At 33.8% G+C, this 115343-nt stretch carries 95 protein-coding genes and 2 other annotated features (2 of these 97 running past the window's edge); of the genes, 18 read left to right on the forward strand and 77 right to left on the reverse strand.

The genetic code is table 11. The features are described 5' to 3' along the window. The 10 genes from ABEY15_RS03295 to ABEY15_RS03340 all read right to left on the reverse strand — a co-directional run. Window positions 1-1483, reverse strand: the 5' portion of a protein-coding gene (locus tag ABEY15_RS03295) for an LTA synthase family protein (RefSeq protein WP_429888426.1). It extends 284 nt beyond the left edge of the window; only the first 1483 of its 1767 coding nucleotides appear in the window; it begins with the start codon at window positions 1481-1483; its stop codon lies beyond the left edge, outside the window. Window positions 1484-1535: 52 nt separating this feature from the next. Further along, window positions 1536-3788, reverse strand: coding sequence for a glycosyltransferase (locus tag ABEY15_RS03300; RefSeq protein WP_429888427.1), 2253 nt, complete (start codon window positions 3786-3788; stop codon window positions 1536-1538). Window positions 3789-3795: 7 nt separating this feature from the next. Continuing rightward, complete coding sequence (locus ABEY15_RS03305) at window positions 3796-4134, reverse strand: hypothetical protein (RefSeq protein ID WP_429888428.1); 339 nt, start codon at window positions 4132-4134, stop codon at window positions 3796-3798. 158 nt (window positions 4135-4292) lie between these two features. Next, window positions 4293-5213, reverse strand: a complete 921-nt coding sequence (locus ABEY15_RS03310; protein WP_429888430.1) for a DMT family transporter — start codon at window positions 5211-5213, stop codon at window positions 4293-4295. Window positions 5214-5619: 406 nt separating this feature from the next. Continuing rightward, window positions 5620-7098, reverse strand: coding sequence for a protein adenylyltransferase SelO (locus tag ABEY15_RS03315; protein ID WP_429888431.1), 1479 nt, complete (start codon window positions 7096-7098; stop codon window positions 5620-5622). Between the two features lie 258 nt (window positions 7099-7356). Beyond that, entirely contained in the window at window positions 7357-7908 is a 552-nt protein-coding gene (locus ABEY15_RS03320) for a VanZ family protein (RefSeq protein WP_429888432.1), read from the reverse strand. Beyond that, window positions 7905-8819: a VanY-A/VanY-F/VanY-M family D-Ala-D-Ala carboxypeptidase gene (vanY, locus tag ABEY15_RS03325; protein WP_429888433.1), complete on the reverse strand. Its 915-nt coding sequence runs from the start codon at window positions 8817-8819 to the stop codon at window positions 7905-7907. The genes ABEY15_RS03320 and vanY overlap by 4 nt, the downstream gene beginning before the upstream one ends. Before the next feature lie 102 nt (window positions 8820-8921). Further along, complete coding sequence (locus ABEY15_RS03330; RefSeq protein ID WP_429888434.1) at window positions 8922-10034, reverse strand: ATP-binding protein; 1113 nt, start codon at window positions 10032-10034, stop codon at window positions 8922-8924. After that, entirely contained in the window at window positions 10027-10725 is a 699-nt protein-coding gene (gene vanR, locus ABEY15_RS03335) for a vancomycin resistance response regulator transcription factor, VanR-F/VanR-M family (protein WP_429888436.1), read from the reverse strand. The genes ABEY15_RS03330 and vanR overlap by 8 nt, the downstream gene beginning before the upstream one ends. Window positions 10726-10966: 241 nt before the next feature. After that, window positions 10967-13495: a vitamin B12-dependent ribonucleotide reductase gene (locus ABEY15_RS03340; protein WP_429888826.1), complete on the reverse strand. Its 2529-nt coding sequence runs from the start codon at window positions 13493-13495 to the stop codon at window positions 10967-10969. Window positions 13496-13863: 368 nt separating this feature from the next. On the opposite strand from ABEY15_RS03340, the gene ABEY15_RS03345 reads away from it, so the two are divergent. Continuing rightward, window positions 13864-14358, forward strand: a complete 495-nt coding sequence (locus tag ABEY15_RS03345; RefSeq protein WP_429888438.1) for an acyl-CoA thioesterase — start codon at window positions 13864-13866, stop codon at window positions 14356-14358. 34 nt (window positions 14359-14392) lie between these two features. Here ABEY15_RS03345 and ABEY15_RS03350 read toward each other — a convergent pair whose 3' ends face one another. The 5 genes from ABEY15_RS03350 to ABEY15_RS03370 form a co-directional block, all read right to left on the reverse strand. After that, window positions 14393-15100 (reverse strand): M48 family metallopeptidase, encoded by a 708-nt coding sequence (locus tag ABEY15_RS03350; protein WP_069035330.1) that lies wholly within the window; start codon window positions 15098-15100, stop codon window positions 14393-14395. A 129-nt stretch (window positions 15101-15229) separates the two neighbouring features. Beyond that, window positions 15230-16411, reverse strand: coding sequence for a cytochrome P450 (locus ABEY15_RS03355; RefSeq protein ID WP_429888439.1), 1182 nt, complete (start codon window positions 16409-16411; stop codon window positions 15230-15232). 154 nt (window positions 16412-16565) lie between these two features. Beyond that, window positions 16566-17378: a DUF5995 family protein gene (locus tag ABEY15_RS03360; RefSeq protein WP_429888441.1), complete on the reverse strand. Its 813-nt coding sequence runs from the start codon at window positions 17376-17378 to the stop codon at window positions 16566-16568. Window positions 17379-17670: 292 nt separating this feature from the next. After that, window positions 17671-19398: an AAA family ATPase gene (locus ABEY15_RS03365; protein ID WP_429888442.1), complete on the reverse strand. Its 1728-nt coding sequence runs from the start codon at window positions 19396-19398 to the stop codon at window positions 17671-17673. Between the two features lie 212 nt (window positions 19399-19610). Next, the gene (locus ABEY15_RS03370) at window positions 19611-19907 is read right to left on the reverse strand and encodes a hypothetical protein (protein ID WP_069035332.1); all 297 of its coding nucleotides are present in this window, start codon (window positions 19905-19907) and stop codon (window positions 19611-19613) included. A 368-nt stretch (window positions 19908-20275) separates the two neighbouring features. Here ABEY15_RS03370 and ABEY15_RS03375 point away from each other — a divergent pair, with 368 nt between their 5' ends. Further along, a complete protein-coding gene (locus ABEY15_RS03375; RefSeq protein ID WP_429888443.1) occupies window positions 20276-21007 on the forward strand; it encodes a hypothetical protein in 732 nt (243 codons plus the stop codon). A gap of 112 nt (window positions 21008-21119) precedes the next feature. On the opposite strand, the gene ABEY15_RS03380 is transcribed toward ABEY15_RS03375, so the two are convergent. The 6 genes from ABEY15_RS03380 to ABEY15_RS03405 all read right to left on the reverse strand — a co-directional run bounded on the left by ABEY15_RS03380 (window position 21120) and on the right by ABEY15_RS03405 (window position 27399). Then, window positions 21120-21791 carry a GNAT family N-acetyltransferase gene (locus tag ABEY15_RS03380; RefSeq protein ID WP_429888444.1) on the reverse strand — a complete coding sequence of 224 codons (672 nt, stop codon included), beginning with the start codon at window positions 21789-21791 and terminating at the stop codon, window positions 21120-21122. 15 nt (window positions 21792-21806) lie between these two features. Next, on the reverse strand, window positions 21807-22478 hold the full coding sequence (locus ABEY15_RS03385) for a GNAT family N-acetyltransferase (RefSeq protein ID WP_429888445.1): 672 nt from the start codon (window positions 22476-22478) through the stop codon (window positions 21807-21809). A gap of 34 nt (window positions 22479-22512) precedes the next feature. Beyond that, a complete protein-coding gene (locus tag ABEY15_RS03390) occupies window positions 22513-23367 on the reverse strand; it encodes a carbon-nitrogen hydrolase family protein (protein WP_429888447.1) in 855 nt (284 codons plus the stop codon). Between the two features lie 113 nt (window positions 23368-23480). Beyond that, window positions 23481-24155 (reverse strand): ribose-5-phosphate isomerase RpiA, encoded by a 675-nt coding sequence (rpiA, locus tag ABEY15_RS03395; protein WP_429888449.1) that lies wholly within the window; start codon window positions 24153-24155, stop codon window positions 23481-23483. Window positions 24156-24618: 463 nt separating this feature from the next. Continuing rightward, complete coding sequence (locus tag ABEY15_RS03400; RefSeq protein WP_429888450.1) at window positions 24619-25968, reverse strand: FAD-binding oxidoreductase; 1350 nt, start codon at window positions 25966-25968, stop codon at window positions 24619-24621. A 102-nt stretch (window positions 25969-26070) separates the two neighbouring features. Beyond that, window positions 26071-27399: a cytochrome P450 gene (locus tag ABEY15_RS03405; RefSeq protein ID WP_429888452.1), complete on the reverse strand. Its 1329-nt coding sequence runs from the start codon at window positions 27397-27399 to the stop codon at window positions 26071-26073. Window positions 27400-27874: 475 nt separating this feature from the next. On the opposite strand from ABEY15_RS03405, the gene ABEY15_RS03410 reads away from it, so the two are divergent. Continuing rightward, window positions 27875-28063: a hypothetical protein gene (locus ABEY15_RS03410; RefSeq protein ID WP_429888828.1), complete on the forward strand. Its 189-nt coding sequence runs from the start codon at window positions 27875-27877 to the stop codon at window positions 28061-28063. A gap of 132 nt (window positions 28064-28195) precedes the next feature. Here ABEY15_RS03410 and ABEY15_RS03415 read toward each other — a convergent pair whose 3' ends face one another. The 21 genes from ABEY15_RS03415 to ABEY15_RS03515 all read right to left on the reverse strand — a co-directional run bounded on the left by ABEY15_RS03415 (window position 28196) and on the right by ABEY15_RS03515 (window position 51973). Beyond that, the gene (locus tag ABEY15_RS03415) at window positions 28196-29983 is read right to left on the reverse strand and encodes a response regulator (protein WP_429888453.1); all 1788 of its coding nucleotides are present in this window, start codon (window positions 29981-29983) and stop codon (window positions 28196-28198) included. Window positions 29984-30078: 95 nt separating this feature from the next. Beyond that, window positions 30079-30657 carry a sensor domain-containing protein gene (locus ABEY15_RS03420; protein ID WP_429888454.1) on the reverse strand — a complete coding sequence of 193 codons (579 nt, stop codon included), beginning with the start codon at window positions 30655-30657 and terminating at the stop codon, window positions 30079-30081. Between the two features lie 194 nt (window positions 30658-30851). Continuing rightward, window positions 30852-32192, reverse strand: a complete 1341-nt coding sequence (locus tag ABEY15_RS03425; protein ID WP_429888456.1) for an erythromycin esterase family protein — start codon at window positions 32190-32192, stop codon at window positions 30852-30854. A 461-nt stretch (window positions 32193-32653) separates the two neighbouring features. Next, entirely contained in the window at window positions 32654-33637 is a 984-nt protein-coding gene (gene asnA / locus ABEY15_RS03430; protein ID WP_429888457.1) for an aspartate--ammonia ligase, read from the reverse strand. Window positions 33638-33706: 69 nt separating this feature from the next. Then, window positions 33707-33966: a binding site (T-box leader), on the reverse strand. Window positions 33967-34214: 248 nt separating this feature from the next. After that, complete coding sequence (locus tag ABEY15_RS03435) at window positions 34215-34409, reverse strand: DUF3916 domain-containing protein (protein ID WP_429888830.1); 195 nt, start codon at window positions 34407-34409, stop codon at window positions 34215-34217. Between the two features lie 188 nt (window positions 34410-34597). After that, window positions 34598-35122 (reverse strand): DinB family protein, encoded by a 525-nt coding sequence (locus tag ABEY15_RS03440; RefSeq protein WP_429888458.1) that lies wholly within the window; start codon window positions 35120-35122, stop codon window positions 34598-34600. A gap of 185 nt (window positions 35123-35307) precedes the next feature. Next, window positions 35308-35877, reverse strand: a complete 570-nt coding sequence (locus tag ABEY15_RS03445) for a histidine phosphatase family protein (RefSeq protein ID WP_429888460.1) — start codon at window positions 35875-35877, stop codon at window positions 35308-35310. Window positions 35878-36085: 208 nt separating this feature from the next. Further along, a complete protein-coding gene (locus ABEY15_RS03450) occupies window positions 36086-36835 on the reverse strand; it encodes a class I SAM-dependent methyltransferase (RefSeq protein WP_429888461.1) in 750 nt (249 codons plus the stop codon). Between the two features lie 127 nt (window positions 36836-36962). Then, window positions 36963-37196, reverse strand: coding sequence for a hypothetical protein (locus ABEY15_RS03455; RefSeq protein ID WP_429888462.1), 234 nt, complete (start codon window positions 37194-37196; stop codon window positions 36963-36965). A 180-nt stretch (window positions 37197-37376) separates the two neighbouring features. Then, window positions 37377-37652, reverse strand: coding sequence for a hypothetical protein (locus tag ABEY15_RS03460; protein ID WP_098231969.1), 276 nt, complete (start codon window positions 37650-37652; stop codon window positions 37377-37379). A 201-nt stretch (window positions 37653-37853) separates the two neighbouring features. Then, entirely contained in the window at window positions 37854-39026 is a 1173-nt protein-coding gene (locus ABEY15_RS03465; protein ID WP_429888463.1) for a sugar ABC transporter permease, read from the reverse strand. Between the two features lie 15 nt (window positions 39027-39041). Then, the gene (locus ABEY15_RS03470) at window positions 39042-40556 is read right to left on the reverse strand and encodes an ATP-binding cassette domain-containing protein (protein WP_429888464.1); all 1515 of its coding nucleotides are present in this window, start codon (window positions 40554-40556) and stop codon (window positions 39042-39044) included. A gap of 108 nt (window positions 40557-40664) precedes the next feature. Beyond that, window positions 40665-41813 (reverse strand): sugar ABC transporter substrate-binding protein, encoded by a 1149-nt coding sequence (locus ABEY15_RS03475; protein ID WP_429888466.1) that lies wholly within the window; start codon window positions 41811-41813, stop codon window positions 40665-40667. Between the two features lie 365 nt (window positions 41814-42178). Beyond that, complete coding sequence (locus tag ABEY15_RS03480) at window positions 42179-43720, reverse strand: response regulator (RefSeq protein ID WP_429888468.1); 1542 nt, start codon at window positions 43718-43720, stop codon at window positions 42179-42181. Window positions 43721-43737: 17 nt separating this feature from the next. Further along, entirely contained in the window at window positions 43738-45159 is a 1422-nt protein-coding gene (locus tag ABEY15_RS03485) for a sensor histidine kinase (protein WP_429888470.1), read from the reverse strand. Then, window positions 45149-46141: a sugar-binding protein gene (locus ABEY15_RS03490; protein WP_429888472.1), complete on the reverse strand. Its 993-nt coding sequence runs from the start codon at window positions 46139-46141 to the stop codon at window positions 45149-45151. Before ABEY15_RS03490 ends, ABEY15_RS03485 begins: the two co-directional genes overlap by 11 nt. 291 nt (window positions 46142-46432) lie before the next feature. Next, window positions 46433-47422: a UDP-glucose 4-epimerase GalE gene (gene galE / locus ABEY15_RS03495; RefSeq protein WP_429888473.1), complete on the reverse strand. Its 990-nt coding sequence runs from the start codon at window positions 47420-47422 to the stop codon at window positions 46433-46435. 41 nt (window positions 47423-47463) lie between these two features. Beyond that, window positions 47464-48360, reverse strand: coding sequence for a UTP--glucose-1-phosphate uridylyltransferase GalU (galU, locus tag ABEY15_RS03500; RefSeq protein ID WP_429888474.1), 897 nt, complete (start codon window positions 48358-48360; stop codon window positions 47464-47466). Between the two features lie 3 nt (window positions 48361-48363). Further along, the gene (locus ABEY15_RS03505; protein WP_429888475.1) at window positions 48364-48768 is read right to left on the reverse strand and encodes a GtrA family protein; all 405 of its coding nucleotides are present in this window, start codon (window positions 48766-48768) and stop codon (window positions 48364-48366) included. After that, window positions 48765-49736, reverse strand: coding sequence for a glycosyltransferase family 2 protein (locus ABEY15_RS03510; protein WP_429888477.1), 972 nt, complete (start codon window positions 49734-49736; stop codon window positions 48765-48767). The genes ABEY15_RS03505 and ABEY15_RS03510 overlap by 4 nt, the downstream gene beginning before the upstream one ends. Window positions 49737-49753: 17 nt before the next feature. Further along, on the reverse strand, window positions 49754-51973 hold the full coding sequence (locus ABEY15_RS03515) for a glycosyltransferase family 39 protein (RefSeq protein ID WP_429888479.1): 2220 nt from the start codon (window positions 51971-51973) through the stop codon (window positions 49754-49756). Between the two features lie 211 nt (window positions 51974-52184). Between ABEY15_RS03515 and ABEY15_RS03520 the strand changes: the two genes are divergently transcribed. Both ABEY15_RS03520 and ABEY15_RS03525 read left to right on the forward strand, forming a co-directional pair. Continuing rightward, window positions 52185-52871, forward strand: a complete 687-nt coding sequence (locus ABEY15_RS03520; RefSeq protein WP_429888480.1) for a response regulator transcription factor — start codon at window positions 52185-52187, stop codon at window positions 52869-52871. 128 nt (window positions 52872-52999) lie between these two features. Continuing rightward, window positions 53000-54358, forward strand: a complete 1359-nt coding sequence (locus tag ABEY15_RS03525) for a sensor histidine kinase (RefSeq protein ID WP_429888482.1) — start codon at window positions 53000-53002, stop codon at window positions 54356-54358. A gap of 470 nt (window positions 54359-54828) precedes the next feature. Here the strand turns inward: ABEY15_RS03525 and ABEY15_RS03530 are convergent, their stop codons facing one another. Together ABEY15_RS03530 and ABEY15_RS03535 are read right to left on the reverse strand one after the other, a co-directional pair. Beyond that, on the reverse strand, window positions 54829-55314 hold the full coding sequence (locus ABEY15_RS03530; protein WP_429888484.1) for an ABC transporter permease: 486 nt from the start codon (window positions 55312-55314) through the stop codon (window positions 54829-54831). A 277-nt stretch (window positions 55315-55591) separates the two neighbouring features. Further along, window positions 55592-56944, reverse strand: coding sequence for an amino acid permease (locus ABEY15_RS03535; protein WP_429888486.1), 1353 nt, complete (start codon window positions 56942-56944; stop codon window positions 55592-55594). A 60-nt stretch (window positions 56945-57004) separates the two neighbouring features. Further along, window positions 57005-57240: a binding site (T-box leader), on the reverse strand. 301 nt (window positions 57241-57541) lie between these two features. On the opposite strand from ABEY15_RS03535, the gene ABEY15_RS03540 reads away from it, so the two are divergent. Beyond that, window positions 57542-57784, forward strand: a complete 243-nt coding sequence (locus ABEY15_RS03540) for a hypothetical protein (protein ID WP_429888487.1) — start codon at window positions 57542-57544, stop codon at window positions 57782-57784. Between the two features lie 109 nt (window positions 57785-57893). On the opposite strand, the gene pstA is transcribed toward ABEY15_RS03540, so the two are convergent. The 5 genes from pstA to ABEY15_RS03565 form a co-directional block, all read right to left on the reverse strand. Next, window positions 57894-58781 carry a phosphate ABC transporter permease PstA gene (gene pstA, locus ABEY15_RS03545; RefSeq protein ID WP_429888489.1) on the reverse strand — a complete coding sequence of 296 codons (888 nt, stop codon included), beginning with the start codon at window positions 58779-58781 and terminating at the stop codon, window positions 57894-57896. Next, entirely contained in the window at window positions 58778-59674 is an 897-nt protein-coding gene (pstC, locus tag ABEY15_RS03550) for a phosphate ABC transporter permease subunit PstC (protein WP_429888490.1), read from the reverse strand. The genes pstA and pstC overlap by 4 nt, the downstream gene beginning before the upstream one ends. 70 nt (window positions 59675-59744) lie before the next feature. After that, a complete protein-coding gene (locus tag ABEY15_RS03555; RefSeq protein ID WP_429888491.1) occupies window positions 59745-60641 on the reverse strand; it encodes a phosphate ABC transporter substrate-binding protein PstS family protein in 897 nt (298 codons plus the stop codon). 412 nt (window positions 60642-61053) lie between these two features. Then, a complete protein-coding gene (locus ABEY15_RS03560; RefSeq protein ID WP_429888493.1) occupies window positions 61054-61950 on the reverse strand; it encodes a phosphate ABC transporter substrate-binding protein PstS family protein in 897 nt (298 codons plus the stop codon). Between the two features lie 233 nt (window positions 61951-62183). After that, the gene (locus tag ABEY15_RS03565; RefSeq protein ID WP_429888494.1) at window positions 62184-63410 is read right to left on the reverse strand and encodes a Zn-dependent hydrolase; all 1227 of its coding nucleotides are present in this window, start codon (window positions 63408-63410) and stop codon (window positions 62184-62186) included. Between the two features lie 661 nt (window positions 63411-64071). Between ABEY15_RS03565 and ABEY15_RS03570 the strand changes: the two genes are divergently transcribed. Continuing rightward, window positions 64072-68496 carry an alpha-amylase family glycosyl hydrolase gene (locus ABEY15_RS03570; protein WP_429888496.1) on the forward strand — a complete coding sequence of 1475 codons (4425 nt, stop codon included), beginning with the start codon at window positions 64072-64074 and terminating at the stop codon, window positions 68494-68496. An 83-nt stretch (window positions 68497-68579) separates the two neighbouring features. Here the strand turns inward: ABEY15_RS03570 and ABEY15_RS03575 are convergent, their stop codons facing one another. From ABEY15_RS03575 to ABEY15_RS03675, 21 genes are all read right to left on the reverse strand, one after another. Next, window positions 68580-69446, reverse strand: a complete 867-nt coding sequence (locus ABEY15_RS03575) for an amidohydrolase family protein (protein ID WP_429888831.1) — start codon at window positions 69444-69446, stop codon at window positions 68580-68582. 346 nt (window positions 69447-69792) lie between these two features. Continuing rightward, a complete protein-coding gene (locus ABEY15_RS03580) occupies window positions 69793-74073 on the reverse strand; it encodes a S8 family serine peptidase (RefSeq protein ID WP_429888497.1) in 4281 nt (1426 codons plus the stop codon). Between the two features lie 530 nt (window positions 74074-74603). After that, a complete protein-coding gene (locus tag ABEY15_RS03585; protein WP_429888498.1) occupies window positions 74604-78773 on the reverse strand; it encodes a S8 family serine peptidase in 4170 nt (1389 codons plus the stop codon). A gap of 693 nt (window positions 78774-79466) precedes the next feature. Beyond that, a complete protein-coding gene (locus tag ABEY15_RS03590; protein WP_429888500.1) occupies window positions 79467-80336 on the reverse strand; it encodes a COX15/CtaA family protein in 870 nt (289 codons plus the stop codon). 12 nt (window positions 80337-80348) lie between these two features. Next, window positions 80349-81260 (reverse strand): heme o synthase, encoded by a 912-nt coding sequence (locus ABEY15_RS03595; protein ID WP_429888502.1) that lies wholly within the window; start codon window positions 81258-81260, stop codon window positions 80349-80351. A gap of 79 nt (window positions 81261-81339) precedes the next feature. Further along, on the reverse strand, window positions 81340-81645 hold the full coding sequence (gene cyoD / locus ABEY15_RS03600) for a cytochrome o ubiquinol oxidase subunit IV (RefSeq protein WP_429888504.1): 306 nt from the start codon (window positions 81643-81645) through the stop codon (window positions 81340-81342). Then, a complete protein-coding gene (gene cyoC / locus ABEY15_RS03605; RefSeq protein WP_429888506.1) occupies window positions 81646-82248 on the reverse strand; it encodes a cytochrome o ubiquinol oxidase subunit III in 603 nt (200 codons plus the stop codon). It abuts the gene before it with no gap. A gap of 12 nt (window positions 82249-82260) precedes the next feature. After that, window positions 82261-84246, reverse strand: a complete 1986-nt coding sequence (locus tag ABEY15_RS03610; RefSeq protein ID WP_429888507.1) for a cbb3-type cytochrome c oxidase subunit I — start codon at window positions 84244-84246, stop codon at window positions 82261-82263. A gap of 19 nt (window positions 84247-84265) precedes the next feature. Next, window positions 84266-85204, reverse strand: a complete 939-nt coding sequence (locus ABEY15_RS03615) for a ubiquinol oxidase subunit II (protein ID WP_429888508.1) — start codon at window positions 85202-85204, stop codon at window positions 84266-84268. Between the two features lie 701 nt (window positions 85205-85905). Next, on the reverse strand, window positions 85906-86244 hold the full coding sequence (locus tag ABEY15_RS03620) for a hypothetical protein (RefSeq protein WP_429888509.1): 339 nt from the start codon (window positions 86242-86244) through the stop codon (window positions 85906-85908). A gap of 145 nt (window positions 86245-86389) precedes the next feature. Further along, window positions 86390-86758 carry a hypothetical protein gene (locus ABEY15_RS03625; RefSeq protein WP_429888511.1) on the reverse strand — a complete coding sequence of 123 codons (369 nt, stop codon included), beginning with the start codon at window positions 86756-86758 and terminating at the stop codon, window positions 86390-86392. Window positions 86759-87139: 381 nt separating this feature from the next. Continuing rightward, entirely contained in the window at window positions 87140-87640 is a 501-nt protein-coding gene (locus ABEY15_RS03630; protein ID WP_429888513.1) for a hypothetical protein, read from the reverse strand. Window positions 87641-87821: 181 nt separating this feature from the next. Continuing rightward, window positions 87822-88085, reverse strand: coding sequence for a YesK family protein (locus ABEY15_RS03635; RefSeq protein WP_429888515.1), 264 nt, complete (start codon window positions 88083-88085; stop codon window positions 87822-87824). Between the two features lie 119 nt (window positions 88086-88204). Continuing rightward, window positions 88205-89032, reverse strand: a complete 828-nt coding sequence (locus tag ABEY15_RS03640; RefSeq protein WP_429888517.1) for a permease prefix domain 1-containing protein — start codon at window positions 89030-89032, stop codon at window positions 88205-88207. Then, window positions 89029-89370 (reverse strand): PadR family transcriptional regulator, encoded by a 342-nt coding sequence (locus tag ABEY15_RS03645; RefSeq protein WP_429888833.1) that lies wholly within the window; start codon window positions 89368-89370, stop codon window positions 89029-89031. The genes ABEY15_RS03640 and ABEY15_RS03645 overlap by 4 nt, the downstream gene beginning before the upstream one ends. Before the next feature lie 258 nt (window positions 89371-89628). Continuing rightward, complete coding sequence (locus ABEY15_RS03650; protein ID WP_429888519.1) at window positions 89629-90102, reverse strand: GNAT family N-acetyltransferase; 474 nt, start codon at window positions 90100-90102, stop codon at window positions 89629-89631. A 276-nt stretch (window positions 90103-90378) separates the two neighbouring features. Then, complete coding sequence (locus ABEY15_RS03655; protein ID WP_429888521.1) at window positions 90379-91401, reverse strand: DUF1835 domain-containing protein; 1023 nt, start codon at window positions 91399-91401, stop codon at window positions 90379-90381. 101 nt (window positions 91402-91502) lie between these two features. Next, on the reverse strand, window positions 91503-91889 hold the full coding sequence (locus ABEY15_RS03660; RefSeq protein ID WP_429888522.1) for a hypothetical protein: 387 nt from the start codon (window positions 91887-91889) through the stop codon (window positions 91503-91505). A gap of 162 nt (window positions 91890-92051) precedes the next feature. Beyond that, window positions 92052-92363 (reverse strand): hypothetical protein, encoded by a 312-nt coding sequence (locus ABEY15_RS03665; RefSeq protein WP_429888523.1) that lies wholly within the window; start codon window positions 92361-92363, stop codon window positions 92052-92054. 186 nt (window positions 92364-92549) lie between these two features. After that, window positions 92550-92957 carry an NUDIX hydrolase gene (locus tag ABEY15_RS03670; RefSeq protein ID WP_429888835.1) on the reverse strand — a complete coding sequence of 136 codons (408 nt, stop codon included), beginning with the start codon at window positions 92955-92957 and terminating at the stop codon, window positions 92550-92552. A gap of 1206 nt (window positions 92958-94163) precedes the next feature. Beyond that, window positions 94164-94361: a hypothetical protein gene (locus ABEY15_RS03675; protein WP_429888525.1), complete on the reverse strand. Its 198-nt coding sequence runs from the start codon at window positions 94359-94361 to the stop codon at window positions 94164-94166. 829 nt (window positions 94362-95190) lie between these two features. Here ABEY15_RS03675 and ABEY15_RS03680 point away from each other — a divergent pair. The 5 genes from ABEY15_RS03680 to ABEY15_RS03700 all read left to right on the forward strand — a co-directional run bounded on the left by ABEY15_RS03680 (window position 95191) and on the right by ABEY15_RS03700 (window position 97828). After that, window positions 95191-95637, forward strand: a complete 447-nt coding sequence (locus tag ABEY15_RS03680; protein ID WP_429888526.1) for a hypothetical protein — start codon at window positions 95191-95193, stop codon at window positions 95635-95637. A 439-nt stretch (window positions 95638-96076) separates the two neighbouring features. After that, window positions 96077-96496 (forward strand): hypothetical protein, encoded by a 420-nt coding sequence (locus ABEY15_RS03685; RefSeq protein WP_429888527.1) that lies wholly within the window; start codon window positions 96077-96079, stop codon window positions 96494-96496. A 113-nt stretch (window positions 96497-96609) separates the two neighbouring features. Beyond that, the gene (locus ABEY15_RS03690; protein ID WP_429888528.1) at window positions 96610-96921 is read left to right on the forward strand and encodes a hypothetical protein; all 312 of its coding nucleotides are present in this window, start codon (window positions 96610-96612) and stop codon (window positions 96919-96921) included. 193 nt (window positions 96922-97114) lie between these two features. Beyond that, entirely contained in the window at window positions 97115-97279 is a 165-nt protein-coding gene (locus ABEY15_RS03695) for a hypothetical protein (protein WP_429888529.1), read from the forward strand. Window positions 97280-97435: 156 nt separating this feature from the next. Then, complete coding sequence (locus tag ABEY15_RS03700; RefSeq protein ID WP_429888530.1) at window positions 97436-97828, forward strand: hypothetical protein; 393 nt, start codon at window positions 97436-97438, stop codon at window positions 97826-97828. 353 nt (window positions 97829-98181) lie between these two features. Here the strand turns inward: ABEY15_RS03700 and ABEY15_RS03705 are convergent, their stop codons facing one another. From ABEY15_RS03705 to ABEY15_RS03730, 6 genes are all read right to left on the reverse strand, one after another. After that, complete coding sequence (locus ABEY15_RS03705; protein WP_429888531.1) at window positions 98182-99399, reverse strand: translocation protein TolB; 1218 nt, start codon at window positions 99397-99399, stop codon at window positions 98182-98184. Between the two features lie 851 nt (window positions 99400-100250). After that, complete coding sequence (locus tag ABEY15_RS03710; RefSeq protein ID WP_429888533.1) at window positions 100251-100448, reverse strand: hypothetical protein; 198 nt, start codon at window positions 100446-100448, stop codon at window positions 100251-100253. Window positions 100449-100484: 36 nt separating this feature from the next. Then, window positions 100485-101333 carry a hypothetical protein gene (locus ABEY15_RS03715; RefSeq protein ID WP_429888535.1) on the reverse strand — a complete coding sequence of 283 codons (849 nt, stop codon included), beginning with the start codon at window positions 101331-101333 and terminating at the stop codon, window positions 100485-100487. Between the two features lie 484 nt (window positions 101334-101817). Continuing rightward, a complete protein-coding gene (locus ABEY15_RS03720) occupies window positions 101818-104178 on the reverse strand; it encodes a restriction endonuclease (RefSeq protein WP_429888537.1) in 2361 nt (786 codons plus the stop codon). Between the two features lie 369 nt (window positions 104179-104547). Beyond that, complete coding sequence (locus ABEY15_RS03725) at window positions 104548-106230, reverse strand: UvrD-helicase domain-containing protein (RefSeq protein ID WP_429888539.1); 1683 nt, start codon at window positions 106228-106230, stop codon at window positions 104548-104550. Beyond that, window positions 106215-108353 carry an ATP-dependent nuclease gene (locus ABEY15_RS03730; protein WP_429888540.1) on the reverse strand — a complete coding sequence of 713 codons (2139 nt, stop codon included), beginning with the start codon at window positions 108351-108353 and terminating at the stop codon, window positions 106215-106217. Before ABEY15_RS03730 ends, ABEY15_RS03725 begins: the two co-directional genes overlap by 16 nt. 312 nt (window positions 108354-108665) lie before the next feature. Between ABEY15_RS03730 and ABEY15_RS03735 the strand changes: the two genes are divergently transcribed. From ABEY15_RS03735 to ABEY15_RS03760, 6 genes are all read left to right on the forward strand, one after another. Next, the gene (locus ABEY15_RS03735; protein ID WP_429888541.1) at window positions 108666-108827 is read left to right on the forward strand and encodes a hypothetical protein; all 162 of its coding nucleotides are present in this window, start codon (window positions 108666-108668) and stop codon (window positions 108825-108827) included. Between the two features lie 135 nt (window positions 108828-108962). Further along, window positions 108963-109085 carry a hypothetical protein gene (locus ABEY15_RS03740; protein ID WP_280635608.1) on the forward strand — a complete coding sequence of 41 codons (123 nt, stop codon included), beginning with the start codon at window positions 108963-108965 and terminating at the stop codon, window positions 109083-109085. Window positions 109086-109166: 81 nt separating this feature from the next. After that, window positions 109167-109352 (forward strand): hypothetical protein, encoded by a 186-nt coding sequence (locus ABEY15_RS03745; protein WP_429888543.1) that lies wholly within the window; start codon window positions 109167-109169, stop codon window positions 109350-109352. After that, window positions 109330-110742, forward strand: coding sequence for a recombinase family protein (locus tag ABEY15_RS03750; RefSeq protein ID WP_429888544.1), 1413 nt, complete (start codon window positions 109330-109332; stop codon window positions 110740-110742). The genes ABEY15_RS03745 and ABEY15_RS03750 overlap by 23 nt, the downstream gene beginning before the upstream one ends. Further along, window positions 110739-112202: a recombinase family protein gene (locus ABEY15_RS03755; RefSeq protein WP_429888545.1), complete on the forward strand. Its 1464-nt coding sequence runs from the start codon at window positions 110739-110741 to the stop codon at window positions 112200-112202. Before ABEY15_RS03750 ends, ABEY15_RS03755 begins: the two co-directional genes overlap by 4 nt. A 240-nt stretch (window positions 112203-112442) precedes the next feature. Next, window positions 112443-114032: a recombinase family protein gene (locus ABEY15_RS03760; protein ID WP_429888547.1), complete on the forward strand. Its 1590-nt coding sequence runs from the start codon at window positions 112443-112445 to the stop codon at window positions 114030-114032. A 16-nt stretch (window positions 114033-114048) separates the two neighbouring features. Here the strand turns inward: ABEY15_RS03760 and rlmD are convergent, their stop codons facing one another. Beyond that, window positions 114049-115343, reverse strand: the 3' portion of a protein-coding gene (rlmD, locus tag ABEY15_RS03765; RefSeq protein ID WP_429888548.1) for a 23S rRNA (uracil(1939)-C(5))-methyltransferase RlmD. 94 nt of this gene lie beyond the right edge of the window; only the last 1295 of its 1389 coding nucleotides appear in the window; its start codon lies beyond the right edge, outside the window; its stop codon occupies window positions 114049-114051.

Consider the following 115343-nt stretch of genomic DNA (forward strand, 5'->3'; position numbering starts at 1 on the left):
TCTCCACTGGTGCTCCCCAATGCTCGTATGTTGCCTTTTTATCACCAAATGTTGGACGATGGTCACCATAAAAAAGGACGATTGTAGGATTCTTACGTTTTTTTATTTCTTGCCATACTGAAACAAGAGAATTGCCGCTTTTATAAATACCACTTGCATAACTCTCCACTTTTCCTTTTAACTCCACATCCATAGGTACTCCACTAACTTTCATGTTCTCTTCAGGGAAATGGCCTTTACGCCAGTCAAAATGATTTTGCATTGTCACAAAAAATACAAATTGACTCCCTTTTTTATTAATTAATGATAATGCTTTTTTCGAACTACACTCGTCTGATAAATAGGAACCAAATTTTTGGCAAGAAGATAAATCTGCTTCTGACAAGAACTGATTAAATCCTATGTTAGGATAAACTTCTTTTCGTTTGAAAAATGATGTTTTAAATGGATGAAGGGCTATCGTATCCATACCAAATTGTTTAACATCTTGAATGAAACTAGGTGATTGTCTATTCCCCATTTTTCCTTCTTGATATGGTGTCCGTTCTTCGAATTTACGTTTTAATTTTAGACTAGTTAATACTTCAAACTCCTCGTTAGCGGTCCGTCCTCCAAATGTATTACTTATTAGCGTTCCATGAATCCCTTCATTTATAGAGCGAAGAGGTACATTTGGATCAGTGTTCCATTTTAATTTCATGTCATCTAGAATACTGTATGCCTCACTTTGAATCACTAAAATATCTGGTAATTGTTTAGGTTTAGAAAGTGGTTTTAAAGATTTGATTTCTTTAATAACCTCGTTCTTTACTTTGTTAGATACTTTAGGTTCTTCACGTTTGCTATTTACATAAGTTACTAAAAATGCAGGATACATACCATATCTTTCGACACTAGTCTCGTAATTCCAAGGTATATATTCTACTTTTGAGTTTTTTACAAAATAAGCATAGCCTTCTTTTGAACCAAATGTAAAAAAGACCCCAAGTAATACGATTAGTAAAAAACGTAGACTATTTTTCCTTGCAGTAGCATTTCTCCATTTTTTATAGGCAAAGAAAGTCCCTAAAAACAGAAATGTTATGATTCCAATTAGACCTCCCCATTTGAGAAGAAATGGAAGCTTTGAAAATTGTAAAAAAACGATTGGGTCACGCAGGAAAAATAAGTCACTTGGATGAAAAGGCTCACCAGTATATTTTATTTTTTCTGATAGTGCATATGAGAAAATTCCAATTGAACCTATAACCGTAATTAAAATCCACCAAACATTAAAGCCTAGAACAGAAAGTCCAATTACTAGTATTGAAACAACAACTGACACAATCATAAAGTTCCACTTAAAAAAATCCGTAATAATCCAATTCTGATAAAGATTTACATTGTTCTTCCACAAATAATTATGAGACCAAATAACAAGTAAATAGCTACAGACCAATCCGATTAGAATTGGTCCTAGCAAATTAACACTCTTTTTAATCATGAAGAATCTACCCTTTACAAAATTATTAACACTAACTTTGTTTATTTTGTTTTTACATTAATTTCTCATTCGTTAATGCTTCATCAAGTTGGTTGAATTGTTGCATTAATTTCTCCGAAACTAATGATTCAAACACTTTAGTAGCACCTTCAATATCGCCAATCTCAGATTTGTACTTCGTTTCAAATCTGCTGAGAATACTACCTTCTTCAAAAATTCCCCATATATTATTCCCACTACCTTTGTAATCGCTCAACTTAGAAGGTAAATATGGATTAATATTTTTATAATCCTTCGTAAAAGCATCATTAACAATCAGACAATCGAATTTTGTTGTAAAATTTAAAAACTCTAAAAAGTTAACATATGGGTTTACTTTTACATGTTTTTCAATTACTTCTCCTGAAAGTTCATTTGCAAGTGATTTGGGATCTGAAGTGAAAACATGAAGTTTAATTTTATCTCTTAATTCAGGTTTCGTTAATTTAAGCCCTTCAATTATTTCATTTAATTTCCTCGTTTGATAAAACGTTCCAAAGTACCCTAGGTTTACTTTGTTTTCATCAATTCGATATTTACTTGCTTTAACGTGATAATATTGCTTCGGTAATGTCGGTTGATTACAAATTCTAGCTTTATTTAAAATGACTTCTTTCATTTCTTTCATTGGGAACATTTCTGACATGTATTTCAACTGATTTTCATTTGTAAAAACAATTTCATCTGCAAATGCATAAGCAATGTATTCACACCAAAAAAACATATTGTTATTCAATGCTAGTGGGAAGTTTTTTTTCTTTAAAAGTGCATTTACTTTTTTATAAAACCCTAAATCAATAATTGCTGACTTCCGTTCATTTCCATGAATATCTAATAGAATCGGATCAGAGAATTCTGCCACCCATTTTGTCTTTGGATTTTTCATTTTATATTCAAATGCTAAAAAGTGTGAAGCAGGCCATAGTGCTCGGCTATAAATTTTATGGTATGTACCATTTTTTCTTTCTTTCAATTTAATTTCCTTAAGAGATTTTTTAATAAAGTCTTTCATTGATTTCCATTGTTTAAAACTACTTGCAGATGATATTTCCATCCGATTATTAATAAAACCATCCACCATTGCATTTTGTCGATAATCGGTTTCCCTTACCTTCGACATATTATTATAAATTACGTCCACCACTTCATTATTTTCGATAATACGCTTAGCCATTACAGTTCCACTTGTATCAACATATGGTGGAAAACAATAAGAAATAATTAAAGAACGCGTATCTCCATTGTATAGCTTAAAATAAGGGAAATAGACGAAACTGTGTTTATTTACTTCTTCAATTACTTTTTCTCTCAATTCATTGCTATTGTTAATATATCTGTCTATAAATCCATATTGAGCGTGTATTTTTCCTTTAATGAATTGTTGAATTGTAGGACTATTCGTTTCTCCTAGTAAAACATCAAGATTTTTCATGACTTCCAAACGTTCTTGTACATTGAACTCAAATGAATTTTTCCGTCTAGAAACTGAATTGTCTCTTAAAACTCGATAATAAATTGCCTGCTCTTCTAATGGAACAATCTTTAAGTGAAAATGATGCAAAGCAAATAATTTAGTAAAAAACACTACATCTTCTCCACTTTTCAAACCAAGTTCGTAGCGTTGGGTTTTTACTTTCTTTGTTGGTATTAATTTACAAGCATTCATTGTTAAAACACTATTTAAATCAGTATAAGTATAAATTTTAGTATCTAACGCTTTTTTAATTTGGGAGTTAACAGGATTATTAGGATTACTATTACCTTCTAGATCTACGTCCACAACTTGTGAAATGACAACAGATTCTTCATCAGCATGATTGAATAATTTTTCAAGAAAGTTAGTTGATATATAATCATCATCATCCAAGAATGTAATGTATTTTTTTGATGCTTGTTGAATTCCCATATTTCTTGCAGCTGAAACGCTAGCTTCTTCTGAATGAAGAATGTTGAAGTGATTAATATTATGTTCCTTAATGAAATTCAACAATATCTCTTCGGTCAGATCTTTTTCTCCATTGATAATAAAGATTACTTCAAAATATTTTGGTGATAAAGTTTGATTTTTTAATGATTCAATACATTTTTTTATCACTTTTTCACCTTTGTATGTCGGGATGATTACACTAATACCATTTATTAATTTTTTAAAATGATATTTTGAAAATATTAAGTCTTCCGGGATTTCCTTATTCATTCGTTGGTAAATTTCAATTTTTATTCTTTCAATTTCTTCTAATCTTTGCTGGATTTCAAACTTGTTCAAAACTTACTCACCAACCTCTTATCTTTCTAAAAAGCCATCTTTTAGCTTTCCAATAAAACTGAATTAATCTGCCTAGCTTTGAGTGCATTACTTTTCGATAACGTTCTTCCATTATTTGAATTTCATTCTCTAGCTTTTCAATATACTTTATATTTTTATAATGCAGCTCTAACGCTGTTTCTTCATTAATTAATAAGGTTAAGAATTGTTCATAAAACTGAGACTCTATGTCCAAATTATTGAAATTAGATTTAAACTTGTTTAATTTTATAAACCAACTAGGTATTTCTAATTCATTCTCAATTGTTTCTGCATTTAATGAATGAGTTCTTGGGTCGATTGTCATCTTGATGAGTCCTTCCTAATAGCTTGAATACTTAATAATATGCCCTAAAAAAGCAGTTTTTTTTCATGAAATGATGAATTAGAAATCATTTCTTAAGATAAAAAAAAGACAATCACCATATCGGTAAATTGTCTTATGATACATATACTACTTTGAAATTAGATTTGGATTTGATTATCCCTTTTAAATTTGCGAGTTACATCTTCATATACTCCTGAACCAAACAACACACCTATTAAAATTAAAATAAATCCGACTACTTGAGTTAAAACAATTTTTTCACCTAAAAATAATACCGCACCAATAAGTGAAAAGAATGGATTTAAATTTAAAAATATAGCTGCCTCTGTTGTGCCAACCTTACCAAGAGCAAAATTATATAGCATATGCCCCAGAGCTGTTGCAACAACTGCTGATGCAAAAAATACCGCCCAAATTCCTACTGAATGATGCACCATACTAACCATTCCACCTGGTTCAAGTATTTGGCTAATTCCGAATAAAATAATTGAACCCATAACTAGCATATATCCAGTCATTAATCTTGGATCTAATGTTTTCGAAACTTTTTTTATTAAAACAAAGCTAGATGCTTGAGCTAAGATTGCTAAAAACACATAAAAATCTCCATGCGAAACACCATGAAAACCTCCACCGCTCTGGAAAACTATAAAAGCAACACCTGCAAAACCAAATAAAACGCCTAAAATTCTAACAAAATTCATTACACTACCTAAAAAGAAAACCGACAATAAGGCTGTTAAAAGCGGCCCCATTCCGAGAATTAGGCCCCCGTTTGACGCTGAAGTTTGAGAAAGACCGATTGATAAAAAATAATGATGGGCAACTACATTCAATAGCATCGCAAAAAATACATACCCAAACTCTCTCTTAGTAAGCAAACGAACTTTTTTTATTAAAAATAAAATAATAAAAACACTTACTCCAGCAGTGAAAACACGGATAGCTGTCATCGTAACTGGCATAAAGTTCTCTACTAGAACTTTTGTTGCAATTACATTAAATCCCCATACCACCATAATACAAAATAAAATGATATAAATTTGTTGCTTCTTCAACTTCCCCACTTCTTTCTACTGGCCTAAATATAAAAAGAGGGAAAGTTCCCCTCTTCAGACTGTTGTCAAACGCTCGCTTTCTTCGTTACTTCGCCTGTCTGCGGTGCTCATTACCGTCTAAGGTAACTCCGCTCCTCACCAGGCTTCGCGCCTCGAAAGACAAGCGCTTGCAATCAGTCTGATAATCAAGTTTTTAGTACTTTGTCTAAACACTGAAGAGGGAAAGTTCTTCTCTTATTTTAATTCAGAAAACTTTTAAATTACTTTTTCTAATATAGTAAATTTTTGAGATTTATTCAAAGTGTATGCTCAGGTTCACTAAAAATATGTTCCTTGTTTTACTTAAAAATAAAATACTACCCTAGTAACAGGTAGTATTCGTACTATAAAAAATATAAGAATATAATCAAGTACCACAGAAAGTCTGATAAGGACGATTCGGATCAGGAGGTAGTGTACAATAATTTATCTGTTCTTTCGATTCAATAAAAGGATTAGAAAGTGCTTTAAGCAATTTCTCCATCACACTATAATCTCCATTCTCTACAGCTGCTTCTAAAGCTTCTTCTACGCGATGATTTCTAGGGATTACGGTCGGGTTGTTGTCTCGCATCAATTGAAGAGATGCTTCTTTTGATTCTGGTTGTCTACTTAATCTCTCCTGCCACTGCTTCTCCCACTGTTTAAATTCAGATGATGTAAATAAAGGTAGCTCGTCTTGATTACCATATGTTAATGCTCTAAACGTATTCGTATAGTCTGCTTTATACTTTTCCATTATTTCAAGTAACTTATCAATTAATGACTTATCCTGTTCTTCTTCATTAAATATTCCTAATTTTCTCCTCATGCCTGCAATCCAATTATCAACATAAATAATTGGGTATTCTGAAATTGCATTCTGTGCTATTTCTAAGGCTTTTTCCTGATCATCATGCAATAAAGGTAATAATGTTTCAGCAAATCGTGCAAGATTCCATCCAGCCATTTTTGGTTGATTTCCATATGCATAACGACCGCGGAGATCAATTGAGCTAAATACAGTTGCTGGATCGTACGCATCCATGAATGCACAAGGACCATAGTCGATTGTTTCACCACTAATTGTCATATTGTCAGTATTCATTACACCATGTATAAAACCAACTAATTGCCATTTAATAATTAAGGAAGCTTGGCGCTTAATGACCTTTTGCAGTAGTGAAAGATATCGATTTGGATCATTAAGTTCAATTTCCGAATAATGCCTTTGGATTGTATAATCAGCAAGTTCTTGAAGTTCATTCACACTACCCCATCTTGAAACATACTGAAACGTACCAACACGAATATGACTAGCAGCAATTCGGGTCATTACTGCCCCAGGTAATCGAGTTTCACGCTGGATTTGTTCACCTGTCGTTACAACAGCAAGACTTCTTGTAGTTGGTATCTTTAGTGCATGCATCGCCTCACTAATAATGTATTCGCGAAGCATCGGGCCAAGTGCTGCACGACCATCTCCACCTCGTGAATAAGGAGTTCTACCTGAACCTTTCAGTTGTACATCAAATCGCTCGTTTTTTGGAGTGATCTGTTCACCGAGTAATAATGCTCTTCCATCGCCTAGCATATTAAAGTGTGCAAACTGATGCCCTGCATATGCTTGGGCAAGTGGTAATCCACCTTCTGGCACTTGATTCCCGGCAAAAACATTTACACTTTCTTCGCTTTGAAGTGATTGAACATCTAGTCCAAGTGATAAGGCCACTGGTTTATTTAGAACAACCAATTTCGGTGAACTTACCGGATTTAAGTCTTGAGTAGCAAAAAAGAATTCCGGTAATTTTGAATAACTATTATCAAAATTCCATCCTGCATCACTTTTTACATTTCCCTGAGTCATCTTATCCCCCTTTTCCACTTTTTTCTTTTTTTATTATTTACTCTCTACATATAACAAAAAAACCATAGATTTACTATGATTTTGTTTTCACAATCCATTCCTCAGGTTAGTGTCTACTCCACAACTTTAATATATTCTACCATTGAATGAAAAAGGCATAACTTCATTTAGCTGATTTAACGAAAATAACGGCTACTCTACAGCAACCGTTTCTAGTATCGTTTCCTGTTAAAAATACAGTTCAATTTCCTCGAAATTTTAAAATTCTTGTTTATCAATCATTTCTCTGTCTTGGACACTGTTTGATGTATTTACGATAAGTTTATTATAAACCTTATCACAAAGCTTGATCGCACAATAGCCAAGCAATCCTCCAGAGCTATTTAGTATTAGATCATCCACATCAAAAATCCCTAGAGAAAAAACAACCTGTAAGCTTTCTATGCATAAACTAAAACTCAAAGAACTAATGAATACGCTTATGAATGACATCCCTCTATTTTTAGACAAAAGAACAAGAAACATTCCAAATGGGATGAATGCTACGATATTCCCAACCAAATTACTAAAATCAGGCCATGATGAAAGACTATGAATATTAATGAATATAGTTTTAAATGGGATAAGATTTCCCATTTTCAATTCGTTTATGAGATTAACAGGATTCCCGAGATTAGTCTGAAGTTGATACAAAAGAAAGGATAGATCTCTCCAGCGGTATTTAAATAGAATAACTCTAATTAATGCATACATATAAAAGACAAATAGCGCTGAAACAAAAATTTTGTTCATTAATTTTATTATTTTCATTCTGCTAAACTACCCTCCTTAGTATTTGTCGAGTTGTTAAATACCGTCACAATCACACCATCCATATTGTTTCCTGATAATTCATAACGAAGATTGGTAGGTACATGAATGGTCGTATTTTTAGTAACATGGTAATAAGATATTTCGTATTTTTGGCCATTTATTGTAGTAGAAATAGACTTTTGTTTTTTTAAGAAATCCAAATACTCTTCTAAAGAAAAATTCTTTTCCTTCATAATCACACTGTGTGGCAATCCAACATAGCGAATATGCCAAGGTTCATACTGAATGCCTGTAATTGCCGTTTTATCCTTTGGATAGCGTATGATAAAGCCATATTTCCAAGCATTTTTTTCTAGCCACTTACCTTCAGGTGCCTCATTCATTTTCATTTTGGTAGATCCTACATCAAGTGACAAGCCCAAATTATGTTCACTACGGCCCGCAGGCAAGGCATAGTCTGATCCCATTTCATGATAAAGTGCATTTTGCTCATCAAAGTCACGAAAGCCACTATTAATTGTAAAATTACGAACTCCTTCTTTTCTAGCATCAACGATCATCTTCGAAAATTTACGGGCAACATCCTCTGACAATTCAATTTTCGTATCAAGCAATTCGTATCCTTTTTTCAATTCTTTGTGAGTAAATAAGTTTACAACATCTGATTTTATACTTTCCTGGTGTACAGGATATTTTTTGTTTATTAAGAGTAAGTTTCCTTTATAGACCTGTTCTTTTGTAATACCCTTCGTTTGGAAACGATCAGAAGTCTCTTTATTATCTAATCGTTCATTGTTAATTTTTTTAAATGTTTGAATCTCTACTTTATCTTGAAGAGACGTTTCCTTTTTAACGAATGTAAATATCAGGCAAATTACTAAAACAACTAAAAATCCCCACTTCTTCATTTTCACGTTCCTCCTAATTCTGATTGATCCTAGAATAGGAAAAACTTTTTAAATAAAAAGTGGGGTAAACTTTAAATTTTCCTTAAATTTTTTATGAAACTTTTATACTTGGTCAATTGGGATAGTGTCCTGAGGTAATCGCACTTCAAATAAAGTCCGGATTATACTACTTTCAGCCGTAATTGTTCCATTATGTTGCTCCACTATATTCTTTGCAATGAATAAACCAAGACCTGTGCTATCTTCTTGATGAGATCGCGCTTTGTCACCGGTATAATACATATCAAAAAGAAATGGAAGTTCCTCCGGAGGAATACAATCCCCATAATTAACAACCTGAACAATCACTTCTTGCCCATCAACAAACCCATTAATATCTACAAACTGACCATCATGTCCATATCGATTTGCATTGGTTAAAAGATTTTCAAACACACGAGCTAACATCTCTCCATCACCCAAAATAGGTAAATGGGGCAGAAGATTCATTCGAGCGATCAAATTATTTTTCTCAAAAACAGGGTACAATTCTTCTTTTAGTTGAAAAAGTAGATCACTTAAATTAATTTGTCTTTTTTCAAGAGGTAACATGCCATAGTTCATTCTAGTTATTTCGAATAACTCATCAATCAATTTTTCTAAACGCTGAGATTTAGTAAAGGCAATCGTTAAAAAATGTTTGACTTGTTCCTTAGTTAGCTTCTCATCCTTAAGAATTAAATCTAAATATCCTAACACAGAAGTTAGCGGAGTACGCAAATCATGTGCCAAATTTACAACTAATTGCTCTTTACTGTTTTCTGAAAAATCGCCTCTTTGTACCGCTTCTTCTAATTTTTCACTTGCTAGATTAATTGCTTGAGCAATGTCTTCGAACTCATCATTTGACTGGATCGAAACCCGATGTTTAAAGTTACCATGAGCAAGATAATGAATCCCTTTTGATATTTCATTAAAATAAGTAGAATAGGGCTTAGTGAGTAAATAGAAAAATAATATCGAAAGTGGGATAAATAGAAATAAAAAGAAGTTAACGTCTCCAATACTCTGTATGAATCGACGAAGCTGGGCTAAGGGATCACCATAACGAACCATCGTGTGGTAATAAAGCTGTAAACCTTTAAAAATTATGTAAGTTATAATACCAGCCAGAGTCATACTTAAAGCAAATAATACAATGATTTTGGAGCGAAAACTACGTATAATTTTATCCATTAAATGAATACCCCACTCCCCAAACCGTTTTGATTAACTTATTTTTCCGTTTATCTTCTCCGAGTTTTTTCCGCAAGGTGCGAATATGTACCATTACTGTATTACCACCTTCAAAGTATGCATCACCCCAAACCTGCTGAAAAATATTTTCTACGCTAAAAACTTTCTTTGGATGACTGGCTAATAAATACAAAATATCAAACTCTTTCGGTGTTAGCTCGATGTTTTCACCATAATGCAAAACTGTCCGTTGATCGGGGGAAATCATTATTTCACCAAATTCCAAGAGAACTTTATGATCATCTACTTTCGGTTGGTTCAACTTCATAAAGCGTCGCAATTGAGCATTCACGCGTGCAACCAATTCAATGGGGGTAAATGGTTTCGTTATATAATCATCTGCTCCAATAACCAGTCCTTGTACTTTATCGAAATCAGATGTTTTAGCACTCAAAAATATTATTGGCATATTATGCCGCTCGCGAATGAGTCGCGTTACTTCATAACCATCCATTTTCGGCATCATTATATCCAATATCAACAAATCAATCGACCCGGTCTCGACTACACGAACAGCCTCATGTCCATCCGATACTTTAATAACTTGATATCCTTCTTTTTCTAAATGTAAGGCTATCAGGTCAGCAATCTCCTGTTCATCATCCGCTATTAAAATAGATATAGGCTTCATCTATTCTCCTCCTATTTATCGTTACATTCAGTGGATGATTATCCAATTAAATATGCTAGCTTTTTTTCCCAATAAGCTTTAGGCTCTTTATTATTTTCTATTATTTCCTCTTATTCTTCAAGAATATGGTCCATTTTGGAATAAGGTTTAACTTTTTTAGAATCCTTTAAGACATAAAAAAATACCCCTTTAGATCATCACATCTAAAGAGGTTTTTCTTCACGGTATTTAATATCTACTTTTATATTCCACACTTCAACTGAACTTGGCAATTATCACATGTATTACAACCACCATGTTCAACTACAGTACCGGCTAGGCAGATTGGACAAGTGTCTCCGTTTTCTACACCTACGTTACCTGTTTTAACTTGAGCAGTTTCATCAGTATCGTTTGTCATTGCATCTTTACTATTTTCAACTGTTTCTAGTTCTACATTTGTAAAATCATTTTCTTCATTTGTTAGCGATAGTACTTGGGAATCACGTGAACCGTCTACATAAACAGTCCCGCCTTTTGCTCCACCTTTGTGTAATCTTTCATACACTTTTGCTACTTGTTCAACAGAATAACCTTTAGGAGCATTAACTGTTTTACTAATTGAAGAATCAATCCATCTTTGGATAATACATTGAACATCAGCATGCGCCTCTGGAGAAAGGTCCATTGTTCCAACAAATTGTTCTGGTAGATGTTCAATCATCTCATAAACATTTTCTTCAGTTACTTCATATCCATTTGCTTCTAACCATTCTAATGCGATATCAGCTACAACTGGAATGAATTTACCTAAACGTCCTGAACGGAAGTATACGAAGTTAAAATAAGGCTCAAGTCCAGTGCTGACATTCATCATCGTTCCAGTACTTCCTGTAGGAGCAATTGTTAATAAGTGCGAATTACGAATGCCACTTTCTAAAACAGCTGCACGAATTTCTTCAGGCATTTTCCTCATATATCCTGAGTTAATAAAACGTTCGCGTCCATCTTCAAAAGTCGATAAGAATGGGAATTCTCCCTTTTCTTCCGCTAATTCAATTGAAGTTTTATAAGCAGTAGTTGCAATCACTTCAAAAATTTGATCAACCAGTTTGTTGCCAGCTTCCGATCCATATACTAGGCCACAGCGGATTAGTAAATCATGTAACCCCATTACACCTAATCCGATACGGCGTTCACCTTTTGCTTGTTTCGTATTCTCTTCTAAGAAATACGGCGTTGCATCAATTACGTTATCTTGCATTCGCGTTCCGATTTGAACAGTTCGCTTTAATTTTTCCCAGTTAACTTTACCATTTTCCGTCATTTCGGCTAAGTTAACAGCTGCTAAATTACAAACAGAGAATGGAGCAAGTGGTTGCTCACCACAAGGATTTGTTGCAACTACTTTTTGGCCATAAGATACAGCGTTTGTCATTTTGTTTGCATTATCTAAGAAGAAGATTCCTGGCTCAGCAGAATAAGTTGCACAAACATTGATTAAATCCCAAAGTTCTTTTGCTTTTATTGTGTGGTACGTTCGTACACCATATCCACGTGCAGCCCATTCACGTACATCTCCACATTCCTGCCATTCTTGATCATAAATTAAACGCATTTCATCGTCATAGTTTTCTAAATCAGGGAATTGAAGCTTGTATTCTCCATCATTTTCAACTGCTTCCATAAAATCATCAGTTAAACAAACAGATATATTTGCACCTGTTAAAAACTCAGGGTTGTGAACTGAATACTTACCACCGTCATTAAGCAGTTCTTTTGCCTGTTCTATTTCAGGTGTATTTAATTTCCCTTCAATTGTTGCAATATGAATTAAAGCTTCATAAGCTGCTTTTTCAGTTGCACCAATCGGTTCGAACTTTAACTTTCGCTCTACTTCTTCACGAATTAATTTCGATTTTGTAGTTTGTGCAATATAGCGTAAAACCTTTGGATTTTGGTTCTTTGATACGATGAACTCTACAATATCAGGATGATTGACGTTCATCATAATCATTTGAGCACCACGTCTTGACCCACCTTGAATAACTAAATTTGTTAATTCAGATAAATCATGTAACCAAGAAACTGATCCACTTGAGCGACCATTCACACTATAAACAATTGCATCGCGAGGACGTAAAGTTGATCCGTTTGTTCCAACGCCACCACCGCGTGACATAATTTCCATTACCTTCTTACGGTGTTCACCAATCCCATCACGAGAATCGTGAATATGAGGCATTACATAACAGTTAAAGAATGTTGTTGAAGCTCCTGTACCGGCACCAGCCAAAACACGTCCCGCTGGTACAAAAGTTTTGTTAGCTAAAATTTCATAAAACATCTCTTTTACTTCGGAGAATTTTTCTGGAGTTTCTGCAGATGCAAGCCCACGTGCAACACGGTCTGCAATTTGTTCGTAGAAGATTTCAAGTGGTTTGTCTACTTTATTAAATGCAACTGTAATGATTGCTCCGTCTTCAAACTGAGAATCTAATTGAACAGTTACTTCTTCCTGACTATTGTCAATAGCAATTACTTCACCATAACCACGACGAGGAAACTTTGGATCATCCTTATATGTTAGTACAACCAGGTCACCTACACCTAATGTAACAAGCTTAATATCTTTAAATGCGTATCGATCTAACATAACCGTTCTAGATACACCTTTAAATGTTGTTTTATGCATCTTTGGATTAATAGGTGTAATCATTGGAAAATGCATTATGTCTTGATTTAATTTCTTTATATTAGCAGGTAATTCAGCATCAATTATTGTATTTATCATCACCTGTTCCTCCTCGTATAGATTATATCGATTTTACCATATATCGATATATAGGTGTTCTCTTTCTTCCCAACACCCATATGTAGTATTTATCCCGTCTCAACAAGATATAAATATACCGACTTAAGAAGTAAAAGTCAATGTAAACGACCCAAATAAACTTATTTAAATTTGCACATTTCCCCACAAATTTCATTGACAAATTTACTTTTAACTAAGTGCTGATAAATATCCACTTTAAGAATTACGAATTAATCAGTATCCTTCAGTAGTAAGATTATAATTATATTTTTTATATAAAGCTTGATAATTTCTCCAATAAATAGTGTACAATTTATAGAAATTAAAGAAATGGAGAAAAACAAATGGTAACTTGTAAAGAAACAAGAGTCATCAGAACAAATTTGGTTTTACCAAATGATGTAAATAGTCATAATACTTTGTTTGGTGGAAAACTTATGAATGACTTAGATATTATCGGAAGTATTTCTGCAATGAAATTCTGTAGATCTTCAATTGTAACTGCATCAACTGATTCAGTAGATTTTCTACATCCGATTACGATGAAAGATTCGGTCGCATTCGAAAGTTATGTAACTTGGACTGGCACTTCATCATTTGAAGTTTTCGTGAAAGTAACTGCAGAAAACTTAAGAACTGGAGAAGAAAAAATCGCTGCTACTGCTTTTTTAACTTTTGTTGCACTGGACGGGGAAGGTAACTTAATTAAAGTTCCACAAATTGTTCCTGAAACTGAGGAAGAAAAATTCTTATATCAAGGCGGAGAAGAACGCGCTAAAATCCGTAAAAATAGAAGACTCAAAAGTAAGGAATTAGCAGACTTTTTTTACAAAAAATAAAAATGGGACGACTAATGTCGTTCCCATTTTTAAATTATACTGTCATTTTCCAACTAGATAAAGCTAACCAATTTTCTCTTTCCTTATATTCTGGAATAATTTTACCGACAAGTCGCCAAAAGGACCTGTCGTGATTCATATGGACCATATGGCACATTTCATGGACAACTACATAGTCAATTACCTTTTGAGGTGCCATTGCTAGTTTCCAATTAAATGTTAATTGCCTTTTTGAATCACAAGTCCCCCAGTTTGTTTTACTATCAGTAATACGAATTGATGATGGCTTTACTTTAAAATTACTTTGATACTTCTGAATACTCTTTTCAACTATTGCTTTAATTTGTTGGTAATAAAACCTTTTAAGTGCCTGTTTTATTCGTTCATCCTCTAGTTGTTTTACAATAATATTTAGCCTATTTCCTTCAAAAACTACCTGATCTTGCTGAATACTTTCATCGTGTGAAATTTGTATAGGATATGAATTCCCTAAATAAAGAAATGTCTCACCGAATTCATAAGTCCGTTCTTTTGGTCCACGAAGTCGCTCCTTCATTTCATTTGATTTTTGAAGTATTAACTCCCAATTAGCCTCTAAAACTTCAATGACACTTTTATCTGGTGTATCTTTAGGAGCCTGAACCTCAACGTTTCCATAAGCATCTATATAAATACCGATCGATTTTTGCTTTTTATACTTTATATTAAAACTGATTGTTTCATTTAAATATGTATGTATCATTTTATTTATCACCTATCGCTAACCTTCTAATCCTGAATCTTTCCAATTATATAATATACTACAGTAGAAGTTTTAATTTTTAAATAGTAAAAACAACACTCTAATAAACGAGTGTTGCCTGAAAATTTTTTATTCTATTATAACTGGCAGTTCTTTATACCCATACACAAATGTACTAGGTATAATTCTAAGCTCTTTTGTTTTATCCAACTTCATATTTGGTAATACCTTTAGCATCTCAGTAATACATATATTTGCTTCCAACCTAGCCAGCTGTGACCCTAAACAAAAGTGTACTCCCGATCCAAATGCTAGATGATTATTGGGAGAGCGATTAATGTCAAAATCCTCAGGTTCATTAAAAATGGTTTCGTCTCTATTTGCCGAGCCTATCCATGCCATGATTTCTTGACCTTTTTTTAGGTTTATCCCATTCAAATTCATATCTTCTGTTACAAAGCGATTCATGCTATGAACAGGAGAGCGAAAACGTAGTGATTCCTCTATAGCTGCTGATATTAATGATTTATCTTTATATAATTGATCGAGTACATTGGGTTGCTCGAACAATGTAAGCATTGTATTCCCAATAAGATTTGTAGTCGTTTCATTTCCTGCAACAAGTAAAAGAAAGCAGAAGTTTAAAAGCTCTTCAACAGATAATTTCTCACCATCTACGTTTGCAGCAATTAATGTAGATACTAGATCATTTTTAGGATCATTTTGCCTTTTTTCAACGATTTGATAAAAATACGCTTGTAAGTCATATAATGCTTTACCTTGCTTTTCTATTAAATCATTCATCTCATCAGGAGAGAGAGATTGAGTACTTGAGACTACAATATTAGACCATTCTTTAAACTTTTCACGGTCTTTACTTGGTACTCCAAGCATTTCAGAAATTACAATAACAGGTAGTGGAAAAGCAATATCCGCAATGATATCGATTTCAGGTTTGTCCTTTATTGATGCCAATAATTCTTTTGTAAGTGACTCAATTCTTGGTGCAAGTGCTTCAATTGCTTTTGGAGTAAATGCTTGACTTACAATATTACGATATCTTCGGTGGGTAGGTGGATCTAAGTCTAGTAAGGTTGGAAATAATCCATTTCTGTTTGAACTAAATTGCCTAAAGTTTTGTAAGACCATTTGGACATCCTTATAACAAAATACATCCCAACAATTTCTGTCCGGATCAAATGAAATGGGAGAGTTTTTTCGCATTTTTTTAAACCAATCGTGAGGGACGTCCGTTTCAACTAACCCTCTTGGTCGAACTAATAGTCCAAAACTCTTTTTTTGTTCCTCCACCCTTATTCCCCCTTAATATGTAGCTTATTAACCGTTCTTCCAGACAAGTAATGATACATGGTACCGCTATGTAACTATACAATTTATGCAGATTATATTTTTCCTATAACCATCTATATAAATCATTTGTCCAATCTACTTTCTCACTTTGAACTTACATTTGAATACCACCAATTGTTGTTTCAAACCGAGTATGATTTAAAAGGTCTAAGTTTCTTTCAATATTTTTGGATTCGCGAAAACGAATTGCCCATAAACCTGCCTTCAGCATCCAACTACTTGGATTTGCGACCATGTTTCCGATCGATGTGACCTCATTATCATGCACTTTAATCAGCCCTTCCCACTCACTTTCATTAGATGCAGCCAGCTTTTTTGCAAAATCCCATGCATAATTTCGAGACTTCTCTAAACTAAAGTTTATGATTGCCTTTGAAGCTTTTGGGTCAACATGATCTAAAAAACCGATCCAAGGTGATATTCGATCCATGTCATCCCTTACCTCGTCCACCAATGATGCCAAAATACTATTTATTTTCATAAAGTCATTGTAAAGTGATAAAATATCAGAGCCTTGGCATACCGTCGCAGCAGCTACTCCTAGATCCAAATTAATATGTGCATTAATGCCAAGCAACAAATGCTGTAGCAAAATAGATTGTCGGTTTTCTGCGTGACGAAATGCTAAATTCCAACTGAGACTTAAAGGTTCACCATTTAAATAGTTTTTAAGTGCTTTTAAATAGAAATTTGCGAAGTTCACATCCAAACTTTCCATTCTTGCTCCGTCTTCAAACTGATTATTTAAAATTCCAACTTTTACTTTAAACGTTACCAACCGATATAAAGAAGCAAAATATCCTAGTTTATTTTTTGTTTTATTGCTCATTGAAATAATTTCATCTAACTGTTCAATTACTTCATTGATTGTATTTGCGCTACCTATATGATTTGATAGACTATTCATTACTCACTCTCCTAACTTTTGTGACAAGTACGTTGTATTAGATTTGTTAATCAATATGCTATTTGTTTTAAAAAGATACTTTTAATAGTGGGGATATCTTTTGATATTCAGTGCGTCTTTTGAGAATTCCTTCGAATGGCGAACAGTTCTTAAATAACAAAAAAGAGCAAAGTAAATTTAGTCATAAAAATGCACCACCAAATGTTAGACCGTGTCTAACAATTTGGGGTGCACTTCATAATTACCTTATGGATTTTCTTTATATAGAATCGATGAAGTACTAATGTTTCGGCTAATTCTGATCGCTTTCAGGTAATTTATCGAAATCCTTAAGCAATCCTTGAATATTTATCTCATAAATAGAACCAATCTTTACAATAGGTGGTTCAGGACGCGTACGTGCATAAATGCTCTCATAAATATCTTCTATTTCTTCGCCTGTTAAGTCACCTCTTTTTAGCAGCTCTTGTGCGATTGAGTGAACGAAATCGGCGTGTTCAGTAACAAGTTTTTTTACTTGGCTCATTTGGTCCTTTAGAAGAAGGTTAATTTTTGGTCGTAGTGCTCTAAGACCTTCTGCTTGTGAGCCTAATGCATTCCAGCTGAATAACTCATCGCCCATTCCAACTAAACCTAAATATGCACCACCAAGTAGGGTTGCTTGTTGCAGATCAGATGTGACACCGTTTAATTTCTTGTGGAGAAACTCTTCTTCTACTGCTCTAGCCGCCAAGCAAACTTGGATTGCTGCTAGTATTTCGCTGTCGCTTCGATTATATCTTTCTGTTGTTGGCTTAGTAGCAGCCAGACCAAGTGCGTCACCCCTACGAATAATTGTTACCTTCCATACTCGATCATGTGGCTTTAACAAATATTGAGCTACGGCGTGACCTGCTTCATGATACGCTACATTTCTCTTCTCATCTTCACTCATGGATCTAAGTGGCTGCTTAAGTCCCCACTCATATGTTTCCATTGCATCTCGGAAGTCAGTGTAATTTGCACCATCAGCACCACGCTGATGAGCAATTACGACAGATTCATTCACTATATGTTTAATTTGTGCTGGACTATATCCAATCGTATCAAGAGCAGCTCGCTCTGGTGTTAAAGATGAATCGATTTTCACCTTTTTTAGATAATATTGGAAAACATCAATACGTCCATCATAATCAGGAGAATCTACCCAAAGTTTTCGGTCAAAACGCCCTGGTCGTAGTAATGCTTGATCAAGTACATCAGGTAAATTTGTAGCTGCAATCGTCAGAACTGCGGGGCGGTCTGCTTTCTTTTTACGTAACCCGAGTGAGCGAAGAAATTTTGCTATTTTAGAACTATCAATGTTTGGAGGATCCATTTGTAGTAATAGCTCATTCAATAATCCAGAACCCATTCCCATACCGAACAATCCACCACCACCGGCTCCCCCTCCTTGACGAGACATTCCAATTGCGTCGACTTCATCGATAAAAATGATACACGCTCCGTAAATATTAGCTAACTTTCTAGCCTTTTTGTAAATTCCCATTACTTTCAAATTCCCTACACCAAAGAACATGTTTTGAAAACTTGGAGCCGAGGCATAAGCAAAAGGTACTTGGGCCTCATTCGCTATAACTTGTGCTAGATAAGATTTCCCTGTACCAGGAGGACCACAAAGTAGCAATCCACGAATTGCCTCTCCTCCCATTTCCTTAAATTCTTTAACACCTTTTAGTAATGTTACGATTCGTTTTGCATTTTCAACAATCTCAGGGTTTCCACGATAATCATCCCACGTCGATCCAGTCTCACCAGGTAAAATCCAATAAGTACGACCTCTGGCTAGAAACCAGAAAATTGCTACAAACTGAATGATCGCCATGAAAATCATAACAGCGAACTGAAATAAAAGACTAACAATCGATAATGCTACACTCCAGTATGTTGGCCCTCCTTTAATAAGCACAACACCAATAAAAACAATAACAGCTAACCAAATTAATACTCTTCGCCATTTAACCCATTGATATTTTGTCATAAACATTACTTCCTTCTAGGGAATTTTTTGAATATTCTATGATAAAATTAGCCCATTGGTGCCTAGAAATATATGTATGCAAAAACTAAATAAATTTGTGTATTTAAATAAAATAAAAAAACCTCTTTGCCATAAGCTTTTAGCTTGTTTAAAAGGCCCCAAAAATTTGATTTTCAAACTAAAAAGCCCCCATTAGATGAGGGCTTCAATATTTATTGAAATTTACTAAAAATGTCTTTCAAATACTTAATAACGATTGCGATTCCAGCAATGAAATAAAATGTTATTAAAATCCATCCTGTAGGATCAAGTCCAAACATTGTTATTAAAAACTTCAGTGGAAAAATGAAGTATAGAATATCCTTTAAATATCCTAGTATAAAAGATGTATCGAATGAACCTTTCCAGAATGAACGGATAAATGCTATTACAAAATCAAGAATCATTAATCCAGTAACAGCCCAAATAGTATATAGCATCCAATCCGCAAGTCCGAAGCCTAAATCCATAGTTATCACCACCTTACATCATACTATTCAAAGAAAATAGGCTGGTGATATGAATTCACTTAATTTTCAGATAATATTTTTTAAACCTTTTAAAGACCATTGTTCTGTTCTTTATCCTTGTATTTATCATATTAATTTAATAAGAGATTAATTGCTAAAATGAGTCTAAGTTCCCACTTCATATTTACTAAAAATACTCTTTTACTAAAATTTATTATATGGAAAAGACAGAACATTACACACTTCAACTTTCCTAACCAATCATCGTTTTCCAGCTACACAATAGCCCAACTAAACATACCCAAGTTCCCCCATCTGTACTTGAACATAAAATATTAGTAAAAAAATATAGAAAGGGAGAAATAGTAGTGGGATTATTTATTAATAAGAATGAACACCCTGATGTCTTTAAAAATAATGAAACAATACAAACACCGAATCAAGGGCTTGTTCGGCATAATTACTTAGCTGAGCTAATGGAAGAACAACAAAAAAATAACATGAGCCTGGAAAGATCAATCTCTGAATTAAAGCCACGATATGAGCAATTAGAAGAATTGCAAACAAATCAGTGGAATCATGTTAAAAATCAAATAAATAGTCTCATAGGTAGTAACCGTGAGCGCGAACAATTTGAAAGAATCATGATCCAGCGGTTAAATACATCAGACGCAAATGAAAGTTTGGAAAAACAATCGCTAATTACTCAAATGATGAGTTTAAATGAAGCTTATACAGAATTGGCAAAACGATTGGAAAAAAGTGAATCTGATAATCAAGCTCTCTCATTACAACTAGATAAGCTAATTGAAAAACAAAATGAAGTAGCTCATGGATTATTACAGCAAGAGGAATTTCAACATGGGGTTTTAGATCGCCTTGATACTCAAGAAGCAATGATGGATAGAATCTCTCACCAGCTCAACAACTTACGCTCGATTATTTTTGAACGAGCAAGCTATATAACGACAAAACTTGAAGACAGCTATAAACTAACAACAGACTATATTTATAAACTAATAAATGGATCCGATAAGCCAAAATCCTATACTACTACAGTGAGCAATAAAAAAGAGGAAAAACAAAAACAAGCAGACTAAAAATATGGTAAACGCTCAATTAAAGATTGTTCGAAAACTTTTTTAGTTTAATTAGATCGAATATAAAAAAAGCTTCTCGAAGTCTCTATCGAAAAGCTTTTTTTTTGTTCACTTAAAAGTAGACTAATGCGACTTTTTCTTTCTCTTCTAAGTTTTCGATCATTGAATACCAATAGTCGGGTTTATTAGATAACACTGTATAATAACGTTTTAAAAACTTTACGATCAAGTCTGATTGAAGATCATTCATCTCCCCATCCATTGGAAGGAAACAAAGATCTAGACCTGATACAGCTTCACCGTCATTGTTCCATGATGGATGGATATATTCAAAATCCAGACGCTTATAACCTAAGTGAGCTAATACTTCTCTACGAACATATGGATTCATTGGTTTAACGCCGCCAAAATCATGGTGTTCTACTCGATATGGATCGTAAATTTCAGCAAACATACCTGATAACTTTTTATTATTTTCAGTTGCTAATGTCTGTAAATCTACTAATCTATTTTGTGCCAAATATGGGCCGATTCCCAAACCAGCTTGGCCAATTATTGTAAAGTCAGTCATGGCAACATTAAAATCTTCATAATAGCGGTATTCTGTAGCTCCTACTACTCTATCTTCATGAACAGCAACAAAAACACGAATTCCTGGATCCTCCAAAGGCTCTTTCCAAAGATCAAATTCTAATACTTCTTCTGGAGGAAATACATCTTGCATTAATTGATGCATTTGTTTAAATAATGGGTCATTAATATTTGTAATTCTTTTATATTCCATTTTCTTTCTCTCCCTTTAATTAGAATGTTTAAATGGATTTTTCCATTCCATTAGAGTCCCATAATTGCATGATTCATCATCCTCTAAATAATTGGCTACTACCTTAATCGGGGTACGACCACATCGAAGTAGAAAACTAATAACTGAATCCTTTAGCTCCCCTTTTATTACAGCATCTATGTATTGATCAGGTGAAAAGTTATCCGCCTCTTTATGATATCCTGGCATCCTGCCTCCACCAAGCAATCTTTCCAAACCAAGATGTACAACAACATCATACATAGAAAACATTAACCATTTGCCTAAACCTAATTTTCGATAGGTGGGTCTGACGCAAATATCAACGACATAAAGTGTATTTCCGTTTGGGTTGTGGTTACGAATATAACCATGATCAGTAACCTCTTCCCATGAATGGTCAGGATGGCTAGGATCAAAATGCACAAGTAGACCTGTCATAGAACCCGCCATTTGACCATTTACTTCTATACATAACGCTCCCTCTGGAAAAAGAGTTACATGGTTTTTAAGTTGCTCCTCATTCCACCATAGTTCCGATGGGAATGGTGGCGGAAAGCTTTCTTGTTGAATACGGATTAAATCAGTAAAGTCATTCTCAATATAATTACGGATTACCACTGGGACTGGTTTGTCCTGGTCGAAAACAAAAAATTCCTTTCGATACATGTGCTAAAACTCTCTTTTCTATTTAAGAATTAGTTTACCAATCTGGATAAAGGTCTGTACGTCTGTCGCGCCATGTTGTAACGGATCCTTTTTCCCGAACTTTGTATAATAAATCTAAATTAAGATCGGCTGTAACAATCATATCCTGATTCATTTCGCCTTCTACCATAATTCCTTTTGGAGGAAATGGGATATCATTAGGAGTGATTACAACTGCTTGACCGAAATTTGCACGCATAAAATCAACAGTTGGAAGTGAACCAATCGTACCTGTATTTACAACATATACTTGATTTTCAATTGCTCTTGCATGACATGTATAACGAACTCGGTGGAACCCATGGCGATCGTCTGTGCATGATGGACAGAAAATGACATCTGCTCCTTTAGCTTTTGCCATTCGAACGATTTCTGGGAATTCAATGTCATAGCAAGTCAACATCGCAATTGTACCTTTATCTGTCTCAAAAACCTCTAGACCGTCACCTGCACTCATATTCCACTCATTTACCTCTGTTGGTGTAATATGTAGCTTTGCCTGCTCACCAATTCGTCCATCTGGATAGAACAAATGTGCAACATTATATAGTCGATCGCCTTTTTTAATAACATGCGTTCCTCCAATAATGTGCATATTGTATTGTTTTGCCAACTTCAAAAATAAAGAACGATATTGCTCAGTAAAATTAGGTAAATCTTGAATCGTTAATGCCTTACCTTTTTCATTACCAATTGACATAAGCTGAGTTGTAAAAAATTCAGGAAAAATGATAAATTCGGCTTCAAATTCCTCTGCTGTCTTAATATAATGCTCTACTTGTTTTTCAAACTCTTCAAAGGAGTTTATTGTGTGAAGATGATATTGAACGGCTGAAACTCTTAATTGCATAGTATCCCCCTCTTCCCATTAACTCTTTCTCTATTACTATTATTATTGAATAAATAGAAGGAACGGGCAAGTATGTACTCTTCATTACATCTAGTAAATAACTTAACTTTGCACTATTTACTTAATATTGCAACATTTTTATTTTTATCCAACGTGATAACTAGATCAGTCATTCCAACAAATAATCCGTTTTCTACCACTCCTGGAATTAAATTGAGCTCTTTTTCTATTATTTGAGTTTGAATATGATTAGGTATACTGCAGTCAAAAATATAGTTTCCGTTATCCGTAATAAACGGAGTCGCTCCATTTAAACGAAGTTCAGGGCTTAAACCAATTGCTTTAATATGTTTCATCGTCATTTCCATGCCAAATGGAATAACTTCTACAGGAAGTCGGAACTTCCCTAATCTCTCAACCATCTTAGTTGGATCAGCAACTACTATAAATGTTTCAGCTGCTTTCGCAATGATTTTCTCTCTTAATAGTGCGCCTCCCCCACCTTTAATGAGCTCGAAGTTTGGATTAATTTCATCGGCACCATCAATTGCTATATCAATCTGTTCAATTTTACTAAAGTTTACGAGTTGGATACCCACCTCTTTAGCAAGCTTTTCAGTTTGTATGGAGGTTGGGATACCCTTTATATTCAGCCCTTCCTGAACTAATTGCCCAAGCTTTTTTATCGTATATAAAACTGTAGATCCCGTGCCTAATCCAACAACCATACCATCATTTACAAATTCTGCTGCCTTTTCTCCTACAACTTGCTTATCATTCTCATTCATGTTTACACCTTCTATTTTTATGTTCTATTTCTTAACTAGTATAAGTAATTATTCCAAATTTCATTTTTCGATAGGATGATTAATTTAATAGTACTGTATAAAAATAGTTTGAATAAAGAATTTTAACTAAGAAAAACTAAATGAAAAAATACTAAGTAAGGTGAAGAATATATGGATGTCCCTAATTTTGTACTTAAGTTTTGCATCATCTTAATGATTTTACCTGTGACGATCGTGTGTTGTTATTTTGGTTACCTAGATAAAAACTTACAAATAGTTATTTTTGGTTTTGTACTGCTATTATTTTCAATACTCGGTAATTACTTTGTCTTTACAAGAGGCAATAAAAATAGTAAATCGGAGCAATAAGAACCTTTTGTTAGTAACTTCTTTGTTATGGAAAAACCGACCAATTTGGAAATTCAATCGATCGGTTTTTCACTAGTATTTTGAATTTTTCACTTTAAAACCAACTAATAAAAGGCGGAATACTTTGAGGAAATTTAAATAGATTGAATGGGTCATATTCTCGTTTCACAACTCTAAGGCGATTTAAATTCCCACCATAATATGCGGTTGGCCAATTTCTAATAAACCGATCAGGCCAATTTACGTAGTCACCAGTAGTGTATCTTGATAAGGCATTCCTTAACTCTTCGACCCATTGATTGTTTTTTCGTTCTTCTTCTGGGTTACTCCAATTAGCAAGATACTCTTGAGCAATAATGGCATCCCTGTAATAGTAGGCAGTTTCATCTGGTCTAATCCGCTTTACTGCTCCTCCAAGAGATTGGTGCCAAATACTTGATTTTCCATTTGGTGTATTTTCTAGAAAACTTTTCATGATTAAGATTGCTCTCTTTGGAAAAGTTTTATTTAGAAAAGACCCTGATCTCTTTTTATAAGCTGGGACATTACCACTTGGATCATCAAAAAAATGAACAGCTTCTATATAAGGTACTTCCTTTACCATTACTTTTATGGGTGAACCAGTTTCTACTAGTGGCCGTAGCAGTTCGTTTAATTTTGTTACTGGCTCTACAAATTCCCCTTGAGCAATAATTTGATTTACTTCCCTAGATTTTAGTTCAATTTCTGAAGTTAGCTTGATATCCGTGTTAATTGCCCAGTTTTGCCAAGCATCAAAAGCGGCTTCAAAGTCTTCCCACTCCCAAATAATCGAGAAAATCGAAACAGTTGAAATTGGATGTACTTTAAATTTAAGCGACGTGACAATGCCAAAATTTCCGCCGCCACCTCCACAGCAAGCCCAAAAAAGATCACTATTCTTTTTCATATTTGCTTTAATCAGTTTGGATTTCCCATGCACATTCGATACAACTATTTCTACTTCAAGTAGATTATCACATGTAAGACCATACAAGCGCGACAGCATCCCGATACCCCCGCCAAGTGTAAGACCAACGAGGCCAACACTACTTTCAGTACCTGCTGGGATTGTCGTACCATTTTCCCATAGTATATTATATACTTTCCCTAAATCAGCCCCGGCTTGTATTTTTGCATTCATGTTTTTGCAATCTACAATAACTGTATTCATTTCGCTAACATCAATAACAAGACCACCATCTACGAGTGAAAAGTTTTCATAGTTATGCCTGCCACTTCTTACTCTAAATGGCATATTATTTTCCTTTACCCAATTCAAAGCATTTAATACATCTCGCTTCTTTTGACAAAATACAATTATTTTAGGGAATTTTGGATTGTTTAGAGTATTATTTGTTCTAGCCTGTTCATATTCCGCATCACCTAGTGTAACAATCCGTCCAGTAAGTTTTGTCTTTTCCAAAAAATATACCCCCTTTCAAACATACTGTAAAGAGAATGCTATATTCTATGAAAAAACTCCTAGAAAAGACACTTGCCTAAGTGTGTACACTAAATCCGCTCATTATCTCTTTTTTACAATCATACGCAATCCATCTTTCGGCCGAAGTGTGATAAGCGGTTCTGTCTCCACTTTATGATGATTAGGAGCTAGTTCAATCGTATAATGCTGAACGATTGTTGCTAATACTAAAGTAGCCTCCATAATTGCGAAATGATTTCCGATACAAACACGTGGCCCACCACCAAAAGGAAAATACGCATATTCAGGAACCCCTTCTACCCTTCCATTCTTAAAACGCTCTGGAAGAAATTCTTCTGCATGTGAGAAATACCTTTCAGAACGTTGCATGATATAAGAACTCATCATGACTGTCTCACCTTTTTGAATTCTGTAGTCACCAATGCTGACATCTTCTATTGCTTTTCTACTAATTAGCCATGCAGGAGGATATAGACGTATACTTTCCCAAATAATTTGCTGAGTATAGATTAAATCTTTCATAGAATGATAATCTGCTCGTCTTTTACCTAGAACACGATCTACTTCTTCATATAATAATTTAGCTTTGTCGGGATGCTGAGATAAAAGATATAAGGACCAAGATAATGCATTTGCAGTCGTTTCATGGCCTGCCAGGAAAATTGTCATTGCTTCATCCCTTAATTGTTGATTCGTCATACCTTCATTAGACTCTTCATCCCTTGCTTGCATTAGTAGTCCTAATAAATCTTCTTTTGTTTCTGAGCTATTTCTTTTTTCAATAATTTCATATAACACCTTATCGATTGCCTTAATAGCCTCTGTTAAAGATTTATTTTTTGGTGTATTCAGTTTAAGTGGAGCTTTTAAAACAGATCGAATTCGCTTAGTTGCAATATCCATAATAATGTCAAAGTGTTTCCCAACACGATCATGTCCTTGATTCAGATCCATACTAAACATAGTTTTAGCAATAATCGCTAATGTAAGCTCCATCATATCTCTACTAATGAGACGCTCTTCACCATCCATCCATGAACTAATAAACTCTTCCGTGAGCAATGTCATATCCTCTGCATAGGATTGTATATGCTGCTTTGTAAATGATGGCTGAATCAAACGCCTCTGCCTCATATGTACTTCATCTTCACTCGTTAACAATCCCTCACCAAGCAAGGTTTTCATCTCTTGAAATGGCTTTGATTTATGGAAAGAATGCTGCTTAGTTACTAATACCTCTTTTATTAAATCGGGCTCCAATAGCAAGTTCATTTTACGATGAGCAAATCGAAATGAGACAATCGTATCATGATTTCTATAAAGTTCACTTAAAAAAGATATTGGATCTTTCCGAAACTCATTCAAATGCCCTAATGGTGAATAAGAAGCCAGTCCTTTTACTTCAAGCACAAAAATCACTCCATTTCAGGAAATTTTAATCACAGGATACTCTTATTATATTAAGAAGAAGAGAGGGCTAATGCTTTTTATATTTTGATATACGCGTACTTAAATTTAGCAGACTTGTATTTTAAGAGTTATTTTTTAGAACTTAAAAAAGACATCTGTGTCCGAACCATTCTGAAACCATAAAAGAAATAGCATGACCTTTTTATCATTCAATCTCGTGATTCTCGCCATAGTGTTTCTCTTATTTCTAGTCCACATGCCTAATTCTTATCACAGTTTGTCGAAGCTTTTAATTGTTTGTTAATAATATAAACATTCAAAATATTCTGGTTCGTTATATAATAAAATTGTCTTATTTTTCGACAGGATAATGAGGAAAGGCTCAGTTTTTTTAGGGAAATGTCGAAACAAAAAATGAGGAGGAATGGAGTTCTCACAACGGCTCTGATTCAGGTTTAGTAAATGTAATGTTACTATTGGTGATTCATCTTTCTATATGAAAGATAACTTTACGCAAAGTAATGCCCTTTTCGATGATTCTCAAGATTATAGCAACCCTCAAGATCCAGATGTTGGCCGAAATGTTCCTAAATACGGATTGAAAGTTCGTGTAGTGGGTCAAAGTGCTGACGGTTCAGTTGGGAAAATTGTTGTCTTTAAATAAAAATGAAGTGAACTCAAAAAGTTTATAAAGTTGTTAGCGAGGATTGAATCCTGTATTGTACAGGGCTCAATCCTCTTAATTTTGTCTTAAGTCGTCTTCCGCTTAGCTCTATAGAAACAACAAACATTTTTCTCATTCAATAATTCCTATTTCTTGAGCCATCTGAACAGCTTCTTCCTTGTTACGCACTCCTAACTTTGTGTAAGCCGTGGAAGCATAGTTTCTGACCGTACCATTTGACAAATATAACCTTGAAGCTATCGTATTGTATCGTAGTCCCTTTGCTACTAGCTGCAATATTTCTATCTCTCTAGCTGTTAGCTCATAAGCAGTTGCTTTTGATTGTGGTGTCTCATTTTGCGCATCAAACTTCTCAAATATTTTGTGAGACATTCCCTGATCTATCAGGGTCCCACCTCTGTGTATAAGTCGGATCGCATTAGCTAACTCCAACGTTTCAATAGATTTAAGTAAAAAACCATCCGCACCGTTACGAAGGGAATCCAACGCCTGTTCCGTATCCTGAAACGTTGTAAAAATCAATACGCGGATATGTGGCCATTTTTGCTTAATCCTTTTGGTTGCTTCGACTCCATCCATATGATGCATATCTAAATCCATTAGTACAATATCGGGTTGAAGGCGCCCGCACATATCGATGGCTTGATTGCCATCTTCAGCCAAACCGACTACATTTAAATCTTCATATCTTTCTAGTAGTGTACTCAAACTTTCCCGAACAAACGGTTGATCGTCGACAATTAATAAACGAATGAGTCCATCTTTTATTTCAGTTTGTCGCGGTATAGTACATGTAACAAGCATTCCTTCATCTGGTTTTGTATATACAGACAATTGACCTTGCAAATTCATTGCCCGCTCTTTCATCGCTTTAATACCAAAACCTTCCTGCCATTCTACATTTCCCTTACCATTATCTTGCACTTCCAACCTAGTAAATTGTTGTTCAAACTGCAATGAAACTATAATTTCATTCCCCTGACCATGACGTACTGCATTTGTAAGGGACTCTTGTAAGCAACGGATGAAAGCTATTCTCGCTTGCCTAGAAAGTTCGTATTCCTCTCCGAATGCTCGAAAGCTAACATTCACCCGAGCGTACTCTTGAAATTCAGCTCCAAGATTTTGTAGAGATTGCATTAAGGAAAGCGATTGACACGGAGAATCCATTTGATGTAGGTAACCTCTCACGTCCTCAATGCTTTTACGTCCCATTTCAAGCAGAGAATCTAATCTCTGTATACCCTTTTCGGTAACAAGCTCGGTACGTAACGTCTCCATCCCCAATATAATAGATGTATAAGCGTGGCCAACTGTATCATGAAGCTCACTAGACAGCCTGCTTCGTTCCTCTGCAAGTGTAATGCGTTCGATCTGAGACATATATTGCTCAAGTACCGCATTTTGTTTACATATCGCTTCATTTTGCTTATGATTGACGATTAATAAATGAAAAGCGAACCCCATTACATAAGCGAATCCGTAGTAGGTGACCATAATCCAATAGCTATTACTTGGCGCAACCGCATAGAAAATTCCAGTTATTATAAAAATTGTTGTTGGAGCTGTCCAATAATAGGACAAATGCTTACTATTTGCTGCGATAAGAAACACCGATATAAGAAATGTGTTGTAAGCTTCTGGAAATAAAGAAGTTAAATAGATACATAGACCGCCATATAGCAATATTTCTGTGAACAAGTAATATTTGTAATTGAACAGTAAGGCTACCCATGGAATAGAGAAGGCAACAACCTCCCAAGGAATAATAATCCAAAGTGGTAATGTTAAACCATCCTGAAAATTTAATGTAGCTAGGATGATAGACATACTAACAAGTAGACGGATTCCTAACATAATCCAATCATACCAAAACCAATACTTAACCATATTCAACAAGTCATTTACCCCCTAAGTAGCCTTCCTTCTTATTTCCTATATTATAGAATAATCTTTATCGCATTTTTATACTTTTAAGTTTAGACTGCAAACTTCTATCGATTTAGCTGCCGAATCATGCTGCGTGTATAACCTCCAATTTTTTTTGCCAAACCATCTACTAATTTAATACTTATAGCGGTAGACACTATACCCATAGACATTACAAGGAGTGACTTGGCAAAAGTATCTATCTGCATGAAAAAAATGTTCATGTCGATGTATCGATACAGTAGTGGTGCTAATAGAAACATAAGTGGCATTACATATAAAATGACTGCACTTATGAGACTGAAAATTCCAATCACAAATTTCTGCATTAACCAAAAGACAGCAGACCAGGTGCGACGATTCGTAATCCCTAATTTCACTTGAGCCCAGTCCGATGTATCCGTTGTTACACTTCTATTGTAAGAGTCTGTCGAAATATCAGTGTAAATTTTCGTTTGTATACGCTCGTATTGGATAAAGGATGTGGTAGTCTGAAGTACGCGTATAATTAGTGGAATCCCGACTACAGTAAATGAAAGGGTGAAACTCAATAGCAGAGCTACCAGGTAAAAACAAAAATAAAACAGTCCTGTAACGAAAGTTAGTAATAAAAAATAACCATTCTGGATGAATCTTAATCTCATAAGTTTCATCACTCCTCTCTGTTTAATACCAGCATCATACTGCTTTCTTTGTCAAACTCACTAGTGTAAAAATGTCATATGACATTTTTACATAATGCTAAAAAGGGCGAAGTAGCCTACTCCTGTTTAAAAAAAGAGGATTTCCACACAAAACAATCCCGTTCTTGGCTCTGCAAGAAGGGATTGTTGTACTCTTAATTAATATGAGATGGACTTGTTTTTCGGATATGAAAAATTATATCGAACTGCTCAAGTAGTGAAGTATCATAATATAACGAACTGTTTGGGAGGATCTGTCCCCCTATACTCAGTAATGGCTTCTTTTCTCTAACCCATTTCTTTGCTTGACCATTAAGGTGACGGTTATCTAACAAAAACATATTATATGGGACTTTTCCAAGAATATAATTGAAACTATTCACATCTTGTGGTATCGTATCCGTTGCAATCTTACCTCCAGTGGAAGGATTATATTCGCTGTATAAGGTAAATTTCCCCTCAGTAGTTGTACTACCAATTGAGACATAATTATTGTCTAAACGTTCTTTCAAAAACTGTCCCGCAACATTAGGGTATAATTTTTCATCGATAATACCTTTGGCTATGTGGATATTGTGTGCCCATACTATAGTTTTACCGCCAAATGTCTCTTGTGCCCACATTGCATGATCAGCCAAATATTGATCATGCAGCTTCACTATACTTGGATAATCATTAGGAAGCAGCATTGTGGTAAATTTCTCTATTGCATTCGCCGTCTCTTTCACCCAGATAAACTCGGATGAAACTCTCCCTGTGTTTGCTTGTTCATTTTCATCATTTAGCAATTGGACTACTTTCTCAGCATTTGCCTTGAATTTTTCTTTCATTTCAGGAGTAAGCTGCATATATTCCTGTATACTTCTAGTGTAAGAAGAAAGCTCTTTATAGTTTTCTTCCACTTCTGCCCGTATATCTGGTCGATGCTGCTTTACATAATCAGTTACTTTATGAAAGACACTTTGGTCCATTGTTTTTAAGTCAAGTCCGATAAATTGGATCTTCTTTTTATTGGATGGATCAGCATTATAATCTTTCATCCACTCAATCATGGCTATAATTTCATCAGTAGGATATAACAATTTCAAGAATTCTCTAGGATTCCCTTTTCCTGTTTGGATATATTCATTTAGCTTTAAGCCGTTTCCCCAATCTTCTTCCATTCCGAAATTCGTAAAACCCATCTCAGTAACCAAGTATTTCACAAGACGAAACTTCATGGTGAAAATTTCAGAGCTTCCATGAGTATTCTCTCCTAATCCTACATATTGTGCGCTCCCAATCATGTTCTTAAGTGGTTTTAAATCGTCAAATGGTTTTGATGGTTCTATCGTTTTTAATCGCTTTGCCTGTGATTCTATTGAATTAACGATATTATTTTGGATTGGTTGAACTGAATCTTCGACTGCTACCGTTTGAGCTTTTCCTTCTCCACCAAATCCTGCGACTAATATAGCTGTACTAACCATTGCACAATACATTTTTTTCTTATTCATTTTCTCACCCCAATTGAATTATTCAAAAGCAAGATTGATTCATGTACTTACACGGATCAATCAATTGCCCTGAATTCAATTGTTATTTATTCAATATCACATTTTCTAGTTACATATTGTCATAAGATTAATTGACACAGGTCATATGCTGATCATTACACTTTCGTACTTTCGGTTTTATCTGTAATTTTTACAATATTAACTCTAAGCTAACTCTACTTTAACTTCCAATTAACCTTTTCAATATTCGACTAAACTGTTACTGCCATTCAGAGAAAAAAAAAAAATCGAATTTACATTCGATTTTTTTTGTACAACTAATGCATGGTTTATTTTTGTTTTCGATTTGCTTAAGTTCATCAATCATTCATAACCTTATGGCGTATTCTGATTGTTTGACCTCTGGTTTTGTATATTGCATTCTTATAGACTCATGCTTTTATTTAAAGGTCATATTTTTCTTAAAACAAATGAATGTTTTCCTTCTTACATGCTTCTCGCATTTCATCAGGCCATACAGAAGATTGAACTTCACCAATATGCGCTTTACGTAAGAAGAACATGCACATTCTTGATTGCCCAATACCACCACCAATTGTTAGTGGAAGCACTTCTTCTAGAATACCTTTATGGAAATCATAATCGCGTTTGAAATCTTCACCTGTCTTCGTTAACTGATCATCAAGTGATTTACTATCAACACGGATACCCATTGATGATAATTCAAATGAGGATTGCAATACTGGATGCCAGAATAAGATGTCTCCGTTTAATTTCCAATCGTCATAGTCAGCTGCACGTCCATCATGTTTTTCACCAGAACGAAGTACATCGCCAATTCCAATAATAAAAACTGCACCGTGCTCTTTTGCAATCGCATGCTCACGATCTTTCGGTGTTAATTCTGGGTATTTATCTTCTAATTCTTGGGCTGTGATAAATACGATATTTTCTGGTAAATACTTCCCAAGATACGGATATTTTTCAAATAAATAATTTTCTAAATCTTTGAAGATTCCATAAATTGTTTGTACGGTTTCTTGTAAATAATCTATTTTACGCCATTCTTTTTGAATAATTTTTTCCCAATCCCATTGGTCAACATAAATTGAATGAGTTGCATCAAGTTCCTCATCACGGCGAATCGCGTTCATGTTTGTATATAAGCCTTCACCAGCTTCATAACCATATTCATGCAGTGCAAATCGTTTCCATTTTGCCAGTGAGTGAACAATTTCTAACTCTTCTCCTGAATGTAGCATATCAAATTCAATTGGGCGTTCTACACCGTTTAAGTGATCATTTAAACCCGATTTTTTCGTTACGAATAATGGTGCAGATACGCGGAACAATCCAAGACGTTTTGCTAATTGATCCTCAAAAAATGTTTTAACTTCCTTAATTGCGATTTGTGTCTCTCTTACTGTCATTAATGATTGATACATGCCTATTTCCTCCTAAAATGTTTGGATGTAGTAAAAGAAGCCAACAAAAAAAGCCCTTCTTTCCCAAAAAACTGGGACGAAAGGCTTTGGTTCCGCGGTACCACCCAAATTAGCAACAGAGGTTGCTCACTTATTCAGTACGGAGATTAGAGAGATCTCGATACTGTTCTTCTTTAACGGCGAAGTTCACGGCTAAGTCTACTTTCCTCAAAAGGATTTCGGTTAGCGACTCCAGGAGGTTCTTCATAACAGGCTTCGTATCAGGCTCACACCACCCCTGACTCGCTTTGTCTACGTCCTACTACTACTCGTCCTTTCACAGTCGTTTTGTTGTCACATCTCTGAAACATTTTATTAATGATTATTTTATAGATAAAAATGAGAAAGTCAACATTTTTTTCAATTTTTATTTTATTCTAAACAAATAAACATGATAATGATATGTACTTAAACTGTTCTCTTTTTTGTTTTTTCAGCCTGTAATGGTAGGTTTCATTCATTGTTGCGAACTCTTGTTTCATGGATGGCTAAAGATCAACTAACGCACTGCATATGTTCAATATGAATGGTTATAATTTTATTCTAATTCTCCAATAAACCAAAGCTCTCCTTCATGAGTAACTGCAATTTCCTCGGTATCTTCTACATAATCAGAGATAATTTCTTTATATCCAATGATTTTCATGTTATTAGGAACATTGAGATCCCATTCAGACTCTAAATTTCTGTTAAATAATGGAACCCACTTTTGAAATTCATCATCCTTATCAATCTATTAAAATGATTATCACCTGAACAAGAACCACTTCAATTTCGCTTAAGTATTGTATGTAAATCTAGTTTACAAATACCGTCATCGGCAATAAAAAAAGGACCTTCCAGGAAGATCCTTTTTTTGCTGCTTCTTCATCTAACGCACCCTAAATGAGAAATTAGGTTTTTTCATTAATATAAAAAGACTTATAAGTATTTATCACTAATCACTTTCATATGGTGTAACTCGTGCCCGGCAATGCCATATGCAATGGTACCTATCGAAACTGGACTGTTCATTACAGTTCCATTTCGATCCCACGCTGCATCATCAATGGTTGAAATAAGGCTTACCGTGTTGGAGCGTACCGTGTCTAAACCAGCTAGTAGCTGCTCCCAGGATAATTTGTTGAAGTTTGCCGCAGAAACGTATTGATCCTGATCCATTGCTGGGAGTGGTGCACTTTCATTTCGTGCAATGGCAAGCATTCGATACGACATCACACGTTCCGAGTCGGTCATATGCCCAACCACTTCTTTTAAAGTCCATTTCCCTGGTGCGTACGCCTTCCTTGCTGACTCCTCTGATAAGCTGCTTAAGAGGGTAATGGTATTAGTTCTTTGCTTACTAAGTATTTCTATAATATCTCCATCTGGCACAAGACTTACATACCTATAATGCTCTGGATTTTCAATAGATAATGGTCGTGGACGCACAAGAATCCTCCTCATTGGAATAGTTAATTATGGTTCTAGGCAAATATTCGACTGTCAAGAAGATATTTCCTTTATTTTTGATATTTAATTTCATTACCGCAAAATATTTGCAAATTAAAAACTTTTTTGATACATATATTTTGAATTTCATATGCAACTAACGCATGCGTTAGTTGAATAAGAAGTAAATGTATAATCTTTTAATCATCGACTGAAAATGTGTTTATATGCCAATGTTTCGAACTTGTTTTTTTATTTGCTTTCCAACCAGTCTTTTTAAGTTCTTTAGCAATCAACAGATTAAAAAATCCATGTCCGACCAATACAATATCAGTATGTTCTTGGGCATATTTTTTTAATAAATTTGATGCTTTTGCAGCTCTAACTTTCGCTTCATTCAAAGACTCACAGTTACTTGAATAACCACCAAACCACAGACCTCTAAGTATCACAGCCCAAATTCTCGGTTTTAACCTCAATCCAAGCAAATTTGACATAGGTGTAGGTAATTCTGTTTCACGAAACAAAGGATTTGATTTAGAAGTAATATCAGGATTTAAAAACTCTGCTGATTTAATCGTTCTTATCAAATCACTTGTAATAATTACTTTGGTATTCGCTACTATTTTGAGAGTTTCTAATGGATAAGTCTCTTCTTCAAAGACCCCATTATCATCATATTTTTGTATCCAATTTTTAAACTCTCTACATGTTATTGGTTTATCTTCAGTCCACAGAGATTTACCATGTCTTATCAATGAAATTTCCATAGAACACTCCTAAAAGTTAATTACTGTACTGATAAATTTTACCATATTTTGGAATTTTACCGTTATTTTTTGAAACTTCTTATTCAACTAAACTGCCATTTTGTTCAATAAAAAATGACCGACAAAATCGTCGATCACGTTGTTCAACTAAAGCATGCGTTAGTTGAATTATCAATTACAATACTTTATTTAATTGACTCTCACTTTTTTATACATTTCTAAACAAATATAGAGAAAAACCGAGTGTGTCTCTCCCCCACTTCAGATATGTACTTCTCCACATCCTGATTCTTTGTAACATCGCATCGTGGTCTGGATCATCAGGATGTTCGTAGCAATAATTCTCAATGGACATTGCATAAAGCCACTCGTATTCATCCCATTCATCTTCATTTGTAGTATAAGACCAGAGAGGGATTAGCCCTAGTTGTTCGCCTTCTTTCACATTCTCGAAGTGGCTACGCAATTCGGATTCTTCCGCCCCGATCGCCTTCAAATATTCCTCACTCGGCTGCTGTTTCCAGTAGCCTTCTCCTATAAGTATATAACCACCCTTTTTCACACATTTCCTCAGCGTATCCAGCGTTTCAACCAATCCACCTAGAGCATGAGTTGAACCAATGCAAATCCCCATATCGAAAGTATGGTCCGCAAGCTGAAGTATCTCTATTTTTGCATCCCCTTTTATAAATTGAATGCTATCCAATGGAATTCTATCTGCTGCACGCCTTTTTGCTTCGTCAATTGCCCCTTCGTATAGCTCTATAGCCGTCGCCAATACTCCGTAGTACTCAACCATACGAATCAGCAGTTCACACGTACCTGCTCCAATATCGATGATTTTATTACCGGACTGAATAGATGCATATTGCAATATTCTATTAATTTTCTCTACACTCACAGGGTTGTAAAAGGTGTGATTCCTATGAGCAATCTCTGAGAATTTATTTCTATCCATATTGAGCAGTCTCCTTTTGAATTTATTGTATTTTGAACTCATATTAACACCTAAATCCTTTACGATCTTTAACTAATGCTGAGCGTTAGTTTAAGTGTAATTCTTCACAATTTGTATTTTCTTTATTTCACTTTTTTTGTTTAGCACTAAAAATATTAATACCAGATACTACACACAGCAATAACAGTAATAATAATCTTAACCAATCCATTGTAAGCCATAAGACACCGCCATTAACAATATTAGGGCTTAAACCGGACTCATCAACAAAAATACCTAAATTCAAAAATAACTTAAGAGAAATAAGTAATGAAAAAAGGCTTAATAAAAATACTGTAATCGATAATTTCCGTTTTCCCATTGTATAACCCCCTTTTTGAAAAAATTTTTTTACTAAAACTTCTCTAATCTTACCATAAAATACCATAATTTCTTATTCAACTAACCTGCCATTTAGTCAAACAAAAAAATCGACCATAAAGTCGATCCTGTTGGACTACAATTGCACCGCGTTATTTACATAAGCAGTTATTACGTTTTTTTAATTTTTAATCCAAGTTAGCATGCGTAGGATAAGAAAAGGTTCAAACCAAGTAATTAATAAAAATATGATAAAAAACGATGATACTGCAAAAAATTTAGTGTTCCCTCTTTCTCTTTTGGAAATTGCTATAAAGCTACATATTGCCCCAAATAATAACAGTAAAAAACCAATTAATGCAATAAGTTCGTTGAAGCCTGGAACCACATAAATTATTCCAAACAAAACCAATCCAATGATTAATAATATTAGTGAAATTGTACTGAAATTTTTCATAGTTTCACCTCTTTTAATAATTATTATTTTTTATTAACCACTTAATATTTTAACATATATTTCCATTTCCGTTTTCTTTGTTCCACTATTCTGCCTTTTAATCGCATAAGAAAAACTCCAATTCGCTTAAACAAATTCAAATCATAAAAAATAAAAAAACAGAAACAAGCCACCACAATCGACTGTTTCTGTTTTTAAATATTATTTCCCTTTATTACGTGTCATTACGTCAAATACAACTGCAAGAACAAGTACTGCTCCTCGGATGATGTATTGGTATGAAATATCTATACCCATTAAGTTCATCCCACTTGTTAATGAAGCCATTACGAATGCACCGATAATTGTACCTGTTACTTTACCAACACCACCAGCAGCAGAAACACCACCTACATAAGCTGCAGCAATTGCATCTAACTCAAACATTGTACCTGCTTGGGGAGAAGCAGATGCAAGACGAGCTGTAAACAATACGCCTGAAAGGGCTGCAAGCATACTCATTGAACCGAATACAATGTAAGTGATTTTCTTTACGCTAATTCCACTTAACTGAGCTGCTTCAGGGTTTCCACCAACTGCATAGATGTGACGCCCTAAAGGAGTTCTCGTTGTAATGAAATGATAAACTGCTACAACAATAAGCATGATCACAGCAGTCCAAGAAATTCCTTGATAGCCTGCAAGTATATAGCAAATGTAACCAATGATACCAGAAATAAATAATAATTTAATAACTTGCATTGGCATTGAAAGAACTTCAAAACCGTATTTTATGTTTACGCTTCTCTTTTTAAAATCACTCCAGATAAAAAGAATGATAGAGATCGCACCAATTAATAGTGTTGATATGTGTAAACCATTCAAATTTCCTAAACTAGGAATATAGCCATTTCCAATCGCTTTAAAGCTTTCGTTAGCAACAATGATTGTACCAGTTTTAACAAGAGACATTAGTAGTAATCCCTTGAATATTAACATTCCTGCTAATGAAACTACGAATGAAGGGATTCCTAAATTAGCAACAAAGAATCCATTAATTAGACCAATAATAGCGCCAAATACTAGAACTGCAATGATAGAAATCCAGACTGGCAAACCGTGTGTTAGAAATAGAGCAACTACTGCTCCTAGAAAACCAGCAACGAAACCAACTGATAGGTCAATATGTCTAATGACAATTACTAATGTCATCCCAACTGCAAGGACTGCAACATAACCTGTCATATTGATTAAATCACTTAAGTTACGAGATGACATAAATAATCCATCTGTATTTAAAGTAAATACTAACATTATTACTGCAAGAGCTATATACATTCCATATTCACGGATGTTTTTCCTTAATAACATGCCTGCTTCTTGAAAAAAGTTCATTTTATTCAACCTCTCTTAAACGGTAGCTAGAGCCATAACGCTCTCTTGAGTTGCTTCTTCTCTTGATAATTCCCCGGTTATTTTGCCTTCTGCCATTACATAAATTCGATCACTCATACCAAGGACTTCTGGAAGTTCAGAGGAAATCATGATAATACTCATGCCTTGTTCAACCAGTAGATTCATAAAACTATAGATTTCAAATTTTGCACCTACGTCTATTCCACGAGTAGGTTCATCAAGAATAAGTACATTCGGATTCGTAAATAACCATTTACTCAACGATACTTTTTGCTGATTACCCCCACTCAATTTCCCAACAATTGAAGTAATTGAAGGAGCTTTTATGTTTAACTTGTTTAAGTAATCATTTGCAACAACAATTTCTTCATGTTGATTAATCACGCTTGACTTGGAAATTTCAAATAAGTTCGTAATCGAAATATTATTTTTAATATCTTGTTCAAGGATCAGTCCGTCGCCTTTACGGTCCTCTGTTACATATGCTATACCAGCTTTTATTGCATCTTTCGGATGTTTAAAACGTTTTTGCTCACCTTGTACTAAAACGGAACCATCAAGTTTGAAATTTGTTGGATTACCAAAAATACTTTTTGCTAGTTCTGTTCGACCTGATCCCATTAATCCAGCAACACCGATAATTTCGCCTTTTCGAACATTTAAATTGATATTATGAAGAATTTTACGACCTAATTTTGGATCGTACACATCCCAGTCTTTTAACTCTAATGAAACTTCACCAAACTTTTGATTTGGACGCTTCGGATAAATATCATCAATTTCACGCCCAACCATATGTTTGATAATTGTGTTTTCGGTGATTTCTTCTTTATTTAAAGAGCAAATTGTTTTCCCGTCACGAAGTACAGTAACCGTATCTGCAACAGCAATTACTTCTTTAAGTTTGTGCGAAATCATAATACAAGAAATGCCTTGGTTCTTTAATTCTTCCATTAAGAAAAGTAGATTTTCACTATCATCTTCATTTAAAGCAGCTGTAGGCTCATCAAGAATTAACAATTTAACATCTTTACTAAGTGCTTTAGCAATTTCAACAAGCTGCTGTTTACCTACACCTAATTCTTTAATTTGCACTTCCGGATTTACATCCAACTTTACCTTTTTTAACATTTCGATTGCTTTTACAATCGTTTCATTGAAATCAACAGTCATACCCTTTTTAATTTCATGTCCGATAAAAATATTTTCATATACGGACAGTTCAGGAAAAAGCGATAATTCCTGATAGATAATTCCAATCCCCTTTTTTTCACTATCACTAATTTTTGAAAACTTTTGAACTTCATCTCCAAAAACAATATCACCTGTATAGGTTCCAAATGGATAAATACCACTTAAAACTTTCATTAAGGTCGATTTTCCAGCACCATTTTCACCAACTAAGCAATGTATTTCCCCTTTTCTAACTTTGAAGTTAACATCACTTAATGCTTTTACACCTGGAAACTCTTTTGAGATATTTCTCATCTCTAAAATAAATTCACTCATATGATCCGTCTCCCGAATTTGCCATCTACTTGAGTCATTGAAATTGAATAATTAACAAAATAGTGACGGTTAGACCATCACTATTTTGCAAGTTTTTTCTTTTATTAATTACTTCAATCCAGTGAAGTCTGAAGCACTATAGTATCCAGAATCAACTAAGTCTTTCTTCACTGTGCTTTGATCAACAACAATAATATCTGTTTGTTTTGTTTTGATATCAGCTTTACCGTTGTTTGTAACGCCTGAAGCATCAGGTGATTCATTTTTTAAGATTGAAGTTGCAGTAGCGATTGCATCTTTAACTAAAGTACGAACATCTTTGAAAACAGTCATAGATTGTTTGCCATCGATAATGTATTGTACAGAAGCTTTTTCAGCATCTTGACCAGAAATTACATATGAAGATACGTCTTTATCTGATTTAAATGTATCAGCGATTGAACGAGCTGTTCCATCATTTGGAGCAAGAACTAATACATCACCTTTGTCAGCTTTTGAAGCTTTTGTTAAGTTAGATGAAGTTAAGTTTTTAGCTACGTTGAAATCCCAGTTCGTTGTAACTTGACCAATAATTTTTGCTTGCTCATCACGAGTTAAATCAGCCTTAGCTTTTAAGCTATTTGCAGCAGCTGAATTCTCAACTTTGAATGTTCCGTCTGCAATTTTAGGTTGAAGTACTTTCCAAGCACCTTGGAAGAATAAGAATGCATTGTTATCAGATGCAGCACCTGCGTATAGGTATAAAGGTTGACCTGCTTTACCTGAAGCATGGTCTACAAGATATTGTGCTTGTGCAGCACCTACAGCAACGCTATCAAATGATACATAGTAATCAACTGCGTCAGTACCTGTAATTAAACGATCGTAAGAAATTACTTTAACACCAGCAGCTTTTGCAGCTTCAGCTGAAGCAGCAGCAGCAGCACCGTCTTGAGGACAAATAATTAAAACTTTGATGCCTTTTGCAATTAAAGAATCCACGTTTGCTTTTTCTTTAGCAGAGTCACCTTGTGAGAATAAAATTTCAACTGAATAATCTGTATCTTTTAAAGCATTTTTAAAGCGAGTTTCATCTTGAGTCCAACGTGGCTCATCTTTCGTAGGTAAAACGATACCAATATCAACTTTACCATCCTTACTTTTCTTACCAGCAGAAGTGCTATCACTTGATGTTGCTGAAGATCCACATCCAGCTGCAACTAGAGTCATTACTAAAAATACTGAAATTATTGCAAAAATCTTTGATAACTTTTTCAAAGTGTTTCCCCCTTTTTTTCTGGTTACGCTTTCATAAATAAGGTTATCACGATTTTTATTGGAAACGCTTACCCATTTCCTTCACTCTTTTGTCTATTATCTGCACTAATTTACCTCACATCGGAAAACGTTTACATTCAGAATATTAAAACTAGCATTATCTTAACTTTGGGACATATTAGTGCAGTTAATTTCGTTTCAAACAAAAAAAAGAGTCAAACTTAAAACTCAATAAAAGTATGTACAAATTAAAATGCAATTCGTAAATACGATTAATAAGTATGTCGTTAGACTCTTGTAACAATAATTATTCAAATAAAGTAAGTAATCGTTTATCAGTTCAAATTCAAGTATTTAAATTCTCTTTAAATATTCATTAATACCTTTTTTCGATATTCCTTAGGAGATTCATTCGTACATTTTTTAAATACTCGGCTAAAATAATTTGGATCATTATAGCCAACTTGGTAACAAATTTCTTTTAAATTCAATTCTCTTTTTTCCATTAATTGTTTTGCTTTATTGATTCTCAAATTCATTAAATAATCACTGAAAGTCTCACCTGTTTGCTTTTTAAATAGTTTACTAAAGTAGACTGGATTCAATTTTAAATAGTTGGCCACTTGCTCAAGTGAGAGATCCTCTATGAAGTGATGAGCGATATATTCCCTGGCCAATATCATCAGATGATTCGTTTTGATTTCTTTTTCTCGATCGATCTTTGTAACTAAATGAATAATTTGTTGCTCCACAAACATTTTCAATTCACTGATTTCGTTAATGTCTGGAATATGAAATTTCTCAACTTCAATCGATGAACTACGAAGAGATTGGAAAACTTGATTAAATAGTGAATTTAATTCCCTTCTAACTTGCTTAACATTATAATTAACAAATCTTTCATACAAAGTATTAAATTGATTCATAACTTCTTCCAAATCAGCTTTTCTAAAAGTATCAATTAAAACTTGTTTTTCCTCGTCCGGTATACTTAAAGAAAGATTTACTGAATGCAGATTAACACGTGTTAACTCATCACATTCTAAACTTGCATGAAATGCCTCATTATAAGATTGTCGTAACCCTTCAATTCCTTGCTTTAAAGACCCAATACCAATCACTGTTTGATAACCAGTTTGATTTTCTATGTATTCAATGGTCTTTAAAGCATCTTGATAGAGTACAAGCGATTGAAGATCAGCTTCTCGGTTTGGCTGTACTGGAATAAATATCGCTAATTGGCCATCTACAATGGGGCTAATTAAACAATTCCTCGAAGATTTCATAAAATGCCTTACACATTCATAAATTCTCCTCTGCTCCTTGTCATTTTGACTAATTTCTTTAGGCAATTTAATGACGTTCGCATAACCTAACTCGATTTCAAAACCGAGAATACTAGACAGTTGAGACACATTTAGTTCTTGAACAGTATTAAACATTAACATTAACGTATATTCATTTTCAGTGAGAGGACGTATAATCGATAAATTTTCAATAGCCTCTAATTCTTGTAATCTTTTCTTATGATCATCTTCTATTTCATCGATCATCTTTTGAAGTAAGGAGATGATATGATCTCGTTTAGCAGGCTTTAAAATATAATCTTTAACACCTAATGAAATAGCTTCTTGTGCATACGTAAAATAGTCATATGCAGTGACAATGAATATTTTTGTATCAGGTAGTTTTTGCTTTATAACAGAAACAGCTTCAAGCCCTTGAATACCAGGCATTTTTATATCCATAAAAATAATATGAGGCTGGTATTCTATTGATTTTTCAATCGCAACTCGTCCATTTTCAGCCTGTTCAAATTGAAATTGATTAGGCATCGAACGGTTAATCATCAGTTCAAGTCCCTCGCGCTCTAATGGTTCATCATCAACAATTAATAAACGATACATAGGTACCTCCTTCAATTTTAAAATTTTGATGAGACAGGCAGCTTTAAAATAATGGTTGTCCCTTTATTTATTTCACTCTTAATATCAACAATATCTTCTTCTCCGTAAAAGAGGCGCCAGCGTTTAAACACATTTGTTGTTCCTAATCCAGTTGAGCTTTTTTGAGAGATGATCGGCATAGACGATGTTAAAAGAGCCTCTCTAGTCTCTTCTTTCATACCAGCACCATTATCATAAATTTCAATGTAAATATATTTTTCATGATTTTTGATTGTAATTCCTATTACTGCTCCTTGCTCCATCCCCTCGATACCGTGTATAAATGCGTTTTCAAGAAGTGGTTGCAATGTTAAACAAGGAACTTTATTTCCTAAACAAGACTCCTCTATATTTAATTCGAAGCTTACACGATCTCTAAACCTCGCCTTTTGAATCGAAAAATATTCCTCAGCATTTCTAACTTCATCCAAAAGAGTTACAGGCTCGTCTAATTTTCGTAAATTATAACGTAGCAAATTCGAGGTTGATACAGTTAGATCACTCGTTTGCTCAGCCCCTTCAATATAAGCTAACTTAGATATAACATTTAACGTATTGAACAGGAAATGCGGATTTATCTGACTTTGTAAAGCTTTTAACTCAAGCTCCTTTACAAGTCGGTCCTTTTCTACAATTTCGATATTTTTCATCATTAAATTGCTTAAATTTTTGGACATTTCATCGAGGATTTTACCAAGAATACCGATTTCATTATTTCGATACAGTGTAGGGGGATCCACATTGAAATTACCTTTACCAATTTGTTTAGCCATATAAACTAATCGATTGATTGGAATGACAATACTTCTAGACAACCATATTGCAAAAACAATACTAATGATAGTCGTTATAACGAACAACTGGACACCTAATTGATTCATTGACTGAGTATTTGCAATAATCTTTCGAAAAATAGGCTGATAATTACTAAGCTCTAAATCAACTAAGTTTTGACTATCCTCTCTAATAAACCCTGATATTTTCTCTATATCGCGGTATTGATCTGTATAACTTGAAAAATTTTGCGAGACTAAATTATCCGTAATTGACGATTCTAACTGTAGAAAAGAATCGATCATATGGGTAAAGTTTTCTAACACAAGCTGATTATTTTTAGTAGCATTATGTGTTAATAATTCCTTTTTTAATCTTTTTAAATTGCTTTTATGCTGCAAAATCGATCGATAGTTTTTTGGCTGTGGATTAATAATATAACTACTCACCAAGCTTAAATTCTCCTGAGTTTCAGAAGAGATTTGTTTATATAAAAATATTTTATTAATCATTAAATTATAACTCTCTTGAACTTTCTTACCATTTTCAAAAACAAAAAATGAAACTAGATTTAATAAAATAACTAGAATAGGGATAAAAATAAATAACTTTGTCCTAATTTTCAACGTTTCTCCTCCTGATCAACGTTTCTTTCGTCACCACCTCGGTTGGTGTAAAATTTTCTTTATTAATGCCTTTTCCATGTAACCAGTCGATTAATAATCCTACAGATTGAAAGCCCATTTCATATGGCTTCTGAATAACAGTTGCTTTAATCGCATCATCTTGAACTGCTTGGAGTGTACCTTCAATGTTATCAAATCCAAATATCTCAACTTGATTTAGCTTTAAATTTTTTGATGCATTCAAAATGCCAATCGCGTCTAAAGCACTCGTACCAACCATAACTGAAATGTCTTTATTATTACGAAGCATACTTTCAGTTTGAAGCTTCGCTTGAATAATCGATATATTAGAGGACTCGATATCCTTTACTACTAGTTTCGGATGCTTTTTAACAATACTTAAAAAGCCATTTAATCTCGCCTGCTGACTTTCTGATTTTTCACTCCCTATAATAACGCCAATTTTCCCAATACCATTCGTTTCCTCTACAACAACTTTTCCTAACTGCTCTCCCGCGCTAAAATTATTTGTACCAACATAAGCAATACGCTTGCTTTTTGGCGCATCTGTATCAATTGTAATAACAGGAATATGTTGTGTAACCGCTTTATTAATTACGGGCGAAAAAGTATTCTCATCCAGACTTTGTACGATAATACCATCCACCTGAGAAGCAATTGCCTTTTCTAATAACTTAATTTGTTCTTCTGGACTTGTACGTAAAGGACCGATATATTCAACATTTACTCCATACTTTTCTGCAGCAACATCTGCCCCTTCTTGTACTTTCCTCCAATAAGGATTATCAAACTCCTGCGAAATTAGGACAAAATGGAGTTTTTTCTTCGGTTCTACTTCTCGACCCTGTAATTTTTGAACTGAATTTTCAATATTTCTAGCATTTATTTCAAAATGAATAAGTACATAAACAAACAATAAAAAAAGTACGCTTAAAATAATCGACCATTTTTTCTCTTCCATAACGTCCTCCAGTCCTATATTAAAATAGTACATTTTGATTATACAGTTTACAAGACTATTAGACTTTACAATTTTTTCCCTTTAATTTAAATGAACGAATGGTTTCATAAAAAAATCTTCACGAAATCTGTCTTTAAGCTACTTTTAAATCGTTATATTAGAATTTATTTAAAAAAATGATCCCCTTTTTATTAGGAGATCATAATCGTAAAACTTTATAACTTTGCTTTGTGTAATTACGTAATAAATTCTTTTTGTTAATACTAAAAATTTTAGTCAACATGTGGAGATTCAATCTCCATAACCAATTGGGTGACTCTTATGCCAGTTCCATGAATCAGCTATAATTTGACGAATATCGTTCCGCTTTGGATACCAACCTAAAACTTTTTTTGCTTTTTCGGATGAAGCGATTAATATATCAGGATCACCCTGGCGTCTTTCTCCTATTTTTAAAGAGATAGATTTGTTTGTAACTTCGCAAACTGCATCTATAATTTCTTTAACCGAAAAACCTTTATTATTGCCTAAATTGAAAACATTACTTTCTCCACCACTTATTAAATAACTTAGCGCTAAAGTGTGAGCATTAACTAAATCTTCCACATGAATATAATCACGAATGCAAGTACCATCCGGTGTATCATAATCATCTCCAAAAACGGTGATCTGTTCCCGCTGTCCTAAAGCCACCTGTAAAATAGAAGGAATTAAATGTGTCTCAGGTGTATGGTCTTCACCAATCTCACCTGTTTCTCTTGCACCAGCAACATTAAAATAACGAAGTGCAATGAATTTTATACCATATGCTTGATCACACCAATTCATCATTTTTTCCATCATTAGCTTTGTTTCACCGTAAGTATTTGTAGGATTCGTGTGTAAATCTTCGGTAATTGGAATTTGTTTTTGCTTTCCGTACGTTGCAGCTGAAGAAGAAAATACAATGTATTTAACTTGAAACTCATTCATTACATCTAAAAGAACTTGCGTACCATAAACATTATTATCAAAATACTGAATTGGTTTTTCCATTGATTCACCAACTAATGAATTTGCTGCGAAATGAATAACCCCTTCAATCCTTTCAATTCGAAACACTTCTCTTAAAAACGATTTATTCCGAATATCTCCTCTATAAAAAGATGCCTTAGGATGAACAGCTTTTTCATGACCAGTCTGAAGATTGTCAACTACCACAACTTCCATACCTTTTTCAATTAGCTGATAAACCGCATGTGATCCAATATATCCAGCACCACCTACAACTAAGATCCTCATTAAAATTCATCTCCAATCCTATATAGAATAAATAATAATTTTTAACCAAATTTATGATGACTAGTTGAAATCTTCTCTTCAATTAATCCTTTTAAATATGGAAGTAATTGCGGATATAAATCTTCCCTCTGTAGGCCGATTTCCATAATTGCTTTTAAATAACCAAGTTTATCACCTATATCATATCGATTACCTGAAAGTTCAAGAGCGAGCAATCCTTCTAGAATACAACTTTTATGAAGAGCATCTGTTAATTGATATTCACCACCCGCTCCCTTTTCTAATGATTTAAGAATAGGAAAAATAGATGGGTTTAAAACATATCTACCCATAATTGCCATATTTGAAGGGGCCTCCAATGGATCTGGTTTTTCAATTAACCCAAATACATCATGTATATTTTTGTTAATCATTGATGAAGAGATGATTCCGTATTTATTTACTTCTGATGTTGGAACTGGATTGACTCCAATGACTTGTTTACCAGTTTCTTCATATAAATGAATCATTTGCTGAAGGGCTGGAGGATCCGAAATCATAATATCGTCTCCAAGTAATACTGCAAAAGGTTCATCACCAATAAACTGCTCAGCACACAGTATGGCATGCCCTAACCCTAAAGGCTCTCTTTGGCGGATATAATGTATATTAGCCATTTCACTGATATTCTGTACGACTTTTAACGTATCTAGCTTTCCACTCATAAAAAGAGATTGTTCTAGTTCAAAAGATTTATCAAAATGATCCTCAATTGATTTTTTGTTTCTATCAGTTACAATAATGACACTTTCTATCCCTGATTGAACCGCTTCTTCGACAATATATTGAATCGCTGGCTTATCAACGATTGGCATCATTTCTTTTGCTTGTGCTTTTGTAGCAGGTAAAAATCTAGTTCCTAAACCTGCTGCTGGAATAACAGCTTTTCTTATTTTCATTAATTAAACTCCTCCCACTTTAGATTGATTAAATACCCAATAACGACTTCCGGCATAATTCACTAATACGCTGATACAGGTTGCTACTAATTTACTTACTATGACTGATAATCCAACCCATCCACTACATACTTTTAAAATGAAAAGAGTCAAAAGAAGTGTGAGCAAATTAACGATGACAAAGCGTATTTTTTCTTGATTACTATTTTGATTTTTAGATTTAAATGTCCAGCTTTTGTTCAATAGATAGCTATTAAAAATTCCACAAGTGTACGAGATCACTTGTGCGAATACATATGGTAAATTTGTAAAGACATAGATTAGTAAAGTAAACACAATGAAATCTACACCTGTGTTTAACAGTCCAACAATTCCAAACTTCACTAAGCTTTTAAGTTGCTTCATCATGTTTGGTAATCTAGGTTTCTTTTAGATTTTTCTTTCTCTAACCCTTGTAACTCTCGAACAATATATAACGGTCGCCCCTTCGTTTCATCATAAATTCTTCCTACATATTCACCAAGAATTCCTAGGATAATAAGGACAAATCCATTAAATAGAAGCATGATACTAATTAACGACGACCAACCTTTTATAACCGAGTCAGTAAATAACGCTAAATAAATTACGTAAATCATATAAAGAAAACCTAAGCTTGATAGAAGTACGCCTAAATAACCTGCTAGTTTTAAAGGCTTATAAGAGAAAGATGTGATACCATCCAAACAAAGCTTAATCATTTTTTTTAGTGGATACTTTGTTTCCCCAGCCAATCTCTCGTCTCGCTCATATTCAATTGCAGTTTGTCTAAATCCTACCCAGCTTACAAGACCACGTACAAAGCGATTGTTTTCAGATAGTTGCTTCATTTCATCACAGACTTTACGATCCATTAATCTAAAGTCACCAGTATCAACAGGAATTGAGATATCAGTAGATGCCCTTAAAATTCTGTAAAACATAGTAGCTGACCATTTTTTGAATAAAGTCTCACCATTTCGCTTTACTCGTTTTGCATAAACTACTTCATAGCCTTCCTTCCATTTTGCAATCATATCTAGGATCAAGTTGGGCGGATCTTGAAGATCCGCGTCAATGATAATCACTGCCTTTCCTGATGCATAATCCATTCCAGCTGAAATTGCAATTTGATGCCCAAAGTTCCTAGAAAAATCAATTAGTTTCACTGTATGATCCCAACCACAATAATCCTTTATGATGTCTACAGAACGATCTTTACTTCCATCATTAATAAAGATTAATTCGTATGGATCACCTGCACTATTCATAACTTTTTTTAATTGTCTATATGTTTCTTGAATAACTGCTTCTTCGTTATACATTGGAATAATGACCGAATATTTAACTACTGACATATTAAAGTCCCTCCTTTTTATAGTGAAACTTTGTAAAGCTTCTTACTTCCACCTGGGAAGCCCATACCATTGCTACTATCAGATTTAGACTGCCATTTATCAGAAGAAATCTCTTTACCATGCTTTTTAATCCATTCTGTAATTTCAGAACTTCCTCCTCGGCCACCGCCCATTCCGTCAGAAATCATGAAGTATTTCACTTTTCCTTCTTTCACTAGTTTTTCAAGTTTATCAACTGTTAGAATTGGGTCCGACCCTGAGAACCCGCCCATTGCCATTACTGATTTACCAGTTTCAATAATATAAGCTGCGGCAGTACTGTAATCAGCAGTAGCAAATAAGAATTTCTCACCAGAATTACTTTTCGTAAGATATGAGTACGTTTTCTGATCTATTTGCTCATTACCCATGCCACCACCATTTTTATTAGTGCCTTGACCTGACATACCACCTTGCATATTTCCGTCCTGCTGACCTTGTCCTGGTATATCGCCTTGTGTATTTCCATCCTGTTGACCTTGTCCTGGCATATCGCCTTGTGCATTTCCGTCCTGTTGACCTTGACCCGGCATTCCATCTGGCATATTTTCTGGAGGCATATTACCGTTTATTCCACTAGGGGCACCTCCAAAATTACCCATTGTTGACGTAGGAACTGCTGCAGGTAACATACTACTTTGTCCATAAGTAATTGGCGTAAATGCCCAGTAAATAGGTCCGATTAGTAAAACAAAAAACCCTATGATTGCTGCCATAAATTCCATACGGCTTTCACTTGCCTTCATGATTGAAAGCCAAATTGTTACACCAATACCTAATAGTAAAATCGCTAACGACCAACCAATTCCAATAATTGAATCATATGGATGAACGATGTACCATTCGAAAATTGAAGTAATAAAAATAGCCGCTGGTAGCAAGAAAGATTTCCAATTTAACTTGCTACGATAAAGTTCGAAAAGCTTTGACCACCCCGTCCCAGCAAGTGCTGCAACTGGTGGAGCAAGCATGATTAAATAATATTGATGGAAAAAGCCCGCAACACTGAAGAACCCCATAACTGGCACTAACCAAGCCGTCCAAAATAATGCTTCTTTATGTTTTTGTGTAAAATTCTTTTTGCGTAAATCAATGAAAATCCCAACTAAACCAAATAATACAAATGGAATTAACCAACTCGCTTGTCCTGAAAGCTCAGATTGGAACAAACGAAATGGCCCAGCTGTTCCAGTATTAAACATACCGCCACCACTTTTACCATTCGGACCTCCATCTTTATTGAAGCTTGGTGCTCCTTCTGGCATCGCATTTTGTCCTTGAGTTAATGCATTATTTGAAGCTGTATCATTTGAAGTACTAGTACTACCACTATTTTGAGATGTACTATTCTCGGTGCTATTTTGGGAATTGTTATTATTTTGACTAGGTGGTTTTCCTCCACCTCCATCCATACCAACTAAACGTGAGACACCGTTATAACCAAATGCAAGTTCAAGCACTGAATTCGTTTGGCTACTCCCTATATAAGGACGTTTACTTGCTGGGATTGAATCGACAATTACGGCCCATGAAAGTGAAACAGCTAAAAGGACAGATGTCGCTAAAGCCAAAATGCCAAGTTTCTTTTTCCAATTAACTTTTGCCGCAATCCAATACAGTAAATAAAACGCTGGTAAAACCATATACGCTTGTAGCATTTTTTCATTGAAACCAACACCGATCATTGCAAAAGCAACAAGTACATACCATAATTTATTTTTCTTAAGCCCTTTAAATAGGAACCATGATCCGAGTAATAAAGTAAAGACAAGCATGCTATCGATATTATTTGTTCGACTAACTGCTACTAAAACTGGTGTAATCGCAAGTGCTAATGCACTTAATCTAGCGGCCGTTTTACCGAATGTCGGCTTCACCATCACATAAATTAAAAGTACTGAACCTACTCCTGATAAGGCTTGTGGAAGAATAACACTCCAACCATGTAAACCAAATATATAAGCACTAATTGTTTGAATCCAAAATGTAACCGGTGGTTTATCTACCGTTACGTAACCTCCAGGATCAAAAGATGCAAAAAAGAAATTGTGGAAGCTTTGAAGCATACTTGCGACTGCCGACGTGTAATACGAATTTACGTATTTATCCGTCCAAATGTTATACCCATTAAGAATTGCTGAAAGTAGTACGATTAAGATCAATGGGACATCTAATCGTGATTTCCATTTTGAGAACATTGTTAGATCACTCCTATAATTTAAAATTCATTTGAACAATTTTTTGCTGCATGCACATTGTCTTTGTTTACTTAAAACCATTGTGCCTTGTAAAACTGAATTCTCCATGAGTGCTAACTGAAAGTTTGCTGAAAGCTTAACCACATCTACGAAAAGCAATTTTATTTGTGCTAATATATGAGTAAAAATTAGTATTGGAAGGTAAATATAGATGACAACAATAAAGGGGATTAAAATACTGCTTGTAGATGACGAACCACATATATTGCAGTTTTTACAATTAGGCCTTGAAAATGAAGGCTTTATTATAGAGACAGCATCAGATGGAATCAGCGCAATTAATATAGCTCAACAATTTAAACCACATGTCGCGATCTTAGATATTATGATGCCTGGCATGGATGGATTTGAGACTTGCAAAATGTTAAAAAAATTAGGACTAGATCTTGCCATTATTATGTTAACAGCGAAGGACGAAGTAGAAGATCGAGTGAAAGGCCTAAAAATCGGAGCTGATGATTATGTTGCCAAACCATTTAGTTTTGACGAATTACTAGCAAGAATAGAAGCTAGAATCAGAAATCAATTCCCTAGCCTTTTTAGTGAAGTTATTATAGGTCCTTTTCGAATTGATGACAAAAGGAAAGAAATTAATTATCAAAAGAAAGCACTTGAGCTATCACCAACTGAATATGAACTTCTCAAATACTTAGTGTTAAACCATGGAATCGTCTTAAGTAAAGCGATGATTTTAGATAAAGTTTGGGGCTATCAATTTGGGGGCGAAGAGAATATTGTAGAAGTTTATATCCGCTCGTTAAGAGATAAATTAAATGATAAGGAACACCGATTAATCCGAACACTAAGGGGTGCCGGTTATCGAATCGACTTACTATGATAAAACAGTTTAAAAGAATTCTCTCACCAAACTCACTTAAATATCAACTATTCTCTAAGTCATTATTCATATTAGCCAGTCTACTATTGTTAATAGGCGGGCTCCAATACGTCTTAATGAAACAATTTATGTATCGAAATCAAGCTGAGTCTTTAAATGCTCAATTACGATCTATACCATGGGATGTACTCTCAAAACAATATTCACTACCAAATGACTTTATCCAAAAACCAGAAAAACCAATAATAAATGACGATAACCCAAAAAATCGAATATTATTTTTACCTAATATGTCATTAGCTTTCATCGATGCAAATGGTAAATGTCTTAATTTAGCAAAAGAAAGTAACCTAACCACTCAATGTCTCACAAAGAACGAATATAAGAAAATAGTAAATAAATTTAAAAATAGAAAGCCCGTAGGTTACCAAGTAGTAAAAAATGAAAAAGGTGTACAACAGTTAATTGTCTTCCAACCATTTGGAAGACCTGATCATTTTGAAGGAATTGTTCAAATGGGAATTGAAACAAGTCCTATAAAAGATGTTTTACTACAGCAGCTTTTCATCTTTGGAAGTTTATCTTTATTAGCATTAGCCGGCGGACTTGCCCTTTATATTCCCGCACTACGTAGGACACTAGTACCATTAAATAAAATGGTGACAGCAGTAGAACGAACGAATGCCGGAAACTTAACAGAACATTTTCCAGTTAATCAAGGACAAGAAGAGATTGACCGATTAGCTGAATCATTTAACAACATGCTGAAACGACTAGAAACTTCATTTAAATCTGAGCGAGAAGCAAAAGAGCAAATGCGCCGCTTCATCGCAGATGCATCTCATGAACTTCGTACACCTTTAACATCAATACATGGATTTTTAGAAGTACTATTACGTGGAGCTGCTGATAAACCTGAACAACTATATGCCGCACTGAATAGCATGCTTGGAGAATCAACAAGAATTAAAAAACTAGTAGAGGATTTATTACTCCTAGCAAAACTTGACCGTGCACCAGAAATGAATCTAATTGACACTCGACTTGACGAACTAATTTCAGAAATGGAACCACAACTTCGAATATTAGCAGCTAACCGCAATGTACAATTTGATTTAACAGCCAACATTAATGGAATGTACGATCCTGATAAAATTAAACAAATTATCTTAAACATATTTCAAAATGCCGTCCAACACACTGATCCAACAAAAGGAACTATTAAATTATCACTTGTTATCAATAACACACCTACCCCATTTGCAGAAATCATCATTAGTGATAACGGTTCAGGTATCGACGAAGCACACCTACCCCATCTATTTGAAAGATTTTACCGAAGCGACAGCTCCCGCACTAGAAAATATGGTGGCGCTGGCCTAGGTTTATCCATTACCCAATCAATCGCTAATGCTCACGGCGGTAATATAATAGTAGAAAGTGTATTAGGTGAAGGTAGTACATTTATTGTTCAATTGCCGATTTGAATATGTATTTGATTTATCGTAAGCAATAAATTAAAATGTGCTGGCTCATAACTGGTTCATGAGAAGTACAATAGCAAAAGATTATAATATGCTTCCTCATGACTGCTTCATGAGGAAATTAAATTACTAAAAACTGTAATATGCTTCCTCATGACTGCTTCATGAGGAAGTTAAATTACTAAAAATTGTAATATGCTTCCTCATAACTGCTTCATGAGGAAGTTAAATAGCTAAAAATTGTAATATGCTTCCTCATAACTGCTTCATGAGAAAGTTAAATAGCAAGATGTTGAAAAATACGTACTCATAATTCGTTTATGGGTATGAAATTTTGCAGAACGCCAATCGACGAACTCATTTTTCACCAGTTTAAATCCACCTTATAAGGTGGATTCTTTGTTTTTTAAGACCTACAAAAAAAGGCTTGCAATAAGCAAGCCTTCTAAAACACCGTTATTTATTTAATCTAATTATGATGGAGACGGAAATCTCGCAGCTTCAAAATGAGTACTAACTTCACCATTTACATTTGCTCCGATTACACCAGCAATGCTACTTTGTGCAAAAACCTCAACCTTATCCAAAGCATTAAGTTTCTGTATCGTCGAAACATTAACAGCATTTCCGAAGTTAATTGGACCAAAGAAATCATTATCAATCGCGATTGCGGGTCTTCCATTCACACGAATTTCGATCCGTGCTCTATAGTTGACATTGTTGTTATTTGGGATAAAAGAAATCGTAGCAGAAATTAAATAGACCCCATTATTTTTAGGTCTAAAAACTGAGTTAAATGGATTATATTCATTTGCTAAATCAAATTGTTTAAGTTGATAATTCACTTTTACAAAAGTGTTTTCAGGAACAGTTTGATTTGCATTACTAACAGCTCTAAAAGCCGATGCAATATTAATATTCTCTTTATTCTCTTCATTTGAATCATTTTGTTTTTTCATTTTTGGAGGCACACTTTTCACTTCACTCTCTAATAAACTCCTATCATTATATTGAGACCAGGCTTAAGTGATTGTATGCTTGTCCTTGTACGAGTACTATTTATGGCGACCTAAATCTTATTAACTTATAGGTTCCGTTAAATTAACTTTTTGATCTACTAATCAAAAAAAGGGCTTTACTCATTAGAGTAAAGCACCTATTAATTGAAGAACATGTATAGCATAGTCGCTACATGAACTGCCACAACATCTATTTCAATTATTACTACTATCCTTTCTACAAGTTCATGTTAAGGCGTTTTTTCCATAAATACGTTATGGTAATAAAGATATAGATGCAAAGTGTAATAATCGTTACGATGATTGGTGTCGTGAATATGATTCCAATTAGAATCATCATTAAAGCGATTATCACAGCCCAAGTCGTATATGGGAACCATTTAACCAAATAGTCACCTGTTTTTCCAGATGACTGTTTACGTGATTTCAAATGGGCAAAGGCAATGATCAACCAGATGAATAATACGGTATATCCTAGCGATCCCATTAGGAAATCAAAGGTCTTGCTTCCTGCAAATAAGGAAATTAGTACACCGCCAAGTAAAGTGGAAGTACACATTAATATTGCGTATACAGGAACTTTCCTCTTAGATAATCTTGAAAAGATTCTCGGAATGCGACCGTCCGCAGCTTGCGTATACAGAACGCGGGATGAACCATATAATCCAGAGTTCATCGATGAAATAATCGCTATTAAAACAACGGCGTTCATAATATGGTCAGCACCAGGTATCCCTATCATTTTAAAGACCATCACAAATGGACTTTCAGGCACCCCGTTTACTTTGTTCCAAGGAATTAAACTAACGATGATGAAAAATGGAATGATATAAAAAGAAATAATTCTGACCAATGTACTTCGAACGGCTTTTGGAACCACTTTTTCGGGATTTTTCGTTTCTGCTAATGTAACCCCGATAATTTCAGTACCACCATATGAATAAATTACCACCAGCATAGCTGAGATTAAACCTGTTGATCCATTCGGAAAGAAACCGCCATGATCTGTTAAGTTATGGAAACCTACTGCTTTGTGATCACCAAAATTCACTAGCAACAACACTAATCCAGCTAGGATGAACACAATGATGACAGTAATTTTAATTAAGGCAAGCCAGTACTCCGTTTCAGCAAAAACCTTTACTGACAGCAAGTTTATTGTTGTAACTACCACCGAAACAACTAATGCCAGTATCCAGATTGGATAGTCAGGCAACCAATATTGAATGAAAATGGCAGCAACGATTGATTCGGCCGTGATGTTCAATACCCACATTTTCCAATAGATCCAATCAAGGAAATAAGCAGGATACTTTCCTAAAATAGATTGGACAAGATCCCTGAATGTTCTTGCATCGCTATTGCGAACTGCCATTTCAGCTAAACCTTGCAAGATAAATAATAAGATGATGCCTCCTAGCAAGTAAGCAATTATTATGGATGGGCCTGCCATATCAATTGCTGAACTACTTCCCTTAAATAAACCTGCCCCAATGGCACCTCCTAATGCCATCATCGTAATATGTCTTGACGTCATTGTTCTTTGTAAATTCCGTTTTTCCGTTTTCATATCCTAACCTCCCAAAAAATCAAAAAAGGCATATCATCTCATTCTTCATAATCAAATGAAGAAAGAGACGATATGCCTTAGCTTACCGCGGTACCACTCTTATTGGCTCTTTTGTGAACCCTACTTTAAAAACCTTGTAACGAAGGTCAATCGTTAAAACAAGAGAAAAGATTAAATCTAATCTTTCGCTTTACCACTCCCAGGCAAGTTCAAAGTATCATTGGACTGCGTTGCACCAACCCGCAGCTCTCTTAACCTAATAATTAACTTTTACTACTCCTGATCTTTGCGTTTTGATAAATATTTCTGAATATTTTTTATAATAACTAATACTATACGGACGTGAAGCAAACTTGTCAACAGTTTTTTTAGGATAATAATTTTCAAAAAACAAATCATAAGCTTATTGGTTCAATAGCAAAATAGATCCGTGAAATCCTTTTTTGAAGTATCATCTGTCAATTTCGTTAGCCCGAAAATCCAAATAAATCAAACGATATTTGTTTCAAATATGACTATTTATCAATACATTTTTAGTGGTCACATGTGAAGACCAACTATGAATAAAATGACTAAAAGAAATGGAGAGTGCCAAGAATGAATGAAATGATTGAAAGTTTGAAAAGTATACACAATGAAATAAGTCTTAAGCTTAGCAATGCTTTCAACTTTTCAGAAGCCAATGATAAGCATAACCAAAATTCACATCACGATTATACTGAATTATCTAAAGCTGCTAAAGAACAGTTAGAACAAAATAAAGAACACCAGATAGCTAAGACAATTTTAAAACATTTGGAAACATTACTCAGTGAGGTTGATAAAATAAAAAACGCTTAACTTTTAATTGTTACATAACAATAATATTTTTAATCAAAATAGCACTCCCAACTAATACAAAAAATCTCTACGGAATCTTCCATAGAGATTTTTAAAAATACATATTTGATTATCTTTTTGCTCCTGTAAAGCGTCTATTTAAAAACTTTGCAAACAATCTAGCAAATAGATTAAATAAAAGGATCATTACAATTAAGACTGCAGCAGATTTTGTAGCAATGCTTTGCGCATCTGGAACTATACCTTCTGAATTTAATTTCCAGATATGAACTGTTAACGTTTCTGCTGGTCTAAAAATATTAAACGGGTTCATTGGTGTATTTAATGGAGCAGCATTATTTAGAATCGGCGTTGTAAGTCCAGCAGTATAAATTAATGCCGCTGCTTCTCCAAAAATTCTTCCAGCTGCTAAAATAATTCCCGTAATTAATTGTGGAATTGCTGTTGGGATACTAATTTTAGTAATAGTTTGCCACTTTGTAGCTCCTAATCCAAGACTACCTTCTTTACTAGTTTTAGGAACATTTAATAACGCTGTTTCACTTATTCTTGTTAAACCTGGAAGATTTAAGATTGAAATCGCAAGTGCACCACCAATTAAAGTGTAACCCCATCCAGTCATCGTTACAAATACTAATAAACCGAATAAACCTACTACGATTGAAGGTAATGAAGCCAACGTTTCAATACATAATCTTAAGAAATTTAAAAAACGACCTGGTTTTGCATATTCTGCCATATAAATCCCAGCTCCTACTCCAATTGGAACTGAAATAATTAATGTTAACACTAAGATATAAAATGAATTAAAAAGTTGTGGTCCGATCCCACCACCGGCTTGAATATTACTAGGTTTTCCAAACAGGAAATTAAAGTCCCAGAATCCCCAACCTTTAAAAATAATTTCGCTTAATAAAAATAATAATAGTATTACAACTAAACCAGCTATTAAACAAAGTATTCCCGTCCATATCTTATCCATTTTTCTTGCCATCATGATTCATATCCTCCTTTTCGTCCAATTAATCGAATAACTAGTATAAAGAGGAAGGATATTAGAAGTAAGATCATTGCTAGAGTCCATAGAGTGTTATTCCATGCTGTACCGTTTAATGTATTTGCCATATCCATTGTTAAAATTCCTGTTAATGTTGCCGTTGGGTCAAAAATACCATTAGGGAACTTAACTGTATTTCCGATTACCATTTGTACTGCTAACGCTTCACCAAAAGCACGAGCAAGACCTAAAACGATTGCAGTTAAAATGTTTGTTTTTGCAGCTGGTACAATTGCCAACTTAATTGCTTGCCATCTAGTTGAACCTAGTCCGTATGATGCCTCTAAATATGTTCTAGGAACAGCTCGGACAGCATCAGATGCTATACTTGCAATTGTAGGTAAAATCATGATACTAAGCACAATAATCCCTGCAATTAAGCTAAACCCTACGCCACCTACTGTATTTCTAAGAAGAGGAACTAATATGGTTACGCCAAGAAATCCATAAACTACTGATGGAATACCAACTAGAATTTCCAATACTGGAATTAATACTTTTTCACCAAACTTCGGTGAAATAAAATTCATGAAAATTGCTAATGCAATCGCAATTGGTGCAGCGATAATTACAGCACCAACAGATACTAGAATTGATCCAACAATAAAGATTAAAGCACCATATGTTGGGTTCGAAGCATTATTTGGACTCCAATGTTTTGAAAATAAAATTTCACTTAACGATATATGATTTACTGAAAATGATTGGATTCCTTTACTAACAATAAAACCTATTATAGAAATTGTAATAGCGATCATTAAGAAACCACATAAAGTTACAAGAGTTCTTCCAAGGTATTCAATTAGAAAAAAGTTTCTTTTTTTGAAATTCATGATAAACCCCTATCATCCATTAATAAATTAGTTTGAGAGTTGGTATAAAACCAACTCCCATTTTTTTATATTATTCTAAACCTGTCATTTTTGAAGCCGGGATATAACCCATCTCAACTAACTTATTAGAAAACTCGTCGCCACTAACAAATTCAATATATTCTTTTACAGGAGATTTCGCATCGCCTTTTGTAATCATGTACTCATAAGAATAGAATGGGTAATCACCTGCAACGATATTGTCTGTAGTAGATTCTTTTCCATCAATTTTCACAGTTTTTAATGCATCTTTTTTATCGCCGATTAAATATGAATTAGCAAGATAAGAGATTGCTCCAGGAGTAGAGTTTACAGCTTGCTCAACTGCACCGTTTGAGTCTTGAACAGTTCCTACGCCATCATTAATCTTAACGTCTTTCATAATTTTCTTTTCAAACGCTGCACGAGTACCAGATGATGCTGGACGATTAATTACATTAATTTTTTCATCTTTACCGCCAACTTCTTTCCAGTTCGTTACTTTTCCAGCGAAAATATCTTCAATTTGTTGAAGTGTAAGTGAATCTACACCAACATCTTTATTCGTTACCATTGAGTAACCAACACCAGCAACTTTTGCTTCTACTAATGAACTTGCTAAAGATTTATCTTCTAATTTATCAGCAGCTGGTACATCCGAGTTACCAATTTGAATTGCTCCCGTAGATACTTGGTTTACACCAGTACCACTACCGCCACCTTGAACTGTAATTGATACTTGTGGGTACTTCGCCATAAATTCAGTTGCCGCTTCGTCTGCTAATGGTTGTAATGCTGTTGACCCTGCAGCACCAATTGTTCCTGTTAATTCTACTTTTTTATCATCTGTATTAGTCTTGCCAGTTGTTTTTTCATCTTTATTAGAACATCCTGCTAACATACCTGTAATAGCCATTGCTGCAAATGTTAATTTTAATCCACGTTTCATTTTAAATCCCCCTAAAATGTTTGTTTTTATTTTTAATTTTGTTTTTAATTTTTGTTTGTTATCTCTTACAATCTCTACTTTAAAGTTTTTAAGTTAAGCAAGTTTTAATCAATCGTAAAGAAATTGTAAATCTTTTTAAGTAGTAGTATGTTTAATTGATTTATGGGCATTGAATGTAACGATAAAATACTAATTGCTTATTAAAACTTGCTAAATATAAAAAAGAAAACTACTTAAAAGTAGCTTAACTTTTAAGTAGTTTCAGGTGCTGATCTGTGGCGAGTAGGGAATATTAAAAAATACGAACACAAAGTGAAATTTATAAATTTACTTCTTTGTTGACATACTAAAAGAAATACAAAAAGCTGACTCAAAAAGTCAAAGACCTTTCGAGTCAGCTTAAATTGAATTATTATTGTAAACCTGACATTTGTGAAGCTGGGATATACCCCATTTCAACTAACTTATCAGCAAATTCATCGCCACTAATGAATTCAATATATTCTTTTACTGGAGATTTTGCATCACCTTTTGTAATCATATACTCATATGAATAGAATGGGTATGCACCAGAAGTAATATTATCAGTTGAAGAATCTTTTCCATCAATTTTCACAGTTTTTAAAGCATCTTTTTTATCGCCAATTAAATATGAGTTAGCAAGATAAGAAATTGCTCCAGGAGTAGAGTTTACAGCTTGTTCAACTGCACCGTTTGAATCTTGAACTGTTCCTACGCCATCATTAATCTTAACGTCTTTCATAATTTTCTTTTCAAATGCTGCACGAGTACCAGATGATGCTGGACGATTAATTACATTAATTTTCTCATCTTTACCGCCAACTTCTTTCCAGTTTGCAACTTTACCAGCGAAAATATCTTCAATTTGTTGAAGTGTAAGTGAATCTACACCAACGTCTTTGTTTGTTACCATTGAGTAACCAACACCAGCAACTTTAGCTTCTACTAATGAACTTGCTAAAGATTTATCTTCTAATTTTTCAGCAGCTGGTACATCTGAGTTACCAATTTGAATTGCTCCTGTAGATACTTGGTTTACACCAGTACCACTACCGCCACCTTGAACTGTAATTGAAACTTGTGGGAACTTCGCCATAAATTCAGTAGCCGCTTCGTCAGCTAGTGGTTGTAATGCTGTTGATCCTGCAGCACCAATTGTTCCTGTTAATTCTACTTTTTTATCATCTGTATTAGTCTTACCAGTTGTTTTTTCATCTTTATTAGAACATCCCGCTAACATACCTGTAATAGCCATTGCTGCAAATGTTAATTTTAATCCACGTTTCATTATTGTTTGTCCTCCTAAGGAAAGTTATTATTTTCTACATCTCTAACTATAAAAAAGAATAATTAACCTAGTTTTAAACGATTGTAAATAATTCGTAAAGTTGGGATAGGAGGATAAATTAATGATAAAAATAAAACTCACTAATTATTTTAGAGAGTCTAGAGAAACAATCTATTTCGTTTACGATTAGTGAAAAACATACAAAGTATTACTAGTAGTTTTGAAGTAAAGCCTTATTTATTCACTTTTTCAAGACATAGTTTTAATACAGCATTAAGTAAAACATTCGCTCCTTTACCACAATCCTCATATGAAGTTAACTCATCTTCACGATGACTATATCCATTAATACTTGGGACAAAAATCATAGCAGTTGGAATATATGAAGCAATGAATTGAGCATCGTGGCCGGCACCGCTATACATACGATTTTCTTTATATCCTAACTCTTTGCAAGCATATTCCACAGCATTTACGACTTCTTCATCAAAGTTAACTGTGTCTCGATCCCATAGGCGTGTGGATTTGATTGGACAGCCACTTATATTTTTTGGCAGTTCTTCCACCATTCGTGTAACTTCTGCAATAACACTCGGATCCTTATGTCTCGCCTCTAAAGTAAAGGTTACTTCTGAAGGAATGACCGTGTGAATATTTGGATATGCATTTATACGACCGATTGTGTAAACGAGCTCTGAATCTAGTCTTTGTAATTGCTTTTGTAAATCTACCACCACATTAGCAGCAGTGAACATCGGATCTTTGCGCATGCTAATTGGCGTCGTCCCTGCATGGTTGGATTCTCCAAATACAGAAATTTCATAGCATACCATTCCTAGTACACCTTCTACTACTCCGATTTCTAAGTTTTTCCGTTCCAGTACAGGTCCTTGTTCAATATGTAGTTCGATATAAGCAGTAGCTTCTATTAAGCGATTTGTTTCAAAACCTTTAAAACCACTTTCATTTAATGCTTGAGCAAATGATATTCCATTTTTATCTGTGGAAGCACTCATCTTCTTTTTATCAAATTTGCCAGACAGTACGCCAGAAGACATTAGAGATGGCTCAAATCGTGCACCTTCTTCATTTGTAAAATTGACAATCATAATTGGATAATCTAACTCGATGTTTTCTTCTTTTATTGTATAGACGGTTTCTAAAGCTGTAAGGACACCTAGCACTCCATCGAAACGCCCGCCTTTGATAACGGAGTCCAAATGTGAACCGATTACGATTGGTGGCAAGTTTTGCTTACCTGGTAATGTTGCATACATATTCCCCATATCATCGTATTTTACTGTCATTTCCACTTCTTCACATAACGCTTTAAATTTCTTACGTGCAGCAATATCCTCGGCAGATAATGCAAGTCTAGTTACTCCGTTGTTTTCCGTTTTACCATATTCACTAAACAACTCAATTAAAGTCTGAAGCCGATTAGCATTCGTCTTGATCATATGAAGGCCTCCTATATTTATTAGGTAATCTCTTCTGCCACTTAAACCATTTCTCTTGTGTTAATTAATAAACTTACTCTCACTCCAATGAAAATATTAATAATAATTGATACAAAACAAACATTAATTCAATAATTGAACGAGAAATATTTACTTTAATGAGGTTATTTTATTAAATAATACGATGGAAACTGCTGTTATAATACTAGCAATTGCAACTTACTTATTCATTCAAAACAAAGTCAGACGTATTCCCATTTTTGGAACTGCTTCTGTCTTTGTTTTATAAATTTATAACTTACTTTAAGACCCTACTAAAAACTTGCTTCATCAAAAATTGCTATTAACTTACCTAACCCTAAGTGTAAAAAGGAATCACGATAATTCAGGAAGATTGAATTTTATACCAAATAGCCAATGGACAACATTTAGCTTTGTTTTAAATGAGCCCTTTCTTGAATTACCATTAAGTGTCTGTATTTCAGAAAATTTGGATTATTTTATCGTTTCCCATTGATTTGTGTTGATAAAAAGTTATAATTATTTTTGAAAACAAATTTATGCAAACGTTTGCAGTACCGTGCATTACCTTCATACATATTTTTATTGCATCTTTTGTATAAACGTTTTCCTAATTTAGAGAGATGAAAGGGGTTTTTTCATGAGGAGAAAACAGAGAACAATCTTATCGCTTGTCACTGTATTCGGTTTAGTTCTCCAGATGTTTCCGGGACTTTTTACAAATGGAACTGTAAAAGCAACAGAAACGGTGGCTAAGCAAGTTGTACTTGTAGGAAGCTTTCAAAAATTGTTAGGAAATCAAGGTGATTGGGACCCATCTTCGACCAAAACAGAAATGGTGTATAAAGGTAATGGTCTCTATACATTTACTGGTACTTTACCGGCTGGTGAATATGAGTACAAAATCGCCATTGGCGGAAGCTGGGCGGAAAATTACGGTGAAGGCGGAAACCCAGGCGGAAACAATATCAAACTATTATTGTCCGAACAAAAAGATATCACCTTTTACTATAATGATAATACTCATTCAATTACTGACAGCACTCATTACACACCTATATTAGAAGAAAAACAACCTCGTCTTGTTGGGACTATTCAACCTGCAATTAATGCAGGATCAGCTTGGAGCCCAGCAGACTCAACAGCCTTTTTAAAAGATGATAATTTCAAAAATATCTATTCCTTTACCACAAAAGTGCCAAGTGGTACATACGAATACAAGATTGTACTAGGAAAAGATTGGACCGAGTCTTACCCTACTTCCAATCTGAAGTTAACTGTACTCTCTGAATCTACTATTACATTTTTCTATAATAACCAAACAAAAGAAGTTTATACAGATTATAAACCAGCAGGCTCTGATGGCCTGATTGACCAGAATGCCCTCACTCATGATTCATGGGACCAAATATACAAAAAGCCATTTGGGGCCGTTCCGGAAAAGACACCTGTCACCTTCCGGATATCAGCTAAGAAAGGAGATTTAACAAGCGCGAGCCTTTATGTAAAAAATTATAATTCTGGCACAACAAAGGTCTTAGCTATGAAGAATGTAGGCTGGTCAAATACAAATGGCAAAGGTGACCTTGAATACTGGGAAGCAACGTTTACGCCAACAGACAAAGGGATTCATGGGTATAAGTTCATTGTCAGGGATCAAGATACAACAGTTGAATATGGAGAAGACACACAAGAAGGTCATACCGGAAAAGCAGTAGATAAAAATGCAAGCCTTTTCCAACTGACAGTATATGACCCTAATTATCAAACGCCAGATTGGATGAAAGAAGCTGTAGTCTATCAAATCTTCCCCGATCGCTTTTATAACGGAAACAAGAGCAATGACAATGTGAAGGATAAAATTGGTGCTCGTGGTAATCAGCCAATCGAACATCCCTCTTCTTGGTCAAGCTTACCTGATAATCCTTATGAACAAGGAACTGGATCATATACTGGAGACGGGGAGTTTAGTAATGATTTTTATGGAGGAGACATCATTGGAATCAAATCTAAGCTTGATTACCTTCAATCACTGGGAGTCAACACACTCTATTTAAATCCAATTGCTCTTGCACCATCTAACCACAAATATGATGCAACAGATTACAAATTAGTGGACCCGATGTTTGGCTCAGAAAAAGAATTTAAGGATTTCACAAAAGAATTAGCAAAACGCAATATGCATTTAATTTTGGACGGTGTTTTTAATCACGTCTCAGACGATTCCATCTATTTTGACCGCTATAACAAGTACAATACAGTCGGTGCATATGAATATTGGTCTCGTATTTATGATTTGATGAATAATGAAAAATTGTCCGAGGCTACTGCCACAGAGAAAGCGAAAAAGCAACTTCTTTCTGAAGGGCAATCTTTTAGCCCATACGGTTTTGAAAACTGGTTCCATATTGAAAATGTTAAAGTGCCAAATGAAAAAGTCAACGGTGTTTCAACGGGAGAACATTATAAGTATGAAGGTTGGTGGGGCTATGACAGTCTCCCAGTATTTGAATCAAAAGAAGGTTCAAAAGTTGATCACCCTAGTGAACTTAATAACACTGCATTTGCTAACTATATAATGTATGACAAGAATTCCGTAAGCAAATCATGGATTGATCGCGGTTCTTCCGGTTGGCGTTTAGATGTAGCGAATGAGGTAGACAGCGCATTTTGGCAGGAATTTCGAAAAGAAATTAAATCAAAGACGATGACAGGTGCAGGACAAACTCTTCAAAAAGATGAAAAACCACTAATTTTAGGAGAAATTTGGGATGATGCTTCCAAATACTTTTTAGGAGATCAATATGACTCCGTAATGAATTATCGTTTCCGAGGTGCCGTACTAGATTATTTAAAGAATGGTAATGCAGAAAATGCACAAAACTCACTCCTTGCAGTACAAGAGGATTATCCAAAGGAAGCTTTTTATGCACTCATGAATCTAATGGGATCACATGATACTGCACGAGCTATATTCCTGCTAGGCAACGGGACAGATACTTATAACAGAGCTGAACAGGATCCGAACTATAATTACAATGAAGGTGTGAAACGATTAAAACTAGCCTCTATCCTTCAAATGGGTTACCCTGGTGCTCCGACCATTTATTATGGAGATGAAGCAGGTCAAACAGGATCAAAAGATCCAGATGATCGCCGTACGTATCCATGGGGAAATGAAAACCAAGATTTGATTAAACATTATCAAACTATTGGTCAAATTCGTAGTAAAAATACCGATTTATTTAGTCATGGAGATCTTCACCATATTTATGCTAAAGACGATGTATTAGCTTACGTTCGTACGAAAGGCACAAAATCAGCCCTTATCATCATCAACAGAGGGAAAACTGCACAAACTGTTGATGTTGACACTAAAAAGCTGATTGCAAACGGAATTCGTCTAGAAGACCAACTAGATAAAAAATACGCTGCTACAGTGAAGGATGGCAAGTTGACATTGAGCGTTCCTGCTGAATCAGGAAGAATGTTACTATCTAGTAATGACGTGAAAAATCCACAGTCAGTTAAAAATGTAATCGGTACTGTAGGCTCTAAACAAATTACTTTAAATTGGACAGGAACTGGCACAAAATTCAATGTTTATCAAACAACCGTTGCTGGCGGTTTATGGACAAAAGTAAAAGAAACTACAGACACTAATGTAACCATTTCAGATTTAAATAATGGTCGTAACTACTATTTTTCTGTTACCGCTGTAGATTCTAATGGAAACGAATCTGAACCAGCAGTATCAGTTGGTCTCGTGCCTCATTACGATGTTAGCAAAGCTAGCGTGTCCAATATGACAGCATTAGCCAACCAGGAGCTGAATTTAGCGCTTGATTCCACTGTTAAAGCAACCTTTTACTTGCCAGGTGCAACAGAAACAGGTCCAGCTGAAGGAATTACGGCCGAGCTTCAAGTAAGAATGAAAGGCCAGGCTGCTTGGGAATCATACAAAGCTTTATATAATGGTCAAGCTCAAGAAAATCAAGCTAATGAGTTCCAAGGTAGCTTCACACCAATAGAGGCTGGCATATATGAATACCGAATGGCCTTTACACCAGATTTAGGAAATACATGGTTATACTCTGAAACAGGAGAAGTGAATTACACACGTAGCACTTTAGATACTACTCCTCCTGCTAGTGCGGTCACTTTGGAGACACCAATACAAGAGTCTGGTCAGGTTAACTTGAACTGGAAACTTACGCAGTCAGACCAGCCATATAAGACTGTCATTTATCGTGACGGTCATATACTTACTTCAGTAAACGGGGGCACTACTACCTTCCGTGACTATCAGGTCACAAACGGTACAACCTATAATTACCAAATCCGCGTCTTTGATCAAGCAGGGAACTATGTGAATTCAAATAATGTAACTGTCACACCAGATATAGTAATGGTACAAGTCACCTTTAAGGTACATGCACCAGATGACACTCCATTGTCAGCACAAATGAATATACCTAACAGCTTAAATGGTTGGAATACAGGTGCATGGTCAATGAGCCGAAATGGTGCTGTTACACCAGATTGGGAATATACAGTTGAACTTGAGGAAGGAACTGAAATTACTTATAAATATACGAGAGACAACACATGGGATCATGAAGGATTAGCAGACCATACACCGTCTGATCCAACAGATGATGATATCAGTTACTATGGTTACGGCGCGACTGGAACTGATATGAAAATAGTTGTTTCAAATCAAGGTGGCAACAAGATGAATGTCCAAGATACGATTTTACGTTGGATTGATAAGCCACTTGTAGTAAGCCAAATTGATGTGAATGGTTCAACTTTAACCGTCAAAGGGAATTCTATAAAAGGTGCTGACCTCATTATCAACGGGGAAAAAGTAACTGTCGATAATGAGATGAATTTCACCCAATCTATTAATCTAAAAGAGGGTCAGACACAAATACCAGTACACATTGAACCAACAGAAACAACCAAATCCACAATTTTTAAAGGTGATGGTGGTTCGATCAACAAAAACACAAAAAACTATGTGATAGATGTTATTAATAAAACGATTAGTGAGTCTAAATAAATAGAATTAAGAAAGGTCTACCGATATTTGGTAGACCTTTTTTGAAATATTGTTGCATCCATTTAATATAAGATAATATTTCCTTAATGAATTAATCCTACAAAGTTTTTTCCGAGTATGTATTCCTTTTCGTTATCAGGGATTAGAAGGGATTCCACCCATCTTTTCTTGTCCGAATAGTCATATTCATTAAATGTCTTCATTCCATATGGTCCGTCACAGCCAAAAAGAACTTTACGGTAACCTAAAGCCTCTACTGCTTGTTTTACAATTGACGGATTGAGATAATCACTTGATGTATCAACATATACATTTGGCCTTTCCTTAACGTATTTCCATAGTTTTTTCCAAAATGGTAGACCAGCGTGAGCATAAATTAATTTAAGTTTAGGGAATTTTTCAGGTAGATATTTATAGGAGTCAAGCTCTGAAGAAAGATGAATGATCATAGGTACACCTTTTGATTCACAAAAAGCAGCCACTGGATCAAGAGCTTTAATACTATAACTATGCATAAATGGATGAGCTTTTACCCCAACAAAACTAAGGTTTTTAAGATAGAATTCTATTTCTTCCATAAAATTAGGAATCATAGGGTTCACTGCTACCCAACCTAGAAAACGGTCTGGAAATCTTGTAATTGCAGTTGCTACAATATCATTGTTCGGCTTGGTAAAAATCTTAAATGAGTTACCATAAAGTTTCAAATGGCCATCTTTCACAAGCCCATCGTAAATTTTGTGCCCAATTTGAGGTGTATTAAGTATTAGAAAACGGAATAGTCTTTGTAAGTGATAGTGACTATTGCTATCTATTTCAAACATTGTTTCATTCATGGGAGCGATTAGAGCCGTTTTTGTTACATTATTTCTATCCATCCCCTCTATCATTTTTTCTAAAGTCAGCATGGACTCATCTACATGAAAATGGCAATCAACAATAATATAAATCTCTCCTCTTCAATTAATTTCTTCTTTTTCTTGCTTTAACAAAATTGAAGTTAATATTTTAATGGTTCATTTTCAAGCCCTTATTACTCGTATCAAATATATGCTTTTAATAAAATCTTTATTAATATTAAAGACTTCTGTCCAGATTCAAAACAGCTTTGCAAAACTGCTACAAGACAACCGCCCGAGGGTTAGTTACCTTTGTTTAATACACCCTCAGCCAAACACTCAACATGTTTTAATTTGCAACTGACAATACATGCGATGCTGATGAGTTTAATTCCTTAATGAATTAAAAAAATCGGTAATCTCTTTAAAAGTTTACCGATTTTCAAGTCATTATTTATTATTCTAAACCAAGTGCCTGTAAAACATCATCTAATGTTTTGCCTTTGTATTTCGTTTTTGCCTTAGGAGAATTATCATTCCAAGGATTTTGCATCGTGTAATTATTGATTACATATTGCATATCATTTGCATCGACAACTCCATCAAAATTAATGTCAGCGTCACGTTTATTTGTACCCCAATAATTTTGAATGAATAACGCATCATTTACGTCAATGACATTATCTTTATTGACATCTCCACCAGGAATATAGTCATAGTCAACTGGTTTCGATGCTGATGAAACTTTACCGTCCTCTTTTAATCCGATTGTAAAATCTTTCGTCATCGTAAAGTGACCTGGTACATCAATTTTCAGGTTAAAATTATCATCTGTAATTGGTAATCTCGTTCTAAATAGGTGAGTATTTGTTGTAGTATAGCCGAAAGGATCAGATACACCGTATTCTTTCCCTTTACTATCAGTTACGCTTACTTTTGTTCCCGTTTTATTATAGTCAATTTGTTTCGGTTCTGGTTCTAAACCACCAAACCTAATGAATCCTTCTGCTTCTACACTTGCTCTCATTAATGAATAGGTTGGTGTAACATAGAAATAAGGTTGAATGCCTTGAGTTGTTACAGTCGTATTGTCCACATTTGTATAAACTGCGTTAAAGAATCTACTTGAACCTGCTCCATTTAGGAAGGTCATTGGACCTTTATAGTAGACATCTTTTCCTTTAAACGTTACGTCTACCAACGACGCATCCCCAGCTATTCCTGTATTCGCAAGCTCGCCAGTCGCCGTTGCTGTTATTGTCATTGTAGTTTTACCAACACCATTATCAGGAACAGTTGTATATTGAACATCTAGTTTATCTTTAAATGCCGCGTTCGGTTGTACTTTCACAACATCAAGAAACGCACTTGGATATTGGAAAGTATATACAGCTTTCTTCACGTTTGTTTTCACATTCTTTGTTGAGAAAGTTACTGTCGTTGAGTCACCCATGTTTATACGTTGTTTGTCAGCGATTGCTGTTGTATAAGCCGTTCCTTTTCTTACAAAATAGGCATCAATGACACTACCGTAATTTCGAACAGTTGCTTTGCTATAATCTGTGAAGTCGTATTCCGTAATTGGATTTACAATTGGACCTGATGTAGCTAAAGGTATTTCTGCATTGAAATTACCTTGTGCATCAAGTGGTATACTTTTTTCTGATGAATTATTTGGGTTATAATATGTGAAATTATTATCGCCTTGAGAAGCAGTAATACCAGCTGCCTTCATCTCGTCAATATCTTTATCAAATACATTACCAGAAACAGTCACTTTTGTATCAGTTGGGTTAGCCGTTTCGTAAATGCCTCCAGCTGTCATACCGTTCATTGTTACTTTTGGCTCTCTCTCACCATAGTAAACCGGTGCATCTGCAGTAAACGTTGCCCCTTTATCGTTTGTACCAACCATTCTAATTTTATATACACCTGGCTCTGTTCGTTTAAAATCATACGTAATTGGGTTGTCTGGATTACCAGTTAATGGGTAATATTTCCCTTCATTCAGGACGCCTCGGTAATAATAATCAGTCTTCTCGTCTGCTCCCATTCCGTCAGATGAACCTAAGAATCCGATTTCGTTGTCTGTTTTTGGATCGACAAGGAAGAAATCAAAATGACGCATATGAGAATTCAGCATAAAGTTTACTCCAAGTGACCATCTTGTCGCATTGCTTCCTGCTTCATATGGTATTGTATAAGCTGAAGGACTGCCTGTTACGTAAGCAATACCTTCTTTTACTGTATGAATCGCAAATGGAATTTTATATGTTTCATTCGGATTTTTTTGATTTGTATAAACTACATATCCTTCATACGTTCCAGTTTTTGCAGTTTTAGGAACATTAATTGTCGCATCCATATTCGCACTGCTATATCGTTTTACTTTTACAGATGATTTCACATCTAATGTTACTCCATTCGCAGCTGCGTCTTGGTTTGCTCTAGAATCGCTTGTAAAACGTGCGTCCAATGTTTGGAATTGAACTTTTACATCGTATGTTTTATCTTCAGAGCTTTTATTAAATAAAGTAATTGAACGTTGATCTGTTAAATCCTTATCACTAACAGCTTGTTCACCAAAACTTAGTGCTCCTGTAATATTTTTAATTTGTTTCATACCCTTATCTGCAAGAGTAGTTATTCCATTACTAAACCCATCTTTTACGGTTGTCGTTTTGTCTTTTACTTGAATTTCCGTTTGAGCGTGAACAGCGTTATATGGGTTTACACGTCCTGCCCCAACTTCATATACACTGTATTTATCAGATAATGGAACTGCTGTGTTCATTAGTGTTGCTTTAATATCTGCTGTGTTCATGTCAGGATGAGCCTGCTTGATCAAAGCCGCTACCCCTACAACATTCGGTGTTGCCATCGATGTTCCAGATAAACGCTCATAAGCATAATCATACTTTCCAATTTGATCTGCTCCGTGCATATAAGAAGGAACTGTAGAGAAAACAGAAACACCTGGTGCCGTTACTTCAGGTTTAATATCGTAAAGTACACGTGAAGGACCGCGTGAGCTGAATGGTGCTAATTTATCCCCCGTAGTTACTAATTGTTTCATATTGCTAAATGTAAAGTCCATCGTTGAATAGAGTATATTTCCTTTTGCATCAGCTGTAGGTAATTTTGCCGCTAGTGCCTTTCCTTGTGCATTACTCATTAAAAATGTCGGAAGATAGTTAAAACCTTCTCCAAGATATACATCACCATTCGGAACAGGTGCATCGTATAATACAACAGCTTTTGCACCATGTGATTTAGCATTCGCTATAATTTGACCTAAGCCGATGCTACCACGTTGCGCAAGGACAACCTTTCCTTTTACATCTTTTGGCTGAGATGTACCAACTGCTCCCATCCAATAACTAGATTCATTGCCATAGTCTACATTGACCATTTGCAGAGTTTGGCCATCGAATGTTGTTACGTCATCAGCTAAACCTTTAGCTGCTAGCTTTAAGTCAGCTGGTAGGTCTCCTGTTGATGGATGTAATGTTCCTGTATACGTCGGAATTGAAACAGATGTGTCACTTGCCCCAACTGTAATCGCTAATGGTGAATTACCTGGTGCGCCAAGTGAATACATTGTATCCCCAGAATTTCCTGCAGCAACAATTGCTGTAACACCTGCCAGAACAACATTATTAACAGCAATGCTCGTAGGATATAATGGATCATTATAGTTTGCACCAAGAGACATATTAATAATGTCCATTCCATCTGCTACTGCTTTATCTAAACCTGCTAAAATAGCAGATGTTGCCCCAGATCCATAAGCTCCTAGAACACGATATGAATAAATATCAGCACCTGGTGCAACACCTGTTACTGAAAGGTCTCCACCATTTTTCCCTTGTCCAGCAATAATACCAGCAACATGTGTTCCGTGCTCAGTATAGTACGCTTCTCCGCCTGAGGATAACTCCGGCTTACCAGACTTCTTCCAATCAGCATATGTCGTTTCCATTGGGTCACTATCATTGTCTACGAAATCATATCCACCTTTAAAAGCATCTTTTAAATCTGGGTGGTTGTAGTCAATTCCAGTATCAAGAATACCGACTTTTACGCCCTTTCCTGTAAAGCCTTCTTCATGAAGCTTTTCGACACCAGGAAAAGTAACCATTGTATGAGTTGCAGCTTGTTTTGTTGTTGTATCACTGATTGATGGTGGCTCTACTTGAACTTGCAAGTCACTATAGACAGCCTTTACTGCATCTGATTTAAGTAAAGATTTTACTTTGTTAGCTGGAATTGTCATGGCAACCCCATTAAATGATTTTTTAAAAGAGCGTTTAATTGAATAAGGATTTTTCTTTGCTTTTAATTCACTGCTGAAAATTGTTTTTAAATCTTTTTGGAATGTATCATGTGAAGCATCTACTTTTGCAATTGCATCTGCCGCTGTTAAAGTTTCGCCATTTGATGCTGCTTCTAAAACTGCAGTTTGCTGAGGCTTGTCCTTAAATTCGACAATGACAGAAGTAGACTTGTCACTTGTTTGATCGACATCAGGAGATAATTGAAGCCCTTCTTTGTCACTTAATTTTAATTGTTTGATTGCTTCACGTTGCTGAGGAGTAAGTTTTGCTAGTACTTGATCAATTTTTGAAGTTGCTTGTGCATGAACTTGATGTGAAAAGGAAACTGGTGTAACCACAGTGCTGATTAGACCGGTTGTTAATGCTAAAGTCGAAACATTTCTAAGCATTTTCTTTTTCATCTAATAACCCCTTCTTTCTTTTTTCTATAAATTGATTATATCGAGAGTTGATTTGATTCACATTTTGCAAAATTCATTCAATTCGAAATTTTTTTACAAAAAAATAAAATTTTTTAACATTCTTATCAATTATTGCCATTTAATGTCAGTAATTATCAAAATTTAATGAATTTTCTATTTTATCAAAAAATATTTTTCTGTAAAAATGATATTTATTCAGAATAATTTACATGAATTTACCTTTCTTTGCGAAACGACTTCATTAATATAAATAAAGCGCAGACTTATATGGTTACTATGTAAACTAAAAAAACCTATGCGTTTTTTTTAGTTTACATATGGAGTATCAACCATTCTATTAGAATCGTAGTGTTGAATGTACTATTTGCATGGTTTAAGGCTACCTTAGTAAATTTTAGTGTTAGTTGTACTTTGTTAAAACAAAGAAACCTTTTTACATTTCCTTCAATGAAAAAGACTCCGATATAATATCGGAGCCTTTTAAATCAAAAATTATATTTATTTTTCTATTATTTAATGCTTAATGCACTCTTAATAGTCTCTAAAGTTTGTGATTTATATTTCTTTAATGGTGTTGGCGCATAGTTGATTGTTGGATTTTGCATTAAGTAGTTTTCCTCTACAAATGCCATATCTTTTTCATCTACTACACCATCAAAGTTAATATCCGCATCACGTTTATTTGTTCCCCAGAAAGTTTGTAAATAAAGCGCATCCTTTACGTCGATGACATCGTCTTTGTTAACATCTCCAGCGTTTGTTGGATTCATTTTAAATAGGTATAGGTTTTGATATGTCACTTTTCCATCTTCATGGAATCCAATTGTAAAGTCTTTGTGGACTGTAAAATGTCCAGGTACATTAAATTCAAGCTCGTAGTGATCGTCTGTTAATGGTAAATTTGGTACTTTATAACCTGTACCACTAACTACTCCTTCATAAACGTTTCCATTTTCACTTGTTGCTTTTACTTTAACTCCAGCTTTTGCATAATCAACCCCACCAAGTGGACCACCATCTGGAGCTAAGAATGCTTCTGAAAGATTAGCACCACGAAGTAAAGAAGTAGTTGGTTCCATATAGATGCTAGGATTTCCAGATACAACACTATTTGTTGTATTATTACTATCTGTTACTGAAGTACTTAAATACGCTGGCCATATTGCCGCAGTTGCAGTATAGACATTGCTCATTTTAAACGCTACATCAGCAAGTCTTAAATCACCTGATAATGGTGTAACTCCATCTTTTGTTGTGATCGTTACTGTAGTTTTATATTGAGTAACTCCTGGAATAGCCGGATTGTCTGTCACAGTCATATTTACTTTATCAGCTATACTTGGATTTAGTGTAATATTCATTGATGCTACATCCGCATTGTGATTAAAATTATAAACGACTGTTTTAACATCCTTAGCTTTATTTAACATTAACGTCGCATGAGCTGTTTCGCCCATTTTTGTCAAACGTTTATCAGGATTCATGTAACCGTATGTTGCATCATCACGCGTAACAAAAATATCTCTGCCTTCTTTAAATGTTTTATTTGATGCCACGTCAATCGCATAGAATACTAGTTCCATCGCTCTTGTTGAAACTGTCGGAATCGTTGCTGTAAATGTACCGTCAGGATTTACAGGTACTGCTGTTGCTCTACCACCTAAATAATCTTGATAATAAACTTTTGTACTTCCCTGATTAACGTTCATGCCAAGCTTTTGCATTTCTTCTGTATCTTTATCATAAACTGAACCAGTGATCGTCACGCTATTTTGACCGTTTTTATATTCAACAACATCTGGACTATTAATTGTCACTTTTGGTGCCGTGTTATCAAAATAAACAGGTGCTTCTTGTGAGAATGTTTTCCCTGCATCATTTGTACCGATAAATTTCAGCTTGTAGTATCCCGGCTTCGCTAAATCAGGGTTATACGCGAATGGTTTTTCCTCATCTCCAGTAGGTTTGTAATATAAACCTTTAAAAACTTGACTAACTGAATATGGTATATTTTCATTCATTCCTAGTCCATCAAATGATCCAACATAACCTAATTCTTTTCCTGTTGTTCCGTCTTCAAGTACCACATCAAATGTACGCATATGTGATTTAATACTTATATTCGCGCTTGTATAAATTAACTGTCCAGCATAAGCAGAATCGAATACTTGAGTAAATGCTGGTGGATTCATTGTTACTGGATTCATTCCTTCTTCGACTGTTTTAATCGCGAAAGGAACTTGGAATGTTTCGTCTGCATTATCATGATTTGTATACGTTACAAATCCTTCGTAGATTCCTAGTTTTGCTGATTTTGGAACAGTAATTGCGACAGTTGATTTCTTTTTCGAATTTGCACCAACTTTAATCGACTTGTCTGTTACAATTTGTACACCATTATCGTCAGCATCTAATGAACCTCGACGATCTTTTTGGAACGTTACTTTCACATCATATGTTTTTGCTTGATTACTATTGTTATAGATATTCAGAGAGCGTTGATCACTTAAGTTTTGTCCAGCTGGAGCGAATACACCAAATGCAAGCGCACCTGTTAAGTCTTTAACTGTAGTAAGATTACCCTTTTTATCTAATGCTCCCTTTGTTTCATCCACTACTTCAATTCTCGTTTTTGAATGAATCGCTTCATAAGGATCGACTTGTCCAGCTCCTGATTCAAATACGCTATAGTCACCATTTAATGGATCTGCCGTGTTCATTAACGTTTCTTTAATTTCAGCAGGTGTTACGTTTGGATTTGCTTGTTTTAATAATGCTGCAACACCGGCTACGTTTGGTGTAGCCATTGAAGTACCCGATAAATTATCATAAGCATATTGATATTTACCAATTTGATCTGCACCATGCATATATGATGGAACTGTTGAGAAGACAGAAACACCTGGTGCTGTTACTTCAGGCTTAATATCATAAGTGATACGCGCAGGTCCTCTCGAACTGAATGAAGCTAATTTTCCACCAGCATCAGTAATTTGTCCTATTTCATCAAATGAGAATGTTGATCCTGTACCAAGTTTCGACACAAGCGCTGCACCTTGTTCATACGACATTGAGAAAGTAGGGATAAAGCCATAACTTCCGCCTAAGTATGATGGAATAAAGCCTTCACCTGGTACATTATCAATCATAATAACTGCTGCTGCACCATGTTTTTGAGCAACTGTAATTTTATCTGCAAGTGCAGTTACACCTCGGTATACAATTGCAATTTTGCCAGTTACATCAATATTTTTATAATCACTATCTGCACCATAACTCGGTACTAAAACAACTGGTAAATTTTTACCTTTTAAACTATCGACATTATCACTAAAGCCTTTGCCTAATAATTTTAAATCTGCAGCGACATCAGACGTTCCATGTAATGTTCCTTTTGACGTCGCAACCACAGTTTTCGTATCATTCGCACCAACTGTAATCGCAAGTGCAGCTGCTCCTGGTGCACCTAATGTATACATTCCATTTCCGGCATTACCAGCAGCTACAACTGCCGTTACACCAGAAAGGACAGCGTTATTAACCGCCATACTTTCTACATTTTGAGGATTATTCGTACTAGCACCAAGTGATAAGTTGATCACATCCATGCCGTCAGCTACGGACTTATCAATCCCTGCTAATACATTAGCAGTTGTACCAGAACCATAATTTCCTAATACTTTATAAACATATAAATTGGCTTCTGGAGCAACACCTGTTACAGCGTAATCGATATTATTTTTGCCACGACCCGCAATTATGCCTGATACATGCGTTCCATGTTCTGTGTAAAAAGTTGATCCTGTTAAAGGATCTTTTTCTGCATATGGTGATTTTTTCCAATCATCATACGTTGTTTCCATTGGATCTGCATCATTATTAACAAAGTCCCAACCTTTTACAGAACTCGGATCAATTGTTTTTGGATCGACACCAGGCTGTGCACGATACCCTTTATAAGCATCTGTTAAGTCTGGGTGATTATAATCAATCCCTGTATCGATAACCCCTACTTTAACGCCTTTTCCAGTAAAGCCTTCTGCGTGTAATTTACTAACGCCTGGGAACACTTCTGTTTCCATTTTCGTAGTAGAACCTTGCGCAGCTGGATCAGCCTCAGTCGCTTTTGGTGGCTCAACTTGAACGACATCATTTTGCCAAACAGCTTTAACAGCCTTCGATTGTAATAACGACTTCACTTTATTGGCTGGTAGATCAATCGCCACACCATTTAACGTATTTTTATACGTACGTTTAATTTTATAAAAATTCTCATTTGTTTTTAAATCATCTTTATAAATTGTTTGTAAATCACTTTTAAATGTATCTTGAGCATCATCTGCTTTTTGTTTAGCCTCATCAAGAGATAAACTATTGCCTTTCGCAGCTTCTTCAATCACAGCTACTTTTGCAGGCTTGTCTTTCAATTCAACAATGACTGATAAATTTTTAGAGCTCTGTAAATCCACTGAAGAAGGTAACTGTAATCCTTCTTGACTAGTAACCTCTAGTTTTTGTAAAGCTTGACGTTGCTCAGACGTAAGCTTTGAAAGTACTTCTTCAATTGAAGATTGTGCTGCAGCCTTTACAATTGGCTGATGATGTTGTACTGGAAAAGTGTTAAATAAAACACCAGTACTTAATGCTAAAACTGCCGTACTTTTGATAATACGATTCATTCCTTTTCCCCCTAATTGCAATATTCTTACAATTTTGATTATACGGAAAATTTACAGTTTCAACATTTTGACAAAATTTATCAATTCCCCAATATTCTTCGATAAGAACAGACAATTTTCAACACTTGTGAAAGAGGAATATTGTTAAAAAACAAAAAAGTTACCGAAGTAGTGGTAACATTAAGTACGAGAAACTTTTTAAGCAAACCGAAATATAGTGCGTGTAGTAGAGTTTTCCAATATTATACTGACTGATTATGACAATTTATTTAAACACCTTATTAAAAAATACTCCCTTAAGTCATCGGATCAATAATGATACCAAGAATATTCGACACAAAATTGCAATTGACCTAAAAGGTGCAGAACTTTCTAGATATGCGTATTTCTTGTAGTGATTACATTTATATTTCATTATTTTTTTCAAATCGTCTATTAAAAAAAGAAAAGGCAGCGGCCAAATGGCTTGCTGCCTTACTTTAAAATGAGCTCTGCCACGCACTCAACATGCGCAGTATGCATTTGACAATAAATGAGATGTTGTTGGGTTACATTTATTTATTTATTTATTTATTAAAAATTATCAAATTAAGCTACTTGCGCTACTACTTATACTTTTAGTATGTGAAACGCTTGATTGTTACTTTTAGGGTCTCTGCTTGGCAACCACTTTACTTTCTAAAACAGCACCTTTTAACGACCTTGAATGCAAATTATACTTTGTATTCCAACAAGTAAGGACAATATTGAAACATGTAAAAGAACAGCTCCTAAACTTAAATGTGAAAAAATTAATAGATAACCACTTAAACCTTGCATGATAATAAATAAGAAATTAATTTGACTGAAGCGATAAATGTCTAGTCGAACATGACGATATTTTTTCGAAAGAACCATTTGAATGAAGAAAAGTATTACTAAGCCGAATGCCAAAGATCGATGAATTACGTCGATCCAATAAGCATTTCCTACGATTGAAAAGTGTTCAGTTGGAATTGGAAAGCCTCGGAAAGCTCCACCAGATCCGGTTTTTGCGACATATCCTCCGAAATAAATAGCTACATATAAAAATAAAAAAGTAAACCAAGAAAAAACTGAGAAACTTGTAGGCAACTTTTTCAAATCTCTCATTTTCTTTTCTTCTCGATAAATACCATAAGCAATATTCACTAAAGCTGAAAAAGAAATAAGAGCAATACCAAGATGCGCTGCAAGAATAAGGTGCGAAAGCTTAACCATAACAGTCAAGGCACCTAGAGTAGATTCTCCCAGTATTCCTAAAATTGCTAATAAAGCAAGCCATTTCATTTTACGAGATTTATATTTTTTCAAAGCGATCGCTGAAACTACGAATAATAATATACTCGCTACACCAACAACTACTCGGTGGGTATATTCGATGACCGAATGATAATCTGAAAAATCCGGAAGAATACTTCCATTACAAAGTGGAAATCCACTTCCACACCCCATTGCAGAATTAGTCATTGTATCAATAAATCCAATAATATTTACTAAAAAAAGGAACGAAGCAGCTATAATTGTAAGCCTAAAAAACTTCATGACAACACCCCATTACAAGATTCCAATTACCATAGTAGAAAACATTCCTAAAATATAAATTAGGGAATAAATAAACGTTTTTTTTGCCCAGATAAAATGATGGTCATCCTCTTTCCACATTTTATAAGTACAATAAAGAAAATAACTATTTATGATAACATCAAAAATAAGGTAAAAATAATTAAATTTTCCACTTATAAATAAAAACACGGTACAAATGAATAAGAGAATCGTATAAATAAGGCTTTGAATTTTGGTTGAACGAGCTCCTTTTATGACAGGCATCATCGGGATCCCAGCCTTCGTATACTCATTATTCTTATATAAGGCAAGCGCCCAAGTATGTGGAGGCGTCCAAAGGAAAATAACCATAAACATCAACCATGCTGTAATATTTAGACTTCCTGTAACTGATGCCCATCCTATTAAAATAGGAAAAGCACCTGCTCCCCCGCCAATAACGATATTTTGAGGAGTTCTACGTTTTAACCACATAGTATAAATCAGTGCATAATACAAATACCCAGCAGCATTAAGAAACGCAGTAATGGGATTCAAAAATAGAAAAGCAATCAAAACGGATAAAACACCAAGTAGGATTCCAAACAATAAAACAGGAAGAGGATTTATTAATCCTGCAGGTATAGGTCGTTTCATCGTCCGTTCCATAATAGCGTCAATGTCCCGATCATACCACATGTTAATAGCTGCTGAGCCTCCAGCAGAAAGTGAAGCACTTAGAAGCATGAAAAAAAGAACAGATATAGATGGGACTCCTCTTTGTGCTACCAAGGCAGCACAAAGTGAAGTGAAAATAAGCATAATTAAAATTTTTGGTTTTGTTACAATAATTAATGCAGACATTGTTTTGGTCCACTTATGGAATTGAGAGGCTGATTCCTGACGTATTTGATTAACTGACACAATCCCTCGCTCCTTTTTGATTAATATTAAACGCTCAGTGAAGTAATTACCTCGCTGAGCGTTTAAACATTTTATTGTTCTATTGAACTTGAGAATTAAAAGTCATAATCCAAATTGAACCAATAATAATCGTTAACACGAAGACACTCCCTAAAATTAATGCCATGACATTGTATCGTGGCTTTTCTCCATCTCGAATGTGCATGAAAAAATATAGTTGAACCAAAAATTGTAAAGTAGCAGTAAATAAAATAACAACTACACTAGTAGTTTTAGAAATCATATGTTGTAAGACAAGCACAAGAGGGATGATTGTTAACACAACTGAAAAAATAAAACCAATTACATAAGCTTTAGACGAGTTAACATGTTCATGACTTGACATTTACATCACCCCCATTAAATAAACAACTGAAAAGATAAAGATCCAAACAGCATCTAAAAAGTGCCAATAAAGGCTGACCATTGTAATTTTTCGTTTCGTAACTGGCGTAATCCCTTTACGAGAAAGTTGAATCACTAATCCTACCATCCAAAATAAACCTACTAATACGTGAAGTCCGTGTGTACCAACAAGCGAAAAAAATGAAGTAAGAAAGGCACTTGTAGAAATAGATGCTCCTTCATGAACCATATGTGTAAACTCATTGATTTCTAACCCTACGAATATAGAACCTAGAATTGCAGTGACAATCAACCAATTAATTAATCCTTTTTTGTTTCCTTTATTCAACTCTAATACAGCTAATCCACTTGTAAATGAACTAGTTAATAGAATAAAAGTTTCAATGATAAAACCTGGGATATCAAAATCCTTCGCTGTAAATCCACCATTCGTGTGGGTATGCAAAACTGCATATGCAGCAAAAAATGTAGCAAACAATAGACAGTCGGTTACAAGAAAAAACCAGAAACCTAAAAGCTTTAACCCTTCCTGGTCAACATGACCATGATCGTGGTCAGAAACATGAGCAGAAACATGTTGCATGTTAAAAACCTCCTAATTTGCAGTTCTATGAACAAAAGTTTTATTCCTTAAAGCCATTTCAGTTCGCTCGATTTCTTCGACCGAAATATAATAATCTGTATCATATTGGAAGGAACGAGCAAATAATGCTACGACAACACCAATCAACCCTACAAATCCCATCCAGTACCATTCAAAAGTAAAACCAAATCCAGCAATAAAGAAGAAAACTGACAAGATAAAAGGAATTCCAGAATTCTTCGGCATATGAATGGGTTCGTATTTCACTGGAGATGGCTTATACATACCGTTTTCCATCGCTTGTTTTTGGTACCACCAAGCATCACGACCACTTACCTCTGGCAATATAGCAAAATTGTATACTGGCGCAGGTGATGGAATTGACCATTCCAATGTACGTCCGTTCCATGCATCACCTGTAACATCTTGTTCTCCGTGCTTAATGCTATAAAGGATTTGCCAAGCTTGGAATAAGAAACCAATACCCATTAAGAATCCGCCAATAGTTGAAATGTAGTTAAGTGGAGCCCACCCCATGTCCCAACCATTCACTTGGCTATACGTATAAATTCGACGTTGCATTCCCATAAAGCCAAGAGCGTATTGCGGCATAAAGCAAACATAAAAACCAATTTGCCATAACCAAAATGCCCATTTACCTAAACGTTCATTTAACTTAAATCCGAAAATTTTTGGGAACCAATAATAGATTCCTGCGAGATAACCAAACACTACACCACCAATTAGAGTTTGGTGAAAGTGAGCAATTAGGAAGTAACTATTATGATATTGATAATCGGCAGGAGCTGCTGCTAGCATGACACCTGTTGCACCTCCAACAAGAAAAGTTGGAATAAATGCATAAAACCATAGCATTGGTTGTGTCAACGTAATGCGACCACGAGACATTGTAAGTAACCAGTTAAATATTTTAACACCTGTTGGAATCGCAATAACCATCGTTGCAATCGCAAAAAATATATTTACATTGGCGCCTGCACCCATTGTAAAGAAGTGATGGGCCCAAGTAAAATAAGATACAACACTAATAATCATCATTGAAAATACCATTGAACCATAACCAAAGACACGTTTTTTAGAGAATGTTGCTACAACCTCAGAAAAAACTCCAAAAGATGGCAGTAAAACAATATAAACTTCAGGGTGCCCCCACATCCAAATCAAATTAATATACATCATTGGGTTACCACCTGCGTCCATTGTAAAGAAGTGACCACCCAGTAAACGGTCAATCGTTAACATAGCTAGCGTTACTGTAAGAATTGGGAATACGCCTAAAATCGTAATCGATGAAGCTAAAACTGACCAAGAAAAAAGTGGCATATCCTTTAAACGCATAGTAGGGGTACGCATTTTTAAGATCGTTACGATAAAGTTAATTCCGGTAGCTAACGTTCCGATCCCTGATAACTGAATACCCCAAATCCAAAAGTTTTGACCAGGTCCTGGACTAAACATATTTTCAGATAATGGTGGATAAGATAGCCAGCCAGCACTTGCTGAACCACCAATGACAAACGAAATATTAAATAACATAGCACCTACGAAAAATAACCAGAAGCTTAGGGCATTTAAAAACGGGAAAGCAACGTCCCTCGCCCCAATTTGCAATGGAACCACGATGTTAAATAATGCAAACATGAGTGGCATTGCCATAAATAAAATCATAATCGTTCCATGAGTCGTAAAAATTTCATTATAATGTTGAGAAGTTAGAAAGTGACTATTTGGAACTGCTGTTTGAAGACGCATTAATAAAGCATCTGCTCCGCCTCGAAGGAGCATAAGTAATGAAGATAGAAGATACATAATTCCAATTTTTTTATGATCGACAGTGGTAATCCATTCTCTCCAAAGCCATTTCCATTTTTTTAAATAGGTGAGAGAAAATACGATCCCAATGATCGTTAAGATAATTGAAACATCTGCACCATAAATCATCGGATCGCCAGTGACAAAAAAATGTGAGTTATCCATAGAAATATTGCCTCCTGTTTTATTTTTTAGTTCCCATATCCATTCCTGGCATATCATCCATACCTGATGACGTCTTACCATCACCCATATGGTTCATATGATGGTAATAGATTCCACCGTTTTTATTAACAATGTTTTCGAATAGATTCTTTGGATAAGATGAAAAACTTAACTCTTTTACTACTGTGCTTTGCTTAGCTAAATTTTTATATCCATCATTCGTTAGGCTAGGAGAGCTTTTCTTAATCCCCTCAGCCCATTTATCATAATCAGCTTGAGTTACAGACTTGACTCTAAATTGCATGTGAGCAAATCCCTTACCTGTAAAGTTGGCACCGGTTCCAAAATATTCACCTGTTTTATCCGCTTGAAGCCACAATCCCATCGACATACCAGGCATTGTATATTCTTGTCCTCCTAGCTCTGGTACCCAGAAAGAGTTCATAGGAGCATCAGAAGTTAGAATAAACTGAATTGGTACACCTGCAGGAATCTCTGCATAATTGACCGTTGCAATTTTTTTATCGGGATAAGTAAACAACCACTTCCAATCTAGTGATGTTACTTGAACTACTACTGGTTTTACATCCTTTACTGGTGGCTTAGTTAATGCCAAAGTTGTTTTAGCAGTGAATACACCTAGAATCGCGACCACTACAATTGGTATGCCCCACCAAATCGTCTCTAGTACTCTACTATGTGCCCATTCAGGCTGATATGGAGCTTTGTTCCCTTCTTTATCCCGATACTTAACTGCAATATAAATAAAAATACCTAAAACTGGAATAACAACGATAACGCATAAAATTGCCGTAAGAATGATTAAACGTAATTCTTCATGTGCGACAGGTCCTTTTGGATTAAGAACAATAAACTGACTTTTATCGCATCCAGTCAATAGAACCATCCCTAATAATGTTAAAAATGACAACTTAGCAGTTTTGATCCATTTAAACAAATTAATTTCCCCTTCCCCTTCATTTCAATTTTTTCGGAACGACTGCATGTACCAGTAACTAAATATGTAAGTACTTAGCAATAAAAATATAGCATGCAAAAGAAGTATTTTAAATACATCTTTATGTCAAAAATATGTCTGAAAAATGGCAGATTTGTGACCGAAATATGATAAAATTGTTACTGAAATATGACAATTTACGATTGAATTTGTAATTCAAAACTTAAATAAAAAGAAGATTCAATATTACGATTTATTTGTTGAGAAGAAAATTTCAAAAATGAAGAAGAATTAATAGGTAAGGTTTTGGAAGAGCTGTTACGGGTAATGTTAGATCATTTAAAAATTTGATATGGAGGGAAATAACAAAATGGGTTTACGAGAATCCTTTAATACCTTGAATAAAATATTATTGGAAATTTTCAGTAGAACTTGAACCGAAATTAGGAGAACACGTACCACTAGTAAAACCAGCAAATGAATTAGCAGAAAAATTTTTAGCGCTCCTTTATTATAAGTAAAAAAGGCAACTCCAAATGGGTTAGTTGCCTTTCTTTAAAACAAGCTCTGCCACGCACTCAACATGTGTTGAGTGTAATTGACAACACAATAGATGTTGGTGGGTTTATCAACATTCTTAAGACCATTTTATCACATAAAACCCTTATTCAACTAACGCATTAGTTAGTTGCATAAGAAGCTTATAAATAATATTGGTTAACAATGATAATCGTAGTAATTAATACGCCAATATATAGTAAGGAAGAGACAAATCCGATTTCTTTTCCGTTTCCAACTATTTTTCGAATTCCATCTTCAATCACTCTAATTAATATTATAAATATAAAAAAACAAATGATATCTGCTAAAAAATAAAAACTACCAAATAAATTACTAATCGGCGAAAGAATCTTCCCCCACTGATATTTAATGCTGAAAAAGATAAAAAGAATTGTTATTGTTATAAAAATTAACGAAGATGTGTCTCTTTTACTATAATCTTTTGTTAGCCATTCTTTGAAATATCTAAAGTAATTCAATTTAATCCCCCATAAATGTAAAACGGTGTTTGATTTAATAATAACAATATTCTTAATAATATTAATTGGTAAGTTTTTACATTCATTTTATCTCTGTTTCTTATTCAACTAATCTGCCAGTTAGTTACATAAGGAATAATAAAGATTACTTGCAATTCTCACTCCAATTTAATACTTCTGCTTCTAATACACTTACTTCTCCTAAGCTCAAAATGTGAGGAATAAATGGAAACATTCCAAACTTATTGCCTTTTTTATTTTCTTCCTCATAGTAATTTCGGGTATCGATTGGAAGCTTAGTTATTTCTTCATATTCCTCTATATCAATAAAATGAATATCTTCGCTATTTATTTTCGCAGCAGGTCCTTTATAGTTTTCTTTTCTATATAAATAAACCACATTTAGATTATTTACTAAGTTTTTAGTCGGGATCTTATAATACAGTAAATCCGTTTTTACTTTAACACCAACAGTTCTTAGAGCATCATAAACAAGATGTGGATGTATGGGCAAAAAATGAATGACCTCATTCCACAAACAATTCAATTTTGGTATTTCTTTTTCCAAAAGTTTTGGTCGTTCAGGGTGGTCATAATATTTTTTTGCATACTGATTATACAATTCTGAATCCAAAAGCTTTATTTTATTTAATGGTATAAGTGTTTCTCCACTCATCTTTTTTGGAACTATATGATAAACGTATTTAATAAAATCTCCCCCTTTTTCGTTTCATAATTCTGTTTTCATTTAGTTTAGTCCTTCTTATTGGACTATATTGCCAGCACAATAAAAAAAAAGACCGACTTAATAGCCGATCACGTTGTTGATCTAACGCACTGCGTTAGTTGCTTAAGTATTTATCTTTTTTAGGTATTGTATACGTTGTGTAATCATTTAATAGTTAATCGAATCTGCCGTTTTAACGAGGTCTTTAATCGTATAATTTGCATCAACATCTGGAGAGATGATTAGCATAATTTCACGATAATGCCCCTGTTTTTTCCAACGAATGATTTTTACTTTTTCTTCATCCTTGTCAATAATTACTTTTGTTCCATCTTTTAACTTTGTTGTTTTTTTTTGATTTTCACCAAAATCGTTATTTATTGGGTGAATAGTTGTAACGTACAATATAACACCTTTTCCGTCAGTATACTTAAAAGAGGTGTGGTCATACGTTTTTTGTCTTGGATCTGCTCCAACCTCAATTGATACGTTTTTTACATCAAATGGCAGTTTATCAGGTACAACTAATTCATTTTGAACATCTTTAGGAAGTTTTTCTACTTCTTCTTTTACAACAGGGTAATCCTCTTTTAGTTTGTTTAGTGTGCTATTCCCGTTTGTGCAAGCAGTTAATAAAAGAAGTGAGATTGCTACAATAATTTTTTTCATTTAGGCACCCTCCTCTTTTACTATATTTTACCAAATTATATTCAGTTTCCTTTATTTTTTGTCTTACTTCACAATTTTTCCTTAAGCAACTAAACTGCCATTTTGTTGAATAAAAAAAGCCGCATATAAGCAGCTCGTGTTCTTCAACTATTGCATCAGTTAATTGGATAAGCACTTTAAATTATTTTGTGATAGAATCGTTATTTATCGGAATTAAGGTCATTAAAATAATACCTATTACACTACCTAAAAAAGTTGAGATAGAGAAAGCTCCTAACCCCATCCCAGTCCAACCTCCTACTCCAAAGATGCTAAACACTACAATAATTACGCTGATAATAGAGATGAAGAATGAAACAACGTATAATCTTTTTTTATTTGTAAACAAGCCTAATACAAAAATAACTGCTGCAACTACTATTCCAATTAGTATAAATGGTAACATTTATTCACCTCCTCAGTAATTAAACTACTAATAACTTATTCTATTCGCCATTCAAAGTGTCCTTTTCTTATTGAACTAAACTGCCATATAGTTAAATAAAAAGTAATGAATAATACTATTCAGATATGTCCTTGCTTTGGTCGATACCACTTCGGAATAAATAGATAAGCTATAAATCCTACCACATTAAACAAAGCAAATACAATGATCCAGCCAGTGTTCAATCGTTTATGATGATACGCATTGATCGTTGCCCAAATCGTAAATAGAGTCCAATAGATAACTAATCCGGCTAATAAAACAAAGCCTGCAAAAGTACCAAAACTTCTGTGCTTCATTTCGACATACCAATCTTTATCTGCACTTCCAGAAGGATAAAAGTCGGGAACTAGCCATTTCGGAGCCCAGACGATTCTTTTATATTGATAGTCTGGTTTCACTAAGTTCAAAGAATCCCAATCCTCTCCCTGAGTTCTTACCTTCTTTGAACTATAAATGCTAATCTTAGAAATAAAGTCCGTACTTTCTACTAATTTTGCTATTTCTTTTTTCGATTCTGGAGAAACTTTATCCTTGTTGGCTAATTCATCTGCTATTTGTGTAGCGATTACTGACAGTTCGTGTGAATGTTGTTCTTCGTATTGCCAAACGAAACCAAAGATTGTTAAAAATATTAAAAGAAACGCTATGGAACAGTAAAGAACCCACTTGGCAAAAGTTTTTTGTGCTTGAAACAATTGACCAACTATTGAACGTATTTCTTCTTCCCCACCAAAACGCTCAATAGCAAGTTCAATGGCTTCTTGTTCGGACTTTCCTTCTGATTTCAATTCGTGAACAGCTTCTAATATATGACCTTTCATCTCTGCTTTCAATTCTTGGACTTCCTTCAGGTTTCCTCCAACATTTAGATAAACTGAATCGACAAATGCGTCAATTTGTTTCATTTTGAATCGCTCCCTTCTACAAATGAATCAATAATTCTTTTAACAAAGATCCATTCTGTACGTTTTAGTTCAAAATTCTCTTTCCCTAATTCTGTAAGACTATAATACTTTCGTCTCCCGCCAGGCCCTTGTTCATCTCCCCAGTAAGAAGAAATCCAATCAATTTTTTCTAAACGCTTTAATGAAAGATAAAGAGTACCTTCCTTCAATTCAAATTGTTCATCACTTTTTTCACGAACATACTTCGCCAATTCATATCCATACATTTCCTTCTTGTGTAATAGCGAAAGTATGATTGTATCAATGTGGCCTTTTAAAACCTCTTTGTTGATATCCAGTTTTCTCACCCCATAACCTTTATATTTTTTATTACTTTGTTATACAAGGTATTCAATAATATTAAATATTATCCTCCTAAAAAAAATCGACAAAGAAAAAAAAGAACGATTATCTACTAAATAATCGTTCTTAAAACATTTTTCTTATTAAACTAAACTGCCATTATGTTGAATAAGGGAATGAAAAAAGACCACAATTAGTGATCTTTACTTTTTCTTATTCAACTAAAGCACAGCTTTAGTTACATAAGGCTTTACTTAAACTAAATGTTTGACAAATAAAACTCTGTCTTGTTCTGGACCATCATAATTTGAATTTATAGATACACCATCAATTACTCTGTCTCCTTGTTCAATTTCAAATCCCATCTTGGTATGATAAGCAATTGAAACTTTATTGACAGGAGACGTTACACAACGGACAATACTACGTTCATTTTGCTTAACAACATTAAAAAAAGTATTGTATAAATGTTTTCCAATATTATGTTTTCTGTATTCGGGATGCACTCCTATAAAATGAATATACGATTCTTTCGAATGAGATTGAGAAAGAAACCCTATTAGAAAACCTACAATTCTTCCTTCCTTTTCGGCAATGAAACTTGTATTTGTAAAATGGTCGAAGAATAATTTTGGTAGCATATCAGACATTTGCCTTCCGCCCCACCACTCATTGATTAAAGGAGAAATTACATAGTAATCTGAACCTTTTACTGAACGAATTTTCATTTTTACCCCCAAATTATGTATAAATCTAATTAAACTAATTTTATCATTTTGATAAAAATTATGTTATTCTTTATCCAACTAACCTGCCATTTTGTTGAATAAAAAAATGAGCTGCTAGCAGCTCGTGTTCTTTAACTAATGCAAGCGTTAGTTAAAGTAAAATTCTTCACAAACATTTTTACGAAAGTTAAACAGGGAGTATAAAAAAAGAGAAGCTCATTTTTCTTGCTTCCCTCAACAAATTCATCATTTACACTGTGCTATTCATTAAAAACTTTACTTAAATTTAATACCGTAATAACGCATTGCCTCTAAACTACCTTCATATTCAAAAATTCCCTTTTCGATTAATTTCCTAACTCTATATTCAAAAAAACTGTCACCGATATATTGAAAAATATGTCCATAAACTTCACCGACTAATCTTACACACATCATAAACCCTTTTTTCTTCCCTATCAGTTTCTTGGCTTTTTCGATTATAAAATCATCGTAATAGTCTTCAGCAACAACTTTTATTTCTCCTTTTTCCCATACTCTTAAAGTACCTGGATCGTTTGATAGGTCCAACCACTTTTTTTCAATATGCTTACGCGCAGCGTCAGATAAAATTTGCCTGTTCTCTTGGCTATATTTATAGATGCTTTGTAACTCTTTTAAAATCATTTCGCCTGAAATAAAGGGTACATACTTCTTAGCCTTTTTTTCAAACAATCTTCTATACAATGTTGCAGTATCAATGATATAAATATTGTTTTTCATTTCCCGCAACAAATACATTGTAAAAAGAAGAGCTGTTTGTTCATTAGAATTTTCTGAAACCCATATGTAAATTGGAACATTTTCTGGTATAGAAATTAACCGAGCAACTGTTCTTTGCAGGTTATCACAATAATCTTCTATTTCTTCTTCATTTCGTTGCAATTTGTTTTTTATCCATTCAAATCTTTCTCTTTGACCATTTTCAGTTTCCAAATTACCTATTGGGGCAACAGCGAAATTGTCGTCGAAAGTAACAATAAATTCTTCTTCGTGTAAGCTTAATTCTTTTAATGTTTGTCTTAAGTATGGATATCCAAAAGTAATGTGAACTTTTTTGTAATTGCTTTTTTCGAATATATTTTCATTAGGGTCTTTTGGGTAAAGAATATGGTTATAAATTTCTTTAAGGTCTGTTGAAACCTCAACTAAAGATTGTTCCTCCAACATCCCTATCCTTATAAGAATAAGTTGCAGGTATGATCTTACTTCCCGTTCTGGTAAGTCTTTAACTATGTTTTTAATCTCAAAAATATCCACCTATAAAACTCCTTATCTTATTGAGATGTTCATATTTGAAGTATATCAAACCTCTAAGTTTCTTCAACTAACCTACCAGTTACATAAGGAAATTCAAAATTCTATTTGCATAAAGTTTTTACTTGTTCATTAAATTCTGTATCACTCTTGTAGTATTCGCCCTTTAATTTTAGTAGTTTAAAGTCTCCAATTTCTTTATCATTATGATAAGCCTTTACTGAGCATCCGTCGTCAAATAGTAAAAGGACAGCGCGGTCTTCTTGATTTTCGTCACGAATAAACTTAATCTTCCTGACATTATTAACCCACTTATTAATATTCTCAAGGTCAGTTAATTCTTTAAAGTTTCCATTTTTTCCGTATACGATTTTAGTTATTTCTTTATCTGTATATATTGACTCAAAAGTCATTCCGTCTTCTTTTTTTTGACAGGACATTAAAACTACTACAATAACTAATAAACATATGGACAAGAATAATCTTCTCACAAAATGTTCCTCCTAATATACCTCTTAAACACTACTATATTAATTCAATTTTCCACTCATATACTCCTTTTCTTATTGAACTATACTGCCATTTGGTTCAATAAAAAAGCTCTACTCCTTTATAGAAGTAAAGCATCAGTTAGTTGTATAAAGAACCTTAATTTATTTAACTCTTACAAAATAGAAACCTGTCCCATTTTCTTGTGGTACAAACCCTTGTTGAGCTGAACTATTTTCCAACATATTTTGCTCTTCTGCTGATATAAATGTATATTTGTCTCCATCAGTGACTTGTTCAGTTTTCCCTTCAGCTAACATAGCTTCTCTACGATTTTGCTCTTCTACTGATACAATTCTGTATTTGTCTCCATTAGTCTGTGCATATACCTTTGTATTTTGGAAGTCTTTTGCAAATCCGATTGATAATGCTAAAGCACCTGCAAAACCAATTGATAATACTAATTTTTTTTTCATAAATAAACCTCCTATTTTGTTTTGGTAAGTATTTCCATCTAGTTGTTATAAAGATAGTAACACAAATAACATAAATAACTTGTCTAATATTGTTTAACTAATCTGCCATTTACTTGAATAAGAAAAAGCTACCGAAGCAGCTTAAAGGTTAATCAAATATTGCATTCGTTAGTTGAATACAGTTGATTAAAACGCGACATAAAAAGGATGTTCTTTTTCATTTAATATTTTTATTATTCTTTCTTTGAAATTTGACCACGTTATCCTTTCTAATGCTTCTTCTACTGTAAAAAAACCTACCTCTAAACTTTCACTACAGGTTTGCAATTCTCCACCAATAGCTTTTCCTAACCAACAAGTAGCACAAACACTTGAATTTAAATTATGATAAATACCACAAAACCTGGTTACTTCAATATCAATCCCAGTTTCTTCTTTAACTTCTCTAATAACGCCATCTTGAATAGTCTCACCTATTTCTATTACTCCACCAGGAAATTCCCATCCTCTACGAGGACCCCTAATAAGTAAGATTTTACCTTCATCATTTAAGACAACTGCACCAGCAGATAAAGAATGTCTAGAATTAGAAATTTTGCCCACCACCTTTATGAATAATATAGAACAATATATTCTTTATCATTTCATCGAATATCTTTAATTTCCTGTCGAAGTTGTTAACTAAAGCACTGCGTTAGTTGATTAACACACTAGATTTTTGTTAACTGTCTTGTAATGTAGTATCAATAACTTTAATAACCTACTGCCAAATTAACAAGTAAGAGGTTTTTACTTTCTTAAGCATATTTCGTATTCTACTAAACTGCTATATAGAGAAATAGAGGATGATCGATTATTGATCATCCTCTATTTGTTGTACAACTAAAGCATCAGTTAGTTCAATAAACTTATTTCATAAAGTGATGGGATTATCTTAGAATATTTTTTAGACCCACCAATTTCCGGAGTTTTTACTACTCAACCGAACATACGAAGGAAAAAGAAGTATAATAAAAACACCTAATATAGAAGATAGCCCCGCCAAAGTTATAAAAACTTGAGTATCAAAAGAGATAAATTGTTTTTGATCACAATTGGGACAATTCACACCTTCCTTAGAATAAGCAAGCCTCCACAATATTTTCTTCTCCCATTTATAATCGCAATCTTGACACTTTGTCATTATATTCTCCTTGACATTTTGTTTTTGATAATATTATATGTATACCATTTTCACCATAAAAATCCCTTTAATGTTATTTAACAACCTCTTAGATTGGATAAAAACAGTTTAAGTGTGTGTTTTTATTTAATACTCATTGAAAACAAAATAAATGAACACCAAAAGCCACGGAATAACAGTCATCCATTTTGAAATTTTCACATTAAATCTGCCCAAAATTCTTACAAATAAGTCATCAAATAATAGATAAAAATTTATTATCAAAAACATTATAAATAACGTAAACCATATAGAATACTTGTAATGAAGTAATTCAATTCCTACAAAAATCGAAGGTACAAAAATTATCCCAGACAGTAATTCAGCTAGGTCATACCGTCTAGGATTTTTATTAGAAATCCACTTTCCATACTTTTTTAATAAAGACATTTTCCCAACACCTCAATTATTACTATCCACTATCCAAATTCTACATTCTAAACTGGAAACATTTTTCTTGCTAATTTAATAATTCGCTAGTTACTTATAAACTCCTTGTTCAACTAAGCTGCCATTTACTTCAAAAAAATAACTGCAATTAAGCAACTTGTGTTCTTCAACTAACACATACGTTAGTTCTATATTTTAGACTTCCGAACATTCCAATAAACCCCATAAACAACAGTCAACAATATTATTAGACCAGTTCCATAAGGTACGATTTCTATTCCAATTAATGCAAATAAAAAAGCAAAACCTGATGATAAAATAATACCTGCTAACCAATATATAAGTAATATTACTATCCACTTAAATACCAATTTAAAAGATTCCATTGGATTGAACCTCTTTTCCATCTGGTGTATTTTAAATAAATTATTCCATCTAAAAAAATATATTCCTTGTTCAACTATCCTGCCATTTGTTGTTAGATAAAACAAAGGTAATTTTCAGAGAAAGAACGAAATATTTTAGTTAAAAAGGATGGTGAAAAGATTGACCGAATTGAAATATTTTTCAGTTACAGTTATCAAAGTTGTATTTTTTTTGACTTGGGGACTTATTCTAACAATTTATGTATTAGGAAAAACTTATGAGAATTTTGGTGTTCCTTTCGTTGGAAATGTTTGGATAAATTGGTTTGGAGTCTCATATCTACTTTATGTTTTTTATGTTTTTATTTATGGTAACTTAACTAGAAAAACTAATACTATATTAAGAGAAAGATTGACGTCTTATTTTTTCTGGATAGTCATCGACAGGCAGAGATGTGGGCAGATGCATTATATCCAGATTTTGCGTTGTATTTATGTTCTAAAACAAATGTAGGATATGCTACACCTGATGAAAAGGTAATAAAGTGTTTATCAGAACTTTTACCTCAGTGGATAAAATACAATAAAACGAACGGTAGTTTTTGTTTAGGTGAAGAAAAAATAAACGGAAAAATCATATATAAAATATGGATAAAAAAATAGATGTTTCTATCCAACTAACGCAATGCTTTAGTTGAACAAGATCACGAGTCGCAAATGCGGCTTTTTTTATTAAAGTAAATGGCAGTTTAGTTCAATAAGGAAAGGATTTATTAGAATTAAACGGAATAAAATAATAAGGCCAATATATTTGATAGAAATACTCGAATTGTTAGGAGTGTTTATTTATATGCCCGTTATTAAAAGGGAAAAGAAAAGCAGTTTAATAGGTTTTGTGATTTTGTTCGTTTTTGTAATTGGAATAGTAACTTTATACATTCCTACAATCCAAAATAAATATAACAAAATTAGTATTCAAAGAACTAAGATAATTACGAACGTTTCAAAAACACTTACAAAAGACGAAATTTATAAACTCGAACGTAATCAAAGAATTTCAGCAAATAAATTTCAGGAAGAGAATGAATGGTTGTCTAAAGAAATTAAAAAAGGTGCAACAATGATCGAGTTTAACTATGACTTTATGTATGATCATCCTGAATATGATTCAGTTAAAATTTCTTTTACTGTAACCAAATACAAAGTTGATGGGAAAACAGTTGAGTTCATTTCGGATGAAGGAAAAATAACTCAAATTCATTCAAATAGTGGTTGGAAAGATTACAATACTAAATAATTTGTTGTACAACTAACACAGTACTTTAGTTGAACAACGATTGACTGCTTCTGCGATCTTTTTTATTCAACAAATGGCAGTTTAGTTGAAGAAGGATTCGCTGTAAATATATGGAACTTGTTTTAGAGAGAAAAAAAATGGAGTAAATCATTTTTGGAGGTTGCTATGAAAATTAAAAAGAATCCAGTTGAAAACCTCAATGATGCAGTTAACAATTCAATGTCCGGTGATTTAAATGGAATATCAAAAATAGGATGCTTTCCTATGATTATATTAGTGGTTATTATATTCTTTATATACCTCTTGGTAAGGTTCACAGGTAATTAACAACCATTTATTCCTTAAGCAACTAACGCAAGCGATAGTTGAACAAGATCACGAGTCGCTAATGCGGCTTTTTTTACTTATAATCAGGGAATAATAGTAGTGAGGTGAATTTATGAAGAACATTTTACTAGTAACATTTATACTATTATTTATGACCCCGAAGTTAATTTTCAGTGAAAGTATTGCAAATCCTATATGCCCTTCAACAGAGAATTTAGTAAAGCCTAATTTGAAAGATAAAGATGAATTGATCAGTGCTTTAAATATAATTATTCCAAAAGTATATGGAACAGATCCTAATCATAAAGAATGGAGAATCGAAAAAATTCAACCTGCTGCAAGTTTGACTGGATTCGAGAAACACTATTTCGGTATTGCAGTAACTTTTTGTGGTAAAGAAGTAGCAAAAAACTCTTGGTTCGTTCGATTAATTTTCCCTAAGATACTTCCAGCTGTCAGTGCTGCAACTGGAGAACTTTACATAGTTAAAGATCGGAATGGTAACTGGTTTCCTTGGTTCCAATATCATTAATCTTATTGAACTAACGCAATGCATTAGTTGAACAAACTTAAAGCTGCTTCGGTAGCTTTTTTTCTTATTCAAGTAAATGGCAGTTTAGTTACATAGGGATTAGTTGAAATTCTATGGAAAAAGGCAAAATTCCCCCAAATTACAGAAATCAACTGAATTGGTATAATACTTTTATATTACAAGAAAAAATAATTCTTGAGGGCGGAATAATGGAGAATATAAAAATCATTTTTAATGTATTAGTGATTTTATTCATAGTTTATAATATTATGCAGTCTATAAGGCATCATAAAGAACAAAAAATGCTTCTTAAAGATAAAAAGTTTAAAACTTATTTAGGAAAAGCAAATAGAGAATATAATAGATATTTTATTATAGTTATTATTTTAATTATTTTAAGTACCTTGCAACATTTTTTATTTTAACTAACTAACGCAGTGCATTAGTTGTATAAGAACCTGAGTCGCTAAATGTGACTCTTTTTTTATTGCACAATGGCAGTTTAGTTGATTATTTGTTTGAAAAACGTGATGAATTTCACGAAAAATAACCCAATTGACGCTTTATTGTGACACGTTAGATAATTCATTTATAAACATTCACATAGGAGTTGGCATAATGAAAGATATATTACTTATCATCATTCTTATGACCTTTGGAGGAACTGCATATTATTTATTTAATGAGAAAATAAATAATTTTTTGCTCTGTTTAATTGTTTTTATAATCGGTTTTATTGTTATTGAAATTGATAAGCGAGTTTCAAAATCTCGTCGCAAATAACAAGCTTTCTTATGTAACTAACGCTTGCGTTAGTTTAAGATCAAGAGCAGCCATTGGCTGCTTTTTTAATTTAGTATTTGCAGTAAAGCTTAACAAAGAAACAGGTATAAAGTACAGAATCCATTACTAAAATAGTACAAGCAAGGGGGCATAAAATTGAAAAAAAAATTAGTTTATAGAATGACTATTTTAGTTGTGTTCTTATGTATTTGGTTATCAGCTTGTCAAAAAAGTAAAGAAATCGTTCACATTAATATAATAAGAGAAGGACTTCCTGTGAATACAATTGATGAAAAGGCAATAAATAAAATTGAATCAATATTTACAAATGTAAAATGGAGTCCAAATACAAAAGTAAGTTGGGCAAAGGAAGAAGACTGCAGAATCGTAGTAACATATAAGCAGGGTTCAAAATCGAATAAAACAGAATATGGTGTTTGGTTCTCAGGTAAAGAAGCAGAACTTTCAAGTAGTGATTCAGACGAAACATATGGTGAATTAAATAAAGAAGATACAATGGCACTAAAAAAGATAGTAAGGAATAATTAATTTATTTATATATGATGGTTCTTAAGTAACTAGCGCATTGCGTTAGTTACTTACAGAAAAACGGAACTTCGCGTTAAACGAAGTTCCGTTTTTTATTCAATTAATCGGTCGCTCAGTAGTATAATCAATTGAATTTTCCTAAGGGCTTTTGTTTGTCAGAAGCATTAGCACTTACTACTCCAGCAGTAGTCATAAGAGTTAGGGTAAAAATGATCGCTAAGAATAAGAATTGATTAAACTCATTGGTCATCACCTATCAGTAAACTCTTGTTGCTAGAATAATAAAAAGCTACCTTCACATTGAAGAATCGTAAATGTAGCTTAATAAAATTTCTATTAACAAATTCTTGACCTTATTTTGGATCATAAAAGACTGGAGCTGAATCAACGTTCTTAATCCATAAATGTTCTTTCCCAGTTATACCATCTTTCATCCATACATCTCCCCTAAACTCCTCTGCCTTCCTTCGAAAAAAAGAAAGATAAGATTTAACTTTTTGAGGATCTTCGTCAAGTTCATTCTTACTTGGAAAAGAGATTTGTTGTTGCTCTCCTGTTCTTATGTTTATAGCATAAAGTGATGTGAACATAGTTGGTACAGGTCCTTCTTTCCACTCCTTATTTTCTTCCGAACGAGCCACAACTACCAAATCTTTAGAGAACCATTCCAGATCGAGGTCTACATATCCTTTTGGTGTGTATTCTTTTTGTTGTTTAGATGTTGGGATATCGGCAATCATCATATTCTTGTTTTCAACAAAAAATCTTCCTTCACCCGAGATATAGGCTAATTGATTTGTTAGAGGAGCCCACTTAAACCAGTCTTTGTACCCTAACATTTTTCCCACTGATTGAAAGTGTTTTCCTTGAGATGATAAGACACATAACGTATTGCTATCCGCTGACCAAGAAGCTGTAGGAATAATTAAAAAGCTAACCCACTTCCCATCAGAACTCCACTTAAAATAATTTGCATCAATTCCAAACAAATCAGGCATTTTAGTTTTAATAGTATAGAAATGCTTTATTTTATCTTTAGAAAGATTTGCATCTACTGGAATTCTATAAATTGGGATTGGGCCCCATCCAGTAGGACGTAAGCTTGATTGAGAGGAAACGATAAATTCTTTCCCATTCGGAAACCAATCAAAACCACTAACCCCAAGTGAGACATTTTCAAACCCCTGTGGGCGACCGTTCTTTATATGAGTAACGTTTAATACACCTTGATCATTGTAAGCCAGTTGATTATTTATCGGTGACCATTTAAAGTCAGAGGTTACGACCTTTATATATGGTTGGTAGCTTTCTTTTTCTTTTGTATCATAAATATATAAATCCGTTTTTTCTCCCTTCTCATCACCATCAATATATCCAATAAACCGGCCGTCATATGACCATTTCTGATTATACACATATCGATTCTGTGTAAGTTGTATTTCTTGATCTCCCTTTTTTATCCATAATTGGTGGTCACGGATAAATGCAGCAGTAAGTGGTGCTTCTGCACTGGCAATAGAAGAAAATTTATAACTGAATAATATCAGCAGTAATAATATCCGAAATAACAAGATCATCCCTCCTTCTTTTAGAATGACCATATATATTATCGCGATTCTCATTAAGCAATTATTTGCACCTTTTTATTAAAAACCTTCTTCAGGTAACCTAACCTTAACTTGAATAAAGAAAAAGCTTTATTCTTATTTAAGTAAAGTCCACGTTTATCTTTTAAGTATTGGTATATATATTTTAAGAAATTGATGATTTTTATTTTTTAACTTTTAACTTACCTGATATGTGGTGGTGAAGCCCAGAATTCACCCTTCACTTTAAGGGTAGAATTCGGCATTAATAGAAAACTCCTGTTTTGCGTTTGGAGCCGCCGTTATATTGTTGTAGTACCAGCAAGTGCACCAAATGCACTTCTGAGTCGCCCAGGTCTCGCTTTACCAACCGTTTCACCACGAAACGTACCACAACCCACCTTGCAATTTGCAACGAGCACAGGATGTTTAAGTCCTAATAACCAAGAATGGAAGGCGTATTAGGATCAATCTGGGGATCTTAATTCCCATCTAACGGGATGACATCACGATGGTAAGTCGTGAGCGAGATTGACGGGAAACTCTAACAATTTTTTTACGTCTTTTTTGCATTATCCAATCGCCTACCGATAGATGAATGGGCACACTGCCAGTTATATTAAAATTTTTCTTGGATATTAATAACCAAAACCAATATGGCTTTTGATTTAGAAATTTTAATGATTTCCCATCCTATTGTTAATTTCGAAAAAATTAAATGATCCCTTGCCAATTAGATAAATTAAAAAGTATTTTTTGATACTTCTAGATTTGGATACAGTGCTTTCTTAGAAAGAAGTAACAATTATCAGGACAAAAATCAGCAGCTTGCGTTTTCAAAATTCCTGCGGAGACCTATAGTTTTTGCTAATTTTTATTGATGATAGCTGTTTAATGATTAATTCCTGATCTCTCATTCGCTCCAAAATTTGTTTCTTAAATAGCTCCTGACCTTGGAGAAAACCATCACTAAATCCTTGGTGATAACCGGATTGGAAAGAGTTCTGTAAGGTATTTTTATTCTTTTCGTCCATAAAAACCGCCCCCTAATAAAAAATATTTGTTCTTTTTTAAGAGTCTACACTACGACTTGATAGATAGGAATTTAAAGAAACGATAATACGCTTGTTATGAAATCTTTCTAGCATTTGTTGCTCGACATCTAAAGGAAGTAAGTAAAATGAAAGTAGAATGTCTATGACAACCCTGTATCGATCAATATCCCGTTCAGACAAAATTCCCTTTAACATATACTCTTGCAACTTTTCAAGGGAAACCTGTCCATAATTTATTAAAAATTCAGCACCCAAATCATTGAAAATCTTATAGGAGTCATATTCAGGTTGGCATTTAATCAGAGAAAGGCTCCCGAACTTAAAGTTGATTTTTTTCTCCTTTTGAAGAATTGGGCAATGTAACATACTTTGCTTGGCCATATCATATAAATATTGCATTTTCTTGTGGATTTCATAGAACCTGTTAAACAAAACGGCAAGACTATCTATATCTAATTTTTCCAAAGGAGCAACACAATGTTCGACTATGTCTATTCTTCTCTCAGGCTTCAAAGTAGGTCTTACATAAAATTTATCTTCTTGCCGGAAAGGTTCTAGCCGTTTAACTAAATCCGGATCATCTTTAATACATTTATGAGAGATCTTTACAACAGCAGGAAGGATACCTATGTTATGCAAATAATCATTTAGAGCAACTTGATCTGTATAATGATATTTTTTTCTTCGAGTAAACTTCGCCACCAAATTATGTTTGAGAAATTCAATTCTGCTTCCCTCGTAAGAATGTAATCGATTACGGAACTCTTCCTTGATTAATTTTAAATTCTTTTCAGCTTTCTTGTATTCCTGATAAATCCCTTGTTCAAGTAATTGTTCTGCGATATGTTCTGCATTTATTATCATTATAATTAGCCTCCTTTTCTTTATCCTTAGAGTAACCGAACGTATGTTTCGTTATTCTAAGGATAAAGAAAACGGGTGTTTTTTAGGAAATCATTTAAAAACAACTTGATGGTCCTACTTAATTTTGATTAATTTTCCGAAGAAGATATGTAACTAACTTATAAACAATTGTCTCGAAAACTATATCAAAAAGTAAAAAACATAATGGAACTTATTATCGGAGTGGAAGGTAATGAGGTCAAAAAGGCAGCATTCGAAAGAAGGCTGCCTTTTTATATAATGAGTTACGACATCAACTGTATGTATGGAGTTTAATTGATACCAAAATTTAAAAAATTTAATGAAAACTATGAAAAGTACTAAATGGATTATCGAATACTCTACCGGCAAATTGGTTGGCTAACAAATGTCTTTATAAACATAAGGTGCTAAACAAGAATAATAAAGACTTAATAATGTGGCAGGTATCGAAAACAGCGACTCTCTATTCATCGTAAACTATATCTCTATTGAATATTACATCCGCAACATCTATCCCCCCGGAATCGTAACCTCTCCTATCATCATCTTCATCATATTCATAGTCGAACTCTGGTTCTGGATAAATGTGTCTCTCTAGTGCATCAGATATTGAACCTTCAGTTATATACAATTCAACCATCTCTTCTATCTCTACTTTGAATGTTTCGTAGTCCAATGTCGTATCTAGTTGATATATTTCATCTATTAAAGCTTCCTTTAAATCCCTTTGAATATTAGAACACAATCCTCTTATGAATTGATCAACTTTTCCTTCATTCTCCTCTAAAGGCATTAAATCATAAAAATCTTCATAGCCATCAATGTTTACGATATATTCATCAACGTCAAGCTCATCCATATATCCATTAAGATCATCAATAAGATCATCATATAATCGTTCCTTTAAACCTGAAATTAATATACTCTCTTCTTTTATCGCAGATAATACCTGAGTAATTTCTTTAAAATCAAGATTGTAAATAAAATCACTTACGAAATCCCAATCCTTTAGGCTCTCACTAATATCATAAAAATCGAATAAATCTTTATTCTTAAGAAATCTTAATACAATTTCTATTTTCTCAAACGTAGTATTAAAAAAACTTAAGCTCTCACTTAAATTTCTAAAATTACTCTTAATAATTGGTTTATAATCTTCTTTAAGAATAGTGTTTGTAGCAATTCCATAATATAAATATTCTAATTTCTTCTTACCAAAACTTTTTAAGTTAAGGTAATTCTCCGTTTTTATTTCACCAATTAATACTTCAATTGCTTCTTTTGGTTCGTACATTTTTTCTAATTGTTCTATATATAAGATAGAATCTCTAATTGAATTTAGCCCAATTGTGTTTGATTGAAGATGACTGATCATATAGTCATTTATAGAGGGATTAAGCACACCAATCTGTTCTGATCCATCAACATCTAAAATCCTAACCAGTGACTTAGTTAGTCTAGTTTTAACAACAGAAAAATAATCTACCGTACTCTGTGTACGGCCTTCATTCTTTAACCTAAAAATAAAACATTCTTTTAAAACATCTATATTTGTAAAAGTATCTGTCAGTGAAAAGAGAGTGTGCATAAAAACTCTATCTATCTCTTCTAATCTTTCATCAAATTCATCAGACCATACTTCTTTAGGGTCTTTTAAGTTTTTTAAAATATAGTCAAAATAAACTTCAGGATCCAATTTACTATATCTGTGCTTTTGAGTAACAAACTCAATTATGCGAGGATTATAGTTATTATGATTAATAATGACGGTATACTTTTTATCTTTTTTTAATGCTTCAAAGTAAGGTTTAGGAATTTGATTTCTTGATAAATGATTATAAAAGATTTCTGCTTTCTCAATTCTTGATATACGTTCCATATCAATAGTTTTTAAAGGAATTTTATCCCTGTCCAAGAAATCTCTAAACTCAAAGCGAGCTCTTTTTGCTTCATTTAAAATTGTAACTCTAGTATTTAGTATAAGTATTTTGTTTTTATGTTGTTTTATGTACTTTATTAGAGAAATTAATTCACGATCTTGGCCACTTTTTAAGTTAAAGTAATATTGACCAAGACAATCATCTAAAAAAATAACTTCTTTTACATCCGGATTTTCTGAAATAGCACTTTTTATATTACTTACTTGTCCATCAGTTGTATATCTAATAATATAATCTTCTTTGACAAACGCGGCAGCCAACATTTTTGAGTTAATTGATTTCCCAACTCCTGGAGCACCATAGAGCATTAACATTCTATTCTTTTTTAAAGTTTCTAAAGCCTCATTAAAAACTGTGGTTTGAACAAAGTAATTAAAATCCTCATTAATATCATCTAATAATACTTCACTATCAATAAAAACCTGATTATTAAAGATATCTTTTAACAATTTGTCTGAAAGTAACCAGAGTTTAAAGTTTTTACGTAGAATGTCTTTATTACCATCTTCATTTAAGAAATCTACTATTTCATATCTAGTTATAATGTTTGATGTGTCTTTCATATAATCTTTAAACAAAGTAAAGATTTCGTTAATATTTGATGCAGTTAGTTCTTGGGAAACACAAATAAAGTATTGTTTTGGATTTATTGTTTTTACTTTAGCAACCTCTTTCTTTAAAGAAGTTAGTAAACTGTTGAAGCTGCTTTTGGCATAATGTTTTACTTGTACAACTACATTCTTCTGTGCCATATCGTCTACTAAGTCAATCCCACCATCCCTGCCTGGGGCAAAGTATCGTAATTTAACTTTTAACTTCCTACTTAATATATCTGAACTTAATCTTTCAAATTCTACATCACTTAGGTTAGTAAAATCGTACAAAACTATCCCACCCTTAAATTATTTGGAACTAATTTATATCTAATTATATTTACTGTGAGGTATCGTAATTAATTTTACAATTTTTCAATATTTTATAGTAGCCCTTTGAGGGCTTATTCTGGAAATCCTGTACTAAGTAGAACATATTAATTAATTTTTAGAAAAAATTTTAAAGTAATGGATGCATAAAAAGGTCGTACAAATTAGACATATCTAATATGTACGACACTTTTAACTCTATATGTTTATCTCGGTAATCCTATGTGATAGCTACTCTAATTTATTTTATAGGAACGATTAAAAGTAGTTAAAATTCATTGACTAGCTTGTTCAAGAATAATAGTCAAAAATTTTTTCTCTTTCTGTAAATTATGTTAAGAGTGTATTTCTTTCTCTTAATAAAACTACTTCGAATCCTATTCCTTCAAGCTTCAATATATTTTCTTCAATAATAGACTCCAATTTTATGATTAACCTATACTGAGCTCTGCTCAATGCAACATAGTAAACCCTATGAGATTCTTTATTCATATCAGGGTTTATAAGGAAATCTAGTTCATTCCCCTCACTATTAGAAGGGAGAGTTATACAAACTGTATCATATTCCTCGCCCTTTGATTGATGTATAGTTTTAAAGTCTATTGTTCCAATTTCTACATTCATTACCTGTAAAGCAAGCTGTTTATATGTTAATCCATCATATAGTGCTTTTACTCTACCTCTAGTAATTTTTCCAGATACTTCATTATGACCAACTATATACTCATTATATAAAAAGGTAATATTTTTATCTTTAAATTCATCATAACAATTTGAAAGTCTTCTTAGGTTTTTTAAAGCTTCTTTTTCAGAAAATCCATTGGTCTTCCTATAGGCTTGTCTCATAAATTTTATTGCTTGCTTTATATCAAGGGCTTTAGCGAATTCTAGGGATTGTACTAAATAATATATTCTCCAACTTCTATCTCCATCTGAATCTTCCACCAAAATGTTAACATTAGTTTGATTTATATTTTTATACGACAAAAACATAACCTTTTCAAAATTAACATTTAAATATGAATCCAACTCGGATTTTTCTCCAATTATAATTATAGGTGAGGGCCCTTCAAAATTTGTAGGTGAATGCTGCTTAAAATCTACTTTTTCACGCATATGATTCAATACATTGATAATTTGTTGTGTGGATCTTCGATTTCCCGACAAAATATATATCTTCATATTATCTAGAGAAAATTCTCTAAATAAATCAACATTAGCACCCTGGAAGGAATATATAGACTGACATATATCACCTATTACACCTATGCTCGTTTCTCTCTCGCCGATCATTTTTATTATTTCAGTTTGAATAGGACTAGTGTCTTGAAATTCATCAATTAATACATAAGGAAATCTTGCTCTTATTATTTCTAAAATCTCTGGTTTTTCTTTTATGATTCGATAAGCAAAATAAAGAACGTCATCGTGACTCAATTTTCCTTCTGACCAGTGTAATTGTTTATAGAGAATATATGAGCTTTTCTTAATAGAATATTTTCCAACTCGTCCATCATTATATCTTAAAAACTTGAGGACAGGTTCTCCATTTTCTAACACCCATTTAAGTTTACTCAATGCCTCAACTAAAGCTTTGTCATCATTAAAATGTAACTGTTGACTTCTAGACTTAAATTCTCTTAGCTGGCTCTTTCTTAGCTTTATTTCTTCGTGCCCATCTATCTTATCTAAAGGAATTGCACGATCATTTAATAGCCATATGTATGGCTTAACAATATACTTATAACAAAAACTATGAATAGTACAAATCTCAGTATAATCTGTACAACCCTCTAATCTTTTAACAAGTGTATTTACAGCTGTATTTGTATATGTAATACAAGCTACTTTTCTAGTTTTCTTTAACTTTTTAGAACTTCTAAGAATATGTTTTATATGATTCGTTAAAAAAGTAGTTTTTCCGGCCCCTGGACCTGCATAAAGTTTAAAATGTTCATCAAAGGGTATTTCACTTAGGCTAGATTCTAATTCATTTGCTACTGAGATATCCATTTAATCGCCTCACTTATATAATCTGGAGGACTAATTAATCCTTCTTCATCCTTGCTAACTAAATAGGCTATTTCTTGTGCAGCTTCTCCTTTTTTAACAGATTGTAGATACCTACTTGCCAGAAGTGCTATTTTATTTTCTTTATGATCTTCTAAAACTCCAGATTGTAACAACTCCAGTAGTTCAGTTTTAAATTTTGATTTTCTAATTTTTTTTATTATTTTTTCTAGTGCTTCATCTTGATTAACCATCTTGAATAATTCTATTAACTCAGCTTTATTTGAAATCGAACTCGTTATAAGAACATCTTTAGTTGGATTTGCTCTAATCAACTCATATTCTAGAGTCGAGCTCAATCCACTTGGCTGTGTAAATATTTTAATATTGGATGAATAGCTTTCGTGGTTATTTACAAGTTTATTGGAAGTTTTCTTGTACTCGTATAATTCATTATTTAATTCTAAAAATATAGGTGGGCATTTTTCCCAACTACTTGAATCACCCTCGACTTCATCTAGTAAATCATCCGATTTTCCGTCATTTATTTTTTTTCTTACAGGATCTAGGTCTGTAATACAAGCAATTTTTTTATTAATTGCATATGGGGATTTTTCCAAATCAAATAATTTTAAAAAGTGATCGAAGTATCTGCCTCCAATATTTAAAACTGTAGTATGACTATCTTCCAAATATAATTCTAGTTTCCTAGCAAACTCCGGTAAAACCAGTTGTTCAGCTATCCCCTCAACTAAAATGATATTTTTTGCAAAAAATAAATCGGCCTTAGTTACATCTAAAAATCTCTTCACATAATCCTTAGACTTCTTGTCTTCTTCGTGATATTCAGGATTATCTTTGTTTATTTCAAAAACCTTATATGGATAAGCTGCCCTGATAATTTCTTTAGGATTTTCAGTATCATTATCAATGTTTAATTTTTGAAGAACTATTATATCTTCAAGATCTATAGCGGCAGTTATATTTGGTGAATGGGAAGTAATAAATATCTGTCGGACTTCAGATTCTTTATTTGCTTTCAGAAATTGCAAAAATTTATATTGCATACTTGGATGTAAATGTGCTTCTGGTTCTTCAATTGCTAAAATTGAAAACACTTTTGAATTAGATCCAAGATATTCTCCTGATGAATCTTTTTGCATCTTTGAAAGTAATAAAGATATATAAATTAAATTGTTATAACCTAAACCATTACTTGTTGCCGGTAGTTTAATACCGGTTTCCTTTTCTACAATTAACCTTAAAGCTGAATATAATTCTGTATCGAGAATTTCACCTTCAAATATGGGCTTTGAGTTGTCGATACCTGCACCTGTACCTTTTACATATCTCAAAATCTGTTCTTCACCTTGACTCATTCTATCCTTCAATAATTTTATTAATTGTTTTGATTCTTGAGCAAAAATATCTTTATTAGATTGAATTTTATCTAGTTTTTCATTTACATCTAAGTCTCCATCATTTTTTATATCATAGTCCATATAAAAATCAATAACTTCTTTTAGAAGGGTATTATTACCTTTAAATAAATCTCTTTCCACATCTCTTATTGCACTTAGAAATTGAAAATCGAAACGAGAAAGCTCTGAAGAATCCACTTGATTTTTTAAATTTGGATTTCCTACGTATGTTTTGCTAACATACTTCTTCAAAAAATGTTGTTCAATCACTTTCCAATAATAATTTATATCAGTGCTTATCACACTATCCATTGCTTTTTTATAAGTGTCAACTTCATTTTCAGGCAAGAAAAATTCAAACGATATAGTAGCCTCAAAAGGGGTTTCTAAATTAGTCAGCCAATTCGCAACAGTAACTAATTCATCCGAATAAGATTCTTCATTATCAGATTCTATTAGTTTTGCAGATATACAAATCTTGGGTGGCTCAGTTTTCAGCTTTTCCAATTCTATATTGTGATTGAAATCATTAATATTTAATCTCTTTGAAGATTTATTATCGAACAAGATTTCTAATGCCTTAATTATCGTAGTCTTACCAGCATTGTTGTGACCAATAACCACGTTGATTCCTTCTTTAAATTCAATAGTAGATTCACTAGTAAACCCTCTGAAATTAGTAACCTTTAATTCTGATATATACATAACAGCACTCCTACTTAAAAGTCGTTTACATACGTAAAATTAATTATACTACAACTTTTTTGGAATTTAATGCCAATTTTATCTATCCAGCTAAACCAAAACATAGAACTTTTTACAAAATAAATAATTTTTTTCACCAAAACCTTGTTTTTTATAAAAATTAAAGAATATAATCCGTTTGCAAAATTTAAAAGTAAGAAATTAGGAAGTAATTTACCAATAATTAAACACTTAAATATAAGAATCAGTATTGAGCTTTAGTTACTTCCTTTTTTTCTGACATATGTATAACCGAAATAAGGAGAGAGAATTTTGAAAGTTATCCGCTGCTATGCTACACAAGAAAATGCAATTAATGCAAGTGTTATTATCCAAGATTTATTAATCTCTAAATTAGAAAGAATGCTAGATTATCCATTAAATCAAAAAGAGCTATCAGATAAAAAAGAACAGTTAGGAAGTGAATGTGCTTGATATACACAAATCAAGATAGAACATTAACTAAGTTAGAATTAAACACCTTTACAGAAAAATTAAAGAGACTTCAGAAGGAAGGCCACTTTTCACAATTCCTACTAGAGCAATTCCTTACTTACGGGAGGTTAAGAGATGAAAGAAACTAACATCAAGTCTTTCCCTGGTCAAGAGAAAGGAATTATCAAAATAATTATTAAGACCACAGATAAAGAGGAATCTGTTCAACTAAGACTAGATTTGAAATTTGAAGATTAGTGCTCAAGCACTAGTTAGTTATAGTGCTTACTCGTATAAACACACATATTTCCGTCAAAGATGAAATGCGGAGGTGTGTTTATGCGGAAGAAAATTAATATACAAACAGATTCTGAGATAAACTCTGTATCTAATATCTGGCTTCAACATTTAGTCCAGAGAATAATTGTGGATCAATTAGATGTATCTCATCGACTTCAGGCGAAGTTACTTTATCTAAACATAGTAAAGGAAAGAAAGAACAATGAGACAAACGATAGCAAATAAACACAAGTATAAGGTTTTTTTTCGAAGAGTTAGTACAAACAATCAGGATTTAGCAATGCAAATATCAGCTGATGCTATTTACCGAAAAAATTATATTTCAAGTGAGATACTAATAATAAATGAAAAGGGGGTATCTGCTAACAAACTGGATATTAATAAACGACCGCTAATGAAAAAACTTATTCAAATGATTATTAATAATCGAGTTGAAATTATTTATGCCTTTGACCGGTCAAGATTGTTTCGAGACTTTTATGAGTCAAATTATTTTGTTTCACTATGTAAAAAACATAATGTCAAAATATATTTTACTTCAGCTGGAAATGGTCATCACCAGGCCACCAATAGCACACTTCTTGAAGGTGTGATGAACATTGTAAGTGATGTCGAAGGAAAAAACATTGCTAGGAGAACCGAAGAAGCAAGAAAAAGGTATCCTCCTAGAAAACTTGGTTACTTAAAAGATAAAGAAACCAAACAATATAAAAAAAATCCTGAAAATAAGGATTTTTTACTACAATACTTTAAAGAGATTATGCGAATAACAACACACAAAGATTTAGAAAATACATTAATGGAATTTAAACGCAAACTAGAAACCAAGCCAGAACAATTGCTAAAAATTGCAATGGATCCTTTTTATGCAGGGTATGATCTAACTAATGGAAAAAATAAGCTTTTACACGTAGAACCTTACTTAACTTATGAGGAATTTCAACAATTTCGGGATAATAGCACCTTAATTTCAACATATCTAGAAGTTGAAAAGTCTTTAAAAAATCAAGATATTTACGATGTAAATTGTGGTGTTTGTAGAAGGTCAATGAAATTTCATTTGAATGTCTCTGAAGTGAAAGCCTGGTATTCCTGTTCACATAAACATTCAAAAGTATTAATATCAACGGATGATTTAATTCTTATTATCAATAAGTCACTTGAGAAAACAATTGAGAGTTTAAATACAGAACTACTTCTAAAAGATTCTAGGCACTTCTTTCAATTAAGTCGGAAAAATATTAATGGTGAATTAAAGTCACTCGAGGCACAAATACACAATTTAATGGAAAAAATCATTTTAGAAATTGATGATATTAGTAAATGGAAAGATAATCCTCGCTACATTGAATTAATCAAATTGGAGAAAATTCAAAAGAATTTACTTAGTCAATTAGAAGTAAAAAAGCAACTTCTATTAGAAAATGAAGGCTTGGTAGACCTATTGAAAAAATATCTTCATAAATGCAGTCAATCTAATTCTTTCTTTCTAACATCAATGCTTATCAAAAAAGTATTTGTATGTCCAAATGAGGTAGACATTGAGGTTAGTAAATTTGACTATCTCAACGATTTTCAGACTCAATATATTTTTAATGAAGGAGATTTCATATGAAAACAGCATTTGCGTATATTCGTCGCTCTTCTTATAAACAACAAGAAAATAACAGCGTTGAAATTCAGAAACAACATATTCAGGAATTCGCTAAACGTAATCAACTCTTTGTACCAGATGAATTTATTTACATAGAAGACGTTACTAGCGCATATACCAAACAGGCATCAAAACGAAGACAATTGATGAAACTTGGTGAGGAAATGGTTGAAATGAATATACCAACTGTCATATTTCACGATATTTCTCGGATGGATCGAACGGGTTATTCATTTACGCTTGAATTTTACCGACCATTAATAGAAAAAATGCCTGAACTTGAGGTCTATACAACAGATTCTAATAAACCAATTGACCCAGCTGATTTTGGCATCAAAATGAATTTCTTGATATTTCAAAACGAATCCGAAGTAAAATCCGATCGAGCAATAAGTAATTTAATTGCAGACCTAGATAACGAAGAGATATTCAGACCTGGATCAAAAACACCTTATGGATATAGCCAAGTTAACAAGCAATTGAAACCGAACGAAAATGCTGAGATTGTAAGCTTCATATTTTTCCTATCTAGTTGGGGAAAATCATTACAAAAAATAGCCACAATTTTAAATGAAGCAGAAATCTCTTCACCTAAAGGTGGTATATGGCGACCGAGCACAGTTGAAAATATAATAAAAAACCCAGTTTATACTGGAAATTTAATCTGGGATGTACACAAAAGAAAAGATGTTGGTAAAAAGCATTTCATTTTTGAAAAGGCCCACGAACCTATCATTAACAAATTTCATCTTCAATTAATTAAACAAAATATTCAACTGCAAAAAACTTTCGGTCGAATGGATACACCTTTTTTATTTTTAAACAAAGTAAAATGCAGCCATTGCAATCAATTGTTTAGTACCCATAATGCCTCTACTAAACGAAATAGCATCAAGTACTATTATCATTACTATGTATGTAAAACTTGTGGGTATAAAGTTGACATTAAAGAAGTTCACAATAAGTTTATACCTCAAATACTTAATCGTGTTAAAGAAATCGTTACTACAAATCAAATAATACCTATTACATTGACATACATTAATGAAATGAGCAAAGGCGTTGAACAAAGCATCGAACTAAAGATTTGTCGCATACAAACTCTTGAAGCAAGGTTAAATTCAGCAAAAGACATCCAAGATAGAGAACTCGAAATAAAAATCCTTGAATTCATTCAACAACACAAAGATTCTCTAAACGAATACTCGATTTGCAAAGATAATTTAAGAATAGCGTGTCATCTAGTAGAGACGGGTCAGTTTTTTTCAAGGTTTAATGAAATCCTAGATCATCAATTAGGTCTAGATGAGCAGAGATTGATTGTATTGTATTTTGTGGACTACCTAATGCTTTCTATGAACCGGGAGTCAAAATTATATTTTAAATCAAATATTTTCTCAGATCTGATTGATTTTGGATGAAGTACCGAATCCAATTAGATAAAGATTGGATAAAGTACCGAACATTAAGTTTTTCAAAAACACCATCAACATAGTTCTATCACCAGAACCCCTTTAACTAGGGGTTTCATTTAATGGATGTTCGGTACTTTATCCAGATTGGTATACCAATCTGGATAAAGTACCGAACTATTATTAATAGTATGGACGAAATACCGAAAATTAAAACATAGATGTGAGAAATAAGGAGAACAAGCATAAATGGATATAAATACACCTCAGATAAGACAAATGAATATGGTCAATACTATAACAAACCCACCAACATCTCAATATTTTGAAACTTATGGTGGTGATCGTGTATTGAGATGTGCAGTGTATGCCCGTGTCTCCACAGAAATGGATGCACAAAAAACTTCTATTGAGAATCAGATTGATTTATTTCGAAAATATGCTATCGATAATAATTGGGAGATTGTTAAGGTTTATACTGACAAAAAATCAGGAACAAAAGGAAACCGTCCTGGCTTAAAAAAGCTAATTGAAGACGGAAAGAATGGTTTATATGATGTGGTATTAGCTAAAGAACTTTCTAGATTAGCTCGAAACGGCTTATTGTCTTATGAATTAAAAAATATCTGCATAAATAATAATATTCATATTGTTTGCCTTGATAACTCGATCAATACAATTAAGGGGGATATAGATAAGTTTGGGCTTTATGCTTGGATTTATGAAAATGAGTCAGAAAATAACAGCCGAAGAAATAAGGCTGCGAAACGTGCGAAAGCTAGCAGAGGTTTATTTGTAGGTTCCACCCCACCTTATGGTTACTATTCTGACAACGGTAAGCTAAAAATACGTGAAGATAACACACCAGATATTGTTAGAAGAATATTTAAAGAATACTTAGATGGACTTGGAATGGAGTCAATAGCAAAAAGGTTCACAGCAGAAAAAATCCCTACTCCTTCACAAATTGCGAATAAGTCTAACGCATCACCTTTATGGCACTCTACCACAATTAAAAATATCTTAAATAATCAACATTACTGTGGTGATCTTGTTCAAAACAGAACTGAAACTATTTCAGTCACAACAACAAAACGGAAAACTCTTGGTGAAGACCATACTACAATTCAAGAGAACACTCACGAGCTTATCATACCAAAAGAGACTTTTCAGGCTGTCCAAAGGATGCTACAAACAAGAACACGTACAAGCACTGCCCCTAAAAAGCATCTGTTTACGAATGTTTTGTTCTGTGAGAATTGCCAAAAAGGGATGTGGTTTAAAGCTAATCAAAAAGGTTATAGATGTGGAGGCAATATTAAACACGGTGATACCTTCTGCGAAAATAGAGTTGTTATACGAGAAAAAGAACTAAAACACATAATCATAAAAGATTTACAAGAGCTATTTCGATCTATTCAAGACGATAAGTTTCTTAGAAGCCTGCAAAAAAGACTAGATAAAAAGATATTTCTTATCAAAAATGAGCTGACAAAAATCGAAAACAAAGAGTATAAATTAAGATCTAGAAAAAAAAATTACATTGATATGTATGCAGACCAAATAATATCACGGGAAGAACTGGTCGAGTATAGAAAACAAATAGATCAGGAGGTTGCCGATTTAGAAACTTCTAAGATCGTTATTCAAGACAAGCTTGTAGCTTGCGAAAGCGAGCACTTTGCAATTGATTTAGGTAAGAGGATTAAAGAGGTTTCAATACTAAATGATTTAACTCCTCAAATTTTACACACTTTAGTAAATAAAGTCACGTGTAGCATTGAGGGTAATCTGCATATTCATTACAACTTTGTTAATCCTTTAGAAGAAGAAAAATAGGCAACAACCACAAGGGTTAGTTGCCTTCTTTTAAAATGAGTTGCGAGATACACTCTACGTGCGCAGTATGCGGAAACATATCAACAGGCTGCAAATACTTCACATCATAACTCTTACTCAATACCTTTAAATCCCTAGCTAAAGTAGAAGGATTACAAGAAACATATACTAATTTCTTCGGTTTAATCTTTAATACAGTATTTAAAAACTCCTCATCACAACCAGTTCTAGGTGGATCAGTTATGATAACGTCTGGTTTCCAGCCTTCTTGTAACCATTTCGGTAATACTTGTTCAGCTTTCCCTGCTTCGTAATGAGTATTTGCAAAGCCATGGCTTAGGGCATTTGTTTTCGCATCGATGATTGCTTCTTTCGTTACGTCCATTCCTCGAACTTCTTTTGCGTCTTTTGCAAGCCATAGTCCGATTGTTCCTACTCCACAATAAGCATCTACGACTTTTTCTGTTCCAGTAAGTGCCGCTGCTTTTTTGACTTCATCATATAGCTTAACTGTTTGTTCAGGATTTAATTGGAAAAACGCTCTTGCCGAAAGTTCGAATGATAAGTCTCCAAGCTTTTCCTCAATTACTTCTTCACCTGATAAATAGACAGTTTCACGACCAAAGATCACTGAAGTCATTTGATTATTAATGTTTTGCATTAAGCTTGTCACTTCAGGAATTCGCTTTTTAATTTCACTAATTAGTTCATTTTTCTGAGGAAAATCTTTCGTTCCAGTTACAAGTACTAATTGGATTTGACCTGTACGTAAACCAACACGGGCTACGATTGTTCGGATTACCCCTTTATTTTTTCGTTCATTATAAACAGGGATATTTAAACGAGTTAAAATTTTCTTCACTTTACCAGTAATTTTATTTAAATCCTCATGTTGGATCGGGCAATGGCCAATATCGACAACATTATGAGAGTTTTGTGTATATAATCCAGCGATGATTTTATTTTTTTCTAGCCCAGCTTGAAGCTGACTTTTGTTTCGATAATTCCAAGGATTTTCCATACCGATCGTTTCTTTAATTGGTGTTTTTTCTAGTAAATCTTTCGCATACTTTTCCATTGCTTGGATGACAATGTCGCGTTTATATCGAAGTTGTCCTTCATAAGATGCATGCTGAATTTGACAGCCACCACATTTTTCGTAGATTTTACAAGTCGGCTCTACACGATCAGGTGATGCTTTTCGAATACGTTGAATTTTCCCTTCAGCAAAACCGTTGCGAACATTCGTTACCTCCGCTACTACTTCCTCACCAGGTAATGCTCCTTTAATGAAGACTACTTGTCTTTTGA

Source organism: Gottfriedia acidiceleris (assembly GCF_050457485.1).
GTDB lineage: Bacteria > Bacillota > Bacilli > Bacillales > Bacillaceae_G > Gottfriedia > Gottfriedia acidiceleris_D.

Excerpts from the sequence above, each read along its gene's own strand:
- ABEY15_RS03530 (WP_429888484.1), bottom strand. The coding sequence starts at position 55,314 with ATGAAAAAACAAAATGATTCAAATGAAGAGAATAAAGAGAATATTAAT.
- ABEY15_RS03450 (WP_429888461.1), bottom strand. The coding sequence starts at position 36,835 with ATGGATAGAAATAAATTCTCAGAGATTGCTCATAGGAATCACACCTTT.
- ABEY15_RS03305 (WP_429888428.1), bottom strand. The coding sequence starts at position 4,134 with ATGACAATCGACCCAAGAACTCATTCATTAAATGCAGAAACAATTGAG.
- cyoC (WP_429888506.1), bottom strand. The coding sequence starts at position 82,248 with ATGCAACATGTTTCTGCTCATGTTTCTGACCACGATCATGGTCATGTT.
- vanR (WP_429888436.1), bottom strand. The coding sequence starts at position 10,725 with ATGAAGCCTATATCTATTTTAATAGCGGATGATGAACAGGAGATTGCT.
- asnA (WP_429888457.1), bottom strand. The coding sequence starts at position 33,637 with ATGTATCAATCATTAATGACAGTAAGAGAGACACAAATCGCAATTAAG.
- ABEY15_RS03560 (WP_429888493.1), bottom strand. The coding sequence starts at position 61,950 with ATGAAACGTGGATTAAAATTAACATTTGCAGCAATGGCTATTACAGGT.
- ABEY15_RS03540 (WP_429888487.1), top strand. The coding sequence starts at position 57,542 with ATGAATGAAATGATTGAAAGTTTGAAAAGTATACACAATGAAATAAGT.
- ABEY15_RS03750 (WP_429888544.1), top strand. The coding sequence starts at position 109,330 with ATGAGACAAACGATAGCAAATAAACACAAGTATAAGGTTTTTTTTCGA.
- ABEY15_RS03365 (WP_429888442.1), bottom strand. The coding sequence starts at position 19,398 with ATGACAAAATATCAATGGGTTAAATGGCGAAGAGTATTAATTTGGTTA.
- ABEY15_RS03350 (WP_069035330.1), bottom strand. The coding sequence starts at position 15,100 with ATGATACATACATATTTAAATGAAACAATCAGTTTTAATATAAAGTAT.
- ABEY15_RS03640 (WP_429888517.1), bottom strand. The coding sequence starts at position 89,032 with ATGAAACAAATTGACGCATTTGTCGATTCAGTTTATCTAAATGTTGGA.
- ABEY15_RS03420 (WP_429888454.1), bottom strand. The coding sequence starts at position 30,657 with ATGAGATTAAGATTCATCCAGAATGGTTATTTTTTATTACTAACTTTC.
- ABEY15_RS03370 (WP_069035332.1), bottom strand. The coding sequence starts at position 19,907 with ATGGATTTAGGCTTCGGACTTGCGGATTGGATGCTATATACTATTTGG.
- ABEY15_RS03345 (WP_429888438.1), top strand. The coding sequence starts at position 13,864 with ATGGTAACTTGTAAAGAAACAAGAGTCATCAGAACAAATTTGGTTTTA.
- ABEY15_RS03635 (WP_429888515.1), bottom strand. The coding sequence starts at position 88,085 with ATGTTACCATTTATACTAATTGGAATAGTAGTTGCAGCAGTTATTTTT.
- ABEY15_RS03320 (WP_429888432.1), bottom strand. The coding sequence starts at position 7,908 with ATGAAAATAATAAAATTAATGAACAAAATTTTTGTTTCAGCGCTATTT.
- ABEY15_RS03510 (WP_429888477.1), bottom strand. The coding sequence starts at position 49,736 with ATGTCAGTAGTTAAATATTCGGTCATTATTCCAATGTATAACGAAGAA.
- ABEY15_RS03685 (WP_429888527.1), top strand. The coding sequence starts at position 96,077 with ATGAAGAACATTTTACTAGTAACATTTATACTATTATTTATGACCCCG.
- ABEY15_RS03445 (WP_429888460.1), bottom strand. The coding sequence starts at position 35,877 with ATGGAAATTTCATTGATAAGACATGGTAAATCTCTGTGGACTGAAGAT.
- pstA (WP_429888489.1), bottom strand. The coding sequence starts at position 58,781 with ATGATGGCAAGAAAAATGGATAAGATATGGACGGGAATACTTTGTTTA.
- ABEY15_RS03505 (WP_429888475.1), bottom strand. The coding sequence starts at position 48,768 with ATGATGAAGCAACTTAAAAGCTTAGTGAAGTTTGGAATTGTTGGACTG.
- ABEY15_RS03465 (WP_429888463.1), bottom strand. The coding sequence starts at position 39,026 with ATGAACTTTTTTCAAGAAGCAGGCATGTTATTAAGGAAAAACATCCGT.
- ABEY15_RS03590 (WP_429888500.1), bottom strand. The coding sequence starts at position 80,336 with ATGAAGTTTTTTAGGCTTACAATTATAGCTGCTTCGTTCCTTTTTTTA.
- ABEY15_RS03455 (WP_429888462.1), bottom strand. The coding sequence starts at position 37,196 with ATGGGAAAACGGAAATTATCGATTACAGTATTTTTATTAAGCCTTTTT.
- ABEY15_RS03715 (WP_429888535.1), bottom strand. The coding sequence starts at position 101,333 with ATGATAATAAATGCAGAACATATCGCAGAACAATTACTTGAACAAGGG.
- ABEY15_RS03480 (WP_429888468.1), bottom strand. The coding sequence starts at position 43,720 with ATGTATCGTTTATTAATTGTTGATGATGAACCATTAGAGCGCGAGGGA.
- ABEY15_RS03690 (WP_429888528.1), top strand. The coding sequence starts at position 96,610 with ATGGAAAAAGGCAAAATTCCCCCAAATTACAGAAATCAACTGAATTGG.
- ABEY15_RS03710 (WP_429888533.1), bottom strand. The coding sequence starts at position 100,448 with ATGGACGAAAAGAATAAAAATACCTTACAGAACTCTTTCCAATCCGGT.
- ABEY15_RS03565 (WP_429888494.1), bottom strand. The coding sequence starts at position 63,410 with ATGATCAAGACGAATGCTAATCGGCTTCAGACTTTAATTGAGTTGTTT.
- ABEY15_RS03755 (WP_429888545.1), top strand. The coding sequence starts at position 110,739 with ATGAAAACAGCATTTGCGTATATTCGTCGCTCTTCTTATAAACAACAA.
- ABEY15_RS03520 (WP_429888480.1), top strand. The coding sequence starts at position 52,185 with ATGACAACAATAAAGGGGATTAAAATACTGCTTGTAGATGACGAACCA.
- ABEY15_RS03515 (WP_429888479.1), bottom strand. The coding sequence starts at position 51,973 with ATGTTCTCAAAATGGAAATCACGATTAGATGTCCCATTGATCTTAATC.
- cyoD (WP_429888504.1), bottom strand. The coding sequence starts at position 81,645 with ATGTCAAGTCATGAACATGTTAACTCGTCTAAAGCTTATGTAATTGGT.
- rpiA (WP_429888449.1), bottom strand. The coding sequence starts at position 24,155 with ATGAATGAGAATGATAAGCAAGTTGTAGGAGAAAAGGCAGCAGAATTT.
- ABEY15_RS03535 (WP_429888486.1), bottom strand. The coding sequence starts at position 56,944 with ATGAAAACGGAAAAACGGAATTTACAAAGAACAATGACGTCAAGACAT.
- ABEY15_RS03390 (WP_429888447.1), bottom strand. The coding sequence starts at position 23,367 with ATGCAATTAAGAGTTTCAGCCGTTCAATATCATCTTCACACAATAAAC.
- ABEY15_RS03385 (WP_429888445.1), bottom strand. The coding sequence starts at position 22,478 with ATGTATCGAAAGGAATTTTTTGTTTTCGACCAGGACAAACCAGTCCCA.
- ABEY15_RS03525 (WP_429888482.1), top strand. The coding sequence starts at position 53,000 with ATGTATCGAAATCAAGCTGAGTCTTTAAATGCTCAATTACGATCTATA.
- ABEY15_RS03470 (WP_429888464.1), bottom strand. The coding sequence starts at position 40,556 with ATGAGTGAATTTATTTTAGAGATGAGAAATATCTCAAAAGAGTTTCCA.
- ABEY15_RS03695 (WP_429888529.1), top strand. The coding sequence starts at position 97,115 with ATGAAAGATATATTACTTATCATCATTCTTATGACCTTTGGAGGAACT.
- ABEY15_RS03680 (WP_429888526.1), top strand. The coding sequence starts at position 95,191 with ATGCCCGTTATTAAAAGGGAAAAGAAAAGCAGTTTAATAGGTTTTGTG.
- ABEY15_RS03665 (WP_429888523.1), bottom strand. The coding sequence starts at position 92,363 with ATGAAAAAAAAATTAGTATTATCAATTGGTTTTGCAGGTGCTTTAGCA.
- ABEY15_RS03360 (WP_429888441.1), bottom strand. The coding sequence starts at position 17,378 with ATGAATAGTCTATCAAATCATATAGGTAGCGCAAATACAATCAATGAA.
- ABEY15_RS03380 (WP_429888444.1), bottom strand. The coding sequence starts at position 21,791 with ATGGAATATAAAAGAATTACAAATATTAATGACCCATTATTTAAACAA.
- ABEY15_RS03760 (WP_429888547.1), top strand. The coding sequence starts at position 112,443 with ATGGATATAAATACACCTCAGATAAGACAAATGAATATGGTCAATACT.
- ABEY15_RS03675 (WP_429888525.1), bottom strand. The coding sequence starts at position 94,361 with ATGGAATCTTTTAAATTGGTATTTAAGTGGATAGTAATATTACTTATA.
- ABEY15_RS03425 (WP_429888456.1), bottom strand. The coding sequence starts at position 32,192 with ATGAATAAGAAAAAAATGTATTGTGCAATGGTTAGTACAGCTATATTA.
- ABEY15_RS03315 (WP_429888431.1), bottom strand. The coding sequence starts at position 7,098 with ATGACTCAGGGAAATGTAAAAAGTGATGCAGGATGGAATTTTGATAAT.
- ABEY15_RS03460 (WP_098231969.1), bottom strand. The coding sequence starts at position 37,652 with ATGAAAAATTTCAGTACAATTTCACTAATATTATTAATCATTGGATTG.
- ABEY15_RS03650 (WP_429888519.1), bottom strand. The coding sequence starts at position 90,102 with ATGAAAATTCGTTCAGTAAAAGGTTCAGATTACTATGTAATTTCTCCT.
- ABEY15_RS03745 (WP_429888543.1), top strand. The coding sequence starts at position 109,167 with ATGCGGAAGAAAATTAATATACAAACAGATTCTGAGATAAACTCTGTA.
- ABEY15_RS03610 (WP_429888507.1), bottom strand. The coding sequence starts at position 84,246 with ATGGATAACTCACATTTTTTTGTCACTGGCGATCCGATGATTTATGGT.
- ABEY15_RS03570 (WP_429888496.1), top strand. The coding sequence starts at position 64,072 with ATGAGGAGAAAACAGAGAACAATCTTATCGCTTGTCACTGTATTCGGT.
- ABEY15_RS03585 (WP_429888498.1), bottom strand. The coding sequence starts at position 78,773 with ATGAATCGTATTATCAAAAGTACGGCAGTTTTAGCATTAAGTACTGGT.
- ABEY15_RS03440 (WP_429888458.1), bottom strand. The coding sequence starts at position 35,122 with ATGAGGAGGATTCTTGTGCGTCCACGACCATTATCTATTGAAAATCCA.
- ABEY15_RS03725 (WP_429888539.1), bottom strand. The coding sequence starts at position 106,230 with ATGGATATCTCAGTAGCAAATGAATTAGAATCTAGCCTAAGTGAAATA.
- vanY (WP_429888433.1), bottom strand. The coding sequence starts at position 8,819 with ATGAAGAAGTGGGGATTTTTAGTTGTTTTAGTAATTTGCCTGATATTT.
- ABEY15_RS03555 (WP_429888491.1), bottom strand. The coding sequence starts at position 60,641 with ATGAAACGTGGATTAAAATTAACATTTGCAGCAATGGCTATTACAGGT.
- ABEY15_RS03330 (WP_429888434.1), bottom strand. The coding sequence starts at position 10,034 with ATGGATAAAATTATACGTAGTTTTCGCTCCAAAATCATTGTATTATTT.
- ABEY15_RS03580 (WP_429888497.1), bottom strand. The coding sequence starts at position 74,073 with ATGAAAAAGAAAATGCTTAGAAATGTTTCGACTTTAGCATTAACAACC.
- ABEY15_RS03740 (WP_280635608.1), top strand. The coding sequence starts at position 108,963 with ATGAAAGAAACTAACATCAAGTCTTTCCCTGGTCAAGAGAAAGGAATT.
- galU (WP_429888474.1), bottom strand. The coding sequence starts at position 48,360 with ATGAAAATAAGAAAAGCTGTTATTCCAGCAGCAGGTTTAGGAACTAGA.
- ABEY15_RS03730 (WP_429888540.1), bottom strand. The coding sequence starts at position 108,353 with ATGTATATATCAGAATTAAAGGTTACTAATTTCAGAGGGTTTACTAGT.
- ABEY15_RS03630 (WP_429888513.1), bottom strand. The coding sequence starts at position 87,640 with ATGAAAAAAATTATTGTAGCAATCTCACTTCTTTTATTAACTGCTTGC.
- pstC (WP_429888490.1), bottom strand. The coding sequence starts at position 59,674 with ATGAATTTCAAAAAAAGAAACTTTTTTCTAATTGAATACCTTGGAAGA.
- ABEY15_RS03490 (WP_429888472.1), bottom strand. The coding sequence starts at position 46,141 with ATGGAAGAGAAAAAATGGTCGATTATTTTAAGCGTACTTTTTTTATTG.
- galE (WP_429888473.1), bottom strand. The coding sequence starts at position 47,422 with ATGAGGATCTTAGTTGTAGGTGGTGCTGGATATATTGGATCACATGCG.